General features: G+C 59.4%; 107 protein-coding genes, 3 tRNA genes and 1 other RNA gene (1 of these 111 only partly in view). 30 read left to right on the forward strand and 81 right to left on the reverse strand.

Annotation, left to right across the window (positions count from 1 at the left end; all coding sequences use genetic code 11):
- Window positions 1-68 precede the first annotated feature (68 nt).
- Together Q668_RS07620 and Q668_RS07625 are read right to left on the reverse strand one after the other, a co-directional pair.
- A complete protein-coding gene (locus Q668_RS07620; RefSeq protein ID WP_022989012.1) occupies window positions 69-1,034 on the reverse strand; it encodes a DUF6160 family protein in 966 nt (321 codons plus the stop codon).
- Between the two features lie 141 nt (window positions 1,035-1,175).
- Entirely contained in the window at window positions 1,176-1,745 is a 570-nt protein-coding gene (locus tag Q668_RS07625; protein ID WP_022989013.1) for a hypothetical protein, read from the reverse strand.
- A 159-nt stretch (window positions 1,746-1,904) separates the two neighbouring features.
- Between Q668_RS07625 and pabB the strand changes: the two genes are divergently transcribed.
- A complete protein-coding gene (gene pabB / locus Q668_RS07630; protein ID WP_022989014.1) occupies window positions 1,905-3,266 on the forward strand; it encodes an aminodeoxychorismate synthase component I in 1,362 nt (453 codons plus the stop codon).
- Window positions 3,267-3,325: 59 nt separating this feature from the next.
- On the opposite strand, the gene thrH is transcribed toward pabB, so the two are convergent.
- On the reverse strand, window positions 3,326-3,940 hold the full coding sequence (gene thrH / locus Q668_RS07635) for a bifunctional phosphoserine phosphatase/homoserine phosphotransferase ThrH (RefSeq protein ID WP_022989015.1): 615 nt from the start codon (window positions 3,938-3,940) through the stop codon (window positions 3,326-3,328).
- Window positions 3,941-4,149: 209 nt separating this feature from the next.
- Between thrH and Q668_RS07640 the strand changes: the two genes are divergently transcribed.
- Window positions 4,150-4,875: a phosphoadenylyl-sulfate reductase gene (locus tag Q668_RS07640; RefSeq protein ID WP_022989016.1), complete on the forward strand. Its 726-nt coding sequence runs from the start codon at window positions 4,150-4,152 to the stop codon at window positions 4,873-4,875.
- Window positions 4,876-4,941: 66 nt separating this feature from the next.
- On the opposite strand, the gene cysB is transcribed toward Q668_RS07640, so the two are convergent.
- Window positions 4,942-5,919 (reverse strand): HTH-type transcriptional regulator CysB, encoded by a 978-nt coding sequence (gene cysB / locus Q668_RS07645; protein ID WP_022989017.1) that lies wholly within the window; start codon window positions 5,917-5,919, stop codon window positions 4,942-4,944.
- A gap of 214 nt (window positions 5,920-6,133) precedes the next feature.
- On the opposite strand from cysB, the gene Q668_RS07650 reads away from it, so the two are divergent.
- On the forward strand, window positions 6,134-8,887 hold the full coding sequence (locus Q668_RS07650; RefSeq protein ID WP_022989018.1) for a LuxR C-terminal-related transcriptional regulator: 2,754 nt from the start codon (window positions 6,134-6,136) through the stop codon (window positions 8,885-8,887).
- A 236-nt stretch (window positions 8,888-9,123) separates the two neighbouring features.
- Here the strand turns inward: Q668_RS07650 and dinG are convergent, their stop codons facing one another.
- Genes dinG through Q668_RS07675 form a run of 5 tightly spaced genes read right to left on the reverse strand, consistent with a single transcriptional unit; the run spans window position 9,124 to window position 15,997 of the window.
- A complete protein-coding gene (gene dinG, locus Q668_RS07655) occupies window positions 9,124-11,310 on the reverse strand; it encodes an ATP-dependent DNA helicase DinG (RefSeq protein ID WP_022989019.1) in 2,187 nt (728 codons plus the stop codon).
- Window positions 11,310-12,011, reverse strand: a complete 702-nt coding sequence (locus Q668_RS07660; RefSeq protein ID WP_022989020.1) for a general secretion pathway protein GspB — start codon at window positions 12,009-12,011, stop codon at window positions 11,310-11,312. The genes dinG and Q668_RS07660 overlap by 1 nt, the downstream gene beginning before the upstream one ends.
- 3 nt (window positions 12,012-12,014) lie before the next feature.
- Window positions 12,015-13,703, reverse strand: a complete 1,689-nt coding sequence (locus tag Q668_RS07665) for an ExeA family protein (RefSeq protein ID WP_022989021.1) — start codon at window positions 13,701-13,703, stop codon at window positions 12,015-12,017.
- A gap of 6 nt (window positions 13,704-13,709) precedes the next feature.
- On the reverse strand, window positions 13,710-15,194 hold the full coding sequence (locus tag Q668_RS07670) for a DUF3336 domain-containing protein (RefSeq protein WP_022989022.1): 1,485 nt from the start codon (window positions 15,192-15,194) through the stop codon (window positions 13,710-13,712).
- Window positions 15,195-15,217: 23 nt separating this feature from the next.
- Window positions 15,218-15,997, reverse strand: coding sequence for a VacJ family lipoprotein (locus tag Q668_RS07675; protein ID WP_022989023.1), 780 nt, complete (start codon window positions 15,995-15,997; stop codon window positions 15,218-15,220).
- A 90-nt stretch (window positions 15,998-16,087) separates the two neighbouring features.
- On the opposite strand from Q668_RS07675, the gene Q668_RS07680 reads away from it, so the two are divergent.
- Entirely contained in the window at window positions 16,088-16,495 is a 408-nt protein-coding gene (locus Q668_RS07680; protein ID WP_022989024.1) for an acyl-CoA thioesterase, read from the forward strand.
- Window positions 16,496-16,501: 6 nt separating this feature from the next.
- Here Q668_RS07680 and Q668_RS07685 read toward each other — a convergent pair whose 3' ends face one another.
- From Q668_RS07685 to Q668_RS07695, 3 genes are all read right to left on the reverse strand, one after another.
- Window positions 16,502-17,623, reverse strand: a complete 1,122-nt coding sequence (locus tag Q668_RS07685; protein ID WP_022989025.1) for a beta-ketoacyl-ACP synthase III — start codon at window positions 17,621-17,623, stop codon at window positions 16,502-16,504.
- A gap of 117 nt (window positions 17,624-17,740) precedes the next feature.
- On the reverse strand, window positions 17,741-21,673 hold the full coding sequence (gene hrpA / locus Q668_RS07690) for an ATP-dependent RNA helicase HrpA (protein WP_022989026.1): 3,933 nt from the start codon (window positions 21,671-21,673) through the stop codon (window positions 17,741-17,743).
- 140 nt (window positions 21,674-21,813) lie between these two features.
- Window positions 21,814-23,487, reverse strand: coding sequence for a long-chain fatty acid--CoA ligase (locus Q668_RS07695; protein ID WP_022989027.1), 1,674 nt, complete (start codon window positions 23,485-23,487; stop codon window positions 21,814-21,816).
- Window positions 23,488-23,652: 165 nt separating this feature from the next.
- On the opposite strand from Q668_RS07695, the gene Q668_RS07700 reads away from it, so the two are divergent.
- Window positions 23,653-24,138, forward strand: coding sequence for a MaoC/PaaZ C-terminal domain-containing protein (locus Q668_RS07700; protein WP_022989028.1), 486 nt, complete (start codon window positions 23,653-23,655; stop codon window positions 24,136-24,138).
- 11 nt (window positions 24,139-24,149) lie between these two features.
- On the opposite strand, the gene Q668_RS07705 is transcribed toward Q668_RS07700, so the two are convergent.
- The 21 genes from Q668_RS07705 to Q668_RS07805 all read right to left on the reverse strand — a co-directional run bounded on the left by Q668_RS07705 (window position 24,150) and on the right by Q668_RS07805 (window position 42,844).
- Window positions 24,150-25,133 carry an AgmX/PglI C-terminal domain-containing protein gene (locus Q668_RS07705; protein WP_022989029.1) on the reverse strand — a complete coding sequence of 328 codons (984 nt, stop codon included), beginning with the start codon at window positions 25,131-25,133 and terminating at the stop codon, window positions 24,150-24,152.
- The gene (locus Q668_RS07710) at window positions 25,126-25,614 is read right to left on the reverse strand and encodes an ExbD/TolR family protein (protein ID WP_036219463.1); all 489 of its coding nucleotides are present in this window, start codon (window positions 25,612-25,614) and stop codon (window positions 25,126-25,128) included. The genes Q668_RS07705 and Q668_RS07710 overlap by 8 nt, the downstream gene beginning before the upstream one ends.
- Complete coding sequence (locus Q668_RS07715; RefSeq protein ID WP_022989031.1) at window positions 25,611-26,141, reverse strand: ExbD/TolR family protein; 531 nt, start codon at window positions 26,139-26,141, stop codon at window positions 25,611-25,613. The genes Q668_RS07710 and Q668_RS07715 overlap by 4 nt, the downstream gene beginning before the upstream one ends.
- 40 nt (window positions 26,142-26,181) lie before the next feature.
- Window positions 26,182-26,826 carry a MotA/TolQ/ExbB proton channel family protein gene (locus Q668_RS07720; RefSeq protein WP_022989032.1) on the reverse strand — a complete coding sequence of 215 codons (645 nt, stop codon included), beginning with the start codon at window positions 26,824-26,826 and terminating at the stop codon, window positions 26,182-26,184.
- Window positions 26,827-26,852: 26 nt separating this feature from the next.
- Window positions 26,853-27,203 (reverse strand): hypothetical protein, encoded by a 351-nt coding sequence (locus Q668_RS07725; RefSeq protein ID WP_022989033.1) that lies wholly within the window; start codon window positions 27,201-27,203, stop codon window positions 26,853-26,855.
- Window positions 27,200-27,691, reverse strand: coding sequence for a tetratricopeptide repeat protein (locus Q668_RS07730; protein ID WP_022989034.1), 492 nt, complete (start codon window positions 27,689-27,691; stop codon window positions 27,200-27,202). The genes Q668_RS07725 and Q668_RS07730 overlap by 4 nt, the downstream gene beginning before the upstream one ends.
- Window positions 27,681-30,470 (reverse strand): tetratricopeptide repeat protein, encoded by a 2,790-nt coding sequence (locus Q668_RS07735; RefSeq protein ID WP_227498318.1) that lies wholly within the window; start codon window positions 30,468-30,470, stop codon window positions 27,681-27,683. Before Q668_RS07735 ends, Q668_RS07730 begins: the two co-directional genes overlap by 11 nt.
- Entirely contained in the window at window positions 30,467-32,071 is a 1,605-nt protein-coding gene (locus Q668_RS17290) for a hypothetical protein (protein ID WP_022989036.1), read from the reverse strand. The genes Q668_RS07735 and Q668_RS17290 overlap by 4 nt, the downstream gene beginning before the upstream one ends.
- A 380-nt stretch (window positions 32,072-32,451) precedes the next feature.
- Window positions 32,452-33,630 (reverse strand): vWA domain-containing protein, encoded by a 1,179-nt coding sequence (locus Q668_RS07750; protein ID WP_022989037.1) that lies wholly within the window; start codon window positions 33,628-33,630, stop codon window positions 32,452-32,454.
- A gap of 22 nt (window positions 33,631-33,652) precedes the next feature.
- Window positions 33,653-34,495 (reverse strand): AAA family ATPase, encoded by an 843-nt coding sequence (locus tag Q668_RS07755; protein ID WP_022989038.1) that lies wholly within the window; start codon window positions 34,493-34,495, stop codon window positions 33,653-33,655.
- 31 nt (window positions 34,496-34,526) lie between these two features.
- Window positions 34,527-34,871: a hypothetical protein gene (locus Q668_RS07760; RefSeq protein ID WP_022989039.1), complete on the reverse strand. Its 345-nt coding sequence runs from the start codon at window positions 34,869-34,871 to the stop codon at window positions 34,527-34,529.
- Complete coding sequence (locus Q668_RS07765) at window positions 34,871-35,317, reverse strand: YcgN family cysteine cluster protein (RefSeq protein WP_022989040.1); 447 nt, start codon at window positions 35,315-35,317, stop codon at window positions 34,871-34,873. Before Q668_RS07765 ends, Q668_RS07760 begins: the two co-directional genes overlap by 1 nt.
- Window positions 35,314-35,607: a YcgL domain-containing protein gene (locus Q668_RS07770; protein WP_022989041.1), complete on the reverse strand. Its 294-nt coding sequence runs from the start codon at window positions 35,605-35,607 to the stop codon at window positions 35,314-35,316. Before Q668_RS07770 ends, Q668_RS07765 begins: the two co-directional genes overlap by 4 nt.
- Window positions 35,604-36,755, reverse strand: a complete 1,152-nt coding sequence (locus tag Q668_RS07775) for a ribonuclease D (protein ID WP_036219465.1) — start codon at window positions 36,753-36,755, stop codon at window positions 35,604-35,606. Before Q668_RS07775 ends, Q668_RS07770 begins: the two co-directional genes overlap by 4 nt.
- 14 nt (window positions 36,756-36,769) lie before the next feature.
- Window positions 36,770-37,372, reverse strand: a complete 603-nt coding sequence (gene recR, locus Q668_RS07780) for a recombination mediator RecR (RefSeq protein ID WP_022989043.1) — start codon at window positions 37,370-37,372, stop codon at window positions 36,770-36,772.
- Window positions 37,373-37,404: 32 nt separating this feature from the next.
- On the reverse strand, window positions 37,405-37,728 hold the full coding sequence (locus Q668_RS07785) for a YbaB/EbfC family nucleoid-associated protein (protein ID WP_022989044.1): 324 nt from the start codon (window positions 37,726-37,728) through the stop codon (window positions 37,405-37,407).
- 4 nt (window positions 37,729-37,732) lie between these two features.
- A complete protein-coding gene (gene dnaX, locus Q668_RS07790) occupies window positions 37,733-39,607 on the reverse strand; it encodes a DNA polymerase III subunit gamma/tau (RefSeq protein WP_022989045.1) in 1,875 nt (624 codons plus the stop codon).
- A 71-nt stretch (window positions 39,608-39,678) separates the two neighbouring features.
- Window positions 39,679-40,713 (reverse strand): lipase secretion chaperone, encoded by a 1,035-nt coding sequence (locus tag Q668_RS07795; RefSeq protein ID WP_022989046.1) that lies wholly within the window; start codon window positions 40,711-40,713, stop codon window positions 39,679-39,681.
- Window positions 40,714-40,764: 51 nt separating this feature from the next.
- A complete protein-coding gene (locus tag Q668_RS07800; protein ID WP_022989047.1) occupies window positions 40,765-41,694 on the reverse strand; it encodes an esterase/lipase family protein in 930 nt (309 codons plus the stop codon).
- A gap of 196 nt (window positions 41,695-41,890) precedes the next feature.
- Window positions 41,891-41,987, reverse strand: an RNA gene (ffs, locus tag Q668_RS16820) — signal recognition particle sRNA small type.
- 83 nt (window positions 41,988-42,070) lie between these two features.
- Entirely contained in the window at window positions 42,071-42,844 is a 774-nt protein-coding gene (locus tag Q668_RS07805) for a 2OG-Fe(II) oxygenase (RefSeq protein WP_022989048.1), read from the reverse strand.
- Between the two features lie 109 nt (window positions 42,845-42,953).
- Here Q668_RS07805 and Q668_RS07810 point away from each other — a divergent pair, with 109 nt between their 5' ends.
- The 3 genes from Q668_RS07810 to Q668_RS07820 are packed head-to-tail and all read left to right on the forward strand — an operon-like array spanning window position 42,954 to window position 45,671.
- Window positions 42,954-43,874, forward strand: a complete 921-nt coding sequence (locus tag Q668_RS07810; protein WP_022989049.1) for a D-hexose-6-phosphate mutarotase — start codon at window positions 42,954-42,956, stop codon at window positions 43,872-43,874.
- Between the two features lie 34 nt (window positions 43,875-43,908).
- On the forward strand, window positions 43,909-44,724 hold the full coding sequence (locus Q668_RS07815; RefSeq protein ID WP_022989050.1) for a lysophospholipid acyltransferase family protein: 816 nt from the start codon (window positions 43,909-43,911) through the stop codon (window positions 44,722-44,724).
- Window positions 44,724-45,671 carry an SDR family oxidoreductase gene (locus tag Q668_RS07820; RefSeq protein WP_022989051.1) on the forward strand — a complete coding sequence of 316 codons (948 nt, stop codon included), beginning with the start codon at window positions 44,724-44,726 and terminating at the stop codon, window positions 45,669-45,671. The genes Q668_RS07815 and Q668_RS07820 overlap by 1 nt, the downstream gene beginning before the upstream one ends.
- Window positions 45,672-45,990: 319 nt before the next feature.
- On the opposite strand, the gene prpF is transcribed toward Q668_RS07820, so the two are convergent.
- The 5 genes from prpF to Q668_RS07850 all read right to left on the reverse strand — a co-directional run bounded on the left by prpF (window position 45,991) and on the right by Q668_RS07850 (window position 52,862).
- Window positions 45,991-47,169, reverse strand: coding sequence for a 2-methylaconitate cis-trans isomerase PrpF (prpF, locus tag Q668_RS07830; RefSeq protein ID WP_022989053.1), 1,179 nt, complete (start codon window positions 47,167-47,169; stop codon window positions 45,991-45,993).
- Window positions 47,166-49,790: a Fe/S-dependent 2-methylisocitrate dehydratase AcnD gene (acnD, locus tag Q668_RS07835; RefSeq protein WP_022989054.1), complete on the reverse strand. Its 2,625-nt coding sequence runs from the start codon at window positions 49,788-49,790 to the stop codon at window positions 47,166-47,168. Before acnD ends, prpF begins: the two co-directional genes overlap by 4 nt.
- A gap of 174 nt (window positions 49,791-49,964) precedes the next feature.
- Window positions 49,965-51,098: a 2-methylcitrate synthase gene (gene prpC / locus Q668_RS07840; RefSeq protein WP_022989055.1), complete on the reverse strand. Its 1,134-nt coding sequence runs from the start codon at window positions 51,096-51,098 to the stop codon at window positions 49,965-49,967.
- Window positions 51,099-51,276: 178 nt separating this feature from the next.
- Complete coding sequence (gene prpB, locus Q668_RS07845) at window positions 51,277-52,164, reverse strand: methylisocitrate lyase (RefSeq protein ID WP_022989056.1); 888 nt, start codon at window positions 52,162-52,164, stop codon at window positions 51,277-51,279.
- A gap of 17 nt (window positions 52,165-52,181) precedes the next feature.
- A complete protein-coding gene (locus Q668_RS07850) occupies window positions 52,182-52,862 on the reverse strand; it encodes a GntR family transcriptional regulator (RefSeq protein ID WP_036219503.1) in 681 nt (226 codons plus the stop codon).
- A 231-nt stretch (window positions 52,863-53,093) separates the two neighbouring features.
- Between Q668_RS07850 and galU the strand changes: the two genes are divergently transcribed.
- Window positions 53,094-53,930 carry a UTP--glucose-1-phosphate uridylyltransferase GalU gene (galU, locus tag Q668_RS07855; protein WP_022989058.1) on the forward strand — a complete coding sequence of 279 codons (837 nt, stop codon included), beginning with the start codon at window positions 53,094-53,096 and terminating at the stop codon, window positions 53,928-53,930.
- Window positions 53,931-53,948: 18 nt separating this feature from the next.
- On the opposite strand, the gene Q668_RS07860 is transcribed toward galU, so the two are convergent.
- Entirely contained in the window at window positions 53,949-54,365 is a 417-nt protein-coding gene (locus Q668_RS07860) for a helix-turn-helix domain-containing protein (RefSeq protein WP_022989059.1), read from the reverse strand.
- A gap of 119 nt (window positions 54,366-54,484) precedes the next feature.
- On the opposite strand from Q668_RS07860, the gene Q668_RS07865 reads away from it, so the two are divergent.
- On the forward strand, window positions 54,485-55,357 hold the full coding sequence (locus Q668_RS07865) for a RibD family protein (RefSeq protein WP_022989060.1): 873 nt from the start codon (window positions 54,485-54,487) through the stop codon (window positions 55,355-55,357).
- On the opposite strand, the gene Q668_RS07870 is transcribed toward Q668_RS07865, so the two are convergent.
- Genes Q668_RS07870 through Q668_RS07885 form a run of 4 tightly spaced genes read right to left on the reverse strand, consistent with a single transcriptional unit; the run spans window position 55,358 to window position 59,587 of the window.
- Window positions 55,358-56,305 carry a lysylphosphatidylglycerol synthase transmembrane domain-containing protein gene (locus tag Q668_RS07870; RefSeq protein ID WP_022989061.1) on the reverse strand — a complete coding sequence of 316 codons (948 nt, stop codon included), beginning with the start codon at window positions 56,303-56,305 and terminating at the stop codon, window positions 55,358-55,360.
- The gene (locus tag Q668_RS07875) at window positions 56,290-58,209 is read right to left on the reverse strand and encodes a glycosyltransferase family 4 protein (protein WP_022989062.1); all 1,920 of its coding nucleotides are present in this window, start codon (window positions 58,207-58,209) and stop codon (window positions 56,290-56,292) included. Before Q668_RS07875 ends, Q668_RS07870 begins: the two co-directional genes overlap by 16 nt.
- Window positions 58,196-58,594 (reverse strand): 6-pyruvoyl trahydropterin synthase family protein, encoded by a 399-nt coding sequence (locus Q668_RS07880; RefSeq protein WP_022989063.1) that lies wholly within the window; start codon window positions 58,592-58,594, stop codon window positions 58,196-58,198. Before Q668_RS07880 ends, Q668_RS07875 begins: the two co-directional genes overlap by 14 nt.
- A 12-nt stretch (window positions 58,595-58,606) precedes the next feature.
- The gene (locus Q668_RS07885) at window positions 58,607-59,587 is read right to left on the reverse strand and encodes a zinc-dependent alcohol dehydrogenase (RefSeq protein ID WP_022989064.1); all 981 of its coding nucleotides are present in this window, start codon (window positions 59,585-59,587) and stop codon (window positions 58,607-58,609) included.
- A gap of 111 nt (window positions 59,588-59,698) precedes the next feature.
- Between Q668_RS07885 and Q668_RS07890 the strand changes: the two genes are divergently transcribed.
- The 4 genes from Q668_RS07890 to Q668_RS07905 all read left to right on the forward strand — a co-directional run bounded on the left by Q668_RS07890 (window position 59,699) and on the right by Q668_RS07905 (window position 62,206).
- A complete protein-coding gene (locus tag Q668_RS07890; protein ID WP_022989065.1) occupies window positions 59,699-60,442 on the forward strand; it encodes a CDP-alcohol phosphatidyltransferase family protein in 744 nt (247 codons plus the stop codon).
- Window positions 60,423-61,025: a YceI family protein gene (locus tag Q668_RS07895; protein ID WP_022989066.1), complete on the forward strand. Its 603-nt coding sequence runs from the start codon at window positions 60,423-60,425 to the stop codon at window positions 61,023-61,025. Before Q668_RS07890 ends, Q668_RS07895 begins: the two co-directional genes overlap by 20 nt.
- Before the next feature lie 101 nt (window positions 61,026-61,126).
- The gene (locus tag Q668_RS07900; RefSeq protein ID WP_022989067.1) at window positions 61,127-62,086 is read left to right on the forward strand and encodes a DMT family transporter; all 960 of its coding nucleotides are present in this window, start codon (window positions 61,127-61,129) and stop codon (window positions 62,084-62,086) included.
- 43 nt (window positions 62,087-62,129) lie between these two features.
- Window positions 62,130-62,206, forward strand: a tRNA-Val gene (locus Q668_RS07905).
- 96 nt (window positions 62,207-62,302) lie between these two features.
- On the opposite strand, the gene Q668_RS07910 is transcribed toward Q668_RS07905, so the two are convergent.
- The 9 genes from Q668_RS07910 to Q668_RS07950 all read right to left on the reverse strand — a co-directional run bounded on the left by Q668_RS07910 (window position 62,303) and on the right by Q668_RS07950 (window position 70,848).
- Window positions 62,303-63,247: an isopenicillin N synthase family dioxygenase gene (locus tag Q668_RS07910; RefSeq protein WP_022989068.1), complete on the reverse strand. Its 945-nt coding sequence runs from the start codon at window positions 63,245-63,247 to the stop codon at window positions 62,303-62,305.
- Window positions 63,244-63,753, reverse strand: a complete 510-nt coding sequence (locus Q668_RS07915) for an ureidoglycolate lyase (RefSeq protein ID WP_036219469.1) — start codon at window positions 63,751-63,753, stop codon at window positions 63,244-63,246. Before Q668_RS07915 ends, Q668_RS07910 begins: the two co-directional genes overlap by 4 nt.
- On the reverse strand, window positions 63,750-64,772 hold the full coding sequence (gene alc, locus Q668_RS07920) for an allantoicase (protein ID WP_022989071.1): 1,023 nt from the start codon (window positions 64,770-64,772) through the stop codon (window positions 63,750-63,752). Before alc ends, Q668_RS07915 begins: the two co-directional genes overlap by 4 nt.
- Window positions 64,765-65,721 (reverse strand): allantoinase PuuE, encoded by a 957-nt coding sequence (puuE, locus tag Q668_RS07925; RefSeq protein ID WP_022989072.1) that lies wholly within the window; start codon window positions 65,719-65,721, stop codon window positions 64,765-64,767. Before puuE ends, alc begins: the two co-directional genes overlap by 8 nt.
- Window positions 65,718-66,389, reverse strand: coding sequence for a TetR/AcrR family transcriptional regulator (locus tag Q668_RS07930; RefSeq protein WP_022989073.1), 672 nt, complete (start codon window positions 66,387-66,389; stop codon window positions 65,718-65,720). The genes puuE and Q668_RS07930 overlap by 4 nt, the downstream gene beginning before the upstream one ends.
- A 69-nt stretch (window positions 66,390-66,458) precedes the next feature.
- A complete protein-coding gene (locus Q668_RS07935; RefSeq protein WP_036219507.1) occupies window positions 66,459-67,235 on the reverse strand; it encodes an outer membrane protein OmpK in 777 nt (258 codons plus the stop codon).
- 59 nt (window positions 67,236-67,294) lie between these two features.
- Window positions 67,295-68,215 carry an ABC transporter permease gene (locus tag Q668_RS07940; protein ID WP_022989075.1) on the reverse strand — a complete coding sequence of 307 codons (921 nt, stop codon included), beginning with the start codon at window positions 68,213-68,215 and terminating at the stop codon, window positions 67,295-67,297.
- Between the two features lies 1 nt (window position 68,216).
- Window positions 68,217-69,326 carry an ABC transporter permease gene (locus Q668_RS07945; protein ID WP_036219510.1) on the reverse strand — a complete coding sequence of 370 codons (1,110 nt, stop codon included), beginning with the start codon at window positions 69,324-69,326 and terminating at the stop codon, window positions 68,217-68,219.
- A complete protein-coding gene (locus Q668_RS07950; RefSeq protein WP_036219471.1) occupies window positions 69,310-70,848 on the reverse strand; it encodes an ABC transporter ATP-binding protein in 1,539 nt (512 codons plus the stop codon). The genes Q668_RS07945 and Q668_RS07950 overlap by 17 nt, the downstream gene beginning before the upstream one ends.
- Before the next feature lie 235 nt (window positions 70,849-71,083).
- Between Q668_RS07950 and xdhA the strand changes: the two genes are divergently transcribed.
- From xdhA to Q668_RS08000, 10 genes are all read left to right on the forward strand, one after another.
- On the forward strand, window positions 71,084-72,559 hold the full coding sequence (gene xdhA, locus Q668_RS07955) for a xanthine dehydrogenase small subunit (RefSeq protein WP_022989078.1): 1,476 nt from the start codon (window positions 71,084-71,086) through the stop codon (window positions 72,557-72,559).
- Complete coding sequence (xdhB, locus tag Q668_RS07960; protein ID WP_022989079.1) at window positions 72,552-74,906, forward strand: xanthine dehydrogenase molybdopterin binding subunit; 2,355 nt, start codon at window positions 72,552-72,554, stop codon at window positions 74,904-74,906. The genes xdhA and xdhB overlap by 8 nt, the downstream gene beginning before the upstream one ends.
- On the forward strand, window positions 74,903-75,766 hold the full coding sequence (gene xdhC / locus Q668_RS07965; protein WP_022989080.1) for a xanthine dehydrogenase accessory protein XdhC: 864 nt from the start codon (window positions 74,903-74,905) through the stop codon (window positions 75,764-75,766). The genes xdhB and xdhC overlap by 4 nt, the downstream gene beginning before the upstream one ends.
- Window positions 75,763-76,263, forward strand: a complete 501-nt coding sequence (gene uraD, locus Q668_RS07970; RefSeq protein ID WP_022989081.1) for a 2-oxo-4-hydroxy-4-carboxy-5-ureidoimidazoline decarboxylase — start codon at window positions 75,763-75,765, stop codon at window positions 76,261-76,263. The genes xdhC and uraD overlap by 4 nt, the downstream gene beginning before the upstream one ends.
- Window positions 76,260-76,595 carry a hydroxyisourate hydrolase gene (uraH, locus tag Q668_RS07975; RefSeq protein ID WP_022989082.1) on the forward strand — a complete coding sequence of 112 codons (336 nt, stop codon included), beginning with the start codon at window positions 76,260-76,262 and terminating at the stop codon, window positions 76,593-76,595. The genes uraD and uraH overlap by 4 nt, the downstream gene beginning before the upstream one ends.
- A gap of 5 nt (window positions 76,596-76,600) precedes the next feature.
- The gene (gene guaD / locus Q668_RS07980; protein ID WP_022989083.1) at window positions 76,601-77,980 is read left to right on the forward strand and encodes a guanine deaminase; all 1,380 of its coding nucleotides are present in this window, start codon (window positions 76,601-76,603) and stop codon (window positions 77,978-77,980) included.
- 4 nt (window positions 77,981-77,984) lie between these two features.
- Complete coding sequence (locus Q668_RS07985) at window positions 77,985-79,187, forward strand: urate hydroxylase PuuD (RefSeq protein WP_022989084.1); 1,203 nt, start codon at window positions 77,985-77,987, stop codon at window positions 79,185-79,187.
- A 215-nt stretch (window positions 79,188-79,402) separates the two neighbouring features.
- A complete protein-coding gene (locus Q668_RS07990) occupies window positions 79,403-80,443 on the forward strand; it encodes an ABC transporter substrate-binding protein (protein ID WP_022989085.1) in 1,041 nt (346 codons plus the stop codon).
- A 55-nt stretch (window positions 80,444-80,498) separates the two neighbouring features.
- A complete protein-coding gene (locus Q668_RS07995; protein ID WP_022989086.1) occupies window positions 80,499-81,281 on the forward strand; it encodes an ABC transporter ATP-binding protein in 783 nt (260 codons plus the stop codon).
- Window positions 81,281-82,063, forward strand: coding sequence for an ABC transporter permease (locus Q668_RS08000; RefSeq protein WP_022989087.1), 783 nt, complete (start codon window positions 81,281-81,283; stop codon window positions 82,061-82,063). Before Q668_RS07995 ends, Q668_RS08000 begins: the two co-directional genes overlap by 1 nt.
- Window positions 82,064-82,135: 72 nt before the next feature.
- On the opposite strand, the gene Q668_RS08005 is transcribed toward Q668_RS08000, so the two are convergent.
- Together Q668_RS08005 and Q668_RS16825 are read right to left on the reverse strand one after the other, a co-directional pair.
- A complete protein-coding gene (locus Q668_RS08005; protein ID WP_022989088.1) occupies window positions 82,136-83,203 on the reverse strand; it encodes a BMP family ABC transporter substrate-binding protein in 1,068 nt (355 codons plus the stop codon).
- Window positions 83,204-83,410: 207 nt separating this feature from the next.
- Window positions 83,411-83,584, reverse strand: coding sequence for a DUF2897 family protein (locus tag Q668_RS16825; RefSeq protein ID WP_022989089.1), 174 nt, complete (start codon window positions 83,582-83,584; stop codon window positions 83,411-83,413).
- Between the two features lie 123 nt (window positions 83,585-83,707).
- On the opposite strand from Q668_RS16825, the gene Q668_RS08010 reads away from it, so the two are divergent.
- Entirely contained in the window at window positions 83,708-84,511 is an 804-nt protein-coding gene (locus tag Q668_RS08010) for an RluA family pseudouridine synthase (RefSeq protein ID WP_022989090.1), read from the forward strand.
- Window positions 84,512-84,559: 48 nt separating this feature from the next.
- On the opposite strand, the gene Q668_RS08015 is transcribed toward Q668_RS08010, so the two are convergent.
- The 5 genes from Q668_RS08015 to dapA are packed head-to-tail and all read right to left on the reverse strand — an operon-like array spanning window position 84,560 to window position 89,148.
- Window positions 84,560-85,567 carry an NAD-dependent epimerase gene (locus Q668_RS08015; RefSeq protein ID WP_022989091.1) on the reverse strand — a complete coding sequence of 336 codons (1,008 nt, stop codon included), beginning with the start codon at window positions 85,565-85,567 and terminating at the stop codon, window positions 84,560-84,562.
- 50 nt (window positions 85,568-85,617) lie between these two features.
- Window positions 85,618-86,355: a TIGR04219 family outer membrane beta-barrel protein gene (locus Q668_RS08020; RefSeq protein ID WP_022989092.1), complete on the reverse strand. Its 738-nt coding sequence runs from the start codon at window positions 86,353-86,355 to the stop codon at window positions 85,618-85,620.
- A gap of 29 nt (window positions 86,356-86,384) precedes the next feature.
- Window positions 86,385-87,098 carry a phosphoribosylaminoimidazolesuccinocarboxamide synthase gene (gene purC, locus Q668_RS08025; protein WP_022989093.1) on the reverse strand — a complete coding sequence of 238 codons (714 nt, stop codon included), beginning with the start codon at window positions 87,096-87,098 and terminating at the stop codon, window positions 86,385-86,387.
- A gap of 42 nt (window positions 87,099-87,140) precedes the next feature.
- Window positions 87,141-88,235 carry an outer membrane protein assembly factor BamC gene (bamC, locus tag Q668_RS08030; protein WP_022989094.1) on the reverse strand — a complete coding sequence of 365 codons (1,095 nt, stop codon included), beginning with the start codon at window positions 88,233-88,235 and terminating at the stop codon, window positions 87,141-87,143.
- Window positions 88,236-88,269: 34 nt separating this feature from the next.
- The gene (gene dapA, locus Q668_RS08035; protein WP_022989095.1) at window positions 88,270-89,148 is read right to left on the reverse strand and encodes a 4-hydroxy-tetrahydrodipicolinate synthase; all 879 of its coding nucleotides are present in this window, start codon (window positions 89,146-89,148) and stop codon (window positions 88,270-88,272) included.
- 74 nt (window positions 89,149-89,222) lie between these two features.
- Here dapA and Q668_RS08040 point away from each other — a divergent pair, with 74 nt between their 5' ends.
- Window positions 89,223-89,690: a peroxiredoxin gene (locus Q668_RS08040; RefSeq protein ID WP_022989096.1), complete on the forward strand. Its 468-nt coding sequence runs from the start codon at window positions 89,223-89,225 to the stop codon at window positions 89,688-89,690.
- Between the two features lies 1 nt (window position 89,691).
- On the opposite strand, the gene Q668_RS08045 is transcribed toward Q668_RS08040, so the two are convergent.
- A complete protein-coding gene (locus tag Q668_RS08045) occupies window positions 89,692-90,768 on the reverse strand; it encodes an AI-2E family transporter (protein ID WP_022989097.1) in 1,077 nt (358 codons plus the stop codon).
- 15 nt (window positions 90,769-90,783) lie between these two features.
- A complete protein-coding gene (locus tag Q668_RS08050; protein ID WP_022989098.1) occupies window positions 90,784-91,011 on the reverse strand; it encodes a sulfurtransferase TusA family protein in 228 nt (75 codons plus the stop codon).
- A gap of 156 nt (window positions 91,012-91,167) precedes the next feature.
- On the opposite strand from Q668_RS08050, the gene Q668_RS08055 reads away from it, so the two are divergent.
- Entirely contained in the window at window positions 91,168-92,637 is a 1,470-nt protein-coding gene (locus Q668_RS08055; RefSeq protein ID WP_022989099.1) for a M48 family metalloprotease, read from the forward strand.
- A gap of 18 nt (window positions 92,638-92,655) precedes the next feature.
- Here Q668_RS08055 and nadA read toward each other — a convergent pair whose 3' ends face one another.
- From nadA to aspS, 14 genes are all read right to left on the reverse strand, one after another.
- Entirely contained in the window at window positions 92,656-93,717 is a 1,062-nt protein-coding gene (nadA, locus tag Q668_RS08060; RefSeq protein ID WP_022989100.1) for a quinolinate synthase NadA, read from the reverse strand.
- A gap of 194 nt (window positions 93,718-93,911) precedes the next feature.
- Window positions 93,912-93,987 (reverse strand) — tRNA-Lys (locus Q668_RS08065).
- A gap of 62 nt (window positions 93,988-94,049) precedes the next feature.
- Window positions 94,050-94,125 (reverse strand) — tRNA-Lys (locus Q668_RS08070).
- A 112-nt stretch (window positions 94,126-94,237) separates the two neighbouring features.
- Complete coding sequence (gene ybgF / locus Q668_RS08075) at window positions 94,238-94,984, reverse strand: tol-pal system protein YbgF (RefSeq protein ID WP_022989101.1); 747 nt, start codon at window positions 94,982-94,984, stop codon at window positions 94,238-94,240.
- A 25-nt stretch (window positions 94,985-95,009) separates the two neighbouring features.
- Window positions 95,010-95,579: a peptidoglycan-associated lipoprotein Pal gene (gene pal, locus Q668_RS08080; RefSeq protein ID WP_022989102.1), complete on the reverse strand. Its 570-nt coding sequence runs from the start codon at window positions 95,577-95,579 to the stop codon at window positions 95,010-95,012.
- Window positions 95,580-95,638: 59 nt separating this feature from the next.
- A complete protein-coding gene (gene tolB / locus Q668_RS08085) occupies window positions 95,639-96,922 on the reverse strand; it encodes a Tol-Pal system beta propeller repeat protein TolB (protein ID WP_052009689.1) in 1,284 nt (427 codons plus the stop codon).
- 53 nt (window positions 96,923-96,975) lie between these two features.
- Window positions 96,976-97,983 (reverse strand): cell envelope integrity protein TolA, encoded by a 1,008-nt coding sequence (gene tolA / locus Q668_RS08090; protein ID WP_022989104.1) that lies wholly within the window; start codon window positions 97,981-97,983, stop codon window positions 96,976-96,978.
- A gap of 18 nt (window positions 97,984-98,001) precedes the next feature.
- Entirely contained in the window at window positions 98,002-98,448 is a 447-nt protein-coding gene (gene tolR / locus Q668_RS08095) for a protein TolR (RefSeq protein WP_022989105.1), read from the reverse strand.
- 31 nt (window positions 98,449-98,479) lie between these two features.
- Complete coding sequence (gene tolQ / locus Q668_RS08100; RefSeq protein WP_022989106.1) at window positions 98,480-99,169, reverse strand: protein TolQ; 690 nt, start codon at window positions 99,167-99,169, stop codon at window positions 98,480-98,482.
- Between the two features lie 36 nt (window positions 99,170-99,205).
- Window positions 99,206-99,628 carry a tol-pal system-associated acyl-CoA thioesterase gene (ybgC, locus tag Q668_RS08105; RefSeq protein WP_022989107.1) on the reverse strand — a complete coding sequence of 141 codons (423 nt, stop codon included), beginning with the start codon at window positions 99,626-99,628 and terminating at the stop codon, window positions 99,206-99,208.
- A complete protein-coding gene (gene ruvB / locus Q668_RS08110) occupies window positions 99,621-100,652 on the reverse strand; it encodes a Holliday junction branch migration DNA helicase RuvB (RefSeq protein ID WP_022989108.1) in 1,032 nt (343 codons plus the stop codon). The genes ybgC and ruvB overlap by 8 nt, the downstream gene beginning before the upstream one ends.
- A 147-nt stretch (window positions 100,653-100,799) precedes the next feature.
- On the reverse strand, window positions 100,800-101,432 hold the full coding sequence (gene ruvA, locus Q668_RS08115) for a Holliday junction branch migration protein RuvA (protein WP_036219479.1): 633 nt from the start codon (window positions 101,430-101,432) through the stop codon (window positions 100,800-100,802).
- Between the two features lie 30 nt (window positions 101,433-101,462).
- Window positions 101,463-101,990, reverse strand: a complete 528-nt coding sequence (gene ruvC, locus Q668_RS08120) for a crossover junction endodeoxyribonuclease RuvC (protein ID WP_022989110.1) — start codon at window positions 101,988-101,990, stop codon at window positions 101,463-101,465.
- A gap of 69 nt (window positions 101,991-102,059) precedes the next feature.
- A complete protein-coding gene (gene aspS, locus Q668_RS08125) occupies window positions 102,060-103,859 on the reverse strand; it encodes an aspartate--tRNA ligase (RefSeq protein ID WP_022989111.1) in 1,800 nt (599 codons plus the stop codon).
- Window positions 103,860-104,193: 334 nt separating this feature from the next.
- Between aspS and fabR the strand changes: the two genes are divergently transcribed.
- The gene (fabR, locus tag Q668_RS08130) at window positions 104,194-104,820 is read left to right on the forward strand and encodes an HTH-type transcriptional repressor FabR (protein WP_022989112.1); all 627 of its coding nucleotides are present in this window, start codon (window positions 104,194-104,196) and stop codon (window positions 104,818-104,820) included.
- 13 nt (window positions 104,821-104,833) lie between these two features.
- Here fabR and Q668_RS08135 read toward each other — a convergent pair whose 3' ends face one another.
- From Q668_RS08135 to guaB, 6 genes are all read right to left on the reverse strand, one after another.
- Window positions 104,834-105,244 (reverse strand): HIT domain-containing protein, encoded by a 411-nt coding sequence (locus Q668_RS08135; protein WP_022989113.1) that lies wholly within the window; start codon window positions 105,242-105,244, stop codon window positions 104,834-104,836.
- A gap of 17 nt (window positions 105,245-105,261) precedes the next feature.
- Window positions 105,262-106,608 carry a UDP-glucose dehydrogenase family protein gene (locus tag Q668_RS08140; protein WP_022989114.1) on the reverse strand — a complete coding sequence of 449 codons (1,347 nt, stop codon included), beginning with the start codon at window positions 106,606-106,608 and terminating at the stop codon, window positions 105,262-105,264.
- Between the two features lie 36 nt (window positions 106,609-106,644).
- Window positions 106,645-107,631 carry a UDP-glucose 4-epimerase GalE gene (gene galE / locus Q668_RS08145; protein ID WP_022989115.1) on the reverse strand — a complete coding sequence of 329 codons (987 nt, stop codon included), beginning with the start codon at window positions 107,629-107,631 and terminating at the stop codon, window positions 106,645-106,647.
- Window positions 107,628-108,137 (reverse strand): tRNA adenosine(34) deaminase TadA, encoded by a 510-nt coding sequence (gene tadA, locus Q668_RS08150; RefSeq protein WP_152521767.1) that lies wholly within the window; start codon window positions 108,135-108,137, stop codon window positions 107,628-107,630. Before tadA ends, galE begins: the two co-directional genes overlap by 4 nt.
- The gene (gene guaA, locus Q668_RS08155; protein WP_022989117.1) at window positions 108,128-109,705 is read right to left on the reverse strand and encodes a glutamine-hydrolyzing GMP synthase; all 1,578 of its coding nucleotides are present in this window, start codon (window positions 109,703-109,705) and stop codon (window positions 108,128-108,130) included. The genes tadA and guaA overlap by 10 nt, the downstream gene beginning before the upstream one ends.
- Before the next feature lie 64 nt (window positions 109,706-109,769).
- Complete coding sequence (gene guaB, locus Q668_RS08160) at window positions 109,770-111,233, reverse strand: IMP dehydrogenase (RefSeq protein ID WP_022989118.1); 1,464 nt, start codon at window positions 111,231-111,233, stop codon at window positions 109,770-109,772.
- Between the two features lie 190 nt (window positions 111,234-111,423).
- Between guaB and xseA the strand changes: the two genes are divergently transcribed.
- A complete protein-coding gene (gene xseA / locus Q668_RS08165; protein WP_036219481.1) occupies window positions 111,424-112,803 on the forward strand; it encodes an exodeoxyribonuclease VII large subunit in 1,380 nt (459 codons plus the stop codon).
- Between the two features lie 70 nt (window positions 112,804-112,873).
- Window positions 112,874-113,796, forward strand: the start of a protein-coding gene (locus tag Q668_RS08170; RefSeq protein ID WP_081697569.1) for a propionyl-CoA synthetase. Its footprint extends 994 nt past the window's final position; 923 of the gene's 1,917 nt are visible here — the first part of the coding sequence; its start codon is at window positions 112,874-112,876; its stop codon lies beyond the right edge, outside the window.

Genomic DNA, 113,796 nt, shown 5'->3' on the forward strand with positions numbered 1-113,796 from the left:
GCCTGGCGCACCAAACAAAAACGCCCCGCCGAGGCGGGGCGTTGCACCAGGTTTGGTGTCAGGTCGGATTAGTGACCGTAGACTGCCAGGCTGGTGTCGGAGACGTGCAGGTTATCAATGCCGATGGTACCGATATTGGCGCCGCCGATATGGGTTTCAGCGATGTTGATATCCATCAAGACATCATCAATATCTACACGCAGGACATCCTGCTTGGTGCCGTTGAGATTGTCGCCCTTGTAAACATCTACGCGAGCAATCGCGAACGACGTACCAAGTGCACCGGATGCAAGTCCTACCAAACGAGTATCAAGCGCCGCGTCTTCGCCAGTCGGGTCATCCAGCAGGTCAGCAAGCTGATCCTGATCAAGAGTCTGACCTCCATCATTCACACCACGGATGCTCATACCCCTGATACCAACACCCATGAACTCAACGTCAAAGTCCATTTGCTCAACAGTGAAAGCAACGTCCAAGTTCAGCGTTCCGGTACCGGCTACGCCATTAACGTCGTCGGTGTCCACACGGATATCCAAGGCACCCAACAGGCCCCATGCATCCATGTTAGAAATCAGAGTGGTTTGCTCACCCGCGTTGCCACGAAGTTCCATGGAGTCTGCGGTCATACCCCAGTCAATAGGTACCGGTTGCTCTGGGGTACCTGGATCGCCATCGTGATCGATAGTTTGCAATGAACCCACGTGAATGACGGCATCGCCATCATCTGCAACATCAATATCAATCTTCAGGTTATCCAACAGGCCACCGGCACCCGTCGCAGCGGCATAGTCGGCAGCGCTATCAGAAGCACTAACGGTTACACCACCAAGATCGATACCACTAACCGCGAAAGTACCTTCGTCGGTATAGGTGAACTCACCAATGGCAACGCGAGTTTCCAGCTCAATGGTCACACCAGCCTGGCCGGTGACATTTCCCATCGTGGAGTCATCCAGGGCTTTCAGATCAGCATTTGCAGCAAACGGAGCTGCGGCGATCGCGGTAACCAATGCAATTTTTTTCAGGCCTTTCATTCTTATCTCCTTATAAACTCATTTTGTTGTTATCTGAGTTTTTGTTTAAGTGCGAGCTCAACTGCTCACGACTCCATTTAAGATTGTTTTACAGTCTTATTCCGTGACTACTCTCACACTTCCAAACACCGCCAGACTTGTTCACTTTCCATCATAGAAAAATTCGAAACTCTTATCCTGCGATACCGCAGCTCTGAACTCTGCGGTACCAGAGTTCAGAGTTACCGGCACTAATTTTATTCCGGATACACCCAAACGGTGCTCGTGTTCAATCGCAACAACTCTGCGCTTCATACCGTTCTTTTCTATAGTTCCAGGGTAAGCAACTAAGCCAGCATCGATCCGCCCGTGGCGAGCTACTGACTTCAGACTTGCGCGATACATTAGTACCTTGATTTCTGGAGGAGCTCCCTTCGCATCTTCTCCTAACTGAATTTTCTTCAGCTCACCGTTCTTCATCAACATCCAAGCGTTTGGTTCAAAAACACCAGAGGATTCAAGTTCGTCTTTCACTTGGGCAATCGAAGCCTCCGTCATCGCCTTCAAATCTCCTTGCGCCTGTCGCACAACTAACGACAGCTCTTCGGCCGTAAGCTTCCCATCAGCTAGCACGTGGTCTTCGTATTCCGTTTCTTGTGCACAGCTCAATGGAGCCCACATACCGGCCAGTGTTAGTGTAAGTATTAGATTCAGCGAGAGAAATTTATGCATTTTCTTGACCCAATATTTGTTTTTTTAGAGCACGAACAAAGCGGAACTCCGTTAGAATGATCCGCTGGCTGTACGGTCATTAGATCAGCGCCTGTCCCAATCGGACAACGCCCGTTTTGTGCAGCGTGTAGCATTCTTCCAATTTTTAACGGAGGTAACTTGGCCTTACCTGTCTGCCAGTCCATTTCCCGCCAGCAGTTTGATCAGCTTTGCAGCTATTCGGCCGCAGAGCCGGACTTTGTATTTCTGGGCGGCCAGGCAATTGCGGGTGGGCGCGGGGCTGCGCGGGGGTTCTCCTGCCATGCGGTAGAAAGGGTCTCGTTGCCAGCCAATGCAGGCATGGGCGTGGACACTCAGGCTTTGGCCCGGGAGATGGAGCAACTCGCGGCGCCTTACCAGCACGCGCTCAGTTCGTTAAAGGCAGCGCCCTGCCCGCTGATCGGCGGCTGGGTCGGCAGCCTGGCCTATGAATTCGGCTATGCCCGGGAGGCGAAGCTGCAAGGGCTGGTGCCGGAATTGCCAGTGCCGCTGATGTTTGCCGGGCTGTATCTGTGGTTTGTAAGTGAAGACCTGGAAACAGGGAACTGTTATCTGTGGGTGCACCCGGACTTACCACAGGGCCAGCAAAAACAACTGGAAAGCTGGATGGCTACACCCGCTGAGCCACAACCAAGGCACTGGGCCATGGAGCAGCCATTCGAGCCGACTCAAGCCCCGGCCGATTTCCGCAATCGCGTGCAACAGGTGCTGGATTACATCCAGGCCGGCGATTGCTATCAGGCCAATCTGTCCCAGTCTTTTGAAGGAGCCTACAGCGGCGACCCCTGGTTGGCATTCACGGAACTGAGCCTTGCCAACCCCACCCCCTACGCAGCGTTTCTGCGCCACGAAGGCAGCGCGGTGGTGTCGGTGTCACCGGAGCGATTCCTCGCTATCCGCGACGGGGTGATCGAAACCAGCCCGATCAAAGGTACTCGGCGGCGTGGTGCCACACCGGAGCTAGACAAAGCCCTGGCCGATGAGCTGCTGGCCTCGGAAAAAGACCGTGCGGAAAACCTGATGATTGTGGATTTGCTGCGCAACGACCTGAGCGTGAACGCCCTGCCCGGCTCGGTGAAGGTGGACGAGTTGTTTGCGCTGGAAAGTTACCAGAATGTACACCACCTGGTGAGCCACATTCGCGCACAACTCAAGCCCGGTGTCAGCCCGTTACAGGCGCTGTTTGATGCCTTCCCCGGCGGCTCCATCACCGGCGCCCCGAAAATCCGGGCCATGGAGATTATCCACGAGCTGGAACCCCACTGGCGCGGGCCCTATTGCGGGTCGGTGTTCTATTACGGGCTGGATGGGCGGCTGGACAGCAACATTGCCATTCGTACCCTGCTCTGCGAAGCAAACGGCAGAATTCAATGCTGGGGTGGAGGCGGAATTGTGGCGGATTCCGACGCGGAAGCGGAGTATCAGGAAACCCTGACCAAGGTGAAGCCGCTGATGGACTTTCTGGAACAACTAAAGCGGTAAGCGCGAACGATCTGTGCCGCCAGGTTTCCCGCAGCGGCACAGACCGGAATACCGGAAAATCAGGCGCCGTGAATGGCGCTGGCTTTCAGGAATTCCTGCCTCAGATCATCAAAGTTGTGCACCGCCGGAAACTGCGGGAACTCGTCGATCACGTTCTGCGGCGCGTGGAACAGAATGCCGGCTTCGGCCTGGCCCAGCATGGTGGTGTCGTTGTAGGAATCACCGGCGGCAATCACCCGGTAGTTCAGCAACTGGAAAGCTCGCACAGACTGGCGCTTGGGGTCGCGCTGGCGCAGCAGGTAGTTGGTGATCTGGCCGTTGTCAGCCACTTCCAGCTTATGGCACAGCAGCGCCGGGTAGCCCAGCTTCTTCATCAGCGGCATAGCGAATTCGTAGAAGGTGTCCGACAGGATCACCACCTGGAAACGCTCGCGCAACCAGTCCAGGAACTCCCGGGCGCCGGGCAGCGGGTCCAGGGTACCGATCACTTCCTGGATTTCCGGCAGGCCGTAGCCGTGTTCGTCCAGAATGCGCAGGCGCTGCTTCATCAGTACGTCGTAGTCAGGAATATCCCGGGTGGTTGCCTTGAGTTCTTCAATACCGGTTTTTTCTGCAAAGGCGATCCAGATTTCCGGGATCAGTACGCCCTCAAGGTCAAGACATGCGAGTTCCACAACGGTCTCCTGAATAAATGATAAGGTGGCAGGCACAACAGGCGCCCGACTTGCTGCCGCGTATGATATGAAAAACGGGGCGGGAATGCATCGGGAATCCCGGCCTTTAACCTGCCGGCGAGCTATAAATATATAGTTTGTCATTCCTTCAGGTTATGAGGGGTTTGATGTTAGCCTTGCGGCAACACGATAACGATTGCTGGAACAACATGACTGATATCGATTCTCTTCGCACCGAACTGGACGGCCAGAGCCCCCGGGCTATCCTGAAAGCCGCCCTCGCCCGCTATGACAACATCGCCGTTTCCTTCAGTGGTGCGGAAGACGTGGTGCTGATCGAAATGGCCCACAAGCTGACGGATAACCTGCAGGTGTTCACTCTGGATACCGGCCGATTGCATCCGGAAACCTACGAATTTATCGAGAAAGTCCGCCAGCATTACGGCATTGAGATTGAAGTGCTGTTTCCGGATTCCGGGGAAGTTCAGGCCCTGGTGGGCAAGAAGGGCTTGTTCAGTTTCTATGAAGACGGCCATTCGGAATGCTGCGGCATCCGCAAGGTGAACCCGCTGCGCAAGAAACTGGCCACGGTGGATGCCTGGATTACCGGCCAGCGCCGGGACCAGAGCCCGGGCACCCGGAACGAGGTGCCGGTGGTGCAGGTCGATACGGCGTTCTCTACCGATGATAAAACGCTGGTGAAGTTCAACCCGCTGGCGAACTGGACCTCTAAAGAAGTCTGGGACTACATCCGCATGGCAGAAGCCCCCTACAACAGCTTGCACGAAAAGGGTTTTGTCAGCATCGGCTGCCAACCCTGCACCCGCCCGGTACTGCCAGGCCAGCACGAGCGCGAAGGCCGCTGGTGGTGGGAAGAAGCCACCCACAAGGAATGCGGCTTGCATGCCGGCAACCTGATTGGCAAATCCGGCTGACCTCAGCACGAAATCAAAAAAGCCCGCCTGTCATCGCTGACGGCGGGCTTTTTAGGTTCAGGGCACTCAGTAAACCGGCAGTTCGACGTCCTTGAACAGTTCCTGAATCTCGGTACGGCTGCCCTGGTGGGCGACTACGCGATCCACCATTTCCTTGGTCAGGTGCGGCGCAAAGCGTTGCATGAAGTCGTACATATAGCCCCGCAGGAACGTACCCTTGCGGAAGCCGATCCGGGTAACCGACGGGCGGAACAACTTGCTGGCATCCAGTGCCACCAGGTCGCTGTCGGTTTTCGGGTCGAACGCCATGCTGGCGATAATGCCCACACCCAGTCCCAGGCGTACGTAGGTTTTGATAACGTCGGCATCCGCCGCCGTGAACACCACTTTCGGGGTCAGACCCTTGGACTGGAAAGCTTCGTCCAGCTTGGAGCGGCCGGTAAAGCCGAATACGTAGGTCACCAACTGGTATTCCGCCAGTTCTTCCAGCGTCAGCTCCTGCCCCCTGGCCAGCGGATGGTCTTTCGGCACCACCACGCAGCGGTTCCAGCGATAGCAGGGCATCATCAGCAGGTCGTTGAACAGGTCCATGCCCTCGGTGGCGATGGCAAAGTCCACGGCACCGTTGGCTGCCATCTCGGAGATCTGCATGGGCGTACCCTGGTGCATATGCAGCGACACATCCGGATACTCTTCAATAAAGCCGCTGATCACCGGAGGCAAGGCATAGCGTGCCTGGGTGTGGGTAGTGGCAATACTGAGGTCGCCCTTGCGCTGGTTGCTGAACTCCTGGGCAATTTTCTTGATGCCTTCTACCCGGCGCAGGATTTCTCCGGCCTCGCGGATGATAATCTCGCCGCCCGGAGTGATGCGGGTCAGGTGCTTGCCGCTGCGGGCAAATACTTCCAGCCCCAGCTCGTCTTCCAGCAGGCGAATCTGCTTGGAAATCCCCGGCTGCGAGGTAAACAGGCTCTGGGCGGTGGCGGACACATTCAAATCGTGGTGCGCAACTTCCCAGATATACCGCAGTTGTTGTAATTTCATTGAATCCGTCGCTCCCTGGATGAGTCTACCGCCTGATAATACGCATAAGAACGGTTATTTTCATTCTTTTTTGATATACAAAAGATAACTGTATTCAGTGTAGACCAATTCCGTGCTTTCGCAGCCCTGCCAAAGCCTTGCGTCACCGCAGCCCTTGACTTGCCGGCAGCAAAGCACACAATCCAAGACCTACATTTCGGTTAACCGGACAACCATGCTGCTGACCACCAAGTTTCTGAGGCCAACACCCGACCCGAGAGCCGTCCGCCGGCAACGGCTCGACTCGCTGCTGGAGCCGGAAACCGGCAAGCGGCTGAATATGGTGGTTGCGCCGGCGGGCTTCGGTAAAACCACCCTGGTAAGCCAGTGGTGTGCCCTGAACAGCCACCGCACCGCCTGGTTGTCGCTGGACGAACACGACAACCAGCCGCGCCATTTCTGGCAATACGTGGTGGGTGCCTTTGAACACGCCGGGCTGATGGGGCTGGAAGATATCCGCAAACAGCTCGCCCGCAGTGACGGAGAAGACCAGACCGCCGCCATCACCGGTTTGATCAACACCCTGAGCCAGGACAACACGGCCTGGTTCCTGGTGCTGGACGACTACCACGAGATCACCAGCGACAGCATTCACCGCCAGCTCGGCTGGTTTATCGACTACCTGCCCCCGGGCATGCTGGTCACCCTTGCTTCCCGCACCGAACCACCCTTGCCCCTTGCCCGCTGGCGGGTACGGCGGCAGGTGCAGGATATTCATCCGGGGCTGCTGGCGTTCTCTGAAGACGAATGCCGGGCATTCTTCCGGGATACCATGGCCATGGAGTTATCGGAGCAGGAAATCCGCTCGGTGTGCCAGCGTACCGAAGGCTGGGTGGCTGCCATGCAATTGTCGGCGCTGTCGGCCAAGTCTGGCCAGCTCAACCTGGATCAGACCTCCGCGCCCCCAAACCTGAATCCCGATGGCCGGCTGATCAGCGATTACGTGCTCACCGAGGTGCTGCGGCAGTTGCCCCGGGAACTGATGGACTTCCTGCTGGATACCGCCTGCTGCCCTCGCCTGTCCGGCGCCCTGTGCGATGCCATCCGGGAGCGCAGCGACAGCCAGGATGCGTTGACCAGGCTACTGGCCCAGAACCTGTTCCTGATTCCGCTAGACACCCGTAATGAATGGTTTCGCTACCACGACCTGTTCCGGGAAGCCCTGTTGCAGCGCATTCAAAGCAAAGACCCGGCCCGGGCAGAGCTGATGCAATCCCGCACCATCGACTGGCTGCTCAGCCATGGCCAGGTGCAGGAAGCCATCGGCCAGATTGTCCAGCGCAAAGACACCGAGCGGCTGGCGCGGGTGCTCTCGGAGCACGGCAACAACCTGATCCACGGCGGTTTCCATTTGCCGGTACTGGAATGGCTGGAGAAAATCCCTGCGGATGTCATCAACGACAGCCCGCAGCTGCAAATGCTCAAGGTCTGGGGTCTGTTCTTCGCCAACCGGGTAGAAGGGCTGGAACCGCTGCTGACCCGGGTGGAAGACCTGCTGGACCGCCGGGTGGCGGACTCGCACCCCGATGCCGAAGGCGCCCTGGCCATTCACAGTGAAGTATCGCTGGTGCGTTCGTACCTTGCCCGCAGCCGAAACGACGAGAAGAACGCCTCGGACCTGACCCGGCAGGTGCTCAAGGACATCGACAAGATCAGCATTCCCCTGAAATCCGTCACCTACTACGGCCTGGGCATGGATTATTTCGGTAAGGGCGAGCTGAACGAGGCCGAAGAAGCCCTGGAAAGCGCCGTGTATTACGGCCAAGTGGAACGCAAACCCAGTACCGTGCTGTCTTCCGGCGGGTTGCTGGCGTGGATCCAGTACAACCGGGGCGACACCGACCTTGCCCTGGAAACCACCAGCCGGGTGCGGCAATGGGTAGACGAACACTACGCCGACCCCAGCCAGCCGCGGCTGATCTCCTGCTGGCAGAACAGCGCCCTGATTGAGATCTACCGGGAACAGAACCAGCCCCAGACCGCAGCCGGCTACCTGTCGCCATTGCTCGAACATGTCGAAAAAGGCACCGAGCCCGGCCAGCATGTGGTTATACAGTTTGTTCGGGGCCACCTGGCGTTCAGTGAAGGCAGGCTGGATGCCGCCATCGATGCCCTGAAAGATGCCGTTGCCGTTGGCCGAAAACGCAGGGATCACATCCTGTTTGATCCGCCCGCTGCTGCCCTGCTGGCGCGCTGTTACCTGGCCACAGGCCAGGCTGACAAGGCCATGGACTGCCTGCAGCCGGCCCTTGAAGAACCAGCCACCAACCCCCTGAACCGGGAGCAGAACCAGATCGCCCTGGCCCGGGTACTGATTGCCCGGAATGACAGCCAGAAGGCCCAGGAGATACTGTCTGCGCTGATTCCCGCTGCCGAGCGCAACGCCCATACCCGGCACCTGGTAGAGATTCTGCTGGTGTACGCCGAGGCCCTGTTCGGCCAGGGATATGAGGAAGAAGCCAACCGCATGCTGGAAAGGGCCATGGACAGGGCTGAACATGCCGGCTTCCTGCGTCTGTTTGCTGAAGAAAGTCCGGCACTGCGGGAGAAGATGCTGGAGCTGCCGCGGCTGAGAACACCGGGGCGCTGGAACCGGGAGTTGCTGACCATGCTGAAGGACCAACTGACCGAACCGGTAGTATCTGCCGGTTCAGAGCCGGCAGCGCCGGAAACCGCTCCGGTTACGCCAACACCGCGGCCAGCAGCCAGCGAACTGGCCGAACCTTTAAGCCAACGGGAACAGGAAGTGCTGGAGCTGATCAACCAGGGCCTGGCCAACAAGGACATCGCCGGCAAGATGTCGGTGGCACCGGCGACGGTGAAAGCCCACATCCGTAACCTCTACGGCAAGCTCGGCGTGGGCCGGCGCACCGAGGCTCTGGCCCGGGCCCGGGAGCTTGGGCTGTTGGGGGACACGACCAAAACGTGACGCAGTTCACACTTTGACCGAATTAAGCCCCCTCACTACGCCCTTTGGACGATCCGTTTACGCCCCTTTACGCCCTATCATTTAACCATGGTGAGGTTAGCGCCTTACCGCGAATTCTGAAATTCAGGCCTTCAGATTTCTTGTTCCGCGTTATTTCGACGCCCGGGTTCGTCAGAACCCCTTGATAAGAGCCACCCGATTGGGATGGCTCTTTTTTTATGGGCAAAGGGAAAGGCTCAGTATTCGATTACACGGCGGAACGGCGGCAGGGCATCCAGCAACAGCTGGCCATAGCGGCGGGCGACAATACGCCGGTCCAGGATGGTCACCCGGCCGGTATCCTGTTCGGTACGCAACAAACGGCCCACGGCCTGAACCAGCTTCACCGAGGCATCCGGCACAGTGATTTCCATAAACGGGTTACCCCCACGCTGGGTAACCCACTCCGCCAGGCTGGCGTCGATGGGATCATCCGGCACCGAGAACGGCAGGCGCGTAATCACTACGTGGTGCAGGTACTTGCCCGGCAAATCGATACCTTCGGCAAAACTGGCAACGCCGAACAGCACGCTGGGCTTGCCTTCATCAATGCGGGCGCAATGCTGCTTGAGCACCTCGTTCTTGGCCATGTCGTCCTGGGTCCGGATCAGTTCCGGGTGTTCCGGAGCCAGAGCATCCCTCACCTGCTGCATCTGTCGGCGGGAGGTGAACAACACCAGTGTGGCCTTTTCGCCGGCCCAGAGTTCCGGCAGGCGCTTGATCAGGGCATCGCCAAAACCGTCATCGGTGGGCATGGCATTCATGGCCGGCACTTCCACCGTGGCCATTTCGCCATAACGGAACGAGCTGGGCACCACCAGGTAACGGCTGGCTTCCGGCAGGCCGGCCCGGGACCGCAGGCGATCGAACTTGCCCAGCGCCGTCAGGGTGGCACTGGTGAGCACCGCACCATAGGCCCGGGACCAAAGCCGTGAATACAACAGGTTGTCGGCCAGCACCGGCGAGCTGTACAGGGTAATGTCTTCAGCGTGGTCCCAGCGCTGGCGAACCGCCCACCGGGCCGCGGGCGGGCCTTTGCGGATAACCGGGGCCGCGTCTGTACTTTCAGTTTGAGTGGTGCCATCGGAACCGGTCGCCCCTTCACACCAGGCTGCCCACAGGCGCAACTGCTCTTCCGCCCTGCTGTGGAAAGCACCGATCACCGGGTACCAGGAATCGGCGGTGTCCCGGTCCAGTTCCGGATCTTTGCGTTCGTCGAAGGCATTCTGCAGCTCTTCAACCAGGGTGCCCAATTGCCGGCACAGGCCGGCGGTCACAATGCGCGTTTCGGCCGCCAGTTCCGCCAGGGTATCCGGCAGCTCGCCATCCGGATAGCGCCACTGGGCGCTGCGGCGCTCGTCGTTGAATTCCCAAGCGGTATTAAGCTCCACCTCGTCGTACACCTTGGCAAGGGCAAGGTCGAGATCCCGACCAGACAGGCTGATCTTGTCCACTGCCTTGGCTGCCTGCGAGCCACCGGGCAACCAGGGCTGCATTTTCACCAGGGCCTGGGACAATTGCTTCAGCCACTGGCGGGTGGAATTCAGGGGAACCGAGGCGGCAAAGTGGTTCAGGGCCTTGTCCGGCAGGTGGTGGGCTTCGTCGAAGATAAACAGGGCGTTTTCGAGTTCCGGCAGGATCGCACCGCCGCCCAGGGCCAGGTCTGCCAGGACGAGGTCATGGTTGGCCACCACCACGTCGGCGTCGTCCAGGTCTTTGCGGGCATCGAAAAAGGCACAGCTGTCGAAATAGGCGCAGTGGCGATTGGTGCACTGGCGGTGATCGGTGGTCACCTGGCGCCAGATTTCATCGGGGATCTGTTCCGGCCAATGGTCCCGGTCGCCATCCCATTCCCGGGAGCCGTAGCTGGCCAGCATTTTTTCAAAGGTAATCCGGCTGGCCGCGTCATCGTCTGCCGGCTGGTCCAGCAGGAACAGCGGCATGGTGTCGCTGTCGCCATGGCCTTCGTCGTGCAGCCGGGATTCCAGCCGGGACATACACAGGTAACGGCCACGGCCCTTGGCCAGGGTCCAGCTGAAATCCAGCTTGCTGTGCTTGCGCAGGTCCGGCAGGTCTTTCAGGACGATCTGATCCTGCAGGGCAACGGTGGCGGTGGAAATCACCAGGGTTTTGCCCAGCGCCCTGGCCACAGGGATGGCGGCAATCAGGTACGCCAGGGTTTTACCGGTACCGGTACCGGCCTCCACCACGCAGGTGGCCGGCGGCGAGGTGCGCTGGCCATCGTTGTCGGTGATATCGCCCATGTATCGGGCAATCTCGGCAATCATCAGGCGCTGGCCATAACGGGCACGGATGTCCTTGCCGGCCAGCAAGTCACGGTAGGCCTGCTGGATTTGCTGCTTTACGTCTTCTGTCAGGGCCATTATCTCGGGCTCACCCAGTCCCTCACGGTACCAACACGGAAGTACTGGCCGTTCTTGCTGAGCACCACGCCGTCTTCGGTAATGCGTTCAATGGTGAGCTGCTCGAACCGGTCGCCGGTGCGCAGGTAACGATTATTGATCATCACGCGGCTGGCGGACGGATCCGAGGAATAGATATGGCTGTTGAAGGTCAAGTCGGGCACGCTCTTCTGAAAGGACAGGGGCAATTCTACCAGATGCGGCACCCTGCCCTCTGGCTGGGGCTGGGTCAAGCCCGGATTGGGTTTTGACTGGCTGGGCACGATCACCACCGGTTCTGCCCAGAGCTCTTCGGTGCCGGAATGGGCTTCCGGGACATCCGGAATCTGTGCCGCCGGCGCTGGCTCGGATTGTACAGTTGCAACCGGTTCCGGTTCGGGCTTCGCTTTCGGGGCGTCTGCAACAGGCTGTTCTGTCGGTACCGGTTGTGCCGGGGCCGGTTCGGACTGAATGGCGGCGGCAGCCGGGCCGGTTTCCGGCCAGAACACATAGGCCATCACCCCGGCATTCACCAGCAAGGCCAGAACCACAATCCACACCACCGCGGGTACCCGTTTTTTCTTCGGCCGGTACACCATTTGTACCTGGTGGCCGAGATCCGGAGCCTTACCTTGCCGGCGCTCCGCTTCGGACTTTCTGAGGGCATCAAGGATGTACGACATAACCTACCGGGTGCCTCCCGCCGGGGCTGTTACCAGGCGCGGCACCCGCACTTTCAGGTCGTTGTTCATCTGAATGATGGTCATGGCACCGGGAATACCGTCTACAGTCAAACCTTTCTGCTCCTGGTACCAGCGCACCTGCTGCTCCATGGCCAGGCGTTTGACCCGGGTACTTTCAGGCCCGGTACCGGCCAACCGGTCTGCGATTTCCATCATGCGGGCACCAATCCAAAGCTCCTGGCCGGACTCATCGCCGTAGAAGCCGTCACCGGTCATGAATTCCGGCACCCGCCAGAGTACCTGGAAATCACCAAACCAATAGCGCTCCAGTTCCCGGAACGGAACCGTTTCGGTGCCCCCCGGAACCGCCAGTGTGGCGGTGTCGCCATCCAGTGAACGCAGCACCGCATAGCGGGCCTCGCCATTTTCCGGCTTGAGCACTAACAGGGCCGGGCGATCAATAAATTCCAGGCTGCGGCGGCTGCCCTGGCGCTCCAGGCAACGTAACCCTGAGTTCCGGGCGTGGTCACAGGCGTTGGGAAAAGCGGTAGGATTGTAGTCCTTGCCCCAGATATCAAACAGTTCCACAAAGGCCTGGGCGCGGGGCATGGCGTGGCTGTCGAGAACAAACGAAGCCGGCTGGCTGGCAGCGGGTTCTGCCGGCTCGGGGCTTTGTTCGGCAGGAACGGGATCTGTAGTCTCGTCCCGCTCGATGGTGCCTCCGGCCTGAACTTCCGGGTTGCTATCGGCCAGGGCCGTGTTCACCGAATCCGGGCTGTCCAGCAGCCACAGGGTGGCAATAATGGCCAGCAGAATACTCGCCGCCACCAGGGCCAGCTGGCTTTTTGCCGGCCCGCCGGAGCCGGTCCGCAGGCTGCGATTACGGATACCACCGGTCACTTCTTTCGCGGCCCGCTTGATATGGGCGCGGGTTATCTGGTGTTCGCCCTCGGCGTAGGCGCCCAGCAGCACACGGTCGCTGATCAGGTTGATCAACCGGGGTACACCCTCGCTGGCGCGATACAGATTTTTGACCGCACCGGCCGAAAAGAGGTCACCGCGCAGGCCTGCCACGCTCAGCCGGTATTGCAGGTAGGCCGGCAGTTCCGCCTGGTCGATGGCATCCAGGTGGTAACGGGCGGTTACCCGCTGGTTCAGCTGGCGCAACTCCGGCAGGGCCAGGATGTCCTGCAGCTCCGGCTGGCCCAGCAGCACAATCTGCAACAGCTTTTTCTCGGCAGTTTCCAGGTTGGTCAGCAGGCGCAGCTGTTCCAGCACTTCTGCGGAGAGGTTCTGGGCCTCATCGATAATCAGCACCTTGTGCCGGCCGGCGGCGTGGGCCTTTAGCAGGTCCTGGTTGATGGCATCCACCAGGATCTTGATGGTCGCGTTGGCGGCGTGGGCAATGCCCAGCTCGTCGCAGATAGCCGACAGCAACTCCCGGGCCGAGAGCCGGGGATTCAGGATAAGCGCTATGTCGACGTGATCCGGTGCGTTCTCGATAAAACAGCGGCAGACCGTGGTTTTGCCGGTTCCTACCTCACCGGTAATCACGATAAAACCGCCCTGCCCCTGCACGCCATACATCAGGTGCGCCAGGGCTTCCTTGTGGCGGTCACTCAGGTACAGGTAGCGGGGGTCCGGCGCAATGGAGAAAGGCGGTTCCCGAAAGCCAAAAAAATCGTAGTACATGTTTCCTCAGGACCTGGCCGGCGCAGTACCGCTGACCAGTTTCAATTCTACCGCCCGCCGGTTCTGCTGCTTAAGGCGGCGCACACAACGTTCGAGGGTCTTGGAAATCCGGGCATGGGTCCGGATCATCGAAATCTTCGGCCAGGTGGCCCGTTCACCAGCCAGGATCATCTCGCGAACATACTCCGGGCTCGGGTTCGACAACATGCCGCGATAGTGCCGCAAGGAATACTCCGGGGCAATGGTTACGTCGCCGGAGTAACGCTGGGCCATGATGGTATACAGCTGCCCGGAGGCCTGCCTGAGCAGCTCCGGGCGAACCCGCTTGCGCAGGTAGTCGAACACGCCACGGCCATGGAACTGCACTTCCGACTTCAGGAAATGCATTGGCAGGCGCGGCAGCGAGAGTTTTTCGTCTGTCTGTTCCGCCAGGAACGGCACCACATGGGGGTTGGTCTGGCTGACGATGCTGAAATTGGCATCGTACAAATGCATCAGGCGCTCGATGGGCAGGTCACTGACCACGGAACCGTCCACAAACTGGATTCTGGGCATGTACGGCAGAGCATTACCGTAAAGGTCTTTCTTCATCAGGGTAACCGGCGGGAACACCCCGGGCACCGCCGCACTGGCCAGGGCGGCGCTCCACACCATCAGGTACGGCGAGGTGTAACCGCACAGTAAGCGGGCTTTCTGATTGGACTGCACCGGCGACACGCTGATGTTAATGCTGCGGCCAGTGCGCTGATAAGCTTCTTCGAAGGTGTATTCGCCGATATTCGCCCGCAGGCATTGCTGCAGGGTTTGCTGGTCCATCAGGCCTTCGCCGCGCATGGCGCTGATCAGCCCGCGCCATTTCCAGGCCTTGAGGTTGTGGTTCTCCGGCACCAGCATTTCCGGTATCTCGGCATCGGTGTGCACCCCGAGAATACCCGCGATAATGGCGCCGATACTGGAGCCGGCGATCACCTGGGGCAGCAGCCCCTTTTCCCACAGTGCCTTGATGACTCCGAAATGGAACATGCCCAGCGATGCACCACCGCTGAGCAACAGCGTGGGCCGGCCGAAGCTGGTCAGGGTATCGCGGAAGAACTGCAGCTTGTCGTAAACCGGAAAGCCCGGCACCGGGTGATCGCACAGGTAATCCAGGGCTTCACACACCTGGCTGATGTATTCTTCGATCAGGTGCTTGGTGCCCACCCGGGAGCGGGTGTACAGGGCCGGGTTCCCCATATTGCCCAGATCGTGGTGCAGGCCTTCACGCAGCGCCCGCTTGAGGCGCTCGAAGTCGTTCTGCTGGCGATACTGTTTGAGGTTGCTCAGGCGATCGTAGATCAGCTCGTAGTGGTAAAGGTCAGAAACGAACTCTTCCTTCCACTCGGCATTACCTTCCAGAAAATCCAGCTCCAGCCCGGCTTCCATCCACTGCTCATAGGTCGTAGCGCCGGCCAGGGCTTTGCGAAAACGGGAAATTCTGGGGTCCTTGATCACCTGTTGCCTCCCGGCTTTACTGCTCAGAAATCCTCGAGCATGAAATCATCGTCGTCCGCGAAGGGATCTTCCGTGATCTTACCATCGTTAATCAGGAATTCACGACGCTGCAGGAAGGCATTGCGCACAAACGTGTACTGGTCCCCGGAAATAAAGCTTTCCGCTGGAATCAGGTCTGCCCGCTTATCAACAATCTGCAGGGTGCGCAGGTAATACCATTCCGGGCTGTCGACCGCATCCCAGGCTGACGGCAGCATAAAACTGTCTGAGGCCAGGCCGCTAAAATGCCGTGGCGTGGACGGGCCCAGCAGCGGAAGCATCAGGTAAGGGCCGGAGCCGACGCCCCAGTGGCCGAGGGTCTGGCCGAAATCTTCCGGCCGCTCGGGCAGATCCCACGCCGTGGCTACATCAAAGATACCGCCCAGGCCGAACACGGTATTGAAGGTAAAACGGCCAAATGCCACCACTGCCGATTCCCCTTTCAGCTGAAACAGGCTGTTGGTGAAGTTGCGGATTTCGGTGAGGTTGTTGAAGAAATTGGTTACCCCGCGGTCTACGATGTCCGGGGTCACGGTCCGGTAACCACTGGCTACCGGGCGCAGGAACCAGCGGTCGATGGCATCGTTGAAGGCGTAAACCTTGCGGTTCCAGTTCTCGTAGGGGTCGTCGGTATTGGCAGGCATCGCCTCGCCTTCCATGGGCGGCTCTTGCAGATTCTGGGCCTGCACGGTTGTTGCACCAAGGGCCAGTGCCATAAACAGCAGCACGCCGGGCGCCCAACGCCGGATATCAAACTCTCTCATTTTGCACTCTCGGGTTGTTTAACCTGTTTCAGTTCGTCGACAATACCGGCGTTTTATTATTCTTGTGTCACTGTTCCGGAGGAAACTCAGATGTCTGTACCGGGTAATCCCGTCAGCTCAATGTCCATGGCCCTGCGCTGGGGCGATATGGATGCATACGGCCACGCCAATAATACAGTTTACTTCCGTTTTTACGAGGAAGCCCGCATTGTCTGGCTGGCGGAACTGGGTCTGGGTAAAGCAGAAGACCCGACCGGACCGGTTATTATAAAGACCAGCGCCACCTTTCTGAAGGAACTGACGCACCCTGCCAGCGTGGTTGTTGAAACTTATGCAGACAAAGCGGGAACGACCAGCCTCGACACTTACCACTTACTGAAAGATGCCGACACCGGCGATATCTACGCGGAAGGCTATGCAAAGATCGTGTGGATAGACCGGACAACCCGCAAATCCACCCCGCTGCCAGACACCCTGAAGGCCCTGGCAGCGCGGTAAACCGCATTAGCGGTGGCGAACCACCACGCTGCCGATGGAATAGCCGGCACCGAAGGAGCAGATCACTCCCAGGTCGCCGGCTTTCAGGTCATCCTTGTGCTTGTGGAAGGCAATGATGGAACCGGCGGAGCTGGTGTTGGCGTATTCGTCCAGAATCACCGGTGCTTCCTGCTCGGTGGCATCCCGGCCCAGAACCTTGCGGGCAATCAGCTGGTTCATGTTCAGGTTGGCCTGGTGCAGCCACATGCGGTCCAGGTTGTCCGGTTCCAGATTCAGGGAAGCCAGGTGATCCTGAATGGTGGAAGCCACCAGCGGTGACACTTCCTTGAATACTTTCCGGCCCTGCTGGATAAACAGCTTGTCCGGCTTGCCCACGCCACTGTCATCCGCCCGGTTCAGGAAACCGAAGTTGTTACGGATGTTGTTGGAGAACTGGGTCTTCAGACGAGTGCCCAGGATCTCGAAGCCCTGCCCCGGCTGGGTGTTTTCTTCCCGCTCCACCAGAATGGCGGTGCAGGCGTCACCAAAGATAAAGTGGCTGTCGCGGTCACGGAAGTTCAGGTGGCCGGAGCAGATTTCCGGGCTGACCACCAGTACGGCGCGGGCGGCACCGTTTTCCACCGAGTTCACCGCAGCCTGCAAGCCGAAGGTGGCAGAACTGCAGGCCACGTTCATGTCGTAGGCGAAGCCGTTAATACCCAGGGCTTCCTGCACCTCAATGGCCACGGCGGGATAGGCGCGCTGCATGTTGGAGCATGCCACAATCACCGCGTCTACATCGGCGGCGGTTTTACCTGCCTGTTCAAGGGCTTCTTTACAGGCTGCAACTGCCATGTCGCACTGCACCGATGGCTCATCGTTGCTGCGCTCGGGAATGTACGGTTTCATCCGCTTCGGGTCCAGGATTCCTTCCCGGTCGATCACGTGCCGGCGCTTGATGCCAGACGCCTTTTCGATAAAAGCAGATGACGAGGGTTGCAGGGCTGTCAGCTCGCCGCGGGCTATCTCTTCCGCGTGTTCGTTGTTGTACAGCTCTACATACTGGTTGAAGGCTTCGACCAGTTCGTCGTTCTCGATGATGGCGGGCGGCGTAAACAGGCCGGTTCCGCTGATGACGGCTTTAATCACAATAACCCCACGTCATGGTTATAAAACAGTTTTTGACAATTAACTGTCAGAAATACTAACACAGTCCGCCGGATTTGCCCGCTGGACTATCATCCTCGGGCACCAGGCTGGTGCAATTTATATTCGGGTGTTTTCCCACTGTTTATCCAGCCGCTTGACCGACACCGTCATGGCGGTGCCCAGTTGCTGGGCGAAGAAGGAGATCCGGTACTCTTCCAGCATCCACCGGTACAGTTCCAGTTCCGGGTCACGAACGCCCTGGCGTTTCTGCTGTTCCTGCCTGGTGGCATAACGGGCCCAGAGCGGCTCGATGGCGTGCAGAAACTCCCGCTCCCGACCCATTTCCCGGGGCATTTTCTCCAGCCGTATCAAAGCCGATTCGAAATACACCCCGAATCGATCCAGCCACGTTGCCGGCGTGGCCACCAGGAAACCGGGATACACCAGGTGCTGCAACTGGAATTTCAGGTCTGCCATGCTGTTGGCGAGGGCCAGGTTGATCTTGCCTTTGAGTTGCTTTGCCACCTTCTGGTAGCCGCTCATGGCCTGGAACAGTCGCTCATCCGCCGCTTCCAGGGCTGGAATGAAATCGCCCCGGTGCTGCTCGTAAACCCGGTTGAAGGCGTCTTCATCCCTGGGCAGGTCGCCGGCCAGGAAATGCTGCATCACCGCAGACAACAGCAGGTCATCCAGCAGTGCCTTCGCCTGCCCGACCGGGGCAAACATCAGTGCCGACTGTTTGAACCGGGGCAGCTTGCGCTCCAGGTCTGACAGGGTGTTTCCGAAACGATTGATGATCAGGCGGGCGATACCACGGCGGGTGGTATCCCCGGCGGTCAGCCGGTCCAGGCAGCGGATTTCCCGCACCTGTTTGCCCAGGTCTTCCAGGGCCGGGTACACGGTTACTTGCATACCGCCCTTTTCGGTCTGGACCTGCTCCGGCAGACTACCGAACTGCCAGTCCGGGTATTCCTTTACCTTGTGTTCGCCGGTGTTTTCGCTGGTAACCGACGCCAGCGCTTCGGTTGCCCTGCCCTCAAGCCTGGCCTGAAGCTCGTCGGTGTCCCGGCTTTCGGCAATGGTTTTATCCTTGTTGCCGGTTACCCGAAGGTTCATCCGCAGGTGTCTGGGTAATTCGTCTTCCGGCCAGGCCTGGGGATCAATCTGCACACCGGTCATCCGGCGCAGCTGCTCGCCCAGCTTCAGGGCCAGCGGCTCGTTACTCGGCTGCATGTTGGCGAGCGCGGCATCGACAAAATCCGGCACCGGCACAAAGTTCCGGCGCAGGGATTTGGGCAAGCCTTTAACCAGTGCGATGCATTTCTCTCGCAAAAGCCCTGGCACCAGCCACTCCAGCCGGCGGGAAGGAATCTGCTTCAGGGCCATCAGGGGCACTTTCAGGGTCACCCCGTCACGCTCGCTGGTGGGCTCGAATTCATAGCTCAGGGGGTATTTCACCCCTTCCCACTCCAGGTAGTCGGGATACTGCTCCGCCGCGCCCTGGTCCAGCGGGCGTTGCAGCACATCGGCTTCGGTCAGTTCCAGCTTTTTCAGTTCTTCTGCCGACAGGCCTTTCCACCAGCTTTCAAAATGCCGGCCACTGACGATTTCCGAAGGCAGGCGCTCGTCGTAGAAGGCCACCAGCACTTCGTCGTCTACCAGCAGGTCCCGGCGGCGGGTTTTCTTTTCCAGGTTCTCGACGGTGTCGAGCATTTCCCGGTTGCGGGCAATAAAGGGGGCTTTGGACTGATAATCGCCCTCCACCAGCGCCCGCCGGATAAACAGGTTACGGCATTCTTCAGGGTCGACCTTGGCGTAGGGAATGCGGCGTTTGGGCACCACATCCAGGCCGTAGAGGGTGACCTTTTCATACCCCATGACCTGGGCTCGCTTCTGTTCCCAGTGGGGCTCGAAATAGTGGTGCTTCACAATATGACCCGCCAGCGGTTCTACCCACTCCGGCTGTATGCCCGCCACCATGCGGGCGAACACCTTGCTGGTTTCGACAATTTCTGCCGCCACGATCCACTTGGGGCCGGACTTGGCCACTTTCGAACCGGGGAAGATCATCACCTTACGGTTTCGGGTGGCCAGGTATTCCCGCTTTTCCACTTTCACGGCAATCTGGCCCAGCAAGCCGGCCAGAATAGCCTTGTGGATCCGGTCGTAGTTGGCCGGGTCCCGGTTCATGCTGAGCTTTTGCTCGCGACAAATCAGGGTCAGCTGGCGATGGATATCGCGCCACTCCCGCATGCGCATCCAGCTCAGGAAAGTTTTCTGGCACAGCTTTTTCAGCTGGTTCTGGGACAACTCCTGGCGCTGCTCCTCGAACCAGTTCCAGATATTCAACAAGGTCGCAAAGTCGGATTCCTTGTCGTTGAACGGGGCGTGCGCCTGGTCTGCCGCCTGTTGCTTGTCCTGGGGCCGCTCTCTCGGGTCCTGGATACTCAGGCCGGCGATCACAATCAGCACTTCGGCAAGGCTGCCGTGGTCGGCAGCGGTGACCAGCATCCGCGCCAGCCGCGGGTCCAGCGGCAAGCGAGCCATGGTGCGGCCGAGTTTGGTAACCCGCCGCTTGTCGTCAACCGCGCTCAGCTCTTCCAGCAGTTTGTAGCCATCGTTCACCTGGCGGCGATCCGGTGCTTCCAGGAACGGGAAATGGCGAATCTCGCCCAGCCCGGAGGTGGCCATCTGCAGAATAACGGACGCCAGGTTGGTACGCAGAATCTCCGGATCGGTGAACTCCGGGCGATTCAGGAAATCGGTTTCATCGTACAGGCGAAAACAGATACCCGGTGCCACCCGGCCACAACGCCCTGCCCGCTGGTTGGCACTGGCCTGGGAGATGGGCTCGATAGGCAGGCGCTGGATCTTTGAACGAACGCTGTAACGGCTGATGCGGGCAACGCCGGTGTCGATCACATAGCGGATGCCAGGCACCGTCAGGGAGGTTTCCGCCACGTTGGTAGAAAGCACAATGCGCCGGCCCTTGTGGGCCTGGAAAACGCGGTTCTGCTCCTGGTTACTGAGCCGGGAATACAGCGGCAGCACTTCGGTGTGGCGCAGCTCGGCATGGCGCAGCACCTTGCTCAGGGCCCGGATTTCCCGCTCGCCCGGCAGGAACACCAGCACATCCCCCGGAGGCTGTTTTTCCGTGCGCTCGTGCTGTTCGATTTCTTCGAGGGCCGAGAGCACCCCATCGGTCCAGCCCTGATCCCGGTCGTCTTCATCTCCCGCCAGCGGGCGGTAGCGAACATCCACCGGATAGGTACGGCCGCTGACTTCAATCACCGGGGCCTTGTCAAAGAACTCGCTGAAGCGATCTACCTCAATGGTGGCGGAGGTGATGATGATTTTCAGGTCCGGCCGCTTGGGCAGCAACTGGCGCAGGTAGCCCAGCAGGAAGTCGATATTCAGGCTGCGCTCGTGGGCTTCATCGATAATCAGGGTGTCGTACTTGTCGAGAAAGCGGTCGTGTTGGATTTCCGCCAGCAGGATACCGTCTGTCATCACCTTGATCCGGGACGACTCGGAGGTGTTATCGGTGAAACGCACCTGGTAACCCACCTGCTGGCCCACCTGTTCGCCCAGTTCCTCCGCAATCCGGGCCGACACACTGCGTGCGGCAATCCGCCGGGGCTGGGTATGGCCCACCAGCCCGCGGATGCCCCGGCCCAGGTTCAGGCAGATTTTGGGAATCTGGGTGGTTTTACCGGAGCCGGTTTCGCCGGCGATGATGACCACCTGGTTTTGCTCGATGGCCCGGCTGATGTCCTCTACCCGGGCACTGACCGGCAGGCTGTCCGGAAAACTGGCTGGCTTGTGCAGGGCTTGTCGCTTCTGCACCTTGTCCAGCCCCTGATCCAGCCAGCGTGCCATTTTCTCCAGATCCTTCTGCCCGGGCTTGCCCTTGCTCCGGCTGATCTGACGAATAATGCGCGCCGCCTCCTGCTGGTTACAGGCATCCAGCTGGCTCATAAAAGCCTTCACGGCTGCTTGCGGGTCAGCGGTGGTGGTATCGGGTGCGTTACTACGGGTCGGTTCTGTCATTGCTCGGTTTACGGGCTCTTGCTGGGGGCTGGATCTGTTCAGGCGCCACAGTCTAACGGGAAATCGCCCCTGCAGAAACACAAAGACCCCGCCGAAGCAGGGTCTCTGGGCTCTCCCGGGAGAGCAGGCAACACCTGGAATCAGGCGTTGGCTTCATCCCGCAGTTCGCGGCGCAGGATCTTGCCCACGTTGCTCTTGGGCAGTTCGTCGCGGAATTCAAAGTGCTTGGGCACCTTGTACGCGGTCAGGCGCTCGCGGCAGAATTCCTTGATCTCGTTGGCGGTAACACCTTCCTTGGTGGGCACCACGTAAACCTTCACGGCTTCGCCGCTCTTGGCATCCGGGATACCAACCGCAGCACACTCCACCACTTTCGGATGGCTGGTTACCACGTCTTCGATTTCGTTCGGGAACACGTTGAAGCCAGACACGATAATCATGTCTTTTTTACGGTCGACGATACGAATGTAGCCGTCTTCCTGGATCAGCGCGATGTCGCCGGTTTTCAGGTAACCGTCTTCAGTGAATGACTTCTGGGTGTCATCCGGGCGCTGCCAGTAACCACGCATTACCTGCGGGCCTTTCACGCACAGCTCACCGGGTTCGCCAACCGGGGTTTCATTGCCGTCGTCATCAATGGTCTTGATCACGGTAGACGGAATCGGCAGGCCGATGGTGCCAATCTGGATGGCGCTGCGGGGGTTGAAGGTAACCACCGGGGAGGTTTCGGTCATGCCGTAACCTTCGCTGATTTCACAACCGGTCACACGCTCCCACATCTTGGCGGTGTCGCTGGTCAGGGCCATACCACCGGAGGCGGTCAGCTTCAGGCCGGAGAAGTCCAGGTCCTGGAATTCTTCGTTGTTGCACAGGGCGACAAACAGGGTGTTCAGGCCGATAAAGGCGGAGAACTTCTGCTTCTGCAGCTCCTTCACAAAGCCCGGGATATCACGGGGGTTCGGGATCAGGATGTTGTGGGCGCCGGCTTCCAGCATGATGCCGCAGTTCAGGGTGAAGGAATAAATGTGGTACAGGGGCAGCGGTGCAATCACCACTTCCTTGCCTTCTTCAATCTGATCTTCCAGCATCGGGCGAACCTGCGTCAGGTTTGCCACCAGGTTGGCGTGGGTCAGCATGGCTCCCTTGGCTACGCCGGTTGTACCGCCGGTGTACTGCAGTACCGCCAGGTCATCCAGCTTTATGTCGACCGGGGTGAACTTCTCGCGAGCACCGGCGCTGAGTACGGCTGGCAGCTTGTGGGCACCGGGGATGTTGAACGGCGGTACCATTTTCTTCAGGTACTTAACCGCAGCGTTCATCAGGGTACGCTTGAGCGGTGAATGCATGTCGGCCACTTCGGTAATGATGACATGCTCGATACCGGTATGAGGCAGCACCTTCTCCGCGTTTTCCGCCATGTTAGCCAGTACCACCAAAGCCTTGGCGCCGGAGTCGTTGAACTGGTGCTCCATTTCACGGGTGGTATACAGCGGGTTGGTGTTCACCACGATCATGCCCGCACGCATGGCACCGAAAACCACAACCGGGTACTGGGAAACGTTGGGCATTTGTACCGCGATGCGGTCGCCGGGTTTCAGGTCGGTTTTGTTCTGAAGCCACGCAGCAAAGTTGCGGCTCTGGGTATCAAGATCCTTGTAGGTCAGCGTGGCGCCGACTGCGGAGAATGCCGGGCGGTCACCGTATTTCTTAACGGCCTGCTCCAAGACATCCACCATGTTCTTGTATTTCTTAAGGTCTACCTCCCGGGGAATGCCGGCGGGGTATTTGTCTTGATAGAACTGCTCGAAATCCATCACCATCTCCTGTCTGAACGGCGCGAATTGATTAAAAAATCAACCCTACAAAAGTATCAGCCTCAAAAAGTGGTGGAGAGAATAGCAGTTTTGTTAACGATGAGGTAGGTTTCAGGACAACGAAAGCACTCCCCTTGCCGGAAACACCAATCACCGGAGCCTGTGATGAGCGACACCCTCGATACCCTGGAAAATATCACCTACAGCGAGCTGAACGAAGGCGATTCTGCCACCTTCACCCGAACCCTGACCGAAGACGAGCTGGTGCTGTTTGCGGCCGTGTCCGGTGATGTTAACCCGGTGCACCTGGACTCCGAATTTGCCGCTGAATCCATGTTCAAGGAACGCATTGCCCATGGCATGTGGAGTGGCTCCCTGATTTCTGCCGCACTGGCGACCGTGATGCCGGGCCCGGGCACGATCTACCTGGAGCAAAGCCTGGCATTCAAGCGGCCGGTGAAGCTGGACGATACCCTGACCGTCACCCTCACGGTGCTGGCCAAGGAACCGAAGAACCGGGTGGTGTTCGGTTGCGATGTGCGCAACCAGAACGACCAGCAAGTGGTCAGCGGCGAAGCCAAGGTGATCGCCCCTACCGAGAAAATCTCCCTGCAGAAACCCCACCTGCCGAAGATTACCATCGAAGGCTGAACCGGCGCTGATCAGCCCGGAAGGAATTCAATCGGGAATTGAACCTTCCGGGTTTCTACCTGCGCCGACCCGAAGTTGAACATCCGCACCCGCATGGCGATGCGCTGCTCAAGGCCCGGGTTACCAAGTTCTGAGCCCACCACCTGACAGGCCGAGACACTGCCGTCCGGCTCGATAACCAGTTCCAGGGTAACCTTACCTTCCAGGGTCGGATCCTGCCGCAGCTCCCGCTGGTACAGCGAATACAGCACACTCTTCTGGGCATCGAATACCTGCCGGATATTGCTCATGGCGCGCTGGCCAACCGAAGGCCTGGCAGCAGGTTTCGCCCGGGCCACCTGCACCTCTTCTTTCGGTGCCTGCACCTGACTCACCTGGTGTTCGGCAACCGCTACCTCCCTGACTGGCGCGTCACTGTCCTGCACGCCACCACTGCCGGCTAACGCTTGCTCCCGGTTCACCTCGGGTTCCGCCACATCAGATTCATCACCCGTGATATTGGCCTGCCGTGCCACCGGTACCGGCGTTTGTTCTGCCCGGGTTAAGGCGGCCAGCCGGTCTTTCATGGCAAAAAGGCCGGAGCGGGAGGCGGTTTCCCTCGCTTGCTCGGTAGTCTGGGCAGGCTTATCCGCGATGGTTGCCACCGGTTTTGCAGGTTCCGGCTGGGGCTGCGGAGCCGGTTCCGGCGGCGTCACTTCCTCGGCTTTTGCGACCGGTTCGGGCTCTGGCTCTGGCTCTGGCTCAGGTTCGGGTTCAGGTTTGACCGGCTCAGGCGGTTCTACCGGCGCCGGGGTTTCGACCAGCCGGGCCAGTCTGGGCGGCACCTTTTCGGCCTCGGACCGCTCCGGCTCGGGCACGGTCAGCCCCGGAATGATCACCGCAGGCACCAGGAATGCCGCCAGCATCACGATCACAATTACGCCAAAGCGAATGCTTTCGGCCCGGTCACGGCTCCAGGGTAAACGGGTGCTTCCGACCTGCTGACGCTCAGCCATTGCGAACCTCCGCTTCCACGGCCAGCCGCACCTGGCGGAACTGCTCGTCTACGCAGGTTTTCATAATCTTTCGTAACAGGCGATAGTCGGTCTCCCGGCCTGCCATAATGGTGACTTCCAGGCCCTGTTCCGGTATCTCCGCCCAGCGATTTCGGCGATAGGCCAGCTCTTCCGACAAGCCGGCCACGTGCAGGTCATCGGCACCGATGCTATCCACCCGGGCGACTTCCCGGCCCTGCACCAGAATGGACTGGCCGCTGACTTGAATGGTCAGGTTCTCAACGGCATCCTTCTCCGAGGTGGAAACCGGTAAAGGCACATCGGCGGTGTTCTGCATCACTTTTACATCAGAGGAATTCACCATCAGGAAGAACACCAGGATGGTGAAGATATCCATCAACGACACCAGGTTCAGGCCTCCGGCCCGGTGCATCCTGCGGTAATGACGCTGGCGCAGCCTTGCTCTGCGGGAAGTTTTCATGCGCCCTCCCCGTTTGCCGCATCAGCCCGGGCGGCCAGTGTCCGGCCCTCTTCAGTATCCATCAGGGAAACATCCGGAAACAGCTCCGCTTCCACCACGCTGGCGGCCACCACCGCCGAATAGGAACGCACCGTATCCATGACGGTCACCAGGGTCTGGTAATCCACCTCCGGCCCCACTTCCAGGATCACATCGGTTTTATCCGGCACCCGGGACTTGATCTGCTGCAGCACCGTGCGCAAGCCCTCGTAGTCCTGATTCTGCTCTTTCGCCGGCAGCACCTCGATCAGCCCGCGGTCGCTGTCGGCTACCTCCAGCCCTTCTGGAATCACGGTAACCACCAGGCGAAACTGGTCTGCCGGTGGAGCCTCCCCCGCTTCCATGCCCGGAAAGTTGAGCTCGATCATGCGGATCTGGGTGAACACCATGCCCAGCAGCAATACCGGAACCAACACGATCATCAGGTTCAGAAACGCGGTAATGTCCAGGTCCGCCGAGGCCTCAAGCCTGCGATGTCGACGTCTCATATCGCCATACTCCTGTTTGTCCTGGCTTTATGATGCGGGCTCACGCAGCGACCGGTGCATCCGGGTCGGACACAATGTTCAGCAGTTTCACGCCGGCCATTTCGAAGCTGTCGACAATTTCATTGGTGCGGGTTTGCAGCAAGGCGTGGAACAGCAGCAGCGGAATGGCAGAGATCAGGCCAAAGGCGGTGGTGTTCATGGCTACTGAAATACTTTCCGACAACAAGGTGGCTTTCTGGGCCGGATCCGCCGCGGCAACCGCGGTAAAAGCGGCGATCAGGCCGATGATGGTGCCAAGCAGGCCAAGCAGCGTGGCGACATTGGCCAGGGTTGCCAGGTACTGGGTGCGCTTTTCCAGCCTTGGCAAGACCTCCATCAAGCCTTCTTCCATGGCGTATTCGATGTCTTCACGGCGGCTGTTGGACAGCAGGCGGGAAATCCCGGCCCCCATCACGGCCGCAATGGCGCTGTCGGAGGTAGACGCAGCTTTCATGGCCCGCTTGAAATCCCGCTTTTGCAGGGCCGGCAGAATACCCCGCTCAAACGCGAGTCGGTTTCTGCGCCGCACTGCTCCCAGGTAGATGAAGCGTTCCAGTGTTATGGCCAGGCCAAGCGCCAGAACCAGCGCGATGGGGTACATGAATGGGCCGCCTTCCTGAAAGAATCGGATGATGGTGTCGAGCATGGTGCGTTTCTCCGTTTACTGCTGTGTCACGGTTGGGTCTGGCCGGGTGCTGCGGTTAAGGGCTGCAGCACCAGCGGGTTCAGGGTCTGCCGGAACTGGCGATGACTTTCCAGCGTCCGGGTTGAAAGTGGTTGATCCAGTTCCGGCGCTTCCCGGTTCAGTTCGGCCCGGGGCCGGCGCGGCAGGCTGGGTGCCTGCCAGGGCAAAATGTAGAGCACACGGGGGTCGTCTTCGCCGCCACTGGCGGAAATTCCGGCCACCTCAAAGCCAGGCTGCTCCGGAGAGTCAGCCTGATTTGTGTCGGCACTTTGAGCCAACGCAGTAGAGGCAGAAACCAGTATCAGGGCGGTTGCGACAGCACGAACTACTGCGCTCATTGCAACCCACTCTGAAGGTCGGCCATCCAGCCGGTAACGGCCTTGTCCTCCTCTGCGGCCAACTCGGTATAGCGCTGGTAATGATTAAGCGCAGCGGAAAGATCGAGCAGGTAAAGTTCTGAAATAACGGCCAGGTTGTAATGGAGATCAGCCACATCCGGGCTGGCCTGGATGGCGGTTTTGAGCACGCCGGCGGCCTCTTTAAACCGGTTTTCCTGCTTCAGCAGCAGGGCCAGGTTGTTGGCCGCCGCGGCGTCGGTCGGGTCCAGCGCCACGGCTTTTTGCAGTGCTTCAATGGCAGCCGATGTCTGGCCTTGCTGGTGCGCGAGCATGCCCTGCCGGGACAGTTCCCGGGCCTGCTCCGGCGAACGTACAGGCTCCGGTTCCGCTTGTTTGGAGACAGGCGCATTAGCGGCACACCCCGCCAGCATAACCAGTCCGATCAGTGCACCGACCGTGCGGCAGCGAATACTGAACTCAGGCATCATCGTTACCCTCCATGTTCCAGTTCATCCATCGCAGTTCCCTCTGGTAACGGCCCGGATGCATACCTGCCAGCGCTTCCAGGCTGCGGGCGATCCACCGGTCATAGCCCTGCCCGGTAATGCGCTGATGGTTACGGGCATGCAGTTCCATGGCCCGTTCTTCCAGCGGGAAGGCTTCTTCCTCCAGCAGCATCTGGTATTGCATGGTTTCCATATCGTTCAGTTCGGCCGGCACCTCTGATGCCATCAGGTCACTGGCCAGGGTTCGGTAGAGCTCTGCCCGCCGGTAAAGGACTTCGGACTGCACGGCCTCACCGGCAAAGGACTCCGCCTGCAGCAGGTAGGTTTGCGCCTGCTCCATGGCTTGCTGTTTTCTGGCGAGTGTGGTTTCGAGGGGCGCAGTCAACGCAATGGCTGCGAAACGTTCAGCGGCATCGGAACCCAGCGCCAACGCAGCGTCTGCGGCCCATTGCAGGGTCTCTTCCGAGTGCCACTCACTGGCGTCTTCCCGGGCCAACAGGGTGTTCTGCTGATTGGAAACATCGACGCCAGACTCAATCAGGCGCTGACGCATACTCTGCTGCTGCAGGTGATCCCTCGCATCGGCGGGCTCAGGCGCAACGGCCAGCCACTGCTGGTAAAGATCGTTACGTTCCGGCTCAGCACCCGCCTCGTGGTACAGCGCTGCGGCACGCAATTTTATGGGCCAGGGCTCTGGCGCAGAACCGGCTGCGGCCATGAGTTCGCCCGCGGCTTTCACCGGCTGGCCGGATTGTTGATAGGCGTAGACCAGCTTTTCGCTGGTTTCAGCCGTAAGGGCATCTTCCGGGAAATCGAGGCGGAACCGGCGCAATTCATTAATGGCGGTTTGCCAGTCTGCAGCCTTCAGCAGGGTGTTGGCAGCGTCGAAGCGGGCCTTGATGGCGATTTCCGAGCCCGGGAGGATGGTTTCCACTCGCTGGAAATTGGCAACGGCCAGTGCCGTCTTGCCAGCGCCCGCTGCGGTTTCTGCTTGCCGGTATATTGCGGTGGCCAACTGGTTCTGGATTTTTTGCTCATCATCCCGGGACTCGGCCACCTCCGGAGTTGCCTGCACCAGTTGCAGCGCCTGGCGCCAGGCTGCCTCCGCCTGCGGATAGTCGCCATCACCCTGCCGTACCCGGGCCGTAACCAGCCAGGCGGCGTACTGTTCCCGAGGGCTGGCTTGTGGCCAGTCCAGCGTGGCGCGGGCATACCGAAGCGCCTGCTGGCCGTCGCCGGCTTCCAGCCAGCGATTGGCGAGATCGGCACGTAAAGCGGACAGCCTGGCATCCGGCCCGAAGGCATTGGTGTAGCGTTGTTCGGCGGAACTCAGGCTGGCCAGTGCCCCGGTAACAGGTTCGGAGCGGTTGCCCAGCCTGCCCCGCAGAATGCTGATCGCCGCCCAGGCAGATTCCGCAGAGCGGTCATGGGAATACGTGTAGGCCGCTTTCTCGAAATTGGCCAGGGCCTGGTCGAGGCGCCCCATCTGCAATCTTGCATCGCCCGCCAGGTGCAGGATTTCGCCGGTGTTATCGGCTCGCAACGCCAAGGATTCGTAATAATCAGCCGACTGGCTCCAGCGCTTGCCGGCGTAGTGATAGTCGGCCAGGAACCGGCTGTAATCCCGCCAATTTGCCTTCTGGTTGCCGTTCAGGGCGGTATAACGCGCATCCGAAGCGAAGCGCGCAACATAATCGGAACGTGCGACTCTGGCGGCCTCGACATCTCCGGCCATCTGCCAGAACTCAACGCTCTGAGCCAGCATATCCGATGCTGCGGCGTTGTCCGGATAGGCTGCCGCAAAGGCTTCATTCACCGCCACTGCCTGCTGGTAGCGGCCCTCATGCGCGTGCAGATCCGCCAGCCGGTCATAGAGAATCGGAACCCAGGGTGACGGATTGCGCCCGGCAAGCCAGCGGTCCAGTGATCGGGCGTTATCGGAGCGGGCCGCCATCACCGCCAGGATACGGAAGCTGTCTTCGATCATGTCCCGGCTCTCGGCCGGCGGTGACTTCAGCCGTTCGGGCTCCGGCAGGTGCTGATCCAGCAACGCCATGAACGATTCCACCGAGCGACCCCAGGCACCTGCCCCCTGCTTGAACTGGCTCCAGCCCATCATGTAGCGAGCTTTTGAGGCGATATCCTGTTTACCAACACCATCAAGCAGTTGGCGATACCCCGCTTCGGCCTCCCGGTAACGACCGGCGGAAAAGTCGGCTTCAGCAACCCGGAACCGGGCTTCCGGCACCAGCGGGGATTTCGGGTACAGGCCAATCAGCTGCTCAAGCCGGTCGATGGACTGCTGGTGCTGGCCGGTCAGCGCGTGGGCTTTCGCCATCTGGTACAGCAGTTCATCCAGCCGGCCGGAGAAAGACCCCCTGGCCAGGATGTCTTCATAGCTCTCCAGCACTTCCTCGTAGATACCCGCCTCCTGTTCGGCGGAAAAACCTACCTCCTGGCCGGAGCGGTCACGGATGTTGTTCAGGCGGTTGAGGGCATCGATACGCACTTCCGGTTCGTCAGAACTCTCGAACAGCTTCTGGTAGCGGCGAGCAACTTCGGCAGGCGAAATGGCCGGTAATGGCCGGCTTTCGAATTTCAGGAACACCGGGCGCATATCACCCAGGGTTTCGCCGTCGCGACCAAGCTCCACCCGGAAGGATTCCTGGGCCAGTGCCGGTGCCGATACCAGCGCTGCCATCAGCAAGCAGGTACGTAACTTCAGCCGGGCGGTGCTTTTCATTGGGGCCATCGGGGTCATTGGGCGCCCTCCCCGCTGGCTTCATAAGCCAGTTTTTCCAGTGCCAGGTATTCGTACAGGTGCGCCACTTGTTGTTCGGTTCTGTCTATGGCGTGTTCCATGCGCCGGTCTTCGTTGGCCACAAAGCCCAGGGCCAGTTCGTCCAGTTGGCCGGACGCCTGCTGCCGGGTTTGCAAAACCTGCTGGCCAAGCGCCCGGCCAGTGGTAGCCAGTTCCCGGGCTGCTACCAACAGATCGCTCATGCCACCGTGGTGTTCGATGACCTGCGCAAATACTTCAAGGTTGTGCCGGTTCTCTTCAAGTATTGCCGACATCTCGTCCAGCCCGGCTACCCGGCGTACCGCGATCTGGGTGTCGGCTTTTTCCAGGAAACGAAGCAAATAGGCCATGCGTGGCTGGGTCAGGGTTCGGCTGTCCGAAAGGAACCACTCGGTCTGCGGGCCGCGGGCATCGGTTACCAGGGTTTTATAGGCGCCATCGCTTTTGATGCCATCTGCCAGCCTGGAAAGGGTTGTCCGCTCGCCTTCAAAGGCCACGTTGGCGGCCAGCCAGGACTCCCCGGCCTGGCCGGGATATCCCGCAATGTCGTAGCCCCGCCCCATACCAATCCAGGCTTCCGCCACACCGGGAAACGCCAGGGGGAACTTCTTGGCCCGGTGCCAGCTCTGCATGGCGCCCCGGTGGTTCTCCTTGCCGGAAAGAGCGAGGCCATGCAGGTAAAGCGCCCTCGGAGCGTGGTAACTGTCGAGCGAGACCTTTTCCAGAAACCCCAACGCCTTATCGTATTCCTCGTTATTCAGGGCCAGGTAACCGGCGCGCAGATGCAGCTGGTCGAGTAAATCACGGCTGCGTGCCGACTCGGTATCATGGGCCGCCATCGACATAGCCACCCGCAGGGCAACCAGCGCCCGGGACGGATCAAGGTCGGTCTCGGCAAAGTCCGCCGCCAGGTTCATGTAACCCACCGCCGCCAGGTAACCTTCCTTCATCCCGGCCAGAATCTGACCGGCCTTGTCGAGCCTGCCCTGCTGCCGGGCCTGCTCGGCATCCTGCAGCAATTCCTTTTGTCGATTGGGCCGGGCAATTGCAGCATTCCCGGCTTCAGAGGGCGTCGCCCCGGCCCAGGGCTGTTTGCCCAGGCTAAGCCGGGGCTCGTAATCCGGTCCGGTCGCGTCGATGCTCATCTGCAGCTGCATCGCACCCGACACTTTGCGGAACGGGTGTACCACCTCACGACGGACAAACCGCTTGTTCACTGCCCTGGCGTTGATAACGGCGGTCAGCTGATGATTGCCATCCGCCATATGGCCGCTAAACAGGGGGTAGCTCTGGCCGGCTTCAAGGGAATCCCTATCGGAAAGGGTAAAGAGGTGATTACCAACCGGCCGGCCATTCAGGAACAGTTCGACAGAATCCAGGTCCAGTGCTTCCGGATTGGCGAGGGAGAGGGAAACCGCAACGCGGGTATCGATGGTCTTGCGGAGCTTTTGCTCAAGGGTGTGCACGCTGGCAGCATGGCGTGAGACCTCAGCCTCCAGGCCACTGATGGCGTTGTCGATGGCCGCAGCACTGGCCTGGGCCATGGCTGCAATCATCAACATAACAGGAAGACCGGATATCCAAAGCCCCCTGCTCCGTGGGGGTATCCGGCACTGTTGTGATTTTTGTCTGCCGAACATGCTGATCCTGCTGTGTAACAATTCGAAAGGAAGAGTAACACCGGCTACAAACCAAGAACGGTATCCAATTCACCAAATGGCATTTTGGGTCAGACAACAAAAGTGTCGGTTTATTTGACAGATGACGGGGTCAGAGGGAGTAACCAGACAGCGATTTTCCGGTTAACTTATTGATCTTGCTTAAGAAGGGAAATGGTTGGCCCCTGACTTGCTTTAACGGAAGGGGCGGGAGCGCTGAATGGGCAACCCCCGCTTGAATATGCCGAGCTTTTGCCGATGCGTTAACCGCGCATCGGCTTTTTTTATTTGCTCAGCTGCTTCATGGCCGATTCCAGGCCTTCAATGGTAAGCGGATACATGTGGTCCTCCACCAGCTGCCGGGTAATCCCCAGCGACCCTCCGGTCCCCCAATAGCTCTCCGGCAACGGATTCAGCCAGACCACCTTGTTGAAGTGCTCGGTAATACGCTGCATCCAGGTGGCACCGGCTTCTTCGTTCCAGTGCTCGATGGAGCCGCCCGGGTGGGTAATCTCGTAGGGTGCCATGGTGGCATCGCCCACAAAAATCACTTTGTAGTCCGGCGTGTACTTGTGAAGGATGTCCCAGGTGCTGCTGGTTTCATTCATGCGGCGAATATTATTTTTCCACACACTCTCGTACACGAAGTTGTGAAAGTAGAAATACTCCATGTGCTTGAATTCCAGCCGCGCCGCCGAGAACAGCTCCTCGCAGACCCGGATGTGCGGGTCCATGGAACCACCCACATCGAAGAAAATCAGCACTTTAACGGCATTATGCCGCTCCGGAACCATCTTCAGGTCGAGGTAACCGGCGTTACGGGCGGTGGAGCGGATGGTGTCATCCATATCCAGCTGATCGGCCGCCCCCTGTCGAGCAAATTTACGCAACCGGCGCAGGGCCACCTTGATGTTGCGAATGCCCAGGGTGATGCTGTCGTCCAGGTCTTTGAATTCGCGTTTTTCCCAGACCTTAACCGCCCTGCCCTGACGACCGTCTTTCTGGCCGATGCGGAAACCTTCGGGGTTGTAGCCGTTGGCGCCGAATGGCGAGGTGCCGCCCGTACCAATCCACTTGTTGCCACCGGCATGGCGCTCTTTCTGCTCTTCCATGCGCTTCTTGAAGGTATCAATCAGCTCCTCAAGGCCACCCAGGGATTCGATTTTCGCCTTCTCTTCCTCGGACAAATGCTTCTCGAACTCGGCCCGCAGCCAGTCGTCCGGAATCAGTGCCTCGAGCAGGTCATCCAGGTTTTCGATGCCTTCGAAATACGCCTTGAACGCCCGGTCGAACTTGTCGAAATGGCGCTCGTCTTTCACCAGGCACACTCGCGCCAGGTAGTAGAACTCTTCCATATCGGCAAAGGCCAGGCGCTGCTGGAGCGCTTCCAGCAGGTCCAGGAATTCCCGCAGGCTGGCCGGAACCTTCGCCCGGCGCACTTCGAGAAAAAAGTCGATCAACATAAAGCGAAACTCTTGCCAGAGATCAGTTGCGGCGGCGCGCCATGAACGCCAGCTTCTGCAGCAGGTGCACGTCTTGCTCGTTCTTTACCAGTGCGCCATACAGCGGCGGCAGTGCCGAGCTGCTGTCTTTTTCCTGCAGCGCCTTGGCAGACAATTCATCGGCCATCAGCAGCTTCAGCCAGTCGATTAGCTCGGAGGTGGACGGCTTTTTCTTCAGCCCGGGCACCTTGCGTACATCAAAGAACACTTCCAGAGCATCGCGTACGACTTGCTGCTGCAGCCCGGGGAAATGCACGTCCACGATGTCTTTCATGGTGTCGTGGTCCGGGAAGCTGATGTAGTGGAAGAAGCAGCGGCGCAGGAAGGCATCCGGCAGCTCTTTTTCGTTGTTACTGGTGATAACCACAATGGGGCGCTTCTTCGCTTTCACAAACTCCTGGGTTTCGTAGACGAAGAACTCCATCCGGTCGAGTTCCAGCAGCAGGTCGTTCGGGAATTCGATGTCGGCCTTGTCGATTTCGTCGATCAGCAGCACCACCTGCTCGTCGGCCTCAAAGGCTTCCCACAGCTTGCCTTTGACGATGTAGTTACGAATGTCTTTGACCTTCTCATCGCCCAGCTGGGAATCCCGCAGGCGTGAGACCGCGTCGTACTCGTACAGGCCCTGCTGGGCCTTGGTGGTGGACTTGATGTGCCAGGGAATCAGGCGCATGCCCAGGGCCGCCGCCATTTCTTCCGCCAGCAGGGTTTTGCCGGTGCCGGGCTCGCCTTTGATCAGCAACGGGCGCTGAAGCGCGATCGCTGCGTTAACAGCCATCTGCAGGTCATCGGTGGCTACGTATTTTTCGGTACCGGTAAACTTCATGGGTCTGTGTCCTGTTTGGTTTCTTTGAAAATTATTTGCGTACCAGGCGGTAGCGAACGAGATCCAGTATCCACACCAGCAGCATCACCAGCGATGCCACGGTGAAGTTGAATATGGCGGAACCAGCCGCGCTGATGTCGCCAAGGATCAGCTCGTAGCCGGCGAACAACCAGGCCGGGATATACCAGCCTGCCACTTCCGGTGATTCCACCGGGGTCAGCAGCAACACAACCAGTGCTGCCAGCAGCAAGGTGCGCAGCCCGTAAAGTGGCAGCAGGCGGAACAGCGCTTTCATCATGTAGAAAAACACGACAAACGCAACGGCGTAGGCCGCCCAGAAAATCCCGTATGCCAGTGAGGCGTCAGTATCGATCATTACAAAATCCAGTGAATGATATGTTCTTCCCAGTCTTGTTCGGCAACGTCGCCTTCAGAGACCACCTTGCCCCGTACTGAAACACCGGCCCTGTGCACGGAATCCGGATCGCCGCTTCGCAGGGGGTGCCAGTCCGCCAGCGGCCGGCCTTCTGCCAGGGTGCGATAAGCGCAGGTTTGCGGCATCCAGTGGTACTCGTTCACCGTGTCCGGTGTCAGCACCGTGCACGCCGGTACCTTTTTCAGGCGCTCGCTGTAAACCGTGCAGCGGCAGGTTTCCAGGTCCATATACCGGCACGCGAGGTCGGTATGGTACACCTCGCCGGTGTCTTCATCTTCCAGCTTCTGCAGGCAGCACAGGCCGCAGCCATCGCACAGGGATTCCCATTCGGCAGACGTCATTTCATCCAGGCGCTTGCGCTGCCAGAAGGGAATCTCGGCAATCATTTTTGACGCTGCTCGATCTTGCGCTTGAAATCGACGATATAGGTTTCCTGCTCTTCCGGCATCTGGAGGAAGAAGGATTTATCGTGGATAGCATCAAGGACTTCTTTCCCGGTCGTGCGGGCAAGTTTCTTGTCCGGTGTCAGCAGCAGGTCCATCGAATGGACCGGTTTGCCGAAGATGCTCCGCAATGCTTCCGGCAGATCGTCCCAAACCTGGCCGCGGCGTACGTAGATATAGGTGTCCATCTTCTTGCTGCTGCGAAACACCGAAACGAATTCACGGTCTGTCATGGTCTGAGAAGTTCCTCGATGTCTGTTTCTACCGGCTTCAGCAGTTCGCCTCGCCAGCCTTGAAAAAAATCGTTTCCGGCCAGGGTGCCGTCTTGCAACACCTTCTCGATACGCTTTCTGGGAGCCAGAAGTTCTATTGGAATATCAAGATCTTCCGCCACTTTATTAAAGCAACGCTTTACCTTTTTATAGACAGCTTGCTGGTCCCGGCTCAGGGGCCGGGGGATTGGCTCGAGGTTGGCATTATCGGCTTCCCGACCTTCGCGGACAAGTTCCAGCAGGTGCTCGCCATAGCGTTTTACGATACCGCCGGGAACGCCCTGGATGTCGTTCAGCGTTCTCAGTGAACCCGGCAGGCGTTCGGCGATGGCAATCAGCAGGCCATCGTTCAGCACTCGGTTTCGGGGGCGGTCGACCTTCTGGCATTCCCGCTCCCGCCAGGCCACCAGCAACCGCAAAACGGCCTGCTGCTCCCGGGTGAGAGTCCAGCCACCGCGCAGTTTCAGGTAGTGCTGCTCCGGGTCTTCCTGGCCTGCGGCTTCATCAGCAAAGCGCTGGGATTCCTCGGCCAGGGCCTGCTCCAGGTTCCGCTGCTGCAGCTTTTCAATCACCCAGTTGTACAGGGGCTCCAGAAAGCGGATGTCGTCTATGGCGTACCGCTGTTGCTCCTGCGACAGCGGGCGGGACACCCAGTCTGAGCGGGTAACGGATTTGTCGAGGGCTTCTCCGAACAGGGTTTCCACCAGCTTGGCGTAACCGAGCGAGAACCCCGCACCGGCCATGGCGGCGCCAATCTGCAGGTCCAGCAGGCCGGCCGGTGCCACGTTCAGCCAGTGCCGGAACAGTTCCAGGTCTTCGCTCATGGCATAAAGCAGCTTCAGCCGGGCCGGATCGGCCAGCATTTCCCGGAAGCGCACAGAGGCTTCGGCTACGTCCGGGTCAATCAGCCAGTACTCCCCTTGCCCGCCCAATTGCACCAGGCCGGGGATGGGGTAAAAGGTGGAGACCCGTTCAAATTCAGTATCCAGCGCCACCGGCGCGCCGGGCGCCAGCTGGTCCAGCCACTGATCAAGCTCCGCCGGGCTGCCAAGCCAGCGGACAGTCTCGGGGGCCGGGGGAACCGGTGCGGCCAATGGGCTATCTGTCATAGGAAAACCTGGAGTTATTCGGAAAGGGGTTTACGGCCCCGGAAGGCGTGTGTGAGGGTAAAACCGTCGACGTAACCCAGCTCGCCACCCACCGGAATACCGTGGGCCAGCCGGGTAATGAGGATATTCTGGCCATCCAGTCGGTCGGCAATATAATGGGCTGTAGCTTCACCTTCCACCGTGGGGTTGGTGGCCAGGATCAGCTCGGTAACGCCTTCTTCGCGCACCCGCCGGAGCAAACGCTCAATGCCGATTTCTTCCGGGCCGACGCCATCGATGGGCGACAAGTGCCCCATCAACACAAAGTAGCTGCCCCGGTAGTCACCGGCCTGCTCGATAGCCAGCAGATCTGACGGGCTCTCCACCACACACAGGGTACCGGTGCGGCGTTCGGGCTTTTCGCAGATCTGGCAGATGTCGGTATCGGAAAAGTTCTGGCAGCTGTCGCAGCGGCGCACACCGTCCATAGCCTGGCTCAGGGCGCCGGCCAGCCGGGTGCCGCCGGAACGGCCCCGTTCCAGCAGGTGAAAGGCCATGCGCTGGGCCGTTTTCTGGCCTACTCCGGGTAAACACCGGAGTGATTCCACCAATTCATCAACCAGGGGGCTGAATGCCATGAATACTCCTCAATTCCGATGGCAGGCTGGCGTCAGAACGGCATCTTGAAGCCGGGCGGCATACCCATGCCAGACATCATGCCGGACATTTTATCCTTCTGGTTGGCCTCTACCCGGCGAACGGCATCGTTCACTGCGGCTGCCAGCAGGTCTTCCAGGATTTCCTTGTCTTCCGACAGCAAGGAAGGATCGATCTCTACCTTTTTTACATCATGTCGACCGTTCATGGTGACTTTCACCAGCCCGGCGCCGGATTCTCCGGTCACTTCCGCCTTGGCGATTTCTTCCTGGGCCTTCTGCATCTGCTCCTGCATCTGCTGGGCCTTTTTCATCAGGTCGCCCATATTGTTCATCATCTGCTTATCTCCTGCCTGTCTCTGCGGGGCGGATGGATTCTTCCACCACCCGCCCTTCAAATCGTTCAACAATGCTCTGCACCACCGGGTCTTGCCGGATGGATGCTTCTGCGGCTTTCTGCCGGGCTATCCGCTGGCGCTCTTCAAACGCCGCCGGCGTATGGGGCCCAGGGTTGCCCTGCTCTATCTTTAACTGTGTGGCGTCACCAAAGTAGGATCTCAAGGCTGCCACAATTTTTTCTTCATGCCGGGCATTCAGCAGCCGGGCATGGCCTTCGTCCAGGGTAAGCACGACGGTTTGCCCTTCCATGGCCATGGCGCTGTAGCTGGCCAGGTTGCCAGGCATACCGGTGATGTCCAGCTGCCGGTAGTCACGCTCCCAGACAAAACCGTCCGCATTAACGGGCTCGGCCGGTGCCACGGGCTCGGGCTCCGGGTCTGGCGCAGGGTCAGCCTCAGTGGGTTCGACCGGCTGCGGGTTTCGGGGTTCCGGGTTGCTGACCAGCTCCTGCACTGCCGCAGGCTCCGGAGCTGTTTCACCATAGTACGAGGGCTCCGGCTCATCCTCCCAGGGCGGGGTATCCATAACCGGTGGTTCCGGCATAGCTTCTGCCGCAGGCTCCGGAGCGGGCGCAGGTGCCGGCTCCGGTTGCGGTGATGGCGCTACAGGCGGCTGCTCAGGTTGCGGATGTTCCGCAACCGGGGGCGAGACGGGGCCAGGGTCGGGCTCCGGTTCGGCGCGGCCGGTGTTTTCCGTGTTACCGGAAGTCACTGCTGGCGGCTCACGACGGTCAGCCCCTGGCCGGAACGCGAGCATGCGCAGCATGGTCATTTCAAAACCCATGCGGGCGTCTGGCGTTACCGCGAGGTCTTTGCGGCCGATCAGGGCAGTCTGGTAAAACAACTGGGCATCTTCGGCACTCAGTTGCCTCGCCAAGGTCTGCACCTGGGCGGCATCACCCAGCGAGTTATCGGCACTGCCCGGCACCACCTGTTCCATAGTCACGCGATGGAACAGGGAAAGCAGGTCTGCCAGGATGACCCCGTAATCCGGCGCAAATTCGGAAATCCGGCTGATTTCCGCCAGCAACCCGGGGCCGTCCCGCTCTACCAGGGTACTGACGATACGCTCGATGTCCCGCTGGTCGATGGTGCCCAGCATATTACTGACATCGCTCGCGCTGAGGTTCTCGTTGCCAAAGGCGATGGCCTGGTCGGTCAGGCTCAGGGCATCCCGCATACTGCCGTCGGCTGCCCGGGCCAGCAGCCAGAGCGCAGGCTCTTCAAAGGGGATGGTTTCTTCTGTCAGAACATGCTTCAGGTGGCCGACAATGTGTTCCGGTGTCATCCGTTTGAGGTTGAACTGCAAACAGCGGGATAACACGGTAACCGGCAGTTTCTGCGGATCCGTGGTGGCCAGCAGGAACTTCACGTGCTCCGGCGGCTCTTCCAGGGTTTTCAGAAACGCGTTGAAGGACTGGTTGGTGAGCATGTGCACCTCGTCGATGAGGTACACCTTGAAGCGGCCACGACTGGGCGCGTACTGAACGTTGTCAGTCAGTTCGCGCATGTCATCCACGCCCGTGCGCGATGCGGCGTCGATTTCAATAAGGTCGACAAACCGGCCTTCCAGGATTTCCTTGCAGCTGTCACATTCGCCGCAAGGGTTCGGGGTAATGCCGGTTTCACAGTTAAGGCACCGGGCCAGCAGGCGGCCAATGGTGGTTTTACCCACCCCCCGGGTACCGGTAAACAGATAGGCGTGGTGCAGGCGCTGGTGTTCCAGTGCGTGAACAAGTGCCTGCAGCACGTGTTCCTGCCCAACCATGTCTTCAAACGTGCGGGGGCGCCATTTCCGGGCTAAAACCTGATAGCTCATGTTCCGTCAACTGCTGTGAAAAATGCGCTTAACTCTAGCATGGACCCGGTTTCAGAAGAAGGATGACGTGGCTATGAATCCAAGCCGGCCGTGCGCTCCAGGGCGCGAATTCGCCGGCGTTCATGCTCTTCGGTGAAGATCCGTTCCCGCAGGGCTTCCACCGCCGCCTGCCGGTCGGCCGGAGCCAGGCCTTCATTATTGTAGATCAGGGCCTTTTGCTGCCGGTATTCACCCAGCCGGTTCTGCCACTGATTCCGCTGTTGGTCGAGCCGTACCAGGCGTTCGGTAGCTTCCGCACCATAGGCCTGCAAACGCAACTCTCTCACTTCGGCTTCCGAAGCACCCTGCTCCCGAAGTTGCTGAACCTGCATGGCCGTTTCGACCACGGTTCGGGACCGGCGCCGGAGCTCAACGGAATGCTCCGGCAACAGCTGGTCCAGCTGCGCCAGGGCGCGGTCACGCTCGGAATCAGTCAGGCTTTCGTCGTTGAGAATCTTCTGGCGGTCGAGCATCACCTGCAACCGGCGCTCTTCTTCGCCAAAAAAGCCTTCCGCCACATCCGGGCCGAGATGCTCCCGGCGCAGGTCATGAATCTGGCCCAGGGCCTGGCGAACGTCGTCAACGCTGTGGTGTTCGTTACTGGCCATCGCTTCGGCCGCTTTCCGGTAAGACAGGTAGTCGTCGAGAATGGCGAGCACCTGTCGCTGAATCTCCGGAGGTAAATCCTGCGCTTTTAGCTCGGAAGCCAGACGAGCTTTCAGGGTTTCGTAATGGGAGGCGCCCCCCGTCAGCCCGATAAAGAAATCCAGGTAACGGCGCAGCTGGCGATCCAGCACCAGGTTGCCATTCATATCAAGGCGTACCTGTCCGTCCACTTCGATATCAGAAACCCGCTCATCACGGGGCAAGGCAGGATGATTCACCTTACCCGGCACCGGCGCGGTACCCGATGAGCCAGCAGTAGCTGCCGGTTGCTGATGCTCCTGCTCCACCACCGATGAGACTGGCTCCGAGGCCGTCTTGACGGGACCCGGCATAAGCCACCAGCCGGCCGTTCCGAATACAAGCAGCAGGCCGGCCAATACAGCAAATCGTTTATGGTTCATAAAATCGATCCGTGGCGGGCCGCTGGGGCCCGCCTTCGGTTATCGGCTGTGTCAGAGGCCAAGATTCTTGAGACGGTTTGCCTGTTGCCGGTACAGCTGAACCGGATCCGTCACAAACGGCCCTACCAGCCCCAGCACCTGGTTCACTTCATCCAGGTGGTTGTGGCGGTAATCCACACCCAGCACCTTGCCAAGCTTCATGCTGCAGGATGGCACCATGCCATCGGAGGGTTCGTCAAAGATGGGTGTCAGGGCCCCTAACAGCAGATCGCTCGGGTCCAGAACATTAGTGACCGCTTTGTTGCCGCCCCAGGAGTAGTATCGGATGCCATTGGCCACTTGTGCGCCATCGTTACCACAATAAGCAGAAGGAAGGCCTGCAGGGAAGTCTGCGTTGAAGGCAATGCTGCCTTCCGTACTCAGTGACTGGATGGCTGCGGCGGTGTCTTGCGGCAGGCCGCCACCACCGGAGAAGGTATCGATCAAGCCGAAGAACCAGTCTCCCAGGCCATCCAGGCTGCCGTTATTCAGGGTATCCGCCAGCGGGGTGCCCCAGTTAACGCCACCGACACTGGATACTGAAGCCACCAGGTCTGGCCGCACGCCCGCCACATAGCGAATGGTCGGGCCGCCATGACTGTGGCCAATCAGGTGCACCTTCTCGGCCCCGGTTACTGCCATATATTCTTCAATCTGCGCCAGCAACTGCTCACCACGGATCTCTGTAGAGTTGGCAGCAGACACCTGGGGAACAAAGACTTCCGCCCCGCTTTCCGCCAGTTCATCCGGCACTCCGTTGAAATAGGAGACCAGACCAAACAACTTGTTGAAGCCTGACAACCCATGCACCAGGACAATCGGATGCTCGGTCTGGGTGTAGGTATCCTGTTTACTGAACCACCATGCGGAAGCCGGCTGGGCAGTCAGTGCTGCTGCCAGTACTCCCGCCGTTACAACTGCTTTTGTTTTGGTACTTTTCATGTGTTTCCCTTTTTGTCTTTGTTGTGTTCGGGCAACGGCACAATACCCAATGGGCAGCATGCCAAAAACACTATAGACAGGGATAAGTGCCAACGGGGCCACATGGCACCCAATTGTGAAGCGCATCACAAAGCGGTATCGGAAAACAGAGAAGAATCGGAAAGAAAGAACAACGAGGGGCAAAATCTGGGGGTGACCCCACCAGCAATCCTCCGGCACACACATCCACCGCTGCGGCTGCTCCCTTCCGGGCCTGACCGGGTTCACGGTTTCATGTTGCGGAGGCACCAATGGGGCCACCATAACGGCGTTCCGGGGCATTTCCCCGAAAGCGGCGCGAATAGTATCAGAAGGGTTTGCGGACTACAACAACGGCCTATAGCGGTAATGGCACTTCATCTTGCCGGAACCAGCAGGCAATACTGTAACGGGTGCGCCTTGCCGGAAGAACCTCGTGGGGTACCTGCTCGCTCAGGAACAGCACCGCCCTGCCTGCTTCCGGACGTACCTGCCCGACTACCTGCCCGACTACCTGTCTGGAGTCCTCGGCTGCGAAAACCCTCAGCTCTCCGCCATCTTCAAGGCCCCAGTCATCGTTCAGGTACAACACTAGGCTGACCACCCGGGAGGCACGGCCGCGAAAGCTGTCCAGGTGGCGCTTATAGAAATCACCGGGGTGATAGGTGGCGTAATGGGCCTCAAACCGCTTCAGCCCAAGATAAAGGCGCCGGTTCAGGCCTTGCCTCACCTGCTCCAGACAATTGAACAACAACCGTTGGGGCTCACTGCATCCGTCCAGCCAGGCGATCCTGTCGCGGCGCACACTGCGGTCTTTTACCAGGTCCGTGCCCCGGCCGATACCAGCGCGGCTCATGGCCTCGGTTTTATCGAGGATGGCCACTTCGTTGCGTAACGCCGCCAGCAAACCAGCCGGCAACCGGGGAGTAAGGTCCAGCTGCATCCAGGCTGATTGACTCAAGCCATCCGCCAGCTCGTCCAGCCATTGGTCGTCGATCGCTGGTTGAACGTCGCTGTCGCTAACCGTACCAACACTTTCGTCACCAGCCACCTGTTCGAGCTGATCAACGGAACGCTCAAGCACAGGGTCCGGAAACGGAATGATGATAGCCTGGTCGGTGTCTGCGTGCATGGCGGGGCCTCGCTGAATTTTCCGGCTATTGTAGGGTCAAACTCGCCGGCAAGCCGTATTTAATTTAATCTTCAGATACGAAGATACACTTAAGGAAAAACCTCCTGCCATGCCTGAAAGCAGCCACACTCCGCCGGTATCCGTAACCCCGGGCCAATGGTCATTCACCCGCTGGAAAACCATTGGCCAGCTGGAAGCCCTGGAGGTTCATCATCCGGTATTCAGCGCTACGGTGTTTTTGCAGGGCGCGCACCTCACCCACTTTGCCTTAAACGACGACACCAACTGGCTGTGGCTGAGTGATACCGCCCGATTTGAACCGGGCCGCGCTATCCGCGGTGGCATTCCTGTGTGCTGGCCCTGGTTTGGCGACCCCGCCCGTAACCCACCGGAGATCCGCAAACGGGTGCATACCCCCTCAGCCCATGGCTTCGCCCGCACGGCCCTTTGGCGGCTGGAAGATGTCCGGGAAAGTGCCCACGAAGTGGAAATCAGCCTGTCGCTGAATGCCAATGAAGATTTTGCAGACCAATGGGACGGGCACGCCCTCGCGCTGATCACCTTCAGTTTTTCTGTAAGTGGCTGCCAGATTGCCCTGACCACTACCAATCTGTCCAGTCACCCGCTAGCCCTGAGTCAGGCCCTGCACACCTACCTGCCAACCGCCGATATCAGCCGCACCCGATTACTGGGGCTGGGCCACAGCCAATATATAGATACATTGAAAGACTGGGACTACTTTGAACAGGAAGGCCCGGTTTATTTTGACGGCGAAACCGATCGCATCTACGAATCGGCAGAACCCCTGACCCTGACCACCCCCGCGGGAAAGCGGAAACTGACATCTGTTGGCAGTGATTCCACGGTAGTCTGGAACCCGGGGCCAGATAAAGCCCTAAGGCTTTCTGACTTTCCTGGCACTGGCTGGCAAAAAATGGTGTGTGTCGAAACGGCCAATGCAGCCACCGACTACCGGGTATTAAATGAGGGGCAGAGCCACACACTTGGGGTTGTTCTTGGCCGCGGCTGACGGCCTGAAGTAATCGTTAACACAGGGAGCGGGCATGGGCCTGGCGTCTTATCTGAAATCCCGACTGGTTCCGGCGGAGCTGGAAGAACAGTTGAACCGAATTCGCAAACCCATTGGCAGCCTTGGCTACGACCCCTGGGGATTCAACAACGATGCCGTCAAGTACGGCTTCACCCTCACCCGGCAAATCTACGAAAAATACTTTCGGGTAGAAGCCTCCGGCGTGGAGAAAGTGCCGGCAGAAGGCCCTGTACTGCTCATCGCCAACCATTCCGGCCAACTGCCGCTGGACGGCTTGCTGATCGGCTATGCGCTGGCATCCCGCCCGGACCGGCCCCGCATCCCCAGGGCTATGATCGAACGCTTCTTCCCGACCGTACCCTGGCTGGGCAACCTGTTGAACGACGTGGGTGCTGTGCTGGGCGACCCGGTTAACTGCGCCAAGATGCTGGAGAACGACGAAGCTGTCATCGTATTCCCGGAAGGCGTACGCGGCTCTGGCAAACTCTACCGGGACCGCTACCAGCTTCAGCGGTTTGGTAACGGGTTCATGCACCTGGCCATGAAATACAACACACCGATTGTGCCGGTGGGTGTTGTCGGGTGCGAAGAGACCATTCCGGCGATTGCCAACATCAAACCCCTGGCCAAGGCGCTTGGCGTGCCCTACGTACCGGTGGCGCTGCCGGTGATCTTTCCTGTGAAAGTCCGCCTGAACTTTGGCGAGCCAATGCACTTTGACAACAGTGAGATTCCGGAGGAACTAGTGGCCGAGCGGGTTGAGGCGGTAAAGGCAGAAATCCGCAAACTTATCGACAAAGGCCTGAGCGAGCGGGAGGGGCTGTTCTGATGTCTGAGCAACGCAAGCCCAGAATCCTGGTTACCGGTGCAGCCGGCGCCCTCACCCAGCAAGTCATCAGCCGCCTGAAAGGCACCTGCGACATTGTGGCGGTGGATTTCCGCCAGCAGGTGTACCTGGGCGATGATATTCCCAGCTACTGCATCGACCTGAACAAACGAGGCTTCGAGGACCTGTTCCGGCAATACCGGTTTGACGGCGTCATCCACCTGGGCCGGCTGATGACCAGCGAGCTGACCCGGATGCGCCGCTACAACGCCAACGTACTGGGTACCCAGAGGCTGCTGGACCTCTCCCACAAGTACAGCATCAAACGGGTGATTATCCTCTCCACCTTCCACGTTTATGGCGCCATGGCCTACAACCCGGCGCTGATTGACGAGGCCGCGCCTCTGAAAAGTGCCGGGCTGAGCGCAGACCTGGTGGATTCCGTGGAGCTGGAAAACCTGGCCAACATCTACCTGTGGCGGTATCCGGAGCTGAACATCACCATTCTGCGGCCCTGCAACATCGTCGGCCCGGGTGTGCGCAACACCATGAGCGCCCTGCTCTCCAGTGAACGGGCGCCGGTGCTGGCAGGCTTTTCCCCGATGATGCAGTTCATCCACATCGACGACATGGCCGACGCCATCGTGCTGGCCTGGCAGAAACCGGTCAAAGGGGTGTTCAACGTGGCGCCCCATGATTGGGTTGCCTACCAGCAGGCCCTGAAAATGTGCGGCTGCAAGCGTATACCGATACTTTCCGTACCGCCCATCGTGCCCAAAGCCATCGCCAGGTTACTGAACCTGAAAAGCTTCCCCCACTACCTGCTGGCTTTCTTCAAGTATCCGGTGGTAATTGACGGGCGAAACTTTGCCAGGGAATTCGGTTTCAAACCCAAACGTCCCCTGAAAGAGATCTTCCGCTACTATCGCAACAACAAGCGCCCAGTGTAACCTTAACGGTTAACGGGCGCCGATTTTCCGGAATTTGATAGACGGAAAGCGGCGAACAGGGATACTCTGTACAAAATACTAGAACCTGACCCGTGAAAACCTGGAAGATATCCGCATGCTCACCGGCATGGAGAGTATGGGCGGGCCGTCCATGTGGGTCATCCTGCTCGGCCAGCCGGAACTGAGACAGGCCATAACATCAATTCCGCAGTTGGCCCAAAGGGTGAAACTGTTTTTCCACCTCGAGGGGCTCACGGCCCTTGAAGCGATCGATAGTCGTCGAAGAACCCGGGCCTGATCAGGCCCGGGCTATAGCACATCAGAAGGTATCGCCGGGCACCCTCACCCAGCCTTCCATGATAACCCGCGCACTGCGGCTCATGATGGCCTTGGTGGCAGTCCATTCGCCGTTCACTTCTTTCGCTTCAGCTCCCACACCCAGAGTTCCGGAGGGGTGGCCGAACGTCACTTCGGTACGGTCACCGCCGCCGGCCGCCAGGTTCACCAGTGTTCCGGGAATCGCGGAAGCCGTTGCGATAGCGACGGCTGCGGTACCCATCATGGCGTGGTGAAGCTTGCCCATAGACAAGGCGCGAACCAGCACGTCGATATCCGCCGCATTGATCTGCTTGCCGCTGGAAGACACGTAATCCGCCGGCCTGGCCACAAACGCCACCTTCGGCGTGTGTTGACGGTTAGCCGCCTCGGCAACATCCTTGATCAAGCCCATTTTCACTGCGCCATGGGCACGGATGGTCTCGAACATGGCCAGCGCTTTCGGGTCACTGTTGATGTCATTCTGCAGCTCCGTGCCTTTGTAACCGATGTCTTCCGCATTCAGGAAGATGGTCGGTATTCCGGCGTTGATCATGGTCGCTTTCAGGGTTCCGATACCCGGCACGTCCAGGTCATCCACCAGGTTGCCGGTGGGGAACATGGAACCTTCGCCATCGGCCGGGTCCATGAATTCGATCTTCACTTCCGCGGCCGGGAAGGTCACGCCATCCAGTTCGAAATCACCGGTCTCCTGCACTTCACCATTGGTGATGGGTACATGGGCCACGATGGTTTTCTTGATGTTGGCCTGCCAGATGCGCACCGTGCAGATACCGTTTTCAGGAATCCGCTCTTTGGCAACAAATCCGCTGTTGATGGCGAAGGCACCTACCGCAGCGGTGAGGTTGCCGCAGTTACCACTCCAGTCCACAAACGGCTTGTCGATCGCCACCTGCCCGAACAGGTAGTCCACGTCGTGGTCCGGCTGCGTCGGTGCGGCCAGAATCACCGTTTTGCTGGTGCTGGAGGTGGCGTTACCCAGGCCGTCGATCTGCTTCTCGTAGGGATCGGGACTGCCGATCACCCGAAGCAGCAGCTTGTCGCGGGCCTCGCCGGGCACCTGACACGCTTCCGGCAGGTCTTGTAGCCGGAAAAACGCGCCTTTACTGGTACCGCCACGCATGTAGGTGGCCGGAACCTTTATCTGTGGGGGGAAGCTCATGCCGCCCCCTCAGAAGCCAGGAAGTTCTGGGCGAAGCGCTGCAGTACGCCACCGGCAGAGTACACCGTGACTTCTTCCGCGGTATCCAGGCGGCAGATCACCGGCACCCGATCCACTTCACCGGTTTTGCGGTGAATCACCAGCTCGAGCTTGGCGCCCGGCGCGGGTTTGCCTTCCACGTCGTAGGTTTCGGTACCGTCCAGCTGAAGTGTGTGGCGTGTGGTGCCTTCCTCGAACTGCAGAGGCATTACACCCATGCCTATCAGGTTGGTACGGTGAATGCGCTCGAAGCCTTCAGCAACGATGGCTTCCACGCCCGCCAGGGCAACACCCTTGGCGGCCCAGTCACGGGAAGAACCCTGGCCATAGTCGGCTCCGGCGATGATGATCAGCGGCTGCTTGCGCTCCATGTAGGTTTCGATGGCTTCCCACATGCGCATGGTCTTGCCTTCCGGCTCAACACGGGCCAGGGAGCCCTGCACCACTTCACCGTTTTCGTCCCGAACCATTTCGTTGAACAGTTTCGGGTTGGCCAGGGTGGCACGCTGGGCGGTCAGGTGATCACCACGGTGGGTTGCGTAGGAGTTAAAGTCTTCCTCCGGCAGGCCCATCTTGTGCAGGTATTCACCGGCGGCCGAGTCCCTCATGATGGCGTTGGACGGCGACAGGTGGTCTGTGGTGATGTTGTCCGGCAAAATCGCCAGCGGGCGCATACCCTTGAGCGCGCGCTCGGCGGCCATAGTGCCTTCCCAGTACGGCGGGCGACGGATATAGGTGGACTGCGGGCGCCACTCGTACAGCGGGCTCTTGGCCTGCTCCGCCTCATCCAGGTTGAACATCGGGATGTACACCTGCTTGAACTGCTCCGGCTTCACGTATTCACCGACAATGCGATCAATTTCTTCATCGGACGGCCACAGATCTTTAAGGGTGATGGGATTGCCATCCTTGTCGTAACCCAGGGCGTCCTGTTCGATATCAAACCGAACGGTACCGGCGATGGCGTAGGCGACAACCAGCGGAGGTGACGCCAGGAAGGCCTGTTTCGCGTACGGATGAATCCGGCCGTCGAAGTTCCGGTTACCGGAGAGAACGGCAGTGGAATACAGATCCCGGTCGATGATCTCCTGCTGGATTTTCGGGTCCAGGGCGCCAGACATACCGTTACAGGTGGTGCAGGCATAGGCCACGATACCAAAACCCAGTTTCTCCAGTTCTGGTAACAAACCGGCTTCCTCCAGATACAGGCGGGCCACTTTGGAACCCGGTGCGAAGGACGTTTTCACCCAGGGCTTGCGCACCAGCCCCAGCTCGTTGGCTTTCTTGGCCAGCAGGCCAGCCGCCACCACGTTGCGGGGGTTGGAGGTGTTGGTACAGGAGGTAATGGCCGCGATGATCACCGCACCATCCGGCATCAGGCCCTTTTTCTCTTCTTCCAGCGCCTTGTCCAGGTTCACAGCGATGCCGCGATCATGCAGCTCGGATGTTGCCACACGGCGATGCGGGTTGGACGGGCCAGCCACGTTACGCACCACGGTGGACAGATCAAATTCCAGCACACGCTCGTACTGGGCTTCGGTCATTTCAGTCGCCCACAGGCCGGCTTCTTTGGCGTATTTCTCAACCAGGTCAACCTGCTCCGGTTCACGGCCTGTCAGCTTCAAGTAGTCGATGGTCTGCTCGTCGATGTAGAACATCGCGGCGGTGGCACCGTATTCCGGGGTCATGTTGGAAATGGTGGCACGGTCGCCGATGGTCAGGCTGGAAGCGCCTTCGCCGAAGAACTCCAGGTAAGCGCCTACCACCCGCTCCTTACGCAGGAACTCGGTAATGGCCAGGACGATATCGGTGGCAGTGATGCCCGGCTGGCGCTTGCCAGTCAGCTTCACACCCACGATATCCGGAAGGCGCATCATTGAAGGCTGGCCCAGCATGACGGTTTCTGCTTCCAGACCGCCTACGCCGACGGCGATAACACCCAGGGCATCAATGTGCGGGGTGTGGCTGTCAGTACCTACGCAGGTGTCCGGGAAGGCGATCGGATGGCCGTCTTCGTCCGGGCGGTTCTGGATCACCGGAGACATTTTCTCCAGGTTGATCTGGTGCATGATGCCGTTACCGGCCGGAATCACATCCACGTTACGGAACGCGGTGCGGGTCCAGTTGATAAAGTGGAAACGGTCTTCGTTGCGGCGGTCTTCGATGGCACGGTTCTTTTCGAACGCGTCCGGATCAAAGCCCGGTGCTTCCACCGCCAGGGAGTGATCCACGATCAGCTGGGTGGGCACCACCGGGTTAACTTTAGAAGGATCACCGCCCTTCTCCGCGATGGCATCACGCAGGCCGGCCAGGTCTACCAGGGCAGTCTGGCCCAGGATGTCGTGGCACACCACACGCGCCGGGTACCAGGGAAAGTCCAGGTCACGGCGGCGCTCGATCAGCTGTTTCAGGGAATCCGTCAGGGATTCCTTGTCACAACGACGCACCAGCTGCTCGGCCAGGATTTTGGAGGTGTACGGCAGCTTGGCGTAGGAGCCGGGCTGAATGGCCTCAACCGCCGCACGGGTATCGTAGTACTCCAGGTCGGTACCTGGAAGGGATTTTCGGAATTCGGTGTTCATGGGTTAGAAACCTCTTTGTTGGCCACGGAATCCACTGAAAAACACGAAAGAAAAAGATAAAAGCTGTGAATCTTTGTTCGTGTTCTTTCGTGGATTTAGTGGCAAAAAAATCTTTCTGTCTTTTCCTTCCGTGTCATTCCGTGGATTCCGTGGATTCCGTGGCTAAAAAACGTCTTAAGAACGCTCGCCAATCGGCAGCCAATCCTGGTGCTCAGGCCCGGTATACTCGGCACTCGGGCGGATGATGCGGTTGTTGGCGCGTTGCTCTTTGACGTGGGCAGCCCAGCCGGATACCCGGGACATCACGAAGATGGGCGTGAACAACTCGGTCGGAATGCCCATGAAGTGATAGGCCGAGGCATGGAAGAAGTCAGCGTTACAGAACAGCTTCTTCTCGCGCCACATAACCTCTTCACAGCGAACAGAAACCGGGTACAGCACGGTGTCGCCCACTTCCTTGGCCAGCTTCTCGGACCACTTCTTGATAATGGCGTTGCGCGGGTCGGATTCGCTGTAGATAGCGTGCCCGAAGCCCATGATCTTCTCTTTGCGCTCCAGCATGCCCATCAAGCCGGCTTCGGCCTCTTCCGGGGTCTTGAACTTTTGAATCAGTTCCATCGCCGCTTCGTTGGCGCCGCCGTGCAGCGGGCCTCGCAGGGAGCCGATAGCACCGGTCACGCAGCTGTGGATGTCAGACAACGTGGAGGCGCATACACGGGCCGTGAAGGTGGAGGCGTTGAATTCGTGCTCCGCGTAGAGAATCAGGGAGACGTTCATCACCCGCTCATGCAGCTCGCTGGGCTTCTTGCCATGCAGGAGCTCCAGGAACACGCCACCAATGGAATCGCATTCGGTATTGGCGGTATCAATGCGAATGCCTTCGTGGGCAAAGCGGTACCAGTAGGTGATGATGGCCGGGAACACCGCCAGCATGCGGTCGATCTTGTCGTCCTGCTCGCTGAAGTCCTGCTCGGTTTCCAGGTTACCCAGCATCGAGCAACCGGTTCGCATGACGTCCATCGGGTGGGCGTCTTTGGGGATCTGCTCCAGCACCAGTTTCAGGGCATCCGGCAGGGTGCGCAGGCTCTTGAGCTTGCCTTTGTAGGCATCCAGCTCGGCCTGGTTCGGCAGCTTGCCACGCAGCAGCAGGTAGGCCACTTCTTCGAACTGGGCGTTGTCAGCCAGGTCGGTGATGTCATAGCCGCGGTAGGTCAGGCCGGTACCGGTTTTGCCAACGGTACACAGGGCAGTTTCGCCAGCTACCTGGCCGCGCAGGCCTGCTCCACCTAGTTTCTTTGCTTCAGCCATGTTGGTCTCCCGTAGTTTCTGTTTTGTTCGTTTTAATTAAATCAAGCGATGTCAGGAGTTCGACAGAAGTCTGACAGGGGGTCTGACCCCGAGTTCGACAGGGGTCTGACCCCGAACGGGGTCAGACCCCCTTACTCCACTTACTCCCAGTCCCCTTACTCCAACCTTTTCAGTTCACTCAGTCTTTCTTCTGGGCAAACAGCTGGTCCAGCTTCTGCTCGAAATCGTGGTAGTTCAGGAAATCGTACAGCTCCATACGGGTCTGCATCAGGTCTACCACGTCTTTCTGATCGCCCTTCTCGAGGATGCTCTGGTACACCGTCAGCGCGGCCTTGTTCATGGCGCGGAAGGCGCTCAGCGGGTACAGCACCATGGCGGCGCCGGCTTCGGCCAGTTCAGACTTGTTGTAAAGCGGCGTGGCACCGAACTCAGTGATGTTAGCCAGGATCGGCGCATCAATGGCTTCGGCGAACGCTTTGTAGTCGCTCAGCTCGTGTACTGCTTCGGCGAAGATACCGTCTGCACCGGCTTCAATGCACGCCTTGGCGCGGTCAATCGCAGCTTCCAGACCTTCTTTCTGGAAGGCATCGGTACGGGCCATGATGAAGAAGTCTTTGTCTTCCCGGGCATCGGCAGCAGCCTTGATGCGGTCAACCATTTCCTCTTTGGAAACGATTTCCTTGTTCGGTCGGTGGCCACAGCGTTTTTGGGCAACCTGGTCTTCGATATGAACCGCAGCAGCACCGGCGCGTTCCATTTCACGGATGGTACGGCCGATGTTGAAGGCTCCGCCCCAACCGGTGTCGATATCCACCAGCAGCGGTACGTCTGTGGCAGCCGTAATGCGGCGCACATCTTCCACCACATCGTTCATGGTGGTCATGCCCAGGTCCGGCAGGCCGTAGGAGGCGTTAGCCACACCACCACCGGAAAGGTAAATGGCCTGGTGCCCTACCCGCTCTGCCATCATGGCGGCGTAGGCATTGATAGTACCAACAATTTGCAGCGGCTGGTTTTCTTTCAGGGCCTTGCGGAAACGGGCACCGGGGGAGAGTTTGTTAGCCATGTCATTTACCTCTTTGTTCAGATAGTTAGAACGCCTTCTTGAATCTTTTTCTCAATATTCTTGCGGGCGGCGTTGATGTGTCTTTTCATCAGGAATTCGGCGAGTTCGCCATCGCGCTGGGCAATGGCCTCGACGATACGGCGGTGTTCACCCAGCGCCAGATGGGGGCGCCCGGCCGAGGTGCTTAACCGGTAACGGTACATCCGCACCATGTAATAAAGATCGCCCAGAAGCATCTGGGCCAGTTTGGTATTGCGACTGCCGGTGGCAATCCGGTGGTGGAAGTCGTAGTCACCCTCGGCCTGGTAGTAGGCCTGGCCCTGGGCTTCTTCTATCATCTTTTCATGACTGTCCAGGGTCGCTTTCAAGTCACGGATTTCCTCATCGGTCATCCGCTCGGCAGCCTGGCGCGCCGCCAGCCCCTCCATCACTTCGCGAATCCGGTAAAGCTCAATCAGCTCATCGGCGCTGACAGACACCACCTTAACCCCGGCATGGGGCCGGCGAACCAGCAGGCCGCGGGACTCCAGCCGGCCCAGCGCCTCACGCAGCGGGCCGCGGGTCAGGTTAAAGCGGGAGCACAGCTCTACCTCACCGATCTTCTCACCGGGCGCAAGGTCTCCGGTAACAATAGCAGTTTGCAGACAATCAAAAGCCTCATCGGCGCGGGTTAACGATTGAATCGCAGGCTGGCTCATAGGTTTGTTAACAATATCTGTTGAATTGTTCTGGAATTTACGCATCAAACCCCGGATTGTCAACAATACTGATTTTCTGGTTAGACTATTTGCTAACAATGACTGCGACCTTTATTACACAGGGCTACCGGAACACCCACGCGCCCTCCCCCTTGCCCGACAAGTCCGGTAAACTCTCGGACTTGTGAATCATTTTCTGTGTATCACCGGATCAATACTAAGGACGCCCACATGATCAGGAAGTGCCTGTTCCCCGTTGCCGGCTACGGCACCCGCTTTCTTCCGGCCACCAAGGCCATGCCCAAGGAAATCCTGCCGGTTGTTAACAAACCGCTGGTGCAGTACGGGGTAGAAGAAGCGGCTGATGCCGGAATCCACGAATTCGGATTTGTAACCGGCCGGGGCAAGCGTGCGATCGAAGACCATTTCGATATCAGCTACGAGCTGGAACACCAGATTGCCGGCACTGGCAAAGAAGGCCTGCTTACCTCAATCCGGGACCTGATCAACAACAACACCTTTGCTTTCACCCGCCAGAGTGAAATGAAAGGACTGGGCCATGCCATCCTCACCGGCCGCAACCTGGTGGGCGACAACCCGTTCGCCGTGGTGCTGGCCGATGACTTCTGCGTGGGCCCGGAAGACGGCGACGGCGTGCTGACCCAGATGGTGAAACTGTACAACCAGTTCCGCTGCTCCATCGTGGCGATCGAAGAAGTGCCGCAGGACGAAACCCACAAATACGGCGTGATTGCCGGTGAGTCCATGAAAGACGGCCTGTACCGCATCACCGACATGGTGGAAAAGCCGGCCCCGGAAGATGCGCCCAGCAACCTGGCGATCATTGGCCGTTACATCCTGACTCCGGACATTTTCGACATCCTGGAGCGCACGCCTCCAGGCAAGAACGGCGAAGTCCAGATTACCGATGCCCTGCTGGAGCAGGCGAAGAATGGCTGTGTGCTGGCGTACCAGTTCAAGGGCCAGCGCTTTGACTGCGGCAGCATTGATGGCTTTGTAGAGGCCACCAACTACGTTTACGAGAACATCTACAAGAAAGAGAACTAAAAGCGGAATCCGGGGCGCCTAGCGCCCCAGCAACTGCAGCACCATGCGCCGGTTATCGTCTGTTGTCTTGCGGAACCGGCGCAGCAGTTCCGCCTCGCCGTCTGTCAGCTGAACGCGGCTGATTTCCTGCTCCAGCTCCTGCAGCGCTACCGAAAGGTCATCACTGTTACTGAAGGCCAGGCCTGGCAACTCCAGCTGGTCACTGTCTCCGGCCTCTTCCATATCGAGCAGCTGTTCAAGGGGCGTCTCCGTTCTGAGACACAGATCCAGCAATTCGGTAACCCCGGGAAAGCCCCGCTGGCGGGCATCTTCCGCCTCCCAGCTGCGCACCCGCGCCTCGTCTACCCCGCAGATTTCAGCAACATCGGCCAAAGACAGCTGCCCCTGCTCCCTTACATGCCGCAGGCGCCTGTTGAACGATTGCAGGTAGCGCATGTCTCAATGCCCCTGAAAATTTGAGAAAAAGTGAATCAATTTGAAAATGTAGCGTACCTACAGCTTTGTACACAATGTTCCTATACTGAAATCAAAACAAACATACACGCAGGTAGCCCATGGTCAGGAACGCACTGGACACCGACATCGCATGGCAGCTGATTCTCGACGCCGCCAACCGCAGCAACATCACCTTGCCGGCGCCAGGGTCTGATCAGCCCGCCCTGAAAATCAACGGCAAAAGCTGGGAGCTGGTACAACCCGTCAGCGAACAGGTGCACAGTCTGTTTTCTTTATTCATGCCCCTGTGCCGGCCGCTGGAAGACGCCAGCAGCATCCGGGTAATTGGCCAGTTAGGCCAGAGCTTGGATGGCCGCATCGCCACCGTGACCGGCTGTTCCCGGTTTATCAATGGCGACGACGGCATTACCCACCTACACCGAATTCGAGCCCTGTGTGATGCGGTCGTGGTGGGCGCAGGTACTGCAAGCACAGACAACCCCCGGCTGACCGTTCGCCGTGCACCCGGCCGGAACCCGGTACGGGTGGTTATCGACCGCCACGAACGGGTACCGGCAAGCCATCACCTGTTTACCGACAAAGCGGCCCCCACCCTGCACCTGGTTGCCGGGCACTATCAGCCGGGCCAGCAGCGCATAGAGCCCGGTGCCGCCACCCGGGTGCCCTGCCTGGGCAGCAGCAGCGACACGCAACCGGTCGACCCCAAGCATATTCTCGAGGTGTTACAGGACCTTGGCTTGCGCAAGATTTTTATCGAAGGCGGCGGCGTGACTGTGTCGTCGTTTCTGCGGGCCGGCCTGCTGGACCGGTTGCATGTGATGGTGGCGCCGATGATTATTGGCAGTGGCCGCCCGGCCTTTTCCCTGCCAGAGATTGACCAGCTTGATGAGGCCCTGCGGCCGGAAGCGCAGCTGGTAAACTTGGGGAGCGATATGTTGTTTGACTTGTCTTTCCACCCGGACCGCAGCTGATCAACGCCCGGAAACCAGCACCAGGGCGCCGGGCAGGCTGGCCAGAAACACCATAGCGCCATAGCCCACACTCAGGGCCACACCCTGCTCCGCAGGCAGGCCGGCCAGCGGCCAGAGCAAAGCGGCTGCGCCCTCGCGAACACCCCAACCGGAAATGGTGACAGGCACCGCCATCGCCAGCAAAAGCAGTACACAAAGCCCGGCCAGCACCCAGGGTGACACGCCCTGCCCCAAGACATCCATATCCGCCGCCAGAAGCAGAAAGACCGCCAGGTAAGTACCCAGCACCAGCAGGGAGGTCAGGCACTGCAAGCAGGCATTGCGCCAGCCATAAAAAGCCTTCCGGAGATCTGCACCCAGGTTTCGCAAATAACTCCGGAGCCTGCTTCCATTTTTCCGGCGAAGCATGAAGGAGGCACCCACAGCAGCCAGCACCAGAGCCAACATGCCGGCCCCAGCGCTAAGTGACGTTCCAGCGTAAGCAGCCTGAAGTTCAAACCGGCCACTCAGCCACAGCGCCGCCGTCGCCAGCACTGCCACCGGCAACAGCACCAACTGGCCAGACAAGCGCTCCAGCATCACAGCATGGACGATAGCCCTGGTGGCCTTGCCAGATAGCGGCTCAACCACCGGGGCGCGGGCGTGCCGCCAGGCACGGTTCACATCTCCCATCACGCCGCCCGGCAAAACCTGGTTCAGGAAGCCGGCGAGATAGTACTCACGCATTGCCACCGGATAGCTCAGGGAAACCCCGAGCCGGTGGGCGGTGAACCACCAACGCCAGGCCGACAGCGCCACCTGTGCCACCGATACCGCCAGCATCAGGGCGATAAACGGTACCGAAAGCCTGGCCAGGGACGCTCGCAACGCCCCGGTATCCAATAGCGACAACACCAGCCCAAGCAAGGCTACCGTAACCAGCCATCGAAAGATCAGGCGGGTGGCCATGCCAGCAAGTCCTCGTGTTCGACGGAAATTCGCAGCTCGCCGGCAGCGAGTTGCTGTTTTCGGGCATGGAGCCAGCGGTTGATTTCTGCCCCTGCCGAAGGCTGTTGTTCGGTCGCGGCCTTGGCCCAGCCCGTCATTAACAAAAGCGCCAGATCCTGCTCGCCCGAATCCAGCTGCCAGGGGCTGGGCGCTACAGACACCTGGTAGCCACTGGCCACCAGCACGGCCCGCAGCCGGCGGGTGGCATCTGGCCCCAGTGCGGCACCGGTGCCCTTCTCGCCATGTTGATGCTGATTGACCAACGCCCGGAGCCTGTCGTCTGACGGGTGCACCGGTGAAAGCTCAAAGCGCCCACTGTAGCTGAGCACAACATGAACAGCCGCATTGCGGGCAACCACGGCACGTACCAAAGCCTGCAACCATTCGTCACTGACCAGGTCAATCAATGCCGAAGCACAGACCAGGTCTGCATCTGCCGGCAGCTCATCCTGCATATTGCTTGCCGACAGGCTTTCTGTCCTTAAGCTGACCGATACACCGGTACCCTGAACCCGCTCCGCCGCGGTGCCGGCCAGGCTGCCGTCGGGCTCGATAAGGGCCCAGTGCTGCGGCCCGGGCAGGCGGGGCGCAAGGTACACTGGGTTCGACCCCCGGCCAGTACCAACATCCACCAGTTGAAGGGGCCTGACGGTGTCCCGGGTGCGCTGATAACGATACTGGCGAACCTGTAGCCAGGCCGCCAGCTGGTCTGTGAGTTTCGGGTTTCTTGCCCTGTGATCCGCCGGCTCCCTGGCCCGCAGCCAGTGATCATCAAAGCGAGCAGGATCTGCATTTTGTTCGCTCTCAAGGCCAGCCAGGAAGTCCCCGGCGGTGTCTCGCCAGCGCCGTATCCTTGCCCGGCTTTCACGGGCTCCGGCTCTCAGGCGCGCCAGTTCGTCGGGGTTCTCAAGCAACCTCGCCAGAGCCTGCCCAAGTGCAGCAATGTCACCCGCCGGATACAGCTGCACACCCGAACGGGCACCGGTTTCCCTCAGTGCGCCACCATCGGAGCTGAGCACTGGCAGGCCGCAGGCCAGGGCCTCATCCACCACCATGCCATAACCTTCATACTCCGAGGGCAGCACAAACAGGTCAGCCTGCTGATAGGCATTCCACAGCCCGGTTTCTGAGACCTCACCGGTCAGGCGAATACGACCGGCCAACCCCGATGCATGTACCTGCGCCTTCACCTCTGCCGAATACATCGAATCTCTCTGATCGCTGCCAAGCAGGGTACAAAACCAGGCATCCGTTGCCTGCTCAGCCAGCGCCAGCACCAACTGGTGCTGGGCCTTGCGACGGGACAAATGCCCCACACACAGGATCTGCACAGGATCTGCTGGGTTTCGCGCTGGCACCGGAGCCGTCGACAGGGCAAAGAATTCGTCATCCACTGCCGGCAAAGCCGCAGTCACCGAGGCGGCCGGCACCCCATAATGAGCCAGCCTGCGGGCCGTGTAATAGCTGGTGGTGAACACCTTGCAAACGCAGGCGAGAGCGCGCGTCTCGGCATCTTTCAGCCAGGCTTGTTCGGCGGCTGACAGCCCGCTTTCGTCTGCCAATGGGTGATGCACCAGCGCCATCAGCTTTAACCGCTTCCGGTGGCGCTCCAGCACCTCGGGCATTCCACCCATCGCCAAGCCGTCCAGAACAACGGCGGTTCCCTCTGGCAACGCTTTCAAATAGCGATCCATGGCATCGATAGCGGTGCTATCCGGCCGGGGGAACTCGCCCTCCAGCCCATCAAGGTGAACCTTCAATCCTGCGTCCGCCAGGGCCTCAGCAAGTTTGCGTACATACCGGTAGCCCCCGGTGTTCTGTTGAGGGTCTCCGGGCACCACAAACCAGAGTTCAGATACCGGCATGGTAGCTGGCCCAGGCAATATGGGATTCGCCCAGGGTTACTTTCAGGCTGACCACACCCTTACCGTCTTCGCCCAACCGGCCGGCATGAATGGCAGCAGCCATGCGATCAAACACCACCTTGGCCATGAACTCGGTGGTGGTGTTGCGTCCGGCAAGTTCGGGCAAGTCATCCAGGTTCTTCATGTTAAATTCAGAAAGCACTTCTTTGAGCAGTTCCGAAGCCTGGCCGATGTCGACAATCAGGTCATTGCTGTCGAGCACATGGCGCTCGAAGGTGACGTCTACCACATAGGTGGCACCGTGCAGCCCCTGGGCCGGGCCGAAAATATCTCCGTTAAAGCTGTGGGCGATCATCATGTGATCGCGAACGGTCAAACTGAACATCGGATTTTCCTTCTAGTAAACAATGCGATGACAAAGTGCATCGGCACCGGGCCTGAGTATATCGGCCGCCACCTTTGGAAGCGCTTCAAAACGCGACTCACCGCTGATCAGAACATCCAGCTCCGGGGCAGCCAATAACTCGAGGGCCAGCGCCAGCCGCCTGCGATGATCCCAGCGCGGGCGCCGTTCCGGCGGCAGCTGGCCAACCTGGCTGGATTTCAGCGTCAGGCGCCCGGGATGGAAGGTCTGCCCCAAGGGTACCTGAACGGGTTGGTCTCCATACCAGCTGAGTTCAATTACCCGTGCTTCTGACCCCGCCAGGGCCAATGCCGTCGCCAACCCCACCGGTTGGCCGGACGCGTGGATCACAAGGTCACAATCGGCAATATCCGGTTCAGTGGAGAAAGCAAAGCCCAGCCGTTCGGCCACTGCCTGCCGTTGCCCGTTCGGGTCGATGGCCAGCAGTTCCACACCGGGAATCCGGCTAACCAACCATGCCACCAGCAGCCCCACCACACCCAGGCCAACCACGGCAACGCGGTCCCCGACCGCCGGCTGGGCATCCCAAACGCCGTTGACCGCTGTTTCCATATTGGCGGCCAGTATCGCCCTGGCCGGCGGCACAGCGGCAGGCAGCGGAATAACGGCCTCGGCCGGCACAGAATAACGCCGCTGATGCGGGTGGAGGCAGAACACCCGTTGGCCTTGCAAATCGGCTGGCCCGTTCAGCACCTCGCCAACACTGGCGTAGCCATACTTCACCGGCCCGGGAAAATCCCCTTCCTGAAACGGCGCCCGCATACGCTGGTGCTCGGTGACCGGCACCCGCTGGTTGTACACCAGAGATTCAGTCCCCCGGCTGATCGCCGAATAAAGGGCCTGAACCACCACCTGCCCGGAGCCTGGTTGAGAGCGCTCCGGCTCCGGAGCCGGCCGGAGTTCCGATGCCTGAAAGCCGGTTATCCAAAAGCCTTCGTTCTTATTTAGTTGCATGAAGAGTCCATTTTCTGATTGGCTGCGTACGCAAAAACCGTATCCCCAAACTATAGTTACAAAACGGGGCCTTGCTCACGCCACTTACAGGCTATACGGACGCAACGGTGTATGGATTCCATCAGCACCACAACCACGCCCACATCCACCACAGCGAAAGACCTCGTTGTTGGGGGCTTCACACTTTTTGTGTTGGCCTTAACCCTGCAACTGGCATTCAGCCTGCCCGCCGGCTTTCTTGCTCTCAGTGCTGTGCTGTATGCAGTCCAGGGCGCACTGATTCTTCGTTACTGGCCGGGGCGAAAGCCTTTTGGGTGGGCCAATCGGGCTACCCTCGCCCGTTCGGTTATTGTACTGGCACTGATCGCCTGGGCACCCTATCTCGGCGGGCAGCCGGCTCCGGCGTTGTGGACCTACGCACTGCTCAGCCTGGGAGCCCTGATTCTGGATGGCGTGGATGGCAAAGTCGCCCGCGCCACTGGCAGCCACAGCGAATTCGGTGCCCGTTTTGATATGGAACTCGACGCGCTGTTTATCCTCGGGCTGTGCCTTGCCGTACTGGCACTCGATAAAGCCGGCACCTGGGGGTTGGCCCTCGGCCTTATGCGCTATGCCTTTATCGCCGCCAGCCTTGGCTTTGCCTGGCTCAACGCCAACCTGCCAGACAGTTTTCGCCGCAAAACGGTTTGTGTCTGGCAGGTAGTTACCCTGATGGTCGCTGTTATTCCCATCATTCCACCGGTTTTTGCCAGCCTCACCCTCGGGCTTGCGCTTGTGCTGCTTGCCTGGTCGTTTTTTGTGGACGTTCGCTGGCTCTATCAACGGAGACACAACCATGACTCTGCCAAACCTTAAAGCAATCACCGCCTCTGCCCTTCTGCTCCTGCCGCTGGCCCTGCAAGCGGCGCCCGCTAAATTTGTGGTGGATGAAGAGCATTTCTCCATGAGTTTCGAAATCATGCACGTGGGCTATGCCCCGGTTATGGGCCTGTTCCGGGACGTTGAAGGAGCGTTTGAATACGACGAGGAAACCGGAGAGCTCAGCTCAGGCAAACTGATGTTCAAAGCCGCCAGCGTGTTCACCAACCACGAAAAACGTGATGACCACGTGCGTAACAAGGACTTCCTGAACGCCGGAGCTCATCCCGAGATCACCTTTGTGGTCACCGGCTTTGAAAAAAACGAAGACAACACCGGCACCGTAACCGGCGACCTGACCCTCCTGGGCCAGACCCGCCCCGTGGATGTAGACGTAACCCTGAACAAATCGGCGGAGTACCCCTTCGGCCATGAGGAGTACACGCTGGGCATCAGCGCCGAAACCGTCATCAAGCGCAGCGACTGGGGTATGACCTACGGCGTCGACAACGGCATGGTGGGCGATGAAGTAACGCTCCGGTTCGGTTTTGAAGCTATTAAAGACGGTGGCTGGTTTTGATCATTGTGCGAATTGCTACCCCTCGGTTTTCGCTGCTTTATTTTTTAGTACCCTAACGATAGATTGATCAACCTTTCCCATACAGCTGGCCTGGTTCGATCATGTCTGACGCCCACAAATCCGATCTGCTGCTTGTTGTCGTTACTCTGTTCGCAGCATTCGGCTGGATGTTCTCCAAAGAAGCGGTGCTGATGATGCCACCGTTAATGTTTATGGCAGCCCGGTTTCTGATCGCAGGCAGTGTGCTGGCCCTGATCGCCCTGCCGTCACTCCTGCGCCTGAGCGCAGACCAGCTTGGCCGCGCCGTTGGCGTGGGCGCCGTGTTCGGCATCGCGATGACTTGCTGGATTATGGGCCTGTTCCACGCCGAGAGCATGGGCGAAGGTGCCTTTCTGACCAGCCTGGGTGTGGTGATTGTGCCGGTACTGGCGCGACTGGTATTTGGCGAACCACAACCCATCAGCACCTGGCTGGCCATCCCCATCGCCGTCTCCGGCCTGGCATTGCTTTCCCTGGAAAACGGCTTCCGGCCAGACCCCGGACAACTCTATTTCGTGGCCGCAGCGTTCATCTTCGCGTTGTATTTCACCCTGAATACCCGGGCCGCCAACCAGCGCACCGTGGTTAACAAGCGCGGCGAAACCATCCAGAAACAGAAAGTACCGGCATTACCGCTAACGGCCATGGCGTTGCTGACCGTGGGATTGGTTACCCTGGCTGAATCCGCCATCAGCGAGCCCTGGGCACCTACCCTGACCAACCCGCCACCCATGCTTTATGTATGGGTACTGGCCAGCGCAGTCGTCGCCACTGCGGGGCGCTTTCTGCTGCAAACCTATGCCCAGAGCCTTTCGATACACAGCCACGGAGTGGTGATACTGGTACTGGAACCGGTGTGGGTAGCACTGTTCGCCACCGCCTGGTTTGGCGAAAGCATGACCGCCCTGCAAATGGCCGGTTGCGGTTTGATCTTCGCAGCACTGCTGGTGAACCGCTGGGGCGCCCTGAGCCGCGCCATCAAAGGCCTGCTGAAAGCCAAAAATCAGCCTCAAAGAGGTTGACCAGCCCCCGCGAAATCCGTATATTTCGTCTCCGTTGCGAGACAGGACCATAGCTCAGTTGGTTAGAGCGCTACCTTGACATGGTAGAGGTCCGCGGTTCGAATCCGCGTGGTCCTACCAATCTTGCCTGAAAAGTCAGTCACTTACGATTCCCGTAAGCACTGGCTTTTTTTGTTTCTGCAGCAACTCCCCGGCTTGGTCACCAAAAAGTAAACATCACCCCTTCCTGTGTTCATAGGTGGCATTCAACCTTCCCGCAAGATAGTCCGAACAGGTGATCGGCTCATATTTGGGCGCTTCGTTCGGCTTTACATCCCGGGGGTCCACCACCGCATCCGGGTCCACTTCCAGAAAGAAGGCCACTGAATAGCGTTCCCGCTCTGGCGCCTTCACCCTGTGTGGTGTCGAAAGATAGGTATCGTTGGTCCAGCGCATCAGGCAATCACCAATGTTACAGACAAACGCGCCTGGAACATGGGGAGCTTCCAGCCAGTGCCCTTGTCGGCTGCGCACCTGAAGCCCCGCTACACCGTCCGTCGCCAGAATGGTGATGTTGCCATAATCGGTATGAGTGCCTGCCCCCGCATCTTCCCGGGCATGCACATCCGAACCCGGCGGATAACGCAGCATTCTCAGGGTTGCAATTGGCTGCTTCAGGTGGGGTTCGAAAAAGTCTTCAGCCAGCCCGAGATCCAGGCTGAAGCCGCGATGGATCAACCGGCCAAGCGCCAAGCATTCCGCAAAGTAATCCAGCGCCCCGGCCTTCCAGCCCTCAATCGGTGGCCAGAAATTAACACCCCGGAACGGCTTTCCTGCCAGTACATCCGGGTGATCTTCAGGGAAATCAGTGCCTATATTAAAGGCCTCTTTCCGGTCTGCGCCGGCTTGCGGGTTCAATCTTTCATCCGCCAGCGCCACATAGCCGCGATTGTGTGGCGACCGCTTGATCGACATCTGCTGCTTCTGCTCGGCTGGCAACTGGAATAACTGCCTGGCCAGATCAAATACGCCCTCACAGACCTCCGCCGGGATGCCGTGGTCACTGACGTAAAAAAAGCCGATATCCCTGCAGGCCCGCCCCAGTTCTGCCGCCGTTGCCTGGCGCTCGGTCAGGTCCGGGCTCCGCAAACCTTGTAGTGAAATCACAGGTAACTCATTCATGAACCTTCCTCAGGCAAAACCGGTTGTATGGGGGTGTTCAGCAGCACTTCGTCGCAGTTAACGCCCGGGCCGGCGCGATCCACCACCAGGTAATCGGAGTCAGCCGCCAGCGGCAGTAGCGGCGCGTGCCAGGTGCCCGGCCGGTAGTTCACGCCTTGCCCGCCCCTGGCCCAAAAAGCCCGAACCTCCGTTTCATTAAAGTCGCCGGGGGGCGCCACCACCGCCAGGAAATCTCCACCGTTCATTGGCACAAATGCCTGGCTCCCGAGGGGGTGTCGTTCCATCATGTGGATTTCCAGCGGTAAAAGCGGCTGGCCCCGGAAAATGGAGAGAATGGCCCGGGCGCCATGGCCCAGGCACTCTATACCCGCCAGCCGGTGGAAACGCTCGGTGCGCCCCTGATTGATCAACAAAGGTGCCGGGCCGTGAGTGTCAATGACATCACCGAAGGGCTCAAAAGCTTCGCGGGTGAGCCGCTCAACCGCTATTCGTCGTAACACGCTCACAAAACCGGCTTCCCGAATAACCTCACCCGACTCACCCCGCCATCAGGAATCATGTTGAAGCGGATGTGGGTAATGGCTCCAAGTTCCTTGAGGTCCGTGAATTTAAGTATGGCGTCGGCCTCAAGGGGTTGGGGCTCCAGCAAGGTCGGCCAGAACATGCTCTGGGTGATCAGCGACGCCGCCGTGCCCTCCCCGGCTTCCACACAGGCTGCCTGTACCGAGCAGGCGGCCGGAAAGTTGCCTTTGAAGTGAGCTGTATCTACCTCGAGGCTTTCCGCAATGCCTTTGTGGCCGAGGGCCAGAATGCACCAGTCGTTGCCTGGCTCTCTCCTACGCCGTGTTTCCCAGCCGTCGCCCATATTGATGCCCCGCCCGGGGCGCAGCAGCTTTCGGGGTTCACCATAGTGGGCGTCGCTCCAGGCCACCTGGTCAGCACCGCATTCCAGCGCCAGCAAGTTGATGGATTGGTTGGGGGCTGCCCGGCGCCAGTCCATCCAGGGCCTGCCATAAACCCGCAGGCGCGCAAGCCCACCATCCGGGTAGATGTGCAAACGCACGTGGGTCCAGGGCTGGTCAGAAGTGATGGCGCAGAACCGATGATCGTTGCCGGCAAGCTCGGTAGCCGGCACCAGGGGAATCCACTCGCTGTTGCCATCAGGCACAGCTGCAGGGCTGTAACAGGCTTCCAGTGATGCCGCCGGTGGGAAGTTGCCGGTAAAGAAACTGGTATCAAAGTCCACGCCGGTCAGTACCCCCGGCATGGCCAGCCGCACAATGCACCAGTCGTGGCCGGTGGTCCGGCGCCGGCGGGTTTCCCAGCCGTCCATCCACTTGCCGTGGTCATCGTAGCGATCGGGGTAGAAAGCGGCCGGCCCAGGTGCCAGCATTCGCGCCCGGGGTGCAAAAAACTCGTCGGTGACTTCCAGAACTTCGGCCCCCAGAGAACTGTCCGCCAGGTTCAGGCCCTGCCGGGCAAACTCCGGGCCTTCCGGTACCGGGGCAATCACTATATCAGTCATGGCAGATACTCTTGGTGGGTTGAAACTCAAAGGGATGGTGCGCGCGCCAGTGCCGGGCGATGTCGACCCGGCGGCACACCCACACCCGGTCGTGTTGTTCGAGGTAATCCAGAAATCGCTGCAAGGCGCGGAATTTTCCCGGCCGCCCGATTAACCGGCAATGCAGCCCCACCGACAGCATTTTCGGTGTTTCCAGCCCTTCGGCGTACAGCACATCGAAACTGTCTTTTAAATACTGGAAGAACTGCTCGCCGGTATTGAAGCCCTGGGGCGAGGCAAAGCGCATATCATTGGCTTCAAGGGTGTAGGGAACCACCAGGTGAGGCTGCTGTGTGCCGGCAGAGTCGATCACCTGTGTCCAGAAAGGCAGGTCATCGCCGTAATAATCGCTGTCGTACAGGAAACCGCCCGCCTCGACCACCAGCCGCCGGGTATTGGGGCTGTCACGGCCGGTATACCAGCCTGACGGGCGCTCGCCGGTGAGTGCCTGATGCTGCTCTATGGCCAGTTGCATATAGCACCGCTCTTCGGACTCACTCATCTCCTGATAGTGAATCCAGCGCATGCCATGGCAGGCGATTTCGTGGCCGTCTTCAATAAACGCTCTGACCACTTCCGGATTTCGGGCCATGGCCATGGTCACACCGAATACGGTCAGCGGCAGCCCGCGGCGCCGAAACTCCCGCAATACCCGCCAGACACCGGCCCGGGAGCCGTACTCATAGAGCGATTCCATGCTCAGGTGCCGGTCACGATAGGGAGCGGCGCCGATGATATCGGACAGAAAGGTTTCCGAGTGCTCGTCGCCGTGCAGCACGCAGTTCTCACCGCCTTCTTCGTAATTCAACACAAACTGCACCGCGATACGGGCGTTACCGGGCCACTGCGCGTGGGGCGGATGTTCACCGTAACCGCGCATATCCCTTGGGTAGGTTTTACCTTCATTCATCCAGGTCGCTCCAGGCCACAGCCTCTGAGAATAACGTCAACAAGAAAATCCGCGGCATGCTCGAAGTCCCTTGGCTCGTACTCTGCCTTGTTTTCCACCATCAGGATTTGCACCTGAAAATCGGCATAATGCTGGGTCGACGACCAGATCAGGAAAATCAGCTGTACCGGATCCACCGGCGCCATCCTGCCCTCATCAATCCAGTGCTGGATTACCGACGCCCTGCCCCGCACCCACTCGCGCATGTTGGTGCGCAGGTGGTCGAGCAAGAAGGGCGCGCCCTGAATGATTTCCATGGCAAACAATCGTGACGCTAGCGGGTATTGCTGCGACATGTTCACCTTGGTGCGAATAAAGGTTTCCAGTGCCGTAGCCGGATCATCGTCCGGTTTTATTTCCGAGAATACTTTGTTCCAGCGCAGCAGAATGTCGTCGAACATGGCGCTGTACATGCGTTTTTTGTTGCTGAAGTAATAAAGCACGTTGGACTTCGGCAAGCCGGCCCGTTCAGCAATATTCTGGATGGTGGTGCCCTTGTAACCGTGCAGGGCAAACTCCTGCTCGGCCGCCTGCAGAATGGCTTCCCGGTTCCGCTCCCGGATCCGGCCAGGCCGGTAGCTCCGGCCCGCTTCAGATGTGTTCTGCTGCACTGACAGTGATCTGGTCATGGTTCACTCACTTGTTGTCCGGTGATTCAGGAGTCCACCCTTTCCATTCCGATGGACTCCTGAAATGGATCAAAAGTGGAATTTCACCAGTGCGCTGACTGAACTCTGGGTGTCTACCAGCGTCTCGTTCAGGCCAAACTTGTTGTTCCAGTACTGGTACTCAATACCGGCGTAGAGCACGCCCGGGTTGCCCATGAAGTTACCCACGTCCAGCTTGATCTGGGGCGTGAACTGGAACTCGGACTCGTGATCACTGGCCGAGGTGGACCAGTCGATGTAACCATCCACCAGGAATTTCGCCGCACCCACATCAAACGGCAGGCCCCAGGTGACCGTCATCTGCCAGTCATCACTGATCTCACTGTTATCAACGTAGTAGAAAGATGTAGTGAAGTAACGGAACGCAGGCACGTCCCACGCCAGGCCGAAACCGTACATGTAGTTGTTTGCCTCGGTACCGCCGCCAAATTCATACTGCCCGGCCAGGGTGATGTCTTTCACCGGCCCGAACGACAAGTCCTGGCCTGTCAGCCAGCTGCCGCTGATATTGGGCGCGAATTCGCCGTAAACGTTGTCGGTACCTTCAAGGTCTCCCTGAGGCTGGTCCCGGTCGATAAAGAAGAAGGTGCCGCCCCAGTTGTGAGCGGTCACGTTCTCGAACGTAAAGTAGGTCGCCTCGTATTCCATTCCCCCGTTACCACCGGCGTCGAACTGAACGCCCTGGTAATCGGCACTGTGCAGGATGGAGATACTGGAGCCACCGAAGAACTTCTCGGCGTGGGCAGCAGGCGCAAAACAGGCTGCAGCAACGCAGCTTGCGATCAGGGTTTTCCGAAGTGCTTTCATGGCATAGCCTCTCTGGTTACTTTTTTGGGTCATCGGTTGTTAGCAGTACATCGTTTTAGTTAATGTCCCGGCCGGTAGGGCTGGCCAAGAGACAGCGGGGTGTTCAACCGGGTGCGTACCGGATCGAACGACAAAAGAATCAGCATCAGGATGGTGACCACATAGGGCAGCATCGCCAGCAACTCAGTGGGGCTGCGCCAGCCCAGCCCCTGCAGCACCAGGTGAAGAATGGAGGCCGCCCCGAACAGGTAAGCACCCAACAGCAAGCGCCCGGGGCGCCAGCTGGCAAACACCACCAGCGCCAGCGCTATCCAGCCCCGGCCTGAGGTCATGTTCTCGGTCCACATTGGGGTGTAGGCCAGCGACAGATAGGCACCGGCAAGGCCGGCCATGGCCCCGCCAAAGGCCACCGCAAGGTAACGCACGGTGAGTACCCGCAAGCCATTGGCGTTGGCCGCACCTGGCGACTCCCCAACGGCCCTCAGAACCAGGCCGCCGCGGCTGAAGCGCAGGAACAGAGCAACACCTGCAAACACCAGCCAGGAAAAATACACCAGCAAATCCTGGGTGAAGAGCGCCCGACCCAGCACTGGAAGATCACTCAACAGGGGGATCGCAATTTTTTCAAAACCCTCGATGGACTGGCCGACAAAGCCGGCACCCACGAAGGCGCTCAGGCCCGTGCCGAAGATGGTTAACGCCAGCCCGGCGGCGTACTGGTTGGCGGAGAGGGTCACTGCCATAACGGCGAACAACATCGACATCGCCAGCCCGGTCAGCATGGCGACAACAACCCCGGCGGCCAGGCTGCCGGTAGACAAGGTCGCGATGAACCCGGCCACCGCGCCCATCAGCATCATGCCCTCCTGCCCCAGGTTGAGAACGCCGGAGCGCTCACAGATCAGTTCGCCCAGGGCCACCAGCAGCAGCGGGGTGCCGGCCACCACCGTGGCGGCAAGAATGTTGGTCAACAGGTCCATATCAGAGCTCCTGGCCGGCCGGGGCGGCGGGTTGGGACAGGCCTGCCGGTAAAGGCCGGCGAAAACGAATCCGGTAGTGAATAAAGGCATCGCAGGTGAGCAGGTAGAACAGCAGCATTCCCTGGAACATGGCGGTCACCGCCTTGGGCATGTTCATGGCAATCTGCAACATCTCGCCGCCAATAAAGGTCAGAGCCAGCAAGGCACTGGCGGCAATAATGCCCAGGGCATGCATCCGGCCCAGAAACACCACGATGATCGCGGTGTAGCCATAGCCCGGCGACACCTGGGGCACCAGCTGCCCGATCGGCCCGGTCACTTCCGCGGCGCCAGCCAGCCCCGCAGTTGCACCACCAACCAGCAGCGCGAACCAGGTCAGCCGTCTGGCGCTAAATCCGGCAAACGCCGCCGCCCGATGATCCTCACCCACCACGTTCAACTGGTAGCCGATGAAGCTGCGGGCAAACAGCACCCATACTGCGACAGCCGCCAGCAACCCGAAGGCCAGGCCGATGTGCAGCCGCGTGCCGTTAATCAACGCTGGCAACAAAGCCGCATCGGCAAACATCACCGACTGGGGAAAACCAAACCCGTAGGGATCTTTCAGGGGCCCGTGCACCGCATAGAGCAGCAGGTTCAGGGCGATGTAATTGAGCATGATGGTGGTGAGGATTTCGTTGCAATTCAGGTGGGTCTTGAGAAACGCGGCAATCGACGCCCATGCCATACCACCGGCGATGCCCGCCAGCAGAACCGCCGGCAAAACCAGGAATCCACCGGCATCCCCCACCGAAACCGCAACAGCACTGGCAGCCACCGCGCCAATCAGGAAATGGCCCTCGGCACCGATATTCCAGATTCTGGCCCGGAAGCAGACCGTCAGCCCGGCGGCACACAGCAACAAAGGCGCGGTTTTCAGGCCCAGCTCGGCAAGTCCGGTGAGGTCACTGATCGGCGTGATAAAGAAGAAGGTCAGGGCCTGGATCGGGTCTTTGCCCATGCCGAGGAATAACAGGAAGCCGGTTGCGACCGTCAGGGCCAGGGCCAGCAGAGGCGATAACCAGCGCAGGGTGGTAGAGGCTTCAGGGCGGCGCTCAAGCTGCAGCATCAGCAAGCTCCTCCACCTCGAAGTTTCCTGCCATCCACTGCCCCAACTGATTGATGCTCAACTCAGAGGCCGGGGCCAGTGGTGACAGACGGCCATTACAGATCGCGCCCATCCGGTGGCAGAGCTGGTAGAGCTCATCCAGGTCTTCTGAAATCAGCAGGATGGCGGCGCCCTCATCGCGCAGTTTTACCAGCGCCTGATGAATAGCCACCGCCGAGCCCACATCCACACCCCAGGTTGGGTGGGAGGCCACCAGAAGCCTTGGTGACTGACAGGCTTCGCGGCCGAGGATGTATTTCTGCAGGTTGCCGCCGGATAAGCTCGAGGCGCTGCTTTGCTCGCCAGAGCAGCGCACGCCAAAGCGTGAAATGACGTCTCTGGCAAACTCCCGAACCCGTTGCCGCCGAATCACACCACGCCGCACCAGGCCCTGCCCTGCAGCGGTCAGCAACGCATTGTCGGCCAGCGACATCACCGGCACTGCACCCCGGCCCAGCCGCTCCTCGGGCACCACAGCCAGCCCCCGGGCTCGCCGTGCCCCGGGAGGCAGGCGGTCAATCGCCTCGCCGGTGAAACGAATGGCCTCGCCCTTGAGGGTGATCTCTCCGGACAAAACCTTGAGCAGTTCCTCCTGGCCGTTTCCGGCCACCCCGGCAATGCCGACGATCTCGCCAGCGCGCAAGGAAAAACCGATGTTCTTCAGGCTGGTGCCGAAAGGGTCACCCGTTTGCCAGCTCAGCTCCTGCACCTGCAGCAGGGTGTCACCGGGTTGGGCAGCGCTGACCTGGGTTGCAATCGGGGTATCGTCGCCCACCATCAGGCGGGCGATGTCTGAGGCAGATAAGTCTTTCGGCTGGCAATGTCCGCTCACCCGGCCCTGGCGCAACACCGTGGCCTGATCGCACAGGCTCCTGACTTCCTCCAGCTTGTGACTGATAAACAGAATGCTGCAGCCGTCCCTTGCCAGTTTGCGCAACGTTTTGAACAGTGTGGCCACTTCATGGGGGGTGAGTACCGAGGTGGGTTCGTCCAGAATCAGCAGGGTACTTTCCTGAACCAGGCAGCGGACAATCTCCACCCGTTGCCGCTCCCCCATAGACAAGGTGCTGACAAAGCGCCGGGGGTCCAGGGCCATCCCATAGTGTTCGGACACCTCCCGGATACGCTGCTCCAGTGCGCCCCGGTCGCGAACCTCGTCTGCCGGCAGGCCCAGCGCAATGTTTTCCGCCACAGTCAGGGTTTCAAACAGAGAGAAGTGCTGAAAGACCATGCCTATGCCCAGTTGCCGGGCTCGGGCCGGGTTCTCCACTGTCACCGGGTGGCCATTCCAGACAATACGACCGGCATCCGGCTGAACCACGCCATAGATGATTTTCATCAGCGTGCTTTTGCCCGCGCCATTCTCCCCCAGCAGGGCGTGGATCTCGCCGGCGCCCACAGTAAGGTCTACGCCGTCGTTAGCCCGACACCCCGGGTAATCTTTCACGATCCCCTGCAGATTTAACCTCTGAGCAGAAACTGCCATTCCCGGTCTCCTCGTAGTCTGGGTCAGGTCCGGCCATAAAGAATCTGACCAACCAATCAACATTTGGTAGCTGAGCAATAACCTTGCCAAAAATGAATTGGTGCTCGATTTGAGCAGAGCTAACCAGTTGGTCAGCTTTTTGCAGAAGCTCTGGAAAAGAACCTGATCCGGGCGCCCGCCTTATAAGTGCAAGGCCCCGGAATCCCCTTTCCAGACAGCAGAAGCGGAGACCAAGGTGATCGAATTTGTTCTCAACGGCCGTGCCGAAAAAATTGACCAGGCCGACCCAAACCAGAGCATTCTGGAGTGGCTACGCACCAAAAAGCGGCTTACCGGCACCAAGGAAGGTTGCGGCTCCGGAGATTGCGGCGCCTGCACCGTGATTACCGGGGCGCCAGACAATAACGGTCAAATTCGCTATGAAGCCATTAACAGTTGTATCACCCTGATTGGCAGCCTGCAGGGCAAACACCTGCTGACCATTGAAGCCTTTCGGGAACAGCCGGCACACCCGGTTCAGCAGAGCCTGATGGACTGCCACGGTGCACAGTGCGGTTTTTGCACCCCCGGCATTGTCATGTCATTGATTGCCCTGCACAGCGAATCTGCACCGGGCGACGCCGACGACCACAAACTGATGGAGGCCCTGGCCGGAAACCTGTGTCGCTGTACCGGCTACCGGCCGATCATGGAAGCCGGCCGGCAGGCGCTGGTGCAAAGCTGGCAACCAGGGTCCGATAACCACCCTGCCCGGTATCTGGCCAGGGCCGATCAAGCGGATGGGCTCGCTACGGCTGACGACACCTCGATGACCAGTCTGGAAGCCCGGAACGGCAATCAATACTACGCCCCGGCAACCCTGCCTCAGCTCAAACGCCTGTTGCGCGCTCACCCGGATGCCCGGCTGATTGCCGGAGGTACGGACCTTGTGCTGGAGATCACCCAACAGCTGAAACCCCTGCCCAAGCTGATCAGCCTGGAGCGGGTGCGGGAACTGAATGGCTGCCAGCTGGAAGAAAACCACCTGGTGGTCGGTGCAGCCACCCCCTACCGGCAGTTCCACAGCCAGCTGTCCGGGCTCTGGCCGGCCTTTGACCATCTGCTGGAACGGCTGGGCTCATTGCAGGTGCGCAACCGGGGCACCCTCGGCGGCAACATTGCCAACGCCTCCCCCATTGGCGATATGCCGCCCGCCTTGATAGCGCTCGATGCCACCCTGGAACTGGAAGGCCCGGAGGGGGCCAGGGAACTCCCGGCAGAACAGTTCTTCAAGGGCTACCGGCAAACCGACCTGCAGCCCGGCGAGTTTATCCATTCCATCCACATCCCCGTTCCCGAGCCCAACCAGCGCCTGTTCATCTATAAGGTTTCAAAACGGCTCGATGACGATATCTCCGCGGTGCTCGGAGCTTTCCGGCTGACCCTTCGGAACGGTGTGGTTCAGGATTGCCGGCTCGCCTACGGCGGTATGGCCGCAACCCCTGCCCTCGCACGCCTTACAGAAGCCGCGCTGCTGGGCAAACCCTGGAATCAGCGTTCTGTTGAGCAGGCTATAAAAGCGCTGAGCGACGACTTCTCCCCGTTGACCGACGTGCGGGCTTCTTCCGCTTACCGGTTACAGGTCGCGGGCAATCTGCTTTACAGGGCACTACTCGAAAACTCCGACCTGCATCACCGGGATACCCCGCTCATGGTGACCGACTATGCGTAAACTTCCGCTCAATACCCCCACCCCGGCCCACAGCGCTCTGGGCGTAGTGGGCACCGGCGTCGAACACGACAGTGCCTGGCTGCATACCAGTGGCCAGGCCCGGTATATCGATGACCTGCCAGCACCGGAAGGCCTGTTGCACGCGGCCGTGGGCCATAGCGAACAGGCCCATGCCCGGATTCTGGAGATGGACCTGTCCCGGGTTCTTGCCAGCCCCGGCGTTGTCGCGGTCATTACCGCTGCCGATGTACCCGGCCACCTGGATATCGGCCCGGTGTTCCCCGGCGATCCAGTACTGGCCCAGGACACGGTTGAACACATTGGCCAACCCCTGTTCGCCGTTGCCGCCACCAGCCACGAGGCGGCTCGCAAAGCGGCCCGCAAAGCCATCGTGAAGTATCAGCCACTGGATGCCGTCATCACCGTTCAGGATGCCCTGGAGCAGCAGCTGTTTGTGCGGCCGGGCCGGCGCCAGCAACGGGGTGACCCGGACCAGGCCATCGCCGGCGCCCGCCACCAGCTTAAAGGCCAGCAACACATCGGCGGTCAGGAGCACTTTTATCTGGAGGGCCAGGCCTGCCTGGTGGAGCCCACCGAAGATGGCGGCATGTTCGTCCATACCTCCAGCCAGCACCCCAGTGAGGTGCAGAAGCTGGTGGCCGAAGTGCTGGGCCTGCCCATCCATTGCGTGCAGGCCGAAGTACGCCGCATGGGGGGCGGCTTTGGTGGCAAGGAAACCCAGGCAGCACCGCTGGCCTGTGTGGCCGCTCTGCTGGCCCGGGTGACGGGCTGCCCGGTCAAATACCGTTTGTCACGCTCAGACGACATGGTGCAAACCGGCAAACGCCATGATTTCTTCAACACCTACCACATCGGTTTTGACGATTCGGGGCTGATCAAAGGCGCGAACCTTATGGTGGCCGGGCGCTGCGGTTATTCTCCGGACCTTTCAGATGCCATTGTCGACCGGGCCATGTTCCATGCCTGCAACGCCTACTACCTGGACCAGGCCCGGGTGGTTGGCCACCGGTGCAAGACCCACACGGTATCAAACACCGCGTTCCGGGGCTTTGGTGGCCCCCAGGGCATGATGATCATCGAACAGGCCATGGACGACATTGCCCGCCATCTGGGCAAAGACCCCCTGGATATCCGCAAACTCAACCTGTTCGGCCCCGGCCGCGATGTCAGCCACTATGGCCAGACCATCGAACAACAGGTGCTGCCGGAACTGATCGCACAACTGGAACGCAGCTCCGCTTACCGCCAGCGGCGCCAGGAAATCATTGCCCTGAATGCCCGCAACCCGGTGCTGAAACGCGGGCTGGCGCTGACCCCGGTGCAGTTCGGCATCTCCTTTACCGCAAAACACCTGAACCAGGCCGGTGCACTGGTGCACATCTACACCGATGGCAGCATTCAGGTAAATCACGGTGGTACCGAGATGGGCCAGGGCCTGTACATCAAGGTAGCGCAGGTGGTCGCAACCGCCTTTCAGGTGGACGTGGCGCGGGTCAAGGTTTCCGCTACCCGCACCGATAAGGTACCGAACACCTCCCCCACGGCGGCCTCTTCCGGTTCCGACCTCAATGGCATGGCTGCGCTTGATGCCTGCGAAAAGATACTGGGTGGCCTGACCGCCTTTGCTTCATCCCACTGGAATGTGCCGGAAGAGCACGTGCGGTTCCATGCTAACCAGGTTCATATCGGAGACCACTGCCTGAGTTGGGAAGACTTTATCCAGACCGCCTACATGCACCGGATATCCCTGTCCTCCAGCGGCTTCTATGCCACACCGAAGATCCACTATGACCACGACGCCGGTCAGGGCCGGCCGTTTCTGTACTACACCAACAGTGCCGCCTGCTCCGAGGTCGTAGTCGACACCTTGACTGGTGAATACCGGGTGCTGCGTACCGACATTCTCCACGATGCCGGGCGCTCCCTGAACCCGGCCATCGACATGGGTCAGATTGAAGGCGGCTTCATTCAGGGCATGGGCTGGCTCACCACGGAAGAGCTGGTGTACAGCGCCGAAGGCCGGTTACTGACCACCGGCCCAGCCACCTACAAAATTCCCGCCGTTTCCGATTGCCCGCCAGACCTGCGGGTAGCGCTGCTGAAAGACAGCCCCAACCACGAAGCCACGGTATTCCACTCCAAAGCCGTGGGCGAACCCCCGTTCATGCTTGGCATTTCAGTGTGGAGCGCGCTTCGCGACGCGGTATCCAGCCTCAGCGACTACCGCTTCAGCCCGCCACTGGACACGCCGGCCACACCGGAACGTGTACTGAATGCCGTTACCGAAACCCGGCGCTGGGTAAACCAACAGGAGAACGGACAATGATGGCAACGCCCCTTAACTGGCACCAGGCGGTCGCCCTCTGTGAGCAGCGTGGTGAGCCCTATGCCCTGGTGACCGTGCTGGGTGTGACCGGCTCGGTACCGCGGGAGCCCGCCACCAAAATGGTGATCACCGGAGAACACTGTTACGACACCATTGGCGGCGGCCATCTGGAGCACCGCATCTGCCAGCAGGCCCGGGAGCGTCTGGCCAAGGGGCTTTACCAGAGCGAACTGGCGCATTTTCCCCTGGGCGCAAGCCTTGGCCAGTGCTGCGGCGGCAGTGTGTCGGTGCTTCTGGAAATCCATCCGGGCAGCCAGCAACAACTGGTGATCTTTGGCGCCGGCCACGTGGCCAGGGCCCTGGTGACCATCCTGGCGGAACTGCCCTGGCGCGTTACCTGGGTTGACCCGCGACCAGAACAGTTTCCAGCCGGACCACCGGCCAATGTCCGGATTCACCACACCGATGACCCCGCCGGCGATGCGCCTGAACTGTGCAACCAGCAACAGGTGTTGATTGTCACCCACAATCACCACCTGGATTTCGAGCTTTGCCGGGCTCTGCTCACGGCCGGTACCCCCGCCGGTATCGGCCTGATCGGCTCTGCCACCAAGGCCGAACGTTTTCGTCAGCGCCTGGCCCATCGCGGCTTTTCGGATACCGATATTGCCCGCATCCGCTGTCCTGTGGGGCGGTCCGACGTGCCGGGCAAACGCCCTATGGAAGTAGCGGTTTCCATCATGGCCGAACTGCTCACCCTGACGGCAGAGCCTGGCAACCCCGCGCCCAAACGGGGCATTTCCTGGCAGCAACTCAAAGGCCTGCTGCCCGAAAAAGAAACCGGAGACCTCCTTTTATGAACCTTGGCCAATTCAATCAACTGCCAGCAACCGAGGCAGAACCGCTGCTGCGGAACTGCTGTGCAGCAGAGACCTGGGTGCAAGGCATGCTCAACGCCCGCCCTTTCATGGATCGCGACAGCCTCTACGCCGCGTGCCGGCAACTCTGGCCGATATTGACGGAAGCCGACTGGCTGCAGGCGTTCGATGCCCACCCCAGAATCGGCAACCTGGACAGCCTTCGGAAAAAATACGCCAGCACCCGCACCCTGGCCGGCGACGAACAGGCCGGCACCCGGCAGGCGGATGAAGACACCCTGCAAAGACTGAGCACTGGCAACCAGGCTTATCTGGACAAGTTCGGGTTCATTTTCATTGTCTGCGCCACCGGCAAAACTGCCCAGGAGATGCTGGCCTTGCTGGAACAGCGTCTCAATAACACACGGGCTGAAGAGCTGCAGAACGCCGCGCACGAGCAGGCAAAAATTACCGAATTACGACTGGAGAAACTGCTATGAGCCCGATCACCACCCACGTTCTCGATATCGGCAGCGGCAAACCGGCCGCAGGGGTTCTGGTTGTGCTGGAACGGATCATCGAAGGCGGCCCCGAACTCATGGCCGAAGGCGCTACCGACCAGGATGGCCGGATCACCTCATGGTTATCCGGCCCGGTCGATTCCGGTCATTACCGGCTGCGCTTTGCCACCGGCGACTGGTATCACAAGCGCAAACTGGACTGCTTCTACCCGGAAGTGGCTATCGACTTCACCATTGCTGATACCGATAGCCACTACCACGTGCCCCTGCTGTTGAACCAGTGGGGCTATTCCACTTACCGGGGGAGCTGATAGACGTGGACCCATTACTTGCGTTTCCGGCGGGATGCCAGGCTTACCGGGGCAACATCCTCCATTTTCTCAACGACCCGGGCAACGCCCCCGAGCCCGAACCTGACAGTTACGAGTACTACCCGGACGGCCTGCTGGTCGTTCACCAGGGCCGGGTACTGGCCACGGGGCCGGCCCCCGAACTCATATCACGCCTGCCCGGCGGGGCCGATATCCGGCACTGGCCCGAGGGCCTGATTATGCCGGGCTTTATCGACACCCATGTGCATATGCCGCAACTGGCGGTGATGGCCAGTTATGGCACCCAGCTTCTGGACTGGCTGGAGACCTATACCTTCCCCCATGAAGCCCGGTTCTGCCAGGCCGACTGGGCCCGGGCCGAAGCCAGCCAGTTTCTGGATTTGCTGTTGTGCCATGGCACCACCTCTGCCCTGGTGTTCTGCACCTCGCACCCGGCCTCGGTTGATGCGGTGTTTGAGGGCGCACAAAGCCGGGGCATGGCCCTGACCGCCGGCAAGGTCATGATGGACAGGAACGCGCCGACGAACCTGACCGACACAGCCCGGGAAAGTTATCGGGACAGCTGCGAACTGGCCAAACGCTGGCACAACCGCGGTCGCCTTCGCTACGCCATCACCCCCAGATTTGCCATTACCTCAAGCCCGGAACAACTGCAGCTGGCTGGTGAACTGGCACAGGCATTCCCGGACGCCCTGATCCAGACCCACTGGGCTGAGAATACTGGTGAAATCGAGCTCACCCGGCAACTGTTCCCGGAGCGTCAGAGCTATCTGGATGTGTACGACCACTATGGTTTGCTGGGCCGGAATACGGTGCTTGCCCACGGCATCCACATTGGCGACCAGGATCGCCAGCGGCTGGCGCAAACCGGCGCGTCTATCGCTTTCTGCCCCACTTCTAACACCTTCCTGGGCAGCGGCCTGTTCGACCTGGGCGCCGCCCGCGCTGCCGGTGTCCAGGTCGGGCTGGCGTCAGACGTCGGCGGCGGCACCAGCCTGTCCATGCTGGCCACCATGGCAGAGGCCTACAAGGTGTGCCGGCTCAGGGGCCAGACACTGACACCCTGGCTGGCCTTCTATCTGGCCACATTGGGCAATGCCAGGGTTCTGCAGCAGGAAGACCAGACCGGTAATTTCCGCCCCGGTAACCAGGCCGATTTTGTGGTTCTGGACCCGCTTGGCGCACCCATCACGGCGATGAAACACCGTGCCGGCCAAAGTCTGCAGGAATTGCTCTTTGACCTGATGATTCTGGGCGATGACCGGGCCATTGCCGCAACTGCCGTCGCCGGCCAGCTTCTCTGGCAGCGCCCTGACGCAGACGAACAACCTGCCCCCCTTTCTTTAACGGCAACAGGAGCCTGACCCTATGGAGGCGTATCTCACCGAATGGATTGGGCTGGTTATTCGCTGGTTTCATGTGATTGCCGGCGTCGCCTGGATTGGCGCATCTTTCTATTTTATCTGGCTGGACAACAACCTGCGCGAGCCGCCGGAATGGAAGCAAGCCAGGGGCATCAAGGGTGATCTTTGGGCCATACACGGCGGTGGCTTTTACGAAGTGGCCAAATACCAGCTGGGCCCGGAGCAGATGCCCAGGGAACTGCACTGGTTCAAATGGGAAGCCTACAGCACCTGGCTCAGCGGCATGGCCCTGCTGCTGTTGGTTTACTACCTGGGCAGCCCCGGCTACCTGCTGGACCCGGCTAAAGCCGATCTCGGTGCCGGCACCGGCGCCGCCCTCGGGCTGGCCAGTATCGCCGCGATGCTTGGCATTTATGAGTTGATGATCCGCAGCCGGCTGGCCGGCAATGGCAAGCTGTTCGGCGCCCTGCTCTACGCACTTCTGGTGTTTGCTGCCTGGGGCCTGTTCCAGATCTTCAGTGGCCGGGGCGCGTTCATTCATATCGGAGCGATGATCGGCACCCTGATGGTAGCCAACGTGTTTCTGGGCATCATGCCCTCACAGCGCGCCCTGGTGAGCGCGGTTCGCGAGGGCAAAACACCGGGGCCGGAGGTTGCCCGGCTGGCAGGCCTCGCCAAGCTGCGTTCCACCCACAACAATTACCTGACCCTGCCGGTGCTGTTCATCATGATCAGCAACCACTACCCCATGTTGTATGGCCACCCCGAAGGCTGGGCCATTCTGGCGGCCATCGGTTTTATCACCGCCTTTGCCCGGCACTATTTCAACCTGAAACACCGGGGCATCCATAAGCCCGGAATACTGGTGTTTTCGGCCTTCCTGACCCTGGCTCTGGTATGGGTTCTCGCCCCTGACAACCGAAATTCTGACGCCGCTGTTGAACGTGTTGTGGCTACCGATACCGAGGTTTCCGGTCTGCTCCGCCAGCACTGTACCGCCTGCCATGCCCGAGAGCCGGCGCATCCGGCCTTTCAGGCACCGCCTGCCGGCATCGTACTGGAACAGCTGGCTGACCTGCTGGCCCATTCCGCCCGGGTGCAGCAGGCAGCCGTCCGCACCCATTACATGCCCCTGGGCAATACCAGCGGCATGACCGAGCAGGAGCGTACCGCACTGGGGGGCTGGCTGGATAACGCTGGCCAATAACGCCCTGGCGGCACCGGTTTGGTCCACAGGGCCAGGCCGGAGCGCCATTTCAGGGCACTCTCTTAACACCCGGTGGAGCCCGGAAGCCAACAAAATAGACCATGTGGTCAGGTTTTACGGCACTCGGGCCGGTGTTCCGGGACTCTGGTACGGCAATTGCACTTTCCCTGTGAGTACGCAAAACCTCTATTCCAAACACAGCGAGGAACACCTCCATGAAAGCAAAACAGCAAAAGCCCGGCCTGCTCAGGGGGCTGTCAAAAGCCGTCACTCTGGCAGGCGCCTTGGCCGCGAGCACCTTCGCCCAGGCTGATACCGACATTCGGTTTACCCTGGACTGGCGTTTCGAAGGGCCCTCTGCGCCTTTCCTGATGGCACTCGAAAAAGGCTACTTCAAGAGTGAGGGGCTCAACGTCACCATTGATGCCGGTAACGGCTCGGCAGGCGCGGTTACCCGCGTAGCCACCAATGCCTACGACATGGGCTTTGCCGACTTCAGCGCGCTGACAGAAACCACCTCAAAGAACCCGGAAACCGGCGTAACCGCTGTTTATATGGTCTACAACACCATGCCTGCGGCGGTGTTTGCCCTGAAAGACTCCGGCATTGAAAAGCCCGAAGACCTGGCAGGCAAAACTCTGGGCGCCCCCGTTTTCGATGGTGGCCGCAAAGCCTGGCCGTCGTTTGCGCGGCATAACAACCTGGCGGTGGACTCGGTTGAGTGGCAATCGGCCGATCCTGCCATCCGGGAAACCCTGCTCGCCCGGGGTGAGGTAGACGCCATTACCGGTTTCTACTTCACCAGTCTGCTGAACCTCGAAGCCCGCGGCGTGTCCCCGGACAACATCGTGGCGCTGAAATACCCGGATTACGGGGTGGAGTTCTACGGCAATACCATCATTGCCCAGGATGCCTTGCTCGAACAGAACCCGGAGGCGGTCAAAGGTTTTCTGAGAGCCTTCAACAAAGCGCTGAAAGAAACCATCGCAGATCCTGAAACCGCGATTACCTATGTAAAAAAACGGGATGGCCTGATCAAACAGGACCTGGAGCTGCGCCGCCTTAAACTGGCCATGGACAACCACGTGATCACCGAAGAAACCCGCGCCGAAGGTCTGGGCGCCATCACCGAAGCGCGCATGGAGCGGGCCATGGCGGACATGGTGGCCTCCTATAACCTGGAACCGTCAGACCAACTCACGCAGTTATTCGACAGCAGCTACCTGCCATCACAGGCAGAGCGCTCGATCGATTGACGCACCTGTGCCCGGGTACCGCGCACCCGGGCTCCCTGGCCTACCGGAGTACCAGATGGACCTTGTCGAGTTTGAGAATGTAAGCATGCGTTATGGAGAGGATGGCCCGCTGGCGATCGAAAACATCTCCCTGAGCGTGAAAGAAAATGAGTTTGTGGCGGTGGTGGGCCCATCGGGCTGTGGCAAGTCCACCCTGATGAAGCTGGTCACCGGGCTTGCGCCACCGAGCGATGGCTATGTCTATCTGGGGGGCAAGCAAGTGGCGGGCCCGCAGAAGGGTGTTGGCATGGCGTTCCAGGCCTCCAACCTGCTGCCGTGGCGCACGACCCTTGAAAACGTGCTGCTGCCACTTGAGATAGTGGCGGAGTACCGCCACAAGTTCCGCCGGGAAAAAACACAGTTCGAAGAACTGGGGCGCGCCCTGCTCAAGCGGGTTGGCCTTGCCGGCTGCGAACACAAATATCCCTGGGAGCTGTCCGGCGGCATGCAGCAGCGGGCGTCAATCTGCCGCGCACTGATCCACCGCCCCTCCCTGCTGATGCTGGACGAACCGTTTGGCGCACTGGATGCCTTCACCCGTGAGGAACTCTGGTGCATGGTCCGGGATTTATGGCAGGAAGAGCCCTTTACCGTGGTTCTGGTAACCCACGACCTTCGCGAAGCGGTTTTTCTGGCCGATACCGTATACGTCATGAGCAAGGGCCCGGGCCGGATACTGGTTCGCAAGCCGGTAAACCTGCCCCGGCCCAGAGAGCTTTCCGTCACCTACACCGATCCCTTTGCCGACCTGGTGTTTGAATTACGTGACCACATTGGCCGAATCCGGGAGGGATCCTGATGACCCTGGCTCAGCGCAAACGCCTGTTGATGAAAGCCTCGCCCTGGCTATTGCTCCTGTTTCTGGGGCTGTTCTGGGAGCTGCTTTGCTTTGCTTTCCAGATTCCTGACTACCTGTTTCCCGCCCCCACCGATATCTGGCGCTCCTGGCTGGAATACCGGCCACAAATCATTGAGCATGCCACCCAGACACTGTTCACCACCGTTGTCGGATTCGCCCTTGCCGTGGTATTCGGGCTGGTTCTGGGCATGCTGGTGGGTTCCTCACCGGTAATCTACAAGGCCGTCTATCCGTTGATGGTGGGCTTCAACAGCATCCCGAAAGTGGCCTTCGTGCCAGTGCTGGTGGTCTGGTTTGGCATCGGTACGGTGCCCGCCATTCTCACTGCATTTCTGATCTCGTTCTTCCCGGTGGTGGTGAATATGGCCACCGGCCTGGCGACGCTGGAGCCGGAGCTTCAGGACGTTATGCGCTCGCTGGGTGCCAGCCGCATCGATATCCTGAAAAAAGTCGCTCTGCCCCGCTCCATGCCATACTTCTTCGCTTCACTCAAGGTTGCTATCACTCTGGCCTTTGTCGGTTCGGTCATCTCTGAAACCGTAGCGTCCAACGTTGGCATCGGGTACCTGATGCTGTCGGCAAGCTCGACGATGGATATGGGGCTGGTGTTTGCAGGCCTGGTGGTGATCGGCGTCATGGGCGTGGTGATGTACGAACTCTTCGCACTTGTCGAGCGACGGATGACCGGCTGGGCCACGCGCGGTTCCGACCCCGCTTTCTGAAACACACCCGCTAGTCAGCCAAAAAAGAGCCCCATTGATCGGGGCTCTTTTGTCAGTGTCTGATCAGAATCGTTACTGCGGCAGTGTTGCCCCGACGCCTTCCACGAACCAGTTCATACCCGCCAGTTCCTGCTCGGTCATGGTCACCCCGTCTGCCACTTTCAGCTCGCCGGCCTGGTCTTTCAAAGGACCGGTAAACGGATGCAACTCACCGGCGCCAATAGCCTCAATCACCTGGTTCACGGCCGCCGACTGCTCCTCGCTCAGGCGGTCGCTCAGGCCGATAATCTGGATCATATCCTCGTCAATGCCACCCCAGTGATCCTCTGGCACCCAGCTGTCATCCATGACCTTCTGAACCTGCTCAACGTAATAAGGCCCCCAGTTATTGGCGACGGATAACAGGTGGGCCTCCTTGCCAAACTCCCGCATATCAGATGCCTGCCCGACACCCCAGTTACCCCGGCGCAAGGCGGACATCAGAGGCGCAGGGCTGTCGGTGTGCTGAATCACCACATCGGCCCCCTGATCCATCATGGCGTTGGCAGCATCGGCCTCTTTGGCCGGATCAAACCAGGTGTTGGCCCACACCACCTTGATCTCGATATCGGGGTTCACCGACTTAGCCCCCAGATACACCGCGTTGATATCGCGAATGACTTCCGGAATCGGGAACGAGGCAATGTAACCCAGCACATTCGACTCGGTCACCAACCCAGCCGCCACTCCCGTTACATAACGCCCCTCGTAGGTCTTGGACAGATAGGTACCCACGTTATCCGCCTGCTTATAGCCGGTGGCATGCATGAAGGTGATATCAGGGAACTGTTCGGCAACCCGGATGGTCGGGTTCATAAAACCGAATGACGTGGTGAAGATAACGTCGTTGCCGGCCTGGGCCAGCATGCGGATGGTGCGCTCGGCGTCGGCACCTTCGGCCACGTTTTCCACATAGGTGGTTTGAACCTGGTCACCGAAGTGCGCCTCAACGGCTTTTCGGCCCAGATCGTGCTGGTAACTCCAGCCGTGATCCCCGATGGGGCCAACGTAGACAAATCCGATTTTCATCGGGTCTTCTGCCATTACGGAAGAAGATAAAGTCAGGGCAATGGCCGCTGCCAGACTGCGTTTCATGCTCATGCATCGTTCTCCTGAACCATTCTGAAGTTGTGTTGCACCGCCCTAAGCGGGTAACAACTTCAAATGGAGCAAAAAGCTGGCCAATTGTTCAGGTTTTTCAATGCATTGTTTTAAATGAATTTTCCATTGTCGCTTTGCCAGAAGTTAAAAGGCCTGCACTACACCGGTGCGCAACGCCACACCGACAGGCAAACCCCGGGGCAATAATCACCAGCGATCCCGTTCCTCCTCGTCTGCCTTCTCCTGCTCCGCCTTACGCTCCCGAATTTTTTCCAGCTTTTCCTTGGGAATCTTCATATTGGCGCTATCCCGCAAAAACAGCAGGCTGCCGACAACCAATGCGAATGCAGCGAAAAGAAATAGCCAGCCAATGAGCGGCATAATACGGTCTCCTTGAATATCGGCCTTTACGAACAGTAGCACAGCCGGTAAAGGCGCGCTCCCGTAGCTGTTTCCGCTATAATGCCCGGCCTGCTTACCTGAAACCGGAGTACTCCAGCCACCATGCGCCAGACCATCGACCTGACTGTTGAAAGCTCCCGGCTTGCGGTAGATGCGCTGGCGGAAGCCTCTGGCCTGCCCAAGCAGCGCATCAAGGATGCCATGGCCAAGGGCGCCTGCTGGTGGACCCAGAAAGGCAAGCAGGTGCGGTTGCGGAAGGCCAAGCGGGAGCTGAAACCGGGCACTCGTATCCAGCTGTTCTATGATGACCAGGTTCTGGCGCGCCAACCGGAAGAACCCGAATTGCTGGAGAACAAAGGCCGTTACACTGTCTGGTTCAAGCCGCACGGGTTGCTGTCCCAGGGTTCGCAGTGGGGCGACCACTGCAGCCTGCTGCGTCTGGCTGAAACCGAACTGAACAAACCCTGTTTTCTGGTGCACCGGCTGGACGGGGATGCCGCGGGCATCATGTTGATCGCCCACGATGGTAAAGCCGCGGCAGCGCTGTCCCAACTGTTCTCCGGACGAACCATGACCAAGATCTACCGGGCCCGGGTAACCGGCAACCTGGTTGCCGACGACCTGCGGATCGACACGCCCCTGGACGGCAAAGCCTCGGTCAGTCGCGTGACTACCCTCACCTATGACGAAGATTCCGATACCACCGCGTTGGAAATCCGCATCGAAACTGGCCGAAAACACCAGATACGGCGACACCTGTCCGGTATTGGTCACCCGATTGTCGGAGACAGGCTTTACGGAACAGCAGATTCTGCCGGGCTGCAACTGACCGCAGTTAAACTGGCCTTCCACTGCCCGGTCACCGGCAGACAGGTATCTTTTGCGCTAACCAACCAGGTCTCATAAACAAAGAAGGCCAGCAACGATGCTGGCCTTCTTTGTTAGCAGCGGCGATCAGACCTTGTAGAAATCCCGGTACCAGTCCACAAAGTTGGCTATGCCCTCTTCCACGGTGGTAGACGGCTTGTAGTCCACATCATTGATCAGGTCATCTACATTGGCGTAGGTCGCCGGCACATCACCGGGCTGCATGGGCAGCAGGTTTTTCTCGGCCTTTTTGCCGACCCGCTCTTCGATGATCTCGATAAACCGGGACAGCTCCACCGGGTTATTGCTGCCGATGTTGTAGATGCGGTACGGCCCCTTGCTGGTGCCCGGGTCTGGCTGGGCACCGCTCCAGTCTTCGTTGGGCTGGGCGACGTTGTCCAGCGTACGGATGACACCCTCTACGATATCGTCGATGTAGGTGAAGTCCCGCTTATGATGGCCGTGGTTGAACACATCAATCGGTTCGCCCGCCAGGATCTTCTTGGTGAAGATAAACAAGGCCATATCCGGCCGGCCCCAGGGACCATACACGGTGAAAAACCGCAGGCCGGTGGTGGGCAGGTTGTACAGGTGGCTGTAGGTGTGGGCCATCAGCTCATTGGCCTTCTTGGAGGCCGCGTACAGGCTCAGGGGGTGGTCTACGTTGTCATGCACGGAGAACGGCATGGTTTCGTTAGCGCCGTATACCGAGCTGCTGGAGGCGTACACCAGGTGCTTCACGTCGTTATGGCGACAGCCTTCCAGGATATTCATAAAGCCAACCAGGTTGGCGTCTATGTAGGCGTGGGGGTTTTCCAGGGAGTAACGTACGCCGGCCTGGGCGGCCAGGTGCACCACCCGCTCAGGTTTGTGTTCCCGGAACAGGGCTTCCATGGCGGCCCGGTCTGCTACGTCCTGGCGCACTTCGGTGAACCCTGCCTTGCCGGTTAGCCGGGCCAGGCGAGCCTCTTTCAGGTTCACATCGTAATAGTCGTTTACGTTGTCCACGCCGATGACTTCATCACCGCGATCCAGCAGTCGATGGGCCAGGTGTGAGCCGATAAAACCGGCGGTTCCCGTAACGAGGATTTTCAAGATCTGTTCTCCATGAAAAATGGCGCCCAGAGGCGCCTTTTAATACTTGCTCAGAAGGTGAAGCCGACGCTGGCGAAGGGGCCGGAGAGCTCCACGTCCAGCTTGTCGTCGTCATCTTCGTAATCAATCGCCATTTCGCGGTAGCCTGCACGCAGCTGCAGCATGGCAATCTCGAACTGGCCATACACGTTCACATCGTGCAGGGAGTCGCCGCTGTAGCTTACAAAGTTACCGTCAGCGCCAACAGACACACCGGTAAACGGCAGGTCGAAACGGGCGGCCAGGTAGCCCATGGGAACTACGGCATCGACGGTCGTTGTACTCACGCGTCCACCAACAGCCGTGTCGCGCACCACCAGCTCACCATCAAACTTGCGAGCGGTCAGGCCGAGATCCAGGTTTACCCAGTTATCCAGCACTTCGTAGTAGAAGGTGGCGTCCAGCTGATCCAGGTCCAGGTCTGACTTAACGTCTGCACCCGGGAGGATGCCATCGAACTCTTCCAGGCCAACCTGACCGCTACCACTCTGGGAAATGCTGATGTAGTTCACCCGCACGTTCGGCAGTAGTGGCACCGGATGCTCGAAGTAAGCCGTGAAGTTGGCGTTGCTGTCGCTGTCCATATTGAGATCATTCTCGATATCAACGGCAGAGCCTTTGTTCACCACCTCACCGGAGAAATCGGAATCCCAGTAGCTTACGTTTGCGCCCACGCCCAGAATGTCGGCATTGGCCAACGGGGCCGCCAGTACCAGCGAACCACCTACAGCAACCATCAACTTACGCATACATCACCTTTCTGCTTGTTGTGCTTTATTCAGTCAAAGTTGATGCCAAGACGGCGACCAACTTCCTCATAGGTTTCGATGACATCACCAAGCCCTTGACGGAAACGGTCCTTGTCCATCTTCTTGCGGGTTTCCTTGTCCCAGATGCGGCAGCCGTCGGGGCTGAATTCGTCGCCCAGAACGATCTGGCCGCCGCTGCGGCCGAATTCCAGCTTGTAGTCCACCAGCAGCATGCCGGCGTCATCAAACAGGGCCTTCAGTACGTCGTTCACCTTGTAGGTGAGCTCTTTCATCCTGGCCAGTTCCTGCTCGCCGGCCCAGCCGAAGCTGACAGCCAGGGATTCGTTCACCATCGGATCGTGCAGGGCATCGTTCTTCAGGAACAGTTCGAACGTGGGCGGATTCAGCTCCTGGCCTTCTTCTACACCCAGGCGACGGCACAGGCTGCCGGCGGAAATATTGCGAACCACACACTCCACCGGAATCATGTCCAGCTTCTTAACCAGTGATTCGGTATCAGACAGCAGGCCCTCGAAGTGAGTCGGTACACCGGCTGCTTCCAGCTTCTCCATGATGAAGGCGTTGAACTTGTTGTTCACCATGCCTTTGCGGTTCAGCTGTTCTTTCTTCTCGCCGTCAAAGGCCGAGGTGTCATCCCGGAATACCAGAACAAAACGCTCGGGGTCGTCAGTGCGATATACGGATTTTGCCTTGCCGGCGTAGAGTTCTTCGCGCTTTTCCATTGGGGTCTCCAAACGCGGGCGACCTGTCAGCCGCCCCGTTGATCAATACAGTTGTTCAAACAAACGGGTGAGCAAGTCAGATGCGCTGTACTCACCCGTGTAGTTGTCCTGCTGCTCGGCCGTTACAAACACGGCGTCGTCTTGCTGCTCAACCCGCACAGTATGGGTGTGAGTGGGTTCGTCTTTACTGCTGAACCAGGAGAACCAGCCGGGCGAGCGCTCGTCTTCGGTGCGGAAATCCACCTGGAACCAACCGGCACTGCGGTTAAGGTCCATTACCTCAGCGTCGATCTCGGTCAGGGAACGGTTTACCTCAGCCCAGGTCCGGCCGTAATCCAGCTCTACCCTCACCGCAGTGGCAACGTCGCCTTCCGACAACAGCCGCACCAGGGGCTCGGCTACCATGCCGAATGCTGCCCGGGAGAAAGACTTGTTGTCTTCACGGGCTTTCAGGAACTCGCCCAGTTCACCCAGCAGGGCTTTCTGGCGCTCCAGGGCCGATTCAGAGCCGGCAGCACCGTCATCCCAGCTGACCAGGCCCTCAGGGTTCTGTGCAAGTTCAACCGTGCGGATACGGATCTCGGTGGTCTTGCGGCGGATGCCCGGGGCCAGGCGGGTCTGTACTAGCATGCGCGGCTCGTCGGCGGCCGGGGTGTTATCCAGGCCGAGAAGCTCACGGCTGCGCTTGCTGAAGTTGGCCAGCTCACTCTGCATAACGCCCAGCTGGGGGCTGTCGTAGGCCATGCCCAGGCCGGACTGATTCATCCAGGCGCTGACCACCGGCCACAGCCGGCCCGGCACTTCGTTCACCAGCAGCCAGGCCCGACCATCCAGCTCTTCGATCACATAGTTCTGATCGAGAATCTCGGAGGTCATGTCCGGGGGTTTGGGAATCGACGACGGATACATCCGGCGGGAATCATCGGTATTGATGCTCCGTACCGGCATGATTTCAGAAAAACGGGACTGGTCTGCGCTCTCCGGGATTTCAATGGGCTGCCCTTCGGGCGCATCCACGTAGCGCTGGGAACGGTCTTCCAGCAAGCTGCAACCAGCCAGGCTGGTTACAAGCAGAATCCCGGCCACTGGCCGGGACATCTGCGGGGTTTTACTGCGGGCTCGTGCAAGAAACTGCATCGGCAACTCCGGTTAGCGGGTGGTTCTTACGGCTTCAGAGAACACCAGCGGCTCTGAGGGCGTCTTCCACCTCGCCGTGGAACTTCTCGCTGAGCGGAGTCAGCGGCAAACGGATGCCTTCACCAATCATGCCCATGCGCTGCAAGGCCCATTTCACCGGAATCGGATTGGCTTCCAGGAACAGCTTGCGGTTCAGGGGCATCAGCAGCTCGTTAAGGCGAGCGGTTTCGCTCTGATCACCGGCAACCGCCGCTTCACACAGCTGGGACATGGCTTTCGGAGCCACGTTCGCGGTTACCGAAACGTTACCCTTGGCGCCGGCCAGCATCAGGTCTGCTGCGGTGGCATCGTCACCGGAGTAAACCGCCAGGCGACCTTTAACGGCCTCGATCAGTTCGCTGCCGCGGGTAATGTTACCGGTGGCGTCTTTAATACCGACAATATTGGGAATGTCAGCCAGGCGCTCAACGGTTTCGTTCAACATGTCACAGGCGGTGCGGCCCGGCACGTTGTACAGAATCTGGTTCATGCCCGGTACAGCTTCAGCGATGGTCTTGAAGTGCTGGTACAGGCCTTCCTGGGTCGGCTTGTTGTAGTAAGGCACCACAAGCAGACAGGCATCGGCACCCAGTTTGTGGGCTTCAGTGGTCAGTTCGATCGCTTCGCGCGTACTGTTACCACCGGTACCGGCAATCACAGGAATCCGGCCGGCCACCCGTTTTATGATATGCCCGATAACCCGACAATGCTCTTTCGGGTCCAGGGTTGCGGATTCGCCGGTGGTACCCACAGCAACAATACCGTGAGTGCCGTTTTCGATGTGAAAGTCCACCAGTTTGTCCAGATCCTCCCAGTGAATCTCACCGTCTGGATGCATGGGCGTGACCAGTGCGACAAGGCTACCCGTAATCATAAAAGCTCCGTCCGAATAAAACCGATATGGTAATGTTGGGCTCGTAACGACACAAGGGAATTCAAGGAGAACTCATGTCATCTGTAGCATTGAACCAACCCATCCCTGATTTTGAAGCCGAGGCCACCGGTGAACAGGTCATCCGGCCAGCCGACCTCAAGGGCAAAAACATCGTTATCTATTTCTACCCGAAAGACAATACACCCGGCTGCACCACCGAGGGCCAGGACTTCCGCGATCGCATGTCACAGTTCGCGGAGCTGGACACCGAAATCTTCGGTGTTTCCCGGGATGGCCTGAAGGCTCACGAGAACTTCCGGGCGAAATACGATTTCCCCTTTCACCTGATCTCAGACAAAGATGAAACCCTGTGCAAGCTGTTTGACGTCATCAAACTGAAAAAGCTCTATGGCAAGGAGCATCTTGGCATCGAACGCAGCACCTTCCTGTTCGACAAGAAAGGTGTGCTGCGCCAGGAGTGGCGGGGCGTAAAAGTGCCCGGCCACGTTGACGAAGTGCTCGAGGCCGTCAAGGCGCTCTGAATCAGGTTTCCTGTGCCGGTGCGGGCATGTCTTCCTGCACCGGCCACGCGGCAAACACGGCTTTCAGCATGGTTGCCAGCGGAATCGCAAAGAACACACCCCACAAGCCCCAGATACCTCCGAAGAACAGTACCGCCACGATAATGGCCACCGGGTGCAGGTTGTTTACCTCTGAAAACAGTACCGGAACAAGCACGTTGCCATCCAGCGCCTGGATAATGCCGTAAACCACCATGATCCAGATAAACTGGCTGCTCCAGCCAAAGGCGAACAAGCCGATAACGGCGACCGGCACGGTCACCACGGCGGCACCGATGTAGGGAATCACCACGCTCAGCCCCACCAGCAAAGAGAGCAGCGCAGCATAGGGCATGCCCAGCAACTTGAACGCCACGTAGGTGGTCCCGCCAACGATCAGGATTTCCACGGCTTTACCGCGCACATAGTTGGCACATTGCAGGTTAACTTCGTGCCAGATACGAACCATCATCGGGCGTTGCGGCGGCAGCAGGCGGCCAATGGAATTGACGATGAGCTCCCGGTCTTTCAGGAAGAAAAACACCAGGATCGGCACCAGCACCATATAAATCAGCAGGGCCACCAGGTCCGGAATACTGGAAAGCGAGAAAGACACCAGCCACTGGGTTGCGTGCCCTACTTCCGCAGAGATTTCCGCGTAGATCAGGTTCACCGCCTCTTCGGAGACCAGATGGGGATATTCCTGCGGCAACAGTGAAAGATACGACTGCAGCTCCCGGATAATCCGGGGCGCTTCGCCGGCCAGGGTGCTCACCTGCGTCCAGATAAGCGGCAGCAGGCCGAAGATAAACCCGATCAGCACACCCATAAACATCAGGAACACCGAAATAACCGCAACCGTCTGGGGAACCCCCATGCGATTCAGCTTGGACACCAGCCCTTGCAGGATAAAAGCGACGATCAGTGATGCAATGGCCGGCGCCAGCATGGCACCGAACCAGATGACGAAAATTGTTCCGGTCACCAGCAGCAAAAACAGGATGACCGCTTCTTCGTCCGAGAAATACTTGTGGGCCAGGCCCCGTAAAATTCTGACCATGAAAATCTCCGGAAATTAACCGCCGCACTCTATCATGAAACGATAGACGCCATTACTCTCCGATTGGCTGACAAGCCGGTGGGGCGACATGGCAACATAGGCGGGAATGTCCCGGTTAGAGCCGGCATCGGTAGCCAGCACTTCCAGCTGCTCACCCGGCGACATGCTGTTGAGCTCAAGCTTGGTCTTCAGTAACGGCATCGGGCAGCGCAGGCCGCTTGCGTCCAGACTTCGGTCAGCCATAAGAAAAAGTTACCATTAACATTCAGTCAGTATTCAGGCACGCATTATGCCGGTGGTGTTACCCTATTGCACCTCAAGAGTTGGTAATCCAAACCAGAACTTCGAAGGGCACCACTGGTCTAACGGCCATCTGAAACCGGGGCAGTATCGGAATCCATGACGCAATCCAAAAATCGCCGAAGCAGATCGCGTTCAAGCCTGGCCCTGACCCTGGCCGCCAGCCTGCTGGCCACACCGGCTGCGCTGACCGCCAATAACTCCACACTGCCCAGCATTGGCGGCAGCGGTGGCCTGATTTCCGGCCAGCAGGAGGCCGACATCGGCCAGCAGGTGATGACCTCCATCCGGCGCTCGGCCCCGCAGATCCAGGATCCGCTGGTTTACGACTATCTCAGTTCAATGATTTACCGGCTGGTGCCCTCGGCTCCGCTGGATGATCGCAATCTCAGCCTGGCACTGATCGACAGCCCTGCCCTGAACGCCTTTGCCGTGCCCGGCGGTATCGTTGGCGTGAATGGCGGGCTGTTTTTGAACGCCGCCACCGAGCAGCAGTTTGCTTCGGTACTGGCCCACGAACTGGCGCACCTGAGCCAGCGTCACTTTGCCCGGCGCATGCAGCAGCAGGAAACCAGCGCACCGCTGACCCTCGCCGGCATGATTGCCGGCATTGTGTTATCGGCCGTCACCCAGTCAGACATCGGTATTGCCGCCATTGCCGGCACCCAGGCCATCTCCATGCAGAACATGCTGGCCTACAGCCGATCCCACGAACAGGAAGCTGACCGTGTGGGCCTGGACATCCTGGCCAGCGCCGGCATGGATCCGCGGGGCATGCCGGAAATGTTCGAGATCATGATGCGCCAGAACCGCCTGCAAGGTAACCGGCTGCCGGAATACCTTTCCACGCACCCCCTCACCCAGAGCCGGGTAGCCGACACCCGCAACCGGGCCGAGCAATACCCTGACGAACGAGTGCGGGATGGCCAGGAATACCACCTTGTCCGCAGCCGCCTGCAGGTGCACTACGCCCAATCCCCGGAGATTGCGATCGAAACCTTCGAGGCCTACCTGAACCGGGACGACGCCCAGCGCAACGATGCCATCCGCTATGGCCTGGCCGTGGCCTACCACGAAGCCAGGCAGTACCAGAAGGCAGAAAACATCCTGAGAGAACTGCTGGAAGACAATCCGGGGCGCATCACGTTTCAGGTCTCCCTGGCCGAAACACAGATCAGCCAGCAGCGCTTTGCCGAGGCCCGGAATCTGTTGCAGGGTGCGCTGTCACGCAATCCGGGCAACTACCCGATCAGCATGATGCTGGCCAGCGCCGAAATCGGTGACGGTAACGGCTCTGCAGCAGCGTCTGTACTCAGGGATATGAGCCGACAATATCCGCACCAGGAACAGGTCTGGCTGCGACTGGCAGAAGCGGAAGGTATGGCCCGCAATATTGTGGGCGTGCATCGGGCACGGGCAGAGTATGAGGTGCTGATGGGAGACTGGCGTGCGGCACAGCGCCAGTTGCGCCAGGCCCAGGAACTGCTGCCGGCCGGGTCTACCGAACGGCAGGTGATCAACCAGCGCCTGGGCGAAATTGCCAGCCGCCTGCAGGAAGCCCGCCAGTAATAACGGGCAAGGCTGAAATCAGGCGTTGCCTGCGGCCTTCAGGTTCATATTGGCGGTAAAGTCCAGCATACGGCGCAGGGGGCGCAAGGCATCCTCACGCAATGCATCGTCTACCCGCACTTCCTGGTCACCGGTTTCCAGCACATGCAGCAGGTTTTCGAGCCCGTTCATGGCCATCCAGGGGCAATGGGCACAGCTGCGGCAGGTAGCGCCGTTTCCGGCAGTCGGGGCTTCAATCAAAGTCTTGTTCGGCGCCAGCTGCTGCATCTTGTAGAAGATACCGTTGTCGGTGGCGACAATGAACTCTTCATTCGGCAGGGTCTGCACCGCGTTAATCAGCTGGGACGTTGAACCCACCACATCCGCCATCTGCACCACGGCATCCGGTGATTCCGGGTGCACCAGCACGGCGGCATCCGGATACAGGGCCTTGAGATCTTCCAGGCCACGGAACTTGAATTCCTCGTGCACAATGCAGGAGCCGTCCCACAGCAGCACATCGGCGCCCGTGGTTTTCTGCACGTAGTGGCCAAGGTGTTTATCTGGCGCCCACAGGATTTTCTCGCCCCGGGCATCCAGGTGCTCAACAATTGCCTGGGCACAGCTGGAGGTAACCACCCAGTCTGCCCTCGCCTTCACGGCCGCCGAAGTATTGGCGTAGACCACCACGGTCCGGTCCGGATGCTGGTCGCAGAACTCGGAGAACTCGTCCGCCGGGCAGCCCACATCCAGCGAGCAGGTCGCTTCCAGGGTGGGCATAAGTACACGCTTCTCCGGGTTAAGGATCTTGGCGGTCTCGCCCATAAAGCGGACGCCTGCCACCACAACCGTAGACGCGGGATGCTGGTTGCCAAAGCGGGCCATTTCCAGCGAGTCTGCCACACAGCCGCCGGTTTCCTCAGCCAGTCGCTGGATGTCCGGGTCTGTGTAGTAATGCGCAACCAGCACGGCATCCTTCGCCTTGAGGGCATCTTTGATGCGCGCCTCGAGGTCGGCCTTTTCACTGTCGCTCAAAGGCTTGGGCTCGGCCTGGTGGGCCAGGTGTTCCTGAACAAGGATACGGTCTTGCGCTCGTGTCATCGCTGGATCTCTGAAATACGTTTACCGCCAGAGTATATCACTTCCCCACCGCATTTCATCGGCCTGCAATATACCCGTGATAAAGCCCTGAGTGGCTGCCGGCTCTGATTAAAAGATGGTGGCCCGACAGGCAAAAAAAAAGAGCCCGAAGGCTCTTTTTTTCAACCGAACTGCCCTTAGGCACTCCGGTTTGTTGGTGGGTCGTGAAGGATTCGAACCTTCGACCAATTGGTTAAAAGCCAACTGCTCTACCAACTGAGCTAACGACCCGTAACTGTTTTGCCGGCCTTTCATCCGGCGAACACCCGCGTTGGTTTCGGGCATTCTGTGTTTGGTGGGTCGTGAAGGATTCGAACCTTCGACCAATTGGTTAAAAGCCAACTGCTCTACCAACTGAGCTAACGACCCAAACGAGGCGCACATATTACTGAATTTTTTTGGGTGATCAACCCCTTTTTTCGGGAATCTTTATATTTTTTTCCTGGCTGATCACCTGACAACCAGATCGTTCAATGTGCGATCAACTTCCTGCACTGTCCAGGTATTTTTTAGCCAGGTCTGCGGCAGACGACTGCGGATAACGATCCACCACGCTCTGCATCCGGCGCACGGCTTCGTCTTTCTCGCCCAGCCGATCCAGCGCGACACCCAGCTTGTAGACCGCATCTGGCGCTTTGCGGTGATCACTGTAGCGGGTTGCCACAATCGTGAACGCCTGCTTTGCCTGCTCGGGCTGCGGCTTTGCCAGATAAACCTCACCCAGCCAGTAATAGGCATTCACGGTAAGGTCGCCTTCGGGATACTTGTCGACAAAGTCATACAGCCGTGAAATGGCGGTGTCGTAATCCTTGTCGTTACGGATCAGGCTGATGATCTCGTCGTAGGCCTGCTTTTCATCCGCTTCCGGAGACCGGTAAACCTTCTCCGGCTGTACCGGCTGCGAGCCACTACCCCCTGACGCTTCCGCTACCCCGCCGGAACTTGCGGCAGCAGGCTCCGGACGCGCTTCGATCGCCTTGGAGAGATCCAGGATACGCTGGTCCAGGTCGACGTACCGATCCCGGCCCCGCTGTTGCAGCCGGCTGATTTCGTGCTGCTGCTCTTCAACCCTGCCCTGCAGGCGGCGAACATCGCCCTGCAACTGCTGGATCATATAGAACAGTTCGGCACTGCTCTGGGAGGAGACATTCGACGACTGTGCCTGAACGACTCCCGCCAGGCCAAGGCCCAGCGGGATCAGCACGGTCGCCATGAGCTGTTTTCTCATGGGCCCGTCCGGTTAATCAGAAGGTTTACTGGAAAATCAGCTCTACGCGACGGTTCTGCGCCCGGGCGCTGTCGGAAGTGCCACGTACAGCCGGCTTCTCTTCTCCGTAGCTTACGGTTTCCATCTGGCCACGGGAAGCCCCGTTCACAATCAGGAAACGCTGGATAGCATTGGCACGGCGCTCACCCAGGGCCAGGTTGTACTCCTTGGTGCCGCGGTCATCGGCGTGGCCTTCCAGGCGAACCTGCTGGCGCGGATTGTCTGCCAGGTAGCGAGCGTGGGCAACCAGCACGTCACGGGCTTCCTGCTTGATTTCGGAAGTATCGAAATCGAAGTAGAAGGTAGTGATATCACGCAGGGCCTGCTGCTCGGCCTGCTCACGGGCAGTCTGGCGCTCTTCGTCGCTCAGAACACCGGAGGAAACGCCATCGCCATCGTCGCCGCCATACACCGTGGAGCCATCATCACCGCCGATCGCCTGGACGTCAGAACCGTAGGCCTCGTCTTCCATGTTTTCGCCGGTGGAGCTACAACCTGCTACCAGTCCGGCAGAAAGCACCATAGCGAACACTTTTGTTGAGAATGACAGTTTCATACTTCCTTTCCCTCTTTTTGAGTTTGCTTAAACCAGTTTTTCTGCCCGCGCTAACAGCCTCAGCGGGTGATCGGCCCCCAGGCCGGTTCTCTTACATCGCCATCGGCCGCTGGCAGGCTGTAGGCCGCACCGCCGTCAGCAGAAACAACGGTCAACACGCTGGATCCGTTCTGGCCGGTGGCATAGATCAGCAGTCGGCCATTGGGCGACACACTGGGTGATTCATCAGATTCGGTGCGGGTGATAATGCTTTCGTCACCGGTTTTCAGGTTGGTGCGGGCAATGTGGAATGCCCGGTCCCGCTGGTGCACGTAATACACGTACTCACCCTTGTTATCCGGCCGAGGCCGTGCGTTGTAACGACTGCCGAAGGTGATCCGGCGCGGCTCGGCACCCGGGCGCTCCATGAAGTAGATCTGCGGGCCACCGGAACGGTCCGAGGTAAAGTAAATGCCCTTGTTGGCATAGTCCCAGGCCGGCTCGGTGTCGATGGCCCAGTGGTTGGTCAGCTTGGTGGTTTTCCGGCTGGCCAGGTCCATCTGGTAGATTTCCGCATTGCCGTCACGGGACAGGGTCATCAACAGCGACTTGCCGTCTTCCGACCAGGCCGGGGCCGAGTTCAGGCCGGAGAAATCCGCTACCTTGTCCCGCTGTCCGGAAGACAGCTCGTGCACGTAGATGGCTGGCTTGCCAGTTTCGAACGACACATAGGCCAGCTTCTTGCCGTCCGGCGACCAGGCCGGGGACAGAATCGGCTCACGGCTTTCCAGCCGGATTTTTGCCCGCTTGCCGTCCACGTCACTGACCTGGAGCCGGTAACGCATCTGGTCGCCCTCACCGCTCACCGTCACATAGGCGAGCTTGGTGGAGAACACGCCCGGCTCTCCGGTAATGGCTTCGTAAATGCGGTCGCTGATGTGATGCGCCAGGGTGCGGACGCTACCAACACCGGCAGCTGCGGTCTCACCCAGGATCCGCTTCTCCTGGTTTACATCAAACAGTTCATAGCGGGCATGAACCCTGTCGCCACTGCGGGTCAGTTCGCCTACCAGCACATAGCGCTGGCCGAGCATGCGCCAGTCCCGGAAGTACACATCTGAACCCTTCGATGGCAGGCTCAGCATTTTCGAGGGCTCAAGCGTGCGGAACTCACCGCTCATGGTGAGGTCGCCCTGCACGATGCTGCTCACCTTGTCGCCCGGCGGCATGGCGCCGCTTTCGGCAAACGGCACAACCGACACCGGAATGGCCGAGTTCGCTCCTTCGGTTATCCGGATCAGCAGCTCGGCGCTGGCGTTACCTGCCGACAGCATCATCGCTGCCAGCCAGCCGGTCAGGAGCATTTTCACGGTTGTTTTATGGCAACTCGTTTTTTGTGTCATATCAGTCCCTGGCCTCACCGCAGGCGTTGCGGATTGAATTCAATCGTAAACTGGCGGAAGTACCGCTCGAAAGTATCCCTGTCGTCCGGTACCGGGTAGCGGTTAAGTGAGCGGGCCGCACCCAGCGCCGAGTTATCGAATGCTGTATTGCCACTACTGCTGACCAGCCGCACATTGGCGAGTTCCCCGGTCGGCAACAGGGTAATCTGTAGCCTGGCCACCATGTTCTCTGTGGCGGAAGACGGCGGATACCAGGCCTGGCTCAGACGGTCCCGAATCAGGGCCTGGTATTTTTCGCTGTCACTGAGCATCTGGGCTTCCCGGGCTCGTGCCGCTGCCGCCTCCTGCTGGCGCCGTGCTTCTGCCTCCCGCTCCTGGCGGGCCTGCTCAGCCAGCGCTTCCAGCTGCTGTTCTTTCAGGCGGCGCTCGGCTTCTTTGCGCTTACGCTCCGCCTCTTCCCGGGCTTGCTGTTCCTGGCGCTGGCGTTCGGCCTCCTCACGGCGGCGCTGCTCTTCTTCCGCCTTACGCTTAGCCTCTTCGCGGGCACGCTGCTCCTGCTCGGCTTTCTGGCGAGCACGCTCCTTCGCCTCGGCTTCCGTTTTCTGGCGGGCGGCTTCTTTCTCGCGAGCCTGCTGCTCGGCCAGCTCCCGGGCTTTCGCCTCCTGCTGTTTGCGCTCCTGCTCTCGCTTGCGAGCCTGCTCTTCGGCCTCTTTGCGCCTGGCTTCTTCCTGTTGCCGTTTGCGCTCGGCTTCCGCTTGCTGCCGCTCTTTCTCTTCCTGCAAGCGACGCTCTTGTTCCTTGTCGCGCTGATCCTGCTCGTCGACCACCGGGCTGGGCTTGGGCTCGGGGCTTACCAGCCTTGCCGAGATACTGCGGGGCTCCGGTTCCTGTACAGGATTGGTCCACGACCAGCCAGCCAGGGCAATCACCAGAAGCAGCACATGCAGCGCCACCGATAACACAACCGGCGACTTCCACGGCGGCGTATCGGTACTGATCGTTTCCCGTTCGTGACCTGTCACAACTCGTTCGCCACCTTGTTACGGGTTAGTGTCGGGCATGTCTGTGATAAGTCCAACGCCGCTGGCGCCGGCCGCCTGCAATGCTGCCATCAGGCGCACCACAACACCGTAATCCACAAACTCGTCCCCGCGTACCATGATTTCACTGTTGGCCCGCTGGGAAAGAATCTTCGCCACCTGGTCGGTCACTTCGTCCAGCGACATCGGATCGCCGCCACGATCACCTACTTCCAGGTAATAGGCGCCATTGGCATCCACAGACACGGTAATGGATTCCACGTCTTTGTCCTGCTGGATCGGGTCAGACGTGGTCTCCGGCAAATCCACCTTCACCCCCTGGGTGAGCATGGGCGCCGTCACCATAAAGATCACCAGCAGCACCAGCATTACGTCAATGTAGGGCACCACGTTGATTTCCGACATCGGCCTGCGCCGCTGCTGGGGCATCATTCCCATGCCTTTCATACCGTTTCTCCCCTTTGCCCGGTGTCAGCCATCAGCCTGCGGCCTGGTCGTTGTTGTGAACCCGGCGATGCAGGATGCTGGAGAATTCCTCCGCGAAGGTCTCGTAGTTCTTCAGCAAGGCATCAGACATAGCGGCGAACCGGTTGTAGGCAATAACCGCCGGAATCGCGGCAAACAGACCCATGGCGGTGGCGATCAGGGCTTCGGAAATGCCCGGCGCAACCGTAGCCAGGGTTGCCTGCTGAACCTGCGCCAGGCCCCGGAAGGAGTTCATGATGCCCCAAACGGTACCGAACAGGCCCACGTAGGGACTGGTGGAACCCACCGTGGCCAGGAACGGCAAATGGGTTTCGAGCCGCTCCTGCTCCCGGGAGAAAGCCACCCGCATGGCGCGCTGGGCACCCTCCATGACCGCATCTGCGTCCCGGCTTTGCTGGCGCAGGCGGGAAAATTCCTTGAAACCGGACCGGAACACCGCCTCCATGCCGGAGTACGGCGTGGGGTCTGAGCTTACTTCCTTGTACAGCTGGCCCAGGTCCATGCCAGACCAGAACCTTTCTTCAAAGGCCAGCTGCGCACGCTTGGCCTTGCGAAACACCTGCAGGCGCTGAAAGATTAAAGCCCAGGACATAACCGAGGCTGCCACCAGCAACAACATAACCAGTTGCACCAGTACCCCGGCGTTCGCAATCAGATGCCAGACTGAAAGTTCCGCTTCCACTATCTACTCCCGACCAAGTTTATATTTTTCAATTCGTTACGCGGAGTTCTTAAGAATCTCCAACATGTTTTCCGGCAAGCGGCGGGGCTTCCCGGTATCCAGTGCAATACACGCCACCCGCACTTCTGCCTCACACAATAACTCCCGGCTCTCCGCCTTCAGTACCTGCTGGCGAAAGCTCATCCATACCCGGGATGATGCCACCGGCTCGGCAGTGACCAGCAGCTGGTCATCCAGCTTTGCCGGTGTCCGGTAATGGATGTTCATGCGCTGCACCACGTAGCTGATGTTGTCCTCAAGACCAGCCCGAAGGCTCACACCCCGGCTGCGAACCCATTCGGTTCGTGCCCGCTCCATGTAGTGCAGGTACTTGGCGTGGAAAACAATACCACCGGCATCCGTATCTTCTATATACACCCTGATGGGTAGTTCGAAGATATTCGGGCTGTTCTCAGTCAAAACGATTTTCCTCCCTGCCGGATTTCGGCGGCACCACACCGAAATGCTGGTAGGCGTTGGAGGTCACCATACGCCCCCGGGGGGTGCGCACCATGTAGCCTTGCTGGATCAGGAACGGTTCCAGCACATCCTCGATGGTGCCCCGCTCCTCGCTGATTGCTGCCGCCAGGCTCTCTACGCCCACCGGGCCACCATCAAACTTTTCGATCATCGCCAGTAACAGGCGGCGGTCCATGTGATCAAAGCCCTGGCTGTCTACTTTCAGCATATTCAGGGCCTGGTCGGCGATATCGGCGGTGATATGACCGTCTGAACGCACTTCCGCGAAGTCCCGCACCCGGCGCAGCAGCCGGTTGGCGATCCGTGGTGTGCCCCGGGAGCGGCGGGCAATCTCGAAGGCACCGGACTCATCAATTTTCACTGACGACAGGCGGGCCGAACGGATGATGATGTGGGTAAGGTCCTGGGTGTTATAGAACTCAAGCCGCTGCACAATGCCAAAGCGATCCCGCAACGGCGAAGTCAGCAGGCCGGCACGGGTGGTGGCACCCACCAGCGTGAACGGTGGCAAGTCCAGCTTGATGGAGCGGGCGGCCGGCCCTTCTCCGATCATAATATCCAGCTGGTAGTCTTCCATGGCCGGATACAGCACTTCTTCAACCGCAGCGCTCAGGCGATGAATCTCGTCGATAAACAGGACATCGCCTTCTTCCAGATTGGTGAGCATGGCGGCCAGGTCGCCGGCTTTCTCGAGCACCGGTCCGGAGGTGGTTTTGATAGAAACGCCCATCTCGTTGGCAATGATGTTGGCCAGCGTGGTTTTACCCAGCCCCGGCGGGCCGAAGATCAACACGTGGTCCAGGGCTTCCTGCCGGGCACGGGCGGCAGAAATGAAGATCTCCATCTGTTCACGGACACTGGGCTGGCCAACATACTCGGATAGCAGCGTAGGCCGGATGGCCCGGTCCTGCACTTCTTCGTAGTCTCCGGCTGTCGCCGATATCAGTCGGTCCGATTCAATCATGGCATTATCCGCTTGCTGGGAATAAACAACGTGCCCATTGGTTGCCCCTGAATTCCAGGTTGCACCAATTGTACAAAGGGCTTGGTTCGAGTCACGTTACGCTCTCTACACAATAGTGTCATGGAGCGACACAAAAAAGCCGGGGTATCACCCGGCCGGTATCATGTTCTTCAGGGCAAGCCGGATCAGCATTTCGCTGGTCATCTCCGGCTCGGCCACCTTGCTGATGGCCTTTGCCGCTTCCTGGGGTTTGTAGCCCAGGGCAATCAGGGCCGCTTCCGCTTCGTCCCGCGGGTCCGGGCCTGTTGGCGGTTGATTACCAGGGCCCCCGGATGCAGCCGGGGTGTCCGGCATCGTCGGCACAAACTGCCCTTCCAGCTGGCCGATACGGTCCGCCATCTCGATCAGCAGACGCTCTGCAGTCTTTTTGCCGACGCCGGGCAGCTTCACCAGGGCGTTGACGTCTTTCACTTCCACGCAGCGGATAAACTGCTGCGCATCCAGGCCGGAGAGTATGCCTACCGCCAGCTTGGGGCCTACACCGTTAACCTTGATCAGCAGACGGAACAAATCACGGTCGAGCCTTGAGGCAAAACCGAACAGGCTCTGGGCATCTTCCCGCACCGCAAAATGGGTGTGCAAGGTGACTTCCTGGCCGGCGTCCGGAAGATGAAAAAACGTGGTGTAAGGAATGTCGATTTCGTAACCCAGGCCGGAGCATTCCACCAGAACATGCCCCGGCGCCTTCTCCAGCAATATTCCTCGAATACGACCAATCAAAGCAGGACTCCTGTAGCTGTTGCCAGCCGGTTATTGTTGTCGCACACGCCCGCTACGCACCTTGCCACCAGACCGTGCCAGCTTCATGACACTCTGATTCATATGGGCATGGCAAAGGGCAATGGCCAGGGCATCGGCAGCATCGGCCTGAGGCTTGCGGGACAACCCCAGCAGCGCCTGTACCATATGCTGCACCTGGGACTTGTCCGCACCACCGGTACCCACCACCGCCTGCTTGACCTGCCGGGCCGAGTACTCGTGTACCGCCAGGCCGCTGTTGGCAGCGCTGACAATGGCCGCTCCCCTGGCCTGCCCCAGTTTCAGGGCGGAATCCGGGTTGCGGGCCATGAACACCTGCTCGATGGCAAATTCTTCAGGGCGATACTCGCCGATGAGAAGCGCAAGGCTTTGGAAGATGGTTTGCAGACGCTCGGCCATGGGCTTTTCCCCCACCCGGATGCAGCCGCTGTCGATGTACTCGATGGTGCGACCTTCAACGCGGATGATGCCGTAACCGGTAATTCGGGAACCGGGGTCTACCCCCAGGATGATTGCCATCCGTCTGCCCTCGGAAGTGGGAGAGTGTGGCCAGGCCGGAGGTGGCGCACCACCTCCGGCATTGTGCCCTTACTCTTTGTCTTCTGCCTTGTTGCCTTCAACGGCCTTGGCAGAGCGGCGCAGGCGAATGTGCAGTTCTTTCAGCTGCTTTTCATCAACCTCGCCCGGCGCCTGGGTCATCAGACAGGTGGCGCTCTGGGTTTTCGGGAAGGCGATGACATCGCGGATAGACGAAGAACCGGTCATCAGCATCACCAGGCGATCCAGGCCAAAGGCCAGACCACCGTGCGGCGGGCAACCGAACTTCAGGGCATCCAGCAGGAAGCCGAACTTGGCGCGGGCTTCTTCCTCGCCAATGCCGAGGATGCGGAATACGGCTTCCTGCATTTTCTCGTCGTGGATACGGATGGAACCACCACCCAGCTCGGTACCGTTCAGAACCATGTCATAGGCACGGGACAATGCATTCGCCGGGTCTGCGGCCAGGTCTTCCGGGCTGCAGGACGGTGCGGTGAACGGGTGGTGGATAGCCGTCAGGCCGCCGTCCGGCAGTTCTTCGAACATCGGAAAGTCCACAACCCACATCGGAGCCCACTCGCAGGTGAGCATGTTCAGGTCGTGGCCAACCTTGATGCGCAGGGCACCCAGGGCTTCGTTCACCACGGTAGCCTTGTCGGCACCGAAGAACACGATGTCGCCGTCTTCTGCGCCCACGCGCTCCATGATCGCCAGGGCAACGTCATCACCCAGGAACTTCACGATCGGAGATTGCAGGCCTTCAGCGCCCTTGGCCAGCTCGTTCACCTTGATGTAGGCCAGGCCTTTCGCGCCATAGATACCGACAAACTTGGTGTAGTCGTCAATCTGCTTACGGGTCAGCTCGGCACCCTTGGGCACGCGCAGGGCGGCAACACGGCCTTTCGGATCCTTGGCGGGGCCGGCAAATACCTTGAAGTCGACACTTTCAACCAGGTCGCCCACGTCTTGCAGCTCGAGCGGGATACGCAGGTCCGGCTTGTCGCTGCCGTAGCGCTGCATGGCCTCGGAATACGGCATGCGCGGGAATTCCGGCAGGTCGACATCGAGCACGTCTTTGAACAGTGCGCGGATCATGTCTTCGTTCAGTTTCATCAGGGTCTCTTCATCAATGAAAGAGGCCTCGATGTCTACCTGGGTGAATTCCGGCTGACGATCGGCCCGCAGGTCCTCGTCACGGAAGCACTTGGCAATCTGGTAGTAACGATCAACGCCGGACACCATCAGCATCTGTTTGAACAGCTGCGGAGACTGGGGCAGCGCGAAGAAGGAGCCTTCGTGGGTACGGCTCGGCACCAGGTAGTCGCGGGCACCTTCCGGTGTGGCGCGGGTCAGGATGGGGGTTTCCACATCCATGAAGCCGCGGCTGTCCAGGAAGTTACGGATGTAGCTGGTTACCCGCGAGCGGAAACGCAGGCGGTTGATCATCTCGGGACGGCGCAGGTCGATAAAGCGGTAGCGCAGGCGTACGTCTTCACCAACGTCTACATGCTCATCCAGCGGGAACGGAGGCGTGGCGGCGGCGTTCAGGATGGTGACTTCCTTGCCCAGCAGCTCCACCTGTCCGGTCGGCATGTTGTTGTTTTCGGTACCTGCCGGGCGACGACGCACGCGGCCGGTTACTTTGACAACAAATTCGCTGCGAACTTTCTCTGCCAGGGCAAAGCTTTCCGGGGTGTCCGGGTCGACAACCACCTGGGACATGCCATCCCGATCCCGCAGATCCAGGAAAATTACCCCACCGTGGTCACGGCGGCGGTGTACCCATCCGCAGAGTGTAACTTCCTGATCAATGTGAGATTCGTTGATCCCACCGCAATAATGACTGCGCATATCGGTTCCCGTTCGTTCTGAATGTGTGCGTTGTGTCCCGCATCGGGCGGGGGGTGTGCTTTCCGAAACACGCTGTGAATACATCCCTGTACGCTCTGCTCCGCCATCCCTGGCTACGCAAGGTTTCGGAAAGCACACCCCCCCGCCCGACGCTACGTCGTTCTTGGCCGCACAGTAATTTGGCGGCGCCAGTAAAAGCCGCCCATTATAAACACAATGCCTGCGAAAATCAGGCGTGCCGAAGGAGAATTGGAGTCGGATATCTAACGTCGGGATGACTATCAAAAAACCGGGGGCTAGAATGAATGGTTTGACCGGCGGATGGAGTTGTAAGTTGGCCACCAGAGCGGAACAGAAACAGAAAACCCGGCGGGCGCTGATGGACGCGGCCCTGGCACAGCTGAGCGCGGATCGGGGCTTTGGCAGTCTCAGTTTGCGGGAGGTTGCCCGGGAGGCCGGGATTGCGCCAACGTCGTTTTACCGGCACTTTGCCGAGCTGGATGAGCTGGGGCTGGCATTGGTGGACGAAGGCGGTGTGGCGCTGCGACAGCTGATGCGGCAGGCCCGCAAGCGGATTGTGCGCGACGGCAGTGCTATTTCTACGTCGGTGGATACGTTTATGGAGTATCTGGGCAATAACGCCAATCTGTTCCGGCTGATGCTGCGGGAGCGTACCGGGGTGTCGAAGCCGTTCCGGACGGCGGTGAAGGCGGAGATTGATCACTTCGTGACGGAGCTGGCCGATGATTTGCGCCGGTTTGCCGAGGAGCAGAACAAGCCATTGGCGGATGCCCGGCTGGTGGCCGAGTCCATGGTTACCCTGGTGTTCAATCAGGGCGCGGAAGCGCTGGATGCTACACCCAAAGAGCGGGAGGAGCTGAAAGCCAAGCTGAAGACGGAGCTTCGGATGATTCTGGTAGGTTCCCAGACCCTGGCGCAGTGGCAGCAGGGCCGGGAGTAATACCAAAGAGTACTCAGGCCAGTTGCTGGAGCAGCGGCTTGAGTTTTTCCTTGATCTGTTCCAGTTCGCCGTCCTCGTAGGGAACCGGCGGCTGCTTACCCCATACCGGGCCCGGCCAGGCCGGGTCGCCTTCAAAGCGTACGATGTGGTGCAGGTGAAGCTGCGGCACCATGTTGCCCAGCGCCGCCACGTTCATCTTGTCGCCACCGAAGATCTCCATCATGCCCTGGCTCAGGGTCGACGATTCTTCCAGCAACCGTTCCTGTTGCTCTTTGTCGAGCTGGTAGATCTCCCGAATATCCGGCACCGCCGGCACCAGGATAATCCAGGGCCAGGTGCGGTCGTTCATCAGCAGGATTTCGCACAGTTGGCTGCGCCCAAGGTTATGGGTGTCTGCCGCCAGGCGTTCATGTAACTGGAACATCACCTGCCCTCCCCGGCTCAGAGCGCCGAATGGAACTGGTTGCGGCCGCGGCCGATGGCGTAGTAGATCAAACCATAGCGCTCGAGCATTTCCGGCTCGTACAGGTTACGACCATCAAAGACCACCGGATGCTTGAGGGTGTTGGACACCACGTCGAAATCCGGGGAACGGAATTCTTTCCACTCGGTGCAGATGGCCAGGGCATCGGCGCCTTTCAGGGCCTGCTCTTTGGTACCGCACAGGGTCAGGCCATCCTGGTCACCGTAGATACGCTGGGTTTCTTCCATGGCTTCCGGGTCAAAGGCCTGCACGGCGGCTCCGGCTTTCCAGAGGTCTTCCATCAGGGTGCGGGCCGAGGCTTCACGCATGTCGTCGGTGTTCGGCTTGAAAGCCAGCCCCCACAAGGCAATGACTTTACCCTTCAGGTCGCCCTGGAAGTAATGGCTGATCTTGTCGAACAGCACGTGCTTCTGGGCGTAGTTGACCGCCTCGACCGCATTCAGCAGTTTCGCGTCGTAATCGCAGTCGCGGGCAGTGCGGGCCAGGGCCTGGACGTCTTTCGGGAAGCAGGAGCCGCCGTAGCCGCAGCCGGGATAGATAAAGTGGTAACCGATACGGGGGTCGGAACCGATACCGCGACGCACTTCCTCGATATCCGCGCCCAGGCGCTCGGCCAGGTTAGCCACTTCGTTCATGAAGCTGATCTTGGTGGCCAGCATGGCGTTGGCGGCGTACTTGGTCAGCTCGGCGGAACGGATGTCCATGAAGATCATCCGGTCGTGGCTGCGGTTGAACGGGTAGTAGACTTCACGCAGCAGGTCCGCGGCTTGTTCGCTGTCGGTGCCCACCACAATCCGGTCCGGCTTCATGAAGTCGTTGATGGCCGCCCCTTCTTTCAGGAATTCCGGGTTGGAGACCACATCGAAATCCAGCTCCAGGCCACGATGGTCCAGCTGGGCACGAACCGCCGCTTTCACCTTGTCGCCGGTGCCAACCGGTACGGTGGATTTGTCCACCACCACCTTGTAATCATCCATGTACTGGCCGATGGACTTGGCCACGGCCAGCACGTATTGCAGGTCTGCGGAGCCGTCTTCATCCGGCGGCGTGCCCACGGCGATGAACTGCAGGGTGCCGTGCTTGACGGCTTCTTCGGTATCGGTGGTAAAGGACAGGCGGCCCGCTTCAACCGTGTGCTTGACGATGTTATCCAGGCCCGGCTCGTAGATGGGGATCTGGCCGTTCTTCAGCTTTTCGATCTTGCCCTGGTCGACATCCATGCACAGCACGTGGTGCCCCACGTCCGCCAGGCAGGCACCCGTCACCAAGCCAACATAACCGGTTCCGAAAATCGTGATTTTCATGTAACTGTTCCTGAATTTCGTTGAAAAGTGCGTCAATCAGCGGCTTTTTTTCTGCAGCCAGATCTTTTCCCAGGCCAGCGCGGTGCGCACGATGGTATTGAGGCCATCGTAATCCGGCTGCCAGCCCAGAACTTTCTTGATTCGCGTGTTGTCGGCCATCAAGGCAGCCGGGTCTCCGGCGCGGCGGCCGGTTTCGGTGACCGGGAAATCCACACCGGATTCCGCCTTTACCACATCAATCACTTCCCGCACGGTAAAGCCGCGGCCGTAGCCACAGTTCAACACCTGCGACTCCCCGCCTCCGGCCATATAATCCAGCGCCATCACATGGGCCTTGGCCAGGTCTTCCACGTGGATATAATCGCGGATGCAGGTGCCATCGCGGGTTTCGTAATCAGTACCGAACACGCTCATACCCTCGCGCTGGCCGGTTACGCATTCGCTGGCGACCTTGATCAGGTGGGTCGCTTCCGGCGTTGCCTGGCCGAGAAGTCCGTCAGGGTTGGCGCCGGCCACGTTGAAATAGCGCAGAATTACATAGTTCAGGCTGCTGGCTGCGGCCAGGTCCATCATCATGCGCTCGCTCATCATCTTGGATGCACCGTAGGGATTGATGGGCGCCAGCGGGAGGTCTTCGGTCAGTACCGTTTCTTCCGGCATGCCATACACAGCAGCCGTGGAGGAAAACACCATGTAGGGCACCTGGTGGCTTTCCACCGCTTTGAGCAGGTTCAGGGTGTTGCGGGTGTTGTTGCTGTAATACTTGAGGGGATTGCTGACCGACTCCGGCACCACAATGTTGGCGGCAAAATGCAGGACCGCCTCAAACTTATGCTGCGAGAAAACGGCTTCAATAGCCTGTTCGTCGGCCAGGTCGCCCACCACCAGCTCACCGGCAGTGACCGCCCAGCGATAGCCGGTGGAAAGATTGTCGAAAACCACAATGTCGTGGCCTGCTGCAGCCAGCTGCCGGACCACATGGCTGCCGATATAACCGGCACCGCCGGTAACGAGAACTTTCATGGGGTTTCGTTTCCCTTCCCTGAGTTTTGTTGTCGGCGCGCACGGATTTCCCGACGGCGCCGGCTGAAAAATTCTGAAATAGCCTGCCCGCATGCTTCGGCCATCACACCGCCGGTTACCTCTACCCGCCAGTTCAGGTGCGGCTCTTCCAGCGTTCTGCGGGCGGATTCTACGGCGCCGGCCTTGGGTTCTGCGGCCCCATACACCAGGCGGCTGATACGGCTGTGCACTATGGCGCCCACGCACATGGTGCAGGGCTCCAGCGTCACGTACAAGGTGGCACCGGCCAACCGGTAATTGCCAACCCTGGCGGCGGCGTCCCGCAGGGCCCCGATTTCCGCATGGGCGGTCGGGTCGCACCCGGAAATCGGGGCATTAAACCCGGCCCCGATTTCCTTGCCATTCAGCACCACCACGGCACCTACCGGCACTTCATCCTTGCTTGCAGCCTGGCTGGCCAGCTCAAGCGCCCTGGCCATCCAGTACTGGTCGTCCTTTATTCCCACTCGATTGTTGCGGGCGGCTTGGACGAGATGTCGTAGGTTACCCGGGACACACCGGAAATCTCGTTAATGATCCGGTTGGATACGGTTTCCAGCACTTCGTACGGGAGCCGCGCCCAGCGTGCGGTCATAAAGTCCACGGTTTCCACGGCACGGATCGCGATCACGTATTCGTAGCGGCGGGCATCACCCACTACACCCACGGATTTCACCGGCAGGAACACGGCAAAAGCCTGGCTGGTTTTGTGGTACAGGTCCGCGCGGTGCAGCTCTTCCAGGAAGATGGCGTCGGCGCGGCGCAGGATCTCGGCGTATTCCTTCTTTACTTCGCCAAGGATACGCACACCCAGACCCGGACCCGGGAACGGGTGGCGGTAGACCATGTCGTACGGCAGGCCAAGCTCGAGGCCGATCTTGCGGACTTCGTCCTTGAACAGCTCGCGCAGCGGCTCTACCAGTTTCATCTTCATGGTTTCCGGCAAGCCACCCACATTATGGTGGGACTTGATGACATGGGCTTTACCGGTTTTGGACGCAGCGGATTCAATCACGTCCGGATAGATGGTGCCCTGGGCCAGCCAGTTCACATCCTTGATCTTCGCGGCTTCAGCATCGAACACATCAATAAAGGTGTTACCGATGATCTTGCGCTTCTGCTCGGGATCGTTCACGCCCTTGAGCTTGGACAGGAACAGGTCTTCGGCATCGGCACGGATAACCTTCACGCCCATGTTGCTGGCGAACATGTCCATCACCTGGTCGCCTTCGTGCAGGCGCAGCAGGCCATTATCCACGAACACGCAGGTCAGCTGGTCACCAATGGCCTTGTGCAGAAGCGCGGCGGTAACCGAGGAATCAACACCGCCGGACAAGCCCAGCAGCACCTTGTCGGAACCCACCTGCTCGCGAATCTGGCGAACGGCATCGTCAACGATCTTGGCCGGGGTCCACAGAGCCTCACAACCGGAGATGGTCAGGACAAAGTGCTCGAGGATGCGCTTACCCTGCAGGGTGTGAGTGACTTCCGGATGGAACTGAACGCCGTACAGGTTGCGGCTCAGGTCCTGCATGGCGGCAACCGGCGCACTTTCGGTAGACGCCAGCAGCTCGAAGCCTTCCGGCATGGCAACTACTTTATCGCCGTGGCTCATCCAGACGTCCAGCAGGGAATCGCCAGCCGGCGTCAGGTGGTCGGTAATATCTGCCAGCAGTGGGCCCTTGGCACGAACCTTAACCTGGGCATAACCGAACTCGCGCTTCTCGGAGCTGGCCACCCGGCCGCCGAGCTGCTCGGCCATGGTCTGCATGCCGTAGCAAATACCCAGAACCGGGATGCCCTTGTCGAACAGGCCTTCCGGAGCACGGGGACCACCCAGCTGGGTTACCGACTCCGGACCACCGGCCAGAATGATGCCTTTGGGATTGAACTCGGCGAGTTCTTCGTCTGTGATATCAAAGGCCTTGATCTCGCAGTAAACCCCGATTTCCCGAACGCGACGGGCAATCAGCTGGGTGTACTGGGAACCGAAATCAAGAATCAGGATACGGTGGTCGTGAATGTTCTGAGCCATGGAGTCCTCGGGCTTTAAAAAAACAACGCGGCCCGGAAACCGGGCCGCATCAGATCAGGCTGAATTAACCGATGCGGTAGTTCGGCGCTTCCTTGGTGATGGTCACGTCGTGAACGTGGCTCTCACGCATACCGGCATTGGTAATCCGCACAAATTCAGGCTTGGTACGCATGTCGTCCATGGTGGCGCTGCCGGTGTAACCCATGGAGGCACGCAGGCCGCCAACCAGCTGGTGCACGATGTTACGCATCGGGCCCTTGCAGGCAACACGACCTTCGATACCTTCCGGAACCAGCTTTTCAATACCTTTGCTGGCGTCCTGGAAATAACGGTCACTGGAGCCCTGCCCCATGGCACCCAGGGAACCCATACCACGGTAAGCTTTGTAGCTACGACCCTGGAACAGTTCAACTTCACCCGGGGCTTCGTCAGTACCTGCCAGCAGGCTGCCAACCATCACGGCGTGGGCGCCAGCGGCAATGGCCTTGGCGATATCGCCGGAGAACCGGATGCCACCGTCGGCAATCAACGGCACACCGCGCTCTTTCAGGGCAGCAGCTACATTGGAAACCGCAGAAATCTGAGGCACGCCAATACCTGCCACAATACGGGTGGTACAGATGGAGCCGGGGCCAATACCAACCTTCACGGCATCTGCGCCTGCGTCGGCCAGGGCGATGGCTGCGGCGGAAGTCGCAATATTGCCACCAATCACCTGCACATCGGGGTAGTTCTGCTTGACCCAGCGAACCCGGTCAATCACACCCTTGGAGTGGCCGTGGGCAGTGTCTACCACGATCACGTCTACACCGGCTTCGGCCAGTGCGGCAATACGGGCTTCGGTGTCGCCACCGGTACCCACCGCAGCACCAACACGCAGACGGCCTTGCTCATCTTTACAGGCCAGCGGGTAATCCTTGGCCTTCTGGATATCTTTAACAGTAATCAGGCCGCGCAGCTGGAAGTCGTCGTTTACCACCAGCACTTTCTCGATGCGATGGCGGTGCAGCAACTCTTTCACATCCTCAAGGCTGGCCCCTTCTTTGACAGTAACCAGCTTGTCTTTCGGCGTCATGATATCCCGCACCGGGGTATCCATGCGGCTTTCAAAACGGATATCACGGCCGGTAACGATGCCGACCAGGTCGTTGCCATCCACCACCGGCAGGCCGGAGATGCTGTTGGCCATGGTGATATCAACCAGTTCCCGCACGGTGGTGTCCGGGTTAACGGTAATCGGGTCTTTCACCACACCGCTTTCGTACTTCTTGACCTTGCGTACCGCAGCAGCTTGCTGTTCAACCGTCATGTTCTTGTGCATGATGCCAATGCCGCCTTCCTGCGCCATGGCGATCGCCAGCTCAGCTTCGGTTACCGTGTCCATGGCCGCTGATACCAGCGGAATGTTCAGGGTGATACCTTTTGTCAACTGGGTTTTCAGCTCAACCTGGTGAGGTAGAACTTCCGAGAATCCGGGAACCAGGAGAACGTCATCAAACGTGAGGGCTTCTTCGGCAATACGCAGCATTTGGGTCCGCCTTTTGAACATGCTAAGTTTGGAATTTCCCAGCTGCACCCGCGGCGGTGCAACAAAGCAAAATCCTTAATCGATCTATTATAAAGTGGTGACAGAACACAGTAAACCGCAGGGTTTTTGCGGTTTGGTTGCATCTTTCTGAATTTACGTTATTTTTGCCTGTCACCTTCGGCTATTGCGTATGAAAAAACCGGGAGCCCGCCCTTTGATACCCCCCTATCCGGACACCCGCCCAAGAGCACTGAGCGTTTCCGAACTCAATCACCAGGCCAGGCACCTGCTCGAATCCAGCTTCATGCAGGTATGGGTGGAAGGCGAATTGTCCAGTTTTTCCCGGCCGTCGTCCGGCCACTGGTACTTTTCACTGAAAGACCAGAAATGCCAGATCCGCTGCGCCATGTTTCGCGGGGCGAACCAGCGTATTCGCACCCTGCCGAAAGAAGGCGACCAGATCCGCATTCGCGGCAAGGTGACCCTCTACGAGAACAGGGGTGACTTCCAGATCATCGTAGAACACCTGGAACCTGCCGGCCTGGGGCCGCTGCAGCAGGCATTTGAAGCCCTGAAAATGAAACTGCAGGCCGAGGGCCTGTTCGACCCGGCTCGCAAAAAGCCCCTGCCCGTTACCCCGCGCCACATCGGCGTGGTCACTTCACCCACCGGCGCAGCCATTCACGACATTCTCACCGTGCTGGCACGGCGTTGCCCGGCCATTCCGGTCACGCTCTACCCCACTGCCGTTCAGGGGCAGGCTGCGACGGCCGACATTGTAAACGCCATCGATCGCGCCCAGCGCCACGGCGTGGCGGATGTGCTGATCATTGGCCGGGGCGGCGGCTCGCTGGAGGACCTCTGGTGCTTTAACGAAGAAGCCGTCGCCCGGGCGATTGCCGGATGCTCTATTCCCACCGTCAGTGCAGTGGGCCACGAAGTGGACGTTACCATCGCCGATTTCGTGGCAGACCTTCGGGCACCCACCCCCTCTGCCGCAGCGGAAAAAATCTCGCCGGATCAAAACCAGTGGCTGCGCCGCCTAGCTGAACAGCAACTCCGGCTGGGGCAATCCGCCCGCCGTTTGCTGCTCCGGCTGGACCAGCAACTCGGCCACCTGGCCGCAAGGCTTCGGGACCCGCGCCGGGAACTCCAGGACAAAGCCCAGCGCATGGACGAGCTGGACATGCGCCTAAACAAGGCCATGAACCTGAAGCTGCAGCAACAGCAGCTTAAAACCGGACACCTGGCCCAGCGGCTGGGCACCCAGTCGCCAGCAAAAACCCTGCAGAATGCCGGGGAGCAGGTGCAGCGACTGAATGAACGGCTGAACAAAGCCATTCGCCAGAACCTGCGGCAGCAGCAGGAAAAGCTCCAGTTGAATGCCCAGACCCTGAACGTGGTCAGCCCGCTGGCCACCCTTGGCCGCGGCTACGCCATCGTGCGGGATGACAAGAACCGCATCGTACGGAGTGCCGATCAGCTGTCAGCCGGCCAGGCCATCACCGCCCGGTTTGGACAGGGCAACGTGTCGGCAGAGGTGACGAAAGTCAATTCTGTCACAGAATAGGCCCGGAACCGATCAAAACTACGCCTATGGTCTAGTAGCCCCCTTTTTCAAAGCCCCTACAGTTGTAGCCATCAACCCTAAAATAAAAAACGATACAACTGAGGTGGAGCACATGAGCTACAACGCCGAATTCCGTCGGTCGATTGATCAGCGGGACGACTTCTGGCGAGACCAGGCGCAAAACATCGACTGGATCGAGCCACCCAAGACCATCTGGCAGGCCAAGGATAACGGCCACGGCGAATGGTTTCCCGATGGTGTACTCAATACCAGTGACGTAGCGCTGGACGCCAACATCCGCGCCGGCCGCGGCGACCAGACCGCACTGATTTACGATTCCCCCGTTACCGATACCCGCCAGACATTCACCTACAACGAACTGCGTGACGAAGTGGCCAGCTTTGCCGGCGCACTGCGTGATCGCGGTATCGAAAAAGGCGATCGGGTAATCATCTATATGCCGATGATCCCCCAGGCCGCCATTGCCATGCTGGCCTGCGCCCGCCTTGGTGCCATCCACTCTGTGGTGTTCGGCGGTTTTGCCGCCCACGAACTGGCGGTACGGATTGAAGACGCCAAGCCCAAGGCCTTGCTGACGGCTTCCTGCGGCATCGAAATCACCAAGGTGATCGAATACAAGCCGCTGGTAGATAAAGCCATCGAGCAATCCAGCCACAAGCCGGAATTCTGCGTGGTCTACCAACGCCCGCAAGCAAAGGCAGACATGCAGGACGGCCGGGACTTTGACTGGAACACCATTTCTGCCGCAGCCAGCCCGGCGGACCCGGTACCGGTTAAAGCCAACGATCCGCTGTACGTACTGTACACCTCCGGAACCACCGGCAAGCCCAAGGGCGTGGTAAGGGATAACGGCGGCCACGCCGTCGCCCTGAAATACAGCATGGAACTGGTCTACGACGCCAAGCCCGGAGATGTGTTCTGGGCCGCCTCGGACGTCGGTTGGGTGGTTGGCCACAGCTATATTATCTACGC

Origin of the sequence: Marinobacter sp. ES-1, assembly GCF_000475255.1 — a bacterium.
Taxonomy (GTDB): Bacteria; Pseudomonadota; Gammaproteobacteria; order Pseudomonadales; family Oleiphilaceae; genus Marinobacter; species Marinobacter vinifirmus.

What these genes read in the sequence shown, in the direction of transcription:
- Q668_RS07620 (WP_022989012.1), bottom strand. Translation starts at nt 1,034, where the DNA reads ATGAAAGGCCTGAAAAAAATTGCATTGGTTACCGCGATCGCCGCAGCT.
- Q668_RS07625 (WP_022989013.1), bottom strand. Translation starts at nt 1,745, where the DNA reads ATGCATAAATTTCTCTCGCTGAATCTAATACTTACACTAACACTGGCC.
- Q668_RS07640 (WP_022989016.1), top strand. Translation starts at nt 4,150, where the DNA reads ATGACTGATATCGATTCTCTTCGCACCGAACTGGACGGCCAGAGCCCC.
- cysB (WP_022989017.1), bottom strand. Translation starts at nt 5,919, where the DNA reads ATGAAATTACAACAACTGCGGTATATCTGGGAAGTTGCGCACCACGAT.
- Q668_RS07650 (WP_022989018.1), top strand. Translation starts at nt 6,134, where the DNA reads ATGCTGCTGACCACCAAGTTTCTGAGGCCAACACCCGACCCGAGAGCC.
- dinG (WP_022989019.1), bottom strand. Translation starts at nt 11,310, where the DNA reads ATGGCCCTGACAGAAGACGTAAAGCAGCAAATCCAGCAGGCCTACCGT.
- Q668_RS07660 (WP_022989020.1), bottom strand. Translation starts at nt 12,011, where the DNA reads ATGTCGTACATCCTTGATGCCCTCAGAAAGTCCGAAGCGGAGCGCCGG.
- Q668_RS07665 (WP_022989021.1), bottom strand. Translation starts at nt 13,703, where the DNA reads ATGTACTACGATTTTTTTGGCTTTCGGGAACCGCCTTTCTCCATTGCG.
- Q668_RS07675 (WP_022989023.1), bottom strand. Translation starts at nt 15,997, where the DNA reads ATGAGAGAGTTTGATATCCGGCGTTGGGCGCCCGGCGTGCTGCTGTTT.
- Q668_RS07680 (WP_022989024.1), top strand. Translation starts at nt 16,088, where the DNA reads ATGTCTGTACCGGGTAATCCCGTCAGCTCAATGTCCATGGCCCTGCGC.
- hrpA (WP_022989026.1), bottom strand. Translation starts at nt 21,673, where the DNA reads ATGACAGAACCGACCCGTAGTAACGCACCCGATACCACCACCGCTGAC.
- Q668_RS07695 (WP_022989027.1), bottom strand. Translation starts at nt 23,487, where the DNA reads ATGGATTTCGAGCAGTTCTATCAAGACAAATACCCCGCCGGCATTCCC.
- Q668_RS07700 (WP_022989028.1), top strand. Translation starts at nt 23,653, where the DNA reads ATGAGCGACACCCTCGATACCCTGGAAAATATCACCTACAGCGAGCTG.
- Q668_RS07705 (WP_022989029.1), bottom strand. Translation starts at nt 25,133, where the DNA reads ATGGCTGAGCGTCAGCAGGTCGGAAGCACCCGTTTACCCTGGAGCCGT.
- Q668_RS07710 (WP_036219463.1), bottom strand. Translation starts at nt 25,614, where the DNA reads ATGAAAACTTCCCGCAGAGCAAGGCTGCGCCAGCGTCATTACCGCAGG.
- Q668_RS07715 (WP_022989031.1), bottom strand. Translation starts at nt 26,141, where the DNA reads ATGAGACGTCGACATCGCAGGCTTGAGGCCTCGGCGGACCTGGACATT.
- Q668_RS07720 (WP_022989032.1), bottom strand. Translation starts at nt 26,826, where the DNA reads ATGCTCGACACCATCATCCGATTCTTTCAGGAAGGCGGCCCATTCATG.
- Q668_RS07725 (WP_022989033.1), bottom strand. Translation starts at nt 27,203, where the DNA reads ATGAGCGCAGTAGTTCGTGCTGTCGCAACCGCCCTGATACTGGTTTCT.
- Q668_RS07730 (WP_022989034.1), bottom strand. Translation starts at nt 27,691, where the DNA reads ATGATGCCTGAGTTCAGTATTCGCTGCCGCACGGTCGGTGCACTGATC.
- Q668_RS07735 (WP_227498318.1), bottom strand. Translation starts at nt 30,470, where the DNA reads ATGACCCCGATGGCCCCAATGAAAAGCACCGCCCGGCTGAAGTTACGT.
- Q668_RS17290 (WP_022989036.1), bottom strand. Translation starts at nt 32,071, where the DNA reads ATGTTGATGATTGCAGCCATGGCCCAGGCCAGTGCTGCGGCCATCGAC.
- Q668_RS07750 (WP_022989037.1), bottom strand. Translation starts at nt 33,630, where the DNA reads ATGTTGATCGACTTTTTTCTCGAAGTGCGCCGGGCGAAGGTTCCGGCC.
- Q668_RS07755 (WP_022989038.1), bottom strand. Translation starts at nt 34,495, where the DNA reads ATGAAGTTTACCGGTACCGAAAAATACGTAGCCACCGATGACCTGCAG.
- Q668_RS07760 (WP_022989039.1), bottom strand. Translation starts at nt 34,871, where the DNA reads ATGATCGATACTGACGCCTCACTGGCATACGGGATTTTCTGGGCGGCC.
- Q668_RS07765 (WP_022989040.1), bottom strand. Translation starts at nt 35,317, where the DNA reads ATGATTGCCGAGATTCCCTTCTGGCAGCGCAAGCGCCTGGATGAAATG.
- Q668_RS07770 (WP_022989041.1), bottom strand. Translation starts at nt 35,607, where the DNA reads ATGACAGACCGTGAATTCGTTTCGGTGTTTCGCAGCAGCAAGAAGATG.
- Q668_RS07775 (WP_036219465.1), bottom strand. Translation starts at nt 36,755, where the DNA reads ATGACAGATAGCCCATTGGCCGCACCGGTTCCCCCGGCCCCCGAGACT.
- recR (WP_022989043.1), bottom strand. Translation starts at nt 37,372, where the DNA reads ATGGCATTCAGCCCCCTGGTTGATGAATTGGTGGAATCACTCCGGTGT.
- Q668_RS07785 (WP_022989044.1), bottom strand. Translation starts at nt 37,728, where the DNA reads ATGATGAACAATATGGGCGACCTGATGAAAAAGGCCCAGCAGATGCAG.
- dnaX (WP_022989045.1), bottom strand. Translation starts at nt 39,607, where the DNA reads ATGAGCTATCAGGTTTTAGCCCGGAAATGGCGCCCCCGCACGTTTGAA.
- Q668_RS07795 (WP_022989046.1), bottom strand. Translation starts at nt 40,713, where the DNA reads ATGAACCATAAACGATTTGCTGTATTGGCCGGCCTGCTGCTTGTATTC.
- Q668_RS07800 (WP_022989047.1), bottom strand. Translation starts at nt 41,694, where the DNA reads ATGAAAAGTACCAAAACAAAAGCAGTTGTAACGGCGGGAGTACTGGCA.
- Q668_RS07805 (WP_022989048.1), bottom strand. Translation starts at nt 42,844, where the DNA reads ATGCACGCAGACACCGACCAGGCTATCATCATTCCGTTTCCGGACCCT.
- Q668_RS07810 (WP_022989049.1), top strand. Translation starts at nt 42,954, where the DNA reads ATGCCTGAAAGCAGCCACACTCCGCCGGTATCCGTAACCCCGGGCCAA.
- Q668_RS07815 (WP_022989050.1), top strand. Translation starts at nt 43,909, where the DNA reads ATGGGCCTGGCGTCTTATCTGAAATCCCGACTGGTTCCGGCGGAGCTG.
- Q668_RS07820 (WP_022989051.1), top strand. Translation starts at nt 44,724, where the DNA reads ATGTCTGAGCAACGCAAGCCCAGAATCCTGGTTACCGGTGCAGCCGGC.
- prpF (WP_022989053.1), bottom strand. Translation starts at nt 47,169, where the DNA reads ATGAGCTTCCCCCCACAGATAAAGGTTCCGGCCACCTACATGCGTGGC.
- acnD (WP_022989054.1), bottom strand. Translation starts at nt 49,790, where the DNA reads ATGAACACCGAATTCCGAAAATCCCTTCCAGGTACCGACCTGGAGTAC.
- prpC (WP_022989055.1), bottom strand. Translation starts at nt 51,098, where the DNA reads ATGGCTGAAGCAAAGAAACTAGGTGGAGCAGGCCTGCGCGGCCAGGTA.
- prpB (WP_022989056.1), bottom strand. Translation starts at nt 52,164, where the DNA reads ATGGCTAACAAACTCTCCCCCGGTGCCCGTTTCCGCAAGGCCCTGAAA.
- Q668_RS07850 (WP_036219503.1), bottom strand. Translation starts at nt 52,862, where the DNA reads ATGAGCCAGCCTGCGATTCAATCGTTAACCCGCGCCGATGAGGCTTTT.
- galU (WP_022989058.1), top strand. Translation starts at nt 53,094, where the DNA reads ATGATCAGGAAGTGCCTGTTCCCCGTTGCCGGCTACGGCACCCGCTTT.
- Q668_RS07860 (WP_022989059.1), bottom strand. Translation starts at nt 54,365, where the DNA reads ATGCGCTACCTGCAATCGTTCAACAGGCGCCTGCGGCATGTAAGGGAG.
- Q668_RS07865 (WP_022989060.1), top strand. Translation starts at nt 54,485, where the DNA reads ATGGTCAGGAACGCACTGGACACCGACATCGCATGGCAGCTGATTCTC.
- Q668_RS07870 (WP_022989061.1), bottom strand. Translation starts at nt 56,305, where the DNA reads ATGGCCACCCGCCTGATCTTTCGATGGCTGGTTACGGTAGCCTTGCTT.
- Q668_RS07875 (WP_022989062.1), bottom strand. Translation starts at nt 58,209, where the DNA reads ATGCCGGTATCTGAACTCTGGTTTGTGGTGCCCGGAGACCCTCAACAG.
- Q668_RS07880 (WP_022989063.1), bottom strand. Translation starts at nt 58,594, where the DNA reads ATGTTCAGTTTGACCGTTCGCGATCACATGATGATCGCCCACAGCTTT.
- Q668_RS07885 (WP_022989064.1), bottom strand. Translation starts at nt 59,587, where the DNA reads ATGCAACTAAATAAGAACGAAGGCTTTTGGATAACCGGCTTTCAGGCA.
- Q668_RS07890 (WP_022989065.1), top strand. Translation starts at nt 59,699, where the DNA reads ATGGATTCCATCAGCACCACAACCACGCCCACATCCACCACAGCGAAA.
- Q668_RS07895 (WP_022989066.1), top strand. Translation starts at nt 60,423, where the DNA reads ATGACTCTGCCAAACCTTAAAGCAATCACCGCCTCTGCCCTTCTGCTC.
- Q668_RS07900 (WP_022989067.1), top strand. Translation starts at nt 61,127, where the DNA reads ATGTCTGACGCCCACAAATCCGATCTGCTGCTTGTTGTCGTTACTCTG.
- Q668_RS07910 (WP_022989068.1), bottom strand. Translation starts at nt 63,247, where the DNA reads ATGAATGAGTTACCTGTGATTTCACTACAAGGTTTGCGGAGCCCGGAC.
- alc (WP_022989071.1), bottom strand. Translation starts at nt 64,772, where the DNA reads ATGACTGATATAGTGATTGCCCCGGTACCGGAAGGCCCGGAGTTTGCC.
- puuE (WP_022989072.1), bottom strand. Translation starts at nt 65,721, where the DNA reads ATGAATGAAGGTAAAACCTACCCAAGGGATATGCGCGGTTACGGTGAA.
- Q668_RS07930 (WP_022989073.1), bottom strand. Translation starts at nt 66,389, where the DNA reads ATGACCAGATCACTGTCAGTGCAGCAGAACACATCTGAAGCGGGCCGG.
- Q668_RS07935 (WP_036219507.1), bottom strand. Translation starts at nt 67,235, where the DNA reads ATGAAAGCACTTCGGAAAACCCTGATCGCAAGCTGCGTTGCTGCAGCC.
- Q668_RS07940 (WP_022989075.1), bottom strand. Translation starts at nt 68,215, where the DNA reads ATGGACCTGTTGACCAACATTCTTGCCGCCACGGTGGTGGCCGGCACC.
- Q668_RS07950 (WP_036219471.1), bottom strand. Translation starts at nt 70,848, where the DNA reads ATGGCAGTTTCTGCTCAGAGGTTAAATCTGCAGGGGATCGTGAAAGAT.
- xdhB (WP_022989079.1), top strand. Translation starts at nt 72,552, where the DNA reads ATGCGTAAACTTCCGCTCAATACCCCCACCCCGGCCCACAGCGCTCTG.
- xdhC (WP_022989080.1), top strand. Translation starts at nt 74,903, where the DNA reads ATGATGGCAACGCCCCTTAACTGGCACCAGGCGGTCGCCCTCTGTGAG.
- uraD (WP_022989081.1), top strand. Translation starts at nt 75,763, where the DNA reads ATGAACCTTGGCCAATTCAATCAACTGCCAGCAACCGAGGCAGAACCG.
- uraH (WP_022989082.1), top strand. Translation starts at nt 76,260, where the DNA reads ATGAGCCCGATCACCACCCACGTTCTCGATATCGGCAGCGGCAAACCG.
- Q668_RS07985 (WP_022989084.1), top strand. Translation starts at nt 77,985, where the DNA reads ATGGAGGCGTATCTCACCGAATGGATTGGGCTGGTTATTCGCTGGTTT.
- Q668_RS07990 (WP_022989085.1), top strand. Translation starts at nt 79,403, where the DNA reads ATGAAAGCAAAACAGCAAAAGCCCGGCCTGCTCAGGGGGCTGTCAAAA.
- Q668_RS07995 (WP_022989086.1), top strand. Translation starts at nt 80,499, where the DNA reads ATGGACCTTGTCGAGTTTGAGAATGTAAGCATGCGTTATGGAGAGGAT.
- Q668_RS08000 (WP_022989087.1), top strand. Translation starts at nt 81,281, where the DNA reads ATGACCCTGGCTCAGCGCAAACGCCTGTTGATGAAAGCCTCGCCCTGG.
- Q668_RS08005 (WP_022989088.1), bottom strand. Translation starts at nt 83,203, where the DNA reads ATGAGCATGAAACGCAGTCTGGCAGCGGCCATTGCCCTGACTTTATCT.
- Q668_RS16825 (WP_022989089.1), bottom strand. Translation starts at nt 83,584, where the DNA reads ATGCCGCTCATTGGCTGGCTATTTCTTTTCGCTGCATTCGCATTGGTT.
- Q668_RS08010 (WP_022989090.1), top strand. Translation starts at nt 83,708, where the DNA reads ATGCGCCAGACCATCGACCTGACTGTTGAAAGCTCCCGGCTTGCGGTA.
- Q668_RS08020 (WP_022989092.1), bottom strand. Translation starts at nt 86,355, where the DNA reads ATGCGTAAGTTGATGGTTGCTGTAGGTGGTTCGCTGGTACTGGCGGCC.
- purC (WP_022989093.1), bottom strand. Translation starts at nt 87,098, where the DNA reads ATGGAAAAGCGCGAAGAACTCTACGCCGGCAAGGCAAAATCCGTATAT.
- bamC (WP_022989094.1), bottom strand. Translation starts at nt 88,235, where the DNA reads ATGCAGTTTCTTGCACGAGCCCGCAGTAAAACCCCGCAGATGTCCCGG.
- dapA (WP_022989095.1), bottom strand. Translation starts at nt 89,148, where the DNA reads ATGATTACGGGTAGCCTTGTCGCACTGGTCACGCCCATGCATCCAGAC.
- Q668_RS08040 (WP_022989096.1), top strand. Translation starts at nt 89,223, where the DNA reads ATGTCATCTGTAGCATTGAACCAACCCATCCCTGATTTTGAAGCCGAG.
- Q668_RS08045 (WP_022989097.1), bottom strand. Translation starts at nt 90,768, where the DNA reads ATGGTCAGAATTTTACGGGGCCTGGCCCACAAGTATTTCTCGGACGAA.
- Q668_RS08050 (WP_022989098.1), bottom strand. Translation starts at nt 91,011, where the DNA reads ATGGCTGACCGAAGTCTGGACGCAAGCGGCCTGCGCTGCCCGATGCCG.
- Q668_RS08055 (WP_022989099.1), top strand. Translation starts at nt 91,168, where the DNA reads ATGACGCAATCCAAAAATCGCCGAAGCAGATCGCGTTCAAGCCTGGCC.
- nadA (WP_022989100.1), bottom strand. Translation starts at nt 93,717, where the DNA reads ATGACACGAGCGCAAGACCGTATCCTTGTTCAGGAACACCTGGCCCAC.
- ybgF (WP_022989101.1), bottom strand. Translation starts at nt 94,984, where the DNA reads ATGAGAAAACAGCTCATGGCGACCGTGCTGATCCCGCTGGGCCTTGGC.
- pal (WP_022989102.1), bottom strand. Translation starts at nt 95,579, where the DNA reads ATGAAACTGTCATTCTCAACAAAAGTGTTCGCTATGGTGCTTTCTGCC.
- tolB (WP_052009689.1), bottom strand. Translation starts at nt 96,922, where the DNA reads ATGCTCCTGACCGGCTGGCTGGCAGCGATGATGCTGTCGGCAGGTAAC.
- tolR (WP_022989105.1), bottom strand. Translation starts at nt 98,448, where the DNA reads ATGAAAGGCATGGGAATGATGCCCCAGCAGCGGCGCAGGCCGATGTCG.
- ruvB (WP_022989108.1), bottom strand. Translation starts at nt 100,652, where the DNA reads ATGATTGAATCGGACCGACTGATATCGGCGACAGCCGGAGACTACGAA.
- ruvC (WP_022989110.1), bottom strand. Translation starts at nt 101,990, where the DNA reads ATGGCAATCATCCTGGGGGTAGACCCCGGTTCCCGAATTACCGGTTAC.
- aspS (WP_022989111.1), bottom strand. Translation starts at nt 103,859, where the DNA reads ATGCGCAGTCATTATTGCGGTGGGATCAACGAATCTCACATTGATCAG.
- Q668_RS08135 (WP_022989113.1), bottom strand. Translation starts at nt 105,244, where the DNA reads ATGTTCCAGTTACATGAACGCCTGGCGGCAGACACCCATAACCTTGGG.
- Q668_RS08140 (WP_022989114.1), bottom strand. Translation starts at nt 106,608, where the DNA reads ATGAAAATCACGATTTTCGGAACCGGTTATGTTGGCTTGGTGACGGGT.
- galE (WP_022989115.1), bottom strand. Translation starts at nt 107,631, where the DNA reads ATGAAAGTTCTCGTTACCGGCGGTGCCGGTTATATCGGCAGCCATGTG.
- guaA (WP_022989117.1), bottom strand. Translation starts at nt 109,705, where the DNA reads ATGGCTCAGAACATTCACGACCACCGTATCCTGATTCTTGATTTCGGT.
- guaB (WP_022989118.1), bottom strand. Translation starts at nt 111,233, where the DNA reads ATGCTGCGTATTGCCGAAGAAGCCCTCACGTTTGATGACGTTCTCCTG.
- xseA (WP_036219481.1), top strand. Translation starts at nt 111,424, where the DNA reads ATGAAAAAACCGGGAGCCCGCCCTTTGATACCCCCCTATCCGGACACC.